The following is a 115,343-nucleotide window of genomic DNA, read 5'->3' as shown; positions in this document are numbered from 1 at the left end:
GTACAGGCTCCCGTTCAGGAGCATCGTGTTGTACAGCACCGGGCGATGGTCTTTCAGGTACGTCCGGCGCAGCCTGCCGTATTTGCCCAGCGGCTTCCGGGGCTGGGTCAAAGTCAGGTTCGGGAGCTGGTAGTCCCCGACGGTCGAGTAGGTCACGTTCCTGCTGTTCATATTCATATTGGCTCCTTTCTGCATTGCGGCGGCGGATGGTGGTTTTTACGGTGCGCTCAATTTGGCGTAAGACCTCCCGGCTCATGTCGCTGACGGCTGCGCCGAGGGCGTAGACACTATCCGGGGTGGAGAAATTGTAGACTGCCTGAAAATCGTCCTTGTCGAACCACCCGGCAGGCTCAAACCCGCAGCGTTCCAGCAGCGTGTAGGTGACGCTGATTGCAGCAGCGCTTTTGAACTGTATCTCCACCCCGGCATCATCATAATCCATCAAGAGCGACCCGTCAACGATGGCACGGATATCGCCACCATTGTTGTCCCAGTAATCCGCCACCAGCTTCCCGGCAACATCCGCAAGCTGCTGGCTGACACGCTCTCCGCTGATGCCGTAGGTGGCGGCGAGCATTTCTGAAACCGGCTGTTTCAGGTCATCGTTGTACTGCCACAGGTCGGGGTCACGGGAATTACGGCGCACCCCGGTGTCCGACACATCGAAAACGTAGTGCAGGCGGGGAAATCCGCTGGATTCGTCTAGCAGAGCGATACCCTTGGAGCCGCGCCGGACATACCGGTTCATGCGGTTGTTCCAGACGTCGTAATCGGCGCAGGCTGTGGCATCGGGTCGCTGAGCGTAGATCATCAACTGGTCTGCAAAGGGATACTTGTACAGCCGGGATGCGGTTGTCAGGTAGTCCGTCCAGCTTTCCCAGTACCGGGTCAAGCCGTTGGCCGTGCGCTGGGCGAGGGCAAGGTATTCTTCGGTTTTGCTTGGCATTTTGGCCTCCTTCTTCAGATTTTAGGGTATAAAAATAGCGAGCAACCGTTTTAGGGTTGCCCGCAAGGGATGTAATAAAGATCGATTATTATTCAAACTTTTTATGACACTTTGGGCACTCTTTAGGGATTGGTCTATAACCAACAAGCGAGCAGCCACAATAAGGACATTTCATCATAATGAGATGATATACAATGCCGCCAATAACAACTATTGCACCGATTAACAGGCACAGGTTGATTTTGTACTCCTTTGTTGTCATTGCGCCTATTACCACGAGCAATATTCCTGTTACCAAGATGAGACAAGAAATGAAAGCGTGCTTTTGCGGGCTGTTGTTTTTCATATGGTCACGTTCCTTTGTCAAATTCCGAGTTGTCGAATTGAGCATATTACATAAGCGAACACTCCAACCCTACAGCTCGGTTTCCACTGCAAGCTGCTCCTGCTTCTCTTTTTCGTCAGCGATTTGGACATCAACATCTTCGCGCATCTTTTTCAGAAGTGCGAGGACACGCTTGATCTGGCCCTTGGTGTTCTCTACACGGCTCTGTGCCTGATTGATGTGATCCAGAACTGCCCAGTCTGCAAAGAGGCCGTCAAAGAAGAAATCCGCAAATTTCAAAAAGCTGTCCACCGTAACCTGAAGGTCTGCGGTGATCTCAACATCAGCAAGCTCAGTTTTGAACCGCCGCAGTTCCACTTGAAGCTGTTCGATTTGTTCCTGCGCATCGTCCAGTTCCGCATACTTGGCGAGATCCACCCCTAGACCACCGCCCATTACGTCCCATGTACTCCAGCCCTCGGCATTGTCGAGGGTTTCGAGAACTTCATTGACCGTGTGCAAGGCAGTCTTTCCGGCGTTGATGGCTTCCAGCAGCTCCCGCTTTTGGACTTTCAGTGCGGCAATGCGGCTTTCGCTTTCCGCAATCTGCTGTGCGGCAGGGTGGGCAGAGGCTTTGATGCTTTTGATTTTTTCGGAAAGAGCAGCTTGATACTGACTTTCGCAATCGGACAGCCGTGCCAGTCTATTTTGAATCTGCTCCAAGTCGGCATCAACGGAAGAAAGGTCATGGAGAGCAGCATCGTACTTAACACGGGCTGCATAGGCTTCCTGCCGTTCCTTGTCCAGCTTCTCATCCATCTTTCCGATGACCTGATAGAAAAATGCGGCAAGGCTGTGTCCCTCCAGACGGTCCACATCAGCCTGCTCTGCCAGCTTGGATTTTTCCAGCTTTTTCAGGCGGTCAGCAAGCGTATCTCTCTGGGCGGTCAGTTCTTTCTGTTTTGCTTCGCAGCTTTTCTTTTCAGCGACCTGCTGCCAAAGTTCTTTCAACGTAGAATCACTCATATGGAATGTCCTTTCCCGGCATTACGGCTCTTCGTTCAGAAGCTGGTTCAAAAAATGCTGCCGATTATTTACAAATGTTTTGGTGATAACGTAGCTGTCCGTATCTTCATACTGACAAGGATGAATCGTGCCATTGTCGAAGCTAAAAATTTCAGCATCAGGCATTCCGAGGAGAATGGGTGAATGTGATACGATAATGAATTGCGCCCCTTCTTGGGCACACCGATAAATGTTGATCAGTAACGTGAGCTGCCGCTGCGGGGATAAAGCGGCTTCCGGCTCGTCAAAAATATAGACTCCATCTGCACCCATGTAGTCCTGCGCAATGGCGAGGAAACTTTCACCGTGTGATTTTTGGTGATAGCCTTTGGAGGGATGATCGTCATCGGAATAGTCGATTTCCTTGGTGGCTACATTATAGAAACTCTCTGCTCGGAGAAAATACCCGAACTTTGGTCTGCGATACCCCTTGGAAATCGTCATAGCCTCACATAGTTCCGAATGGGAGTTGTATGTGGAAAATGAATAGTTCTTCGTTCCACCCTCTGCGTTGAAGCCGTAAGCAACAGCGATTGCTTCCAGAAGCGTAGATTTTCCACTTCCATTTTCGCCAACAAAGAACGTAATGGGCTTATGGAATGTAAAAGTGTCGATTCCACTGATGGCAGGAATCTGACGAACATAATTGTATGGGCGAACTCTGTTCCAGTCGATGGTCAGCCCTTGGATAAATAGATCGTTCATACAGCACTCCTTACTATATAGTGTAGGAGAACACTTAGTTCCGCTCAAACCCAAGATAGCGGGTGCCCTGAAAACTCAGCTTTCCGATGTCGCCCTGCACGAGCAGACCATAATCGCTTCCGTCCACTTCAAATTCCATCCGGTCTCCGCTTTCTACCTGAAAGGTCACATAATAGGAAGTGTAGGTGCTGGTTCTATATCCATGTGCACCAGACAAATCTCCAGCATTTGCAGTGTCGGAATGCGAAATATCAGTTCGCTTTGCTACTACTGCTGCCGGAATAGATAGACGGGGTGAGTGATTGTTTTTGTTCCATGTGCGAAGATTTGAAATCAGCGTAAAAATAAATAGACACATCAATCCGAAAAAGATAAGTGGGAATACTATGCTGAACACAGCGTTAAACCAGCCAAAAAACATATTACTCCTCCAGAATTTCTTCCAGCAGCTCTTTTATATCGTCCAGAAAAGATTCTTCTCCGAGGGTGTTCACCTTGAAGAACACCGCTTGACTGCCTCCTGCGGTGATGGCAGACAGCCGAACCGGACTGTCCGCATTCTGGAACATGGTCAGAGTCAGACTCAGGCGGTTGCCGCCCATCATGCTGTACCGTTCAAACACCCGGACACTGCACCGAGCATCGCCCTCTTTGAAATCACTGCCTGCCTCCAAATCTGCAGACCAACTGCTGTCTGGAATTTCATTTTCCAGCTTCCGAAGCAACTTGTCAAAGTTTTTGTTTCGGATGGTCTTTTCAAAGATTGCCATAATGGTTCCTCCGTTCTGACAATAAAATTCAGTCCCTTAATCTTGATACGAGCAGAGCCACGGGAAAATTGCGGAGAAATCGCTTGAAAAGAGGATTTTTGTCTGATTTGATTATAGCATATCTTTTGGAAGAACAAAATACTTTATGTACGCCGCCCGCAGGCGGCAAAAATCAGTCCGGGGGAAATTCCAGTTCGGCAAACTCCGCATCGGTCAGCAGCTTCAGCTTTTCGATAACACCCTCCGACAGTTCCCGCAGGGCGGTTTCATCGGGCATCAGGTAGCACTGCATGAGCCGCAGTTCGTGGACAAGCCCCATCCGGGTGCCGGTGTTGTAGAGCATCATCAGCATCAGTTCCTCATGGTTAAAGTTCATGTTCAGCCCTCACTTTCCGGCATACCGTGGGATTGCACTCCGGGGCATCGCACTTTTCCTTTAGATTCATCAGCACCGAAGGGCGTTCCGGCTGCTTGTCCAGAAACCCCGGCAGTTCCTTGAAGCCGATGCTGTCCACATAATGCACAGATATCTCGCCATTGCGTTTGAGTGCAATCACATCGCTGACGGACAGGCTGTGCCCCTCAAAATCCTGCGGACGGGAGAGGTTGAACATCTGAAACAGCTCTTCCAAAACCTCGTCGCTCGGCACATCCTGCCACATGGCGGGCAGATCAGCATAGTAGGTGACCTCGTAATGCTCCGGGTCGGGCGTTTTGCCTCGACGATTCAACTCCCGCATAGAAGCAAATCTTTCATCGAAGATTTTTTCGTCATGCCGTAGCTGCATCACCATATAAACATCGCACCCTGCGTTCAGAAACTTCTGCGGGATGTCCGTCATGGGTTCACCGTCAAAATTCTGGTTCCATTTTTGCTGCATCGTCCACCTCACAGTTCTGGCGCAGAACGTGCAGAGGATTTTGGCGCAGACGTATCACTTGCCAGTTCTGCCAGCTTTTCCAGTGTGGAAGGGCGATGGTCTGCACTCAGTTCCTCGGCTTCCGCAACTTTATCCATGACTGCATCGTAGTCCTGCAGTAGCCGCCGACCCTTTTCCATGTGGTGTGCTTCCAGAATCTGCTCACGGGCTTCCTGAATGGTCAGTTCCGGGGCATCTAGCTGCCCACCGTCCATTACGGAATAATCACTGTGGTAAATAGTGTAGTTCCAGCCGTCCTCACAGGACTGGATAGCAAGATAGCCCTTGCCGCCCAGTTCCCATGCAGCCTGCTCGTCCTGTGTCTGAATTTCGGGGTAGAAGTCTGCATGGTTTCGTTCCATGACCTCGGCAAACTGGCAGATGTGGAACACATTGCCCAAACCGCCCATGTCAAAGTGGTAATCATCCAGATGTTCCAGCCGTGCCGTAAAGCTGCGCCCATCCGGGTAATCCACCTGTACAACTCCGCCATCGGGAATGCGGTAGAGGTCGTCATAGTGGCTGTTGATGAGACGAATATCCTTCGGCAGCGTTTCAGGCTCCCAGATGCGCCGTCTGCCGATACCAGCTTGCGGGATGTTTTCGAGGATCTTTACGCTTTCCTGTTGGATGGCCTTGCGGTCATCGTCCGAAAGTTCAAACAGATACCAGTTCCGGGCAGCAGGAATGGCGTTCCTGCCATCGGGCGGCAGGTTCTTTTCCGAGATCTGCCCGCTTTCCAGCGGCTCACCAGTTACCTTGTTATAAGTGGCAAAGCCGACCCCTGCACCGTTTTCTCGGAGATGCAGATAGCGTTCATCGTTGATAAGGTAGACCGCTTCTTTTATCTGCTCCATCAGCATCCACCTTCAAATTCCAGCGAAAACTTGCTGCGGCCATCGGGTTCAGTGCTCAGCAGGACGGTGGCGTTGTAGGTCTTGCCCTTGGCGCTCTTGCAGTCCTTCAGCCGGACACGGCCATCCCGCAGCAGCTTGTCCGCCATTCGGCCATCCAAACGCTTGCCCAGACGCTTAAAGAACGCATTGTCCTTCCACAGCACGAAACGGCAAGGGTTGGATTCACAGAACCAGCCTTTTTCACGCTCTACAACATTTGCACCGCAATTCGGGCAGACACCAATGATTTTGTTTTTCATAAGCGCATTCACTCCTTTTTTCATTTCCGTGTTCTTTACCAGTTCGGTAATCATCGTATTGATCTCGGTCATAAATTCACCCGGCTCCATTTCGCCACGCTCGATTTGCAGCAGCTTTGTTTCCCAATCGGCGGTCATTTCCGGGGATTGGATTTCTTCGGGCATCACGGTGATGAGGGCTTTGCCCTTATCCGTGGGCAGCAGCACCTTGGTTTTCTTGTTGCCCTTCCGCTCCAGAAAGCCCTTCTGCACCAGTTTTTCGATGGTGGCGGCTCTGGTTGCCGGGGTGCCGATGCCCTGACGTTCCACACACTCCGGCATACTGTCTGCACTAGCGGTTTCCATCGCATGAAGTAGAAGGTCCTCGGTAAAGTGTTTCGGCGGGGACGTTTGACCCTCTTTCAGTTCGGCACCGGCAACGCTACACTGGCTCTGCTCCTGAACATCGGGCAAAACAGCCTGTTCTTTCTGCTTGCCCAGCATTTTCCGCTCCACAGTTTTCCATCCCTCGGACAGCGCAACTTTGCCTTTTGCGGTAAATTTTTCACCTGCGCAGATGGTGATAATCGAGGTTTCTGCATAGCAGTAAGGCTCACCCACGGCGCAGAGCAGCCGTGCAGCAATCAGCCGCAGGATATTCCGCTCCCCGGCAGGGAGGGCAGCAAGGGCTGCTTTTGCCATGCTTTTCGTGGGCAGCAGCGCATGGTGGTCGGTGACTTTGCTGCCATTGATGACCTGCTGCACATGGATAGGAAGCTGTTCTTCCACGGCAAACGCCTTGCCCGTGTCCGTCACCAGTCCCGGCAGGGATGCCGCAATATCTTCCGTCAAAAATCGGCTGTCCGTGCGGGGGTAGGTGATGAGCCGTTTTTCGTAAAGACTTTGGGCATAATCCAAGGTCTGCTGTGCCGTAAATCCCAGCAGACGGTTTGCATCCCTCTGCAATGCGGTAAGGTCGTAGAGCTGCGGTGGGCTTTCGGATTTCTCCTTGCGCTCCATCTTCTGTACCGTAACGCGCCCCTCCTTTCGACATTTGGAAAGCAGCAGTTCGGCATCCGCTTTCTGGGCAAACCGCTTGCTGGATGCGGTGCCGCCGTCCGCAAGGGTAAGGGCAACCGTGTAGAATTTCTCCGGCACAAAGGCGGCAATGGCAGCTTCCCGCACCACCGTCATGGCAAGTACTGGGGTCATAACACGCCCCACCGCCAAAGGCTGACCGTACAGGCACGAAAAAAGCCGGGAAGCGTTGATGCCGACCATCCAATCGGCGCGTTCCCGGCAGCGTGCTGCGTTGTACAGCGCATCATATTCAGTTGACGGTTTGAGGTGAGCAAAGCCTTCCCGGATGGCGTTTTCCTCCATGCTGGACAGCCATAGGCGAGAAAAGGGCTTTTTGCAGCCTGCTTGCTGATACACCAAGCGGAAGATCAGTTCTCCCTCCCGGCCGGAATCGCAACTGTTCACGATGCTGTCTACATCCGGGCGTTGCATCAACTTTTGCAGGATGCCAAACTGTTTTTTCGTGCTGGCAGACACCAGATACTGCCACTTTTGCGGCAGGATAGGCAAATCGGCGATGCTCCACTTGACGTATTTGGCATCGTAGACATTGGGCGGTGCCAGTTCCACCAAGTGCCCTACGCACCAGCTTACCAGATAACCGTTGCCCTCAAGGTAGCCATCCTGACGGTTGGTGGCACCGAGGACTTTAGCGTAAGCCATAGCAACGGACGGCTTTTCCGTCACGATCAATTTAGCGATAATAACCCCTCCAATCTGTTTTGAATTGCAATATGTAGGCGGCAAAACGCCGCCTTAAAATCAGATGGGTTCGGTATCCTCCTCGCCGGTGTCCTCAGGCTCATCCTCAGTGGGAATCTCAAAATCGCCCTTGTCCTCGGTGTAACCTGCATCGGGGTCAAGGGCTTCTTTTTCAGCCTGCTTTTTCTGCTTCTGCTTTGCGAAAGCGTAGAAGCCGCCGCCTGCCGCCAGCGCAATCAGCACGACCACGCCCAGAAAGCCGGATGCGATTTTTGTGACCTTGTTCTCCTTGGGCTGTTCCGTGCCGGATGCCGCTGCTTCTTCCGCTACTTTCTTGGCTTCTTCCTCGGCTTTCAGCTTATCCTGTTCCGCCTGCGCCGCTGCTTCTTTTTCAGCGGTATAAGCATCGGCAGCATCTTCCTCCATCAGAGCCAGAAGGTCGGCTTCGTCCACAAGGTTCATAAAGTGGACGGTCTGCTGCCCCTTGGCGTTGCGGTCAATCACCAGATAGAAAGTCGCACCCGACTTCGACACCAGCGTAATGAACTGTTGTCCGCTGCCATCGGAATAGTCGGTGTGGTAATCATCCACCAGCGTCAGGTTGCCCTCCGGGGTCAGGGCACCAGAGGTTTCGTCCGTGACGGTGACAACATCTTCCTCCACCACTTCCGGCAGAACAGGCTGCTCCACGGGGGCGGCTTCGCCCTCAAAGGCAAAAGCGGGAGCCGCCATGCCAGCGCACAGCGCCGCCGATACCAGCAGCGCACCCAGTTTCTTAATCTTCATCTGCATCGACCTCCTTCTCAAAAGTTGCACCCACGGCAGACAGCGCAGCCGGGTTCGGGGTAGTGGTGGCCGACTGCCGCAGCAGGGCGGCGAGCTGTTCCGGGGTCACATTCGCCGTGCGGACCATGTTGCTGACCTCAGCGGCTTCTTCCTCCTGAATCCGACGTTCCAAAACCGCAATGCGGTTGTTCAGCTTGATGCGGCGCTCCTGCTCTTTCTTGAGCGTTGCCCGCAGCTTGTCCAATTTTTCGCTCATAAAACTCCTCCAATCATTTTGAAAGCCGTCCGAACCCAGCGAGATGCTTCTCCCAGTAGGACGAGTGAATGTTTGCGTACTTGATAGGGTCTCCGGCACTAACCATCATGCCGTTGCCCAGATAGATTCCGGTATGGCTCATGCCGGGGGTGTCGTAGGTTCCTTTGAAAAAGACCAGATCACCGGGCTTTGCTTCGGCCTCGCTGATGTGCTGGCTCTTGTTCCACAAACCGTTGGCGGTGGTGCGCCCCACATCGTAGCCGTTCTGGTTGTAGACCCAGCAGACATAACCGCTGCAATCGAACCCGGTTTCCGGGGTAGAACCGCCCCAGACGTAGGGCGTACCGACGTATTTCTTTGCTTCGGCGTAGATTTTGGAAAATTCTTCGTCAGTCAGGGCTTCTGCCGGAACCTGATAATCAATACCCGGTGCGCCGGAGCCATCCGAACCACCGGGCGGCAATCCGCCGTTGAATAGATAAGGTCTACCGCCCAAGGTATCTTGGAAAATCTCGTAACGTTTCCATTGGTCGTTATTCAGTTCTTCCCGAATGACCACTTCCAAGCCACGGTTCACCAGCTTGGTGTGGAAGATGCGGTACTCGTAGGGCACCTGCGTGGGGACTGGGATTCCTGCGGGAGTCATGACCCACACAGTCATATACCGGGTCTGCACCTCTACCCATGTGGTCAGCTTGTACTGCTTTTTGAAGGTCTCCTTCAATTTTCCTTGTACCTCGCTGCGGGTGTAGTCATCATACAAGGTGGTCAGGAACGAAGTGAGCTGCCACGGGTCATGCTCGATGGGGTCGAGATGGTACTGGTACTCGTTGTAGCCGGGATGGTCGGTAGGGGTGCGCTTGATCTTTTTATCCAACTCCTTCTCCAGTTTCTTGTAGTCCTGCTCTGCACCGCGGATGTCCCTGTCCTCGGCGGAGTACATGGTCTGCCCGGACACCTGTGTGCCGCCGGAAAAGAGGATGCCGCAGGAGGAAAAGCCTGACATCACCATGAGGATGAGCAAAAGAAAAACTCCCACGATCACCAGAACGTGTGCGTTGCCCTTGGCGGCATTCATCAGCCCCTTTACGGCAGTGCTGACGGCGGTTTTACCTTTTTCTACGGCTTGTTCCACGCCGGACCGGGCAGCAGATGCACCGTTGGATGCCGCCTTGCCGCCTGCGGTCTGCGCCGCCGTGCCCGACCGGGCGGCGGCATAGTAGCTCTGCCGGATGTCCTGTTTCTGCCGCCACCGGGAAAGCCAGTTGGAGCCGCCCTCGCCGGTGCCAGATGCACCTGCATCTTGTGCCGCAGTCGGCTTCGATGCAGAAGATCTTGCGGTTTTGGAGCCTTTCTTGCCCTGCATCTTGGCTTTCTTTTTCAGCTTCCGGGCATAGCGGCTTTTGGAAATATCACGGACATTTCCTGCCGCCTTTTCGCCCTCGCTCAACGCCTGCACACCGACGTTTTCATCCTCGTACTGTTCAACCTCCCGATGCACCGCAGACCGGGCGGCATTGGCGGCGTACATTTCCCGCTTCTGCGCCTTGCTCAATCGGCTCAACTCGTCCGGGGTCAGTTCCGCCTTGCCAAACCGCAGGTGCTGGGCTTTCTCTGCCGCCTTTTCCGCATCGGTTTTCAGCTTTTTCTTTTTGGGCACCGACTGCTCCACCTTGGCTTTTTTCGGGGGAGAACGGGTCTTTTTTGCGGACGTTTCCTCTTTGATGTTCAGCTTCGGTTCACTCATTTCTGCGCGCCCTCCGAGACTTCACCCAACTTGGTGGTCATAATGCGGTAGAGTTCCAGATCGGTGGGGAAACGGTCCACAAACGGCAGAATGACATTGCCGAAAAACAGCAGCCCTTCGCCCTCGCCAGAGTGGGTCACATAGGAAAGCTGGTGGGGCGAGATGTTGAGCTGCTTTGCGAGAATTTGCCGGTCTCCCGCCGCCTGATTCAGCATGATGATCATGTCTGAATTTTCAAAAATATTCTCGACCTCACGCGAAGAAAGGAGGTCTTTGACGTTCTGCGTTAATCCGGTCGGGATACCGCCCCACTTACGGAAACGCTTCCAGATTTCCACAGAGTAAGCGGCGGTCTGCTCCTCTTTCAGCAAAAGGTGCATCTCATCCATATAATACCGGGTGGACTTTCCGCTGCTGCGGTTTGCCGTGACACGCCCCCACACTTGATCCTGCACAATGAGCATACCGAGTTTCTTCATCTGCTTGCCCAGTTCCTTGATGTCGTAGCAGACGATGCGGTTATTGACGTTCACATTCGTGCGATGGTTGAACAGGTTCAGACTACCCTTGACGTAGATCTCCAGTGCGGTGGCAACATGGTGGGATTCTTTCTCGTCCTGTTGGAGCAGGGCGTTGTATAAGTCCTCAAGAATGGGCATATTCTCCGGGCAGGGGTCCGCAAAATATTTGCGGTAAATCAAATGCACACAGCGGTCAATGACGGTTTTCTCCACCGGCAGCAGCCCTTCTTTGCCGCCCACCACCAGTTCACACAAAGAAAGAATAAAGTCAGCTTTCAGGGAAAGCGGGTTATCTTCCTCGGAGTAGTTGGCATTGATGTCCATGGGGTTGATGAACTGGGTACTGTTGGGGCTGATTTTGATGACCTGACCCTTCAAACGATTCACCAGCGGCGAGTAATCGGCTGGGTCAGCGATGTTACCACCGCCTTCCCGCCTAAGAACCGTACGTGACAGTTTCCCGTCATACGGCTCAAGCATTTCATCACTTCTTCAAGCGGTTCTCAGCATAAATACGCTGACAGGTGCAATGAACGTAGCGCATATTGCGAACATCTTCCATGCCAGCCTTTGCCTTTGGTGCAAGGTAGAAGATTTCTCTTTCTTCCGTTACATCCATCGGCATTCCGCAGTGGTAGCACAGTCCGTTCTGTTTTTTCCAAATCATCTTGAATTTTCCAGTCAGCCGGTGCATTCCTTTATCGAATTTCCTTTTTTGGAAATACGCCTCATCGAGGAACGGATTTGCAGTAGCTTTTATCTTGGTATGTCGCACAATGACTGTGCTGTCCGCCCGTATCAGCTCCTTGTTTTCCGTAGAGAACACCCAGTTCCGATTACCGACACGATGCCAGTATCTCGTGGAAATCCACCACTTGTTCTTCTTTGGGTGCCGTCTTTTAGCCCATCGCCACAGCAGTTCGTACAGGACATAGTCCAGATGCGCGAACGCATCACTTGCGCATACGGACTGGTGGTAATTAGTCCAACCTCGAATTTGTTCATTCAACTTCATAATCAGAACATCTTGCTGCCACGCTTTTCCTCTGCGGAGAATCGTGTCAGAGATATTGGAAACGATAGCCTTAACCGCCTTTTGGGAAGGCTTGATAATCAGCTTTTCGTTATACTTTCTGAAGTTCCAGCCGAGGAAGTCGAAACCATCGTCAATGTTGGTGACAACGGTCTTTTCATCAGAAAGTTCCAATCCGCGTTCAGCGAGAAACTCTCGAATCAGCTCCTTTGCTTCAAGAGCCAGTTCAGGTGTTGCCGCTGTGACCACAAAATCGTCTGCATAGCGGACGAAGTTTACTTTGTGGGCATTCTTAAATCTTGAATCGACCTTACCGAGCGCGTTCGTGTGAAAGCGTTTGACCAGCTTCTTCTCGATACCATCCAGCGTCATGTTCGCCAGAATGGGGGAGATAATACCACCTTGCGGAGTTCCTTCCTCGGTAGGAAAGAGTTCGCGCTGATAGATAAATCCCGCCTTTAAGAACTGCTTCAAAATGTTCTTGTCCATGGGGATATTCGCCAGAAGCCAATCATGGCTGATATGGTCGAAGCAACCTTTGATGTCACCCTCCAAAACCCACTTCGGAGAAATGTGCTTGCGCGACAGTGCATTGAACAGATATTCGCAGGCATCCTGTGCGCATCTTCCTTTTCGGAAACCAAAGGATTTCCCATCTGCTGTTGTTTCCGCCACCGGCTCCAGTGCCAAAGCATAAAGAGCCTGCATTGCGCGGTCATACATCGTGGGAATCCCCAACGGACGTTTTTTCTTCTTGTCCTTCTTTTCGATATACACTCTACGGAGAGGACGTGCACGATACCTTTTATCTGTCAGCGATAGAGCCGCTGCCATTTTCTTCGCCGGAGTGTTCCAGAGAACACCATCTACACCGGGAGTTCTGCGCCCGTCGTTGGTTACGACACGCTTGACAGCCAGTGCTTTGGCGTAAAAGGAATGTGTCAGAAGATACTGAAGTCGTTTTACTGCGTTGTAGTCTTTTTGCTGAGTTGCCTTGACAATCCTGATTTGTAGCCTGTTGACTTCCCGCTCTGCCTTATGCCAATCAATGTTTTTCCATTGGGCACTCAACATAGCTTCGTCCGACAGCTTCTCAGAAGTTTTACCTTCCGTCGTTGAATACTTATCGTTCACAGGAATACCTCCAATCTTGCCATGAAATACCCGGAATAAGTCAGCACCCTTTCAGGTCAGGGCAAATTTTGAACCCCTATGCTCACCGTTACAGTGAACCTTTCGCTTTTTATTCCATCTCATACCCTCTGCGCCATTTCTTCCTCTTGCGAGGTCGATACCTTTGTTCAAGGAACGCATAGGGTTTTCCACGTTCCACGTAATGCATAATTCTCGAATGCCTTAGCCGCCATCTTTGAACCGGGAGGATTTGTGTCCATTTGCTTCGGGGTAGCGAAAGGCCCCTCGGCCACCTCCAACACCTTTTGGTGTAGGTGTATCAGCCTTATTTCACCTATTCCCTGTAACGATCCTTACGATGATTCACATTACGTTCGACATAGCATTCTTTACCCTAACAGTACATCCGCTTTAGGCTGGCAGATTTCCCATATTGTCCTGTGAGCTTCCCAACGCCGGCTTTTGACCAGTGCAGGTCACAGTAGGGTTACTCCAAATGGATAGAGCAGTGTTTATACACAATACATTACGCGACTTCGTGTCGCACCTCACATTCTGGGTCGCAGATGATAATATCATCGTCCGTCACCAGAAACGCATTGGCAATTTCACGCTTTGCTGAGAAACTTTTGCCCGAACCGGGAGTGCCGAGGATAAGTCCATTGGGATTTTTCAGCTTCTTCCGGTCCACCATGATAAGGTTGTTGGACAGGGCGTTCAGGCCGTAATACAGGCTTTCTTTGCCAGACTGGTAAAGTTCCTGTGTGGTGAACGGAATGAAGATGGCCGTGCTGCTGGTGGTCAGCCCTCGCTGAATTTCGATCTGACAGTCAGCCAGCGGCAGGCTGCTCATCAGCCCCTGCTCCTGCTGAAAGTCAAGGCGGCACAGGTTGCAGTTGTGCTTCTGTGCAATGCTGGATGCCTGAAAAACGTTGTTTTCCAGTTCCTGTTCCGTGCGCCCGGTGTTCAGCACCAGAAAGGTGACGAGGAACATCCGCTCGTTCTGGCTCTGCAATTCCTTCAGCAGGGCTTTTGCATCTCTGCCGTAGGTTGCCAAATCCGACGGAATGATGTCAATATCATATCCGGCACGGATTGCCTTCTTCTGTTCCTCGATCTTGCTGCGGTCCAGTTCGGTGATGGTGCGCTTGACCGTCTTGATAGCACGATTCTGATCGACACTCTGAATGTGCATGGTGACGATCTGGGACGAATCCATGTCCAGAAAATCCTTCAGAAGCTGGTCGCTGATGTCGGATGCCGTGATGCTCAGAAAGCTGGCGGCGCAAAAGATACCGCCCATCTGGAAGGTGCGGCTGTTCTTGAATGCAAAGGCGGTGGGTGCAATGGCATCCTTCACCGAAAGCCCACTTTTTACGAGGTCTTTCCAGTCGAAATGAAACTTGGATGCGCCGTCCATGTTGAACATATCGTGCATGAGTTTCAGCCGCTGGACACCGTTCAGGGGCTTTGCCTGCACCCCCAGTCGGTGAAAGTTGTTGAGCAAATCGTTTTGGATGTGGTCGAGCCGGGGCTTGACCTGCGCCATGCTTTCACCCTCCACACCAAAGGTGATGAACTTGGTCTTAGTCAGACCATTATTGCCCTTGGCAAGCTGCTGACGCAGCATTTGAGAATACTCGGCGCGAACATCGTCAAAGCCATCTTTCTGGTACGGGATGCGGATGCTCTTCTCAAACTCTGTGCTGTCCGTTGCCATGTTCACAAAGGACAGTTCAAACTTGATGGAGCTGTCGAAGAAGTTCAGAAAACTGCACCATTCCTCAAAAATCGCCGTCTTATCCTCCTGCTGGGCAAGCTGATAATTGATATCCTGATAGGCAATCGTCCGAGTATAATAGTTCGGCTTCACCCGGCAAGTGCCATCCTCGAACATCCGCTGCATGGGGATGGACTGCTGTGCTGTCCGGGGAACAGCAGACTTCGGCGGCTTTTTCTTGCCGCCCTTATCGGTCTTTTTCCAAAACGGCATTGGCTGACCCTCCTCTCATCAAAATCGCGTAGTAGTTGTTGGTCTTATAAGGTCGAATCTTCGGGCGCAAGAATCGCGCCTGAACATAGTGCGACAGCAGTTTTTCCAGCGGCTGACCATTTTTCTCGTACATACCCAGAAAAAATGCAGGCAGCATAACGGCCATCATGCCAAGGGTGGCGGCTGTGTTGCCGCCGGAATCCCGGAGAACAAAAAACAGCGGCACTCCAATGAGAGCCGCTGTGCCAAAGCAGACAAGCTGCCGTTTGGTCAGGTTGAACGCCACTTTGGATTTGACCTTGGTCAAATCACGGGGAACGGAAATATACGCAGCCAATAAAGCACCTCCTTTAATGCGCTCCGAGGACGGATTTCGTCACGGAGCTGGTTTTGAACAGGCTGAAACAGAGCAGAACAGTGTAGCCCACAATGCTCCAAATGGAGTTGATGGCATCCCCGGAAATTGCCACGCTCTGGATCAGCACCGCATAAATTGCCACGCAGATGAGGATGAGAAAGCCCTGAAAGCCCAATGCGAACAGGCATTTCAGGTAGTTCTGCCCCATGTGCGATTGCTCGTGGTTGCCGAAGGTCGCCATGGGGATGGGTGCAAGGCTCACCATGCAGTAGATTTCAATCATACGCCCGTAGACGATCACAAAAATGATGATGCTCAATATCCGCATGGTGATGCCGATGAAGAAGGATTGCAAAAACAGCCCGAACAGGGGGCCTACATCCATCTGCATCAGGCTGGCTTCCAGCATCGACAAGCCAATATCGTTGACACGGGTGTTTCCGGCGATGATGCCGCTGGAATCGGACACTACCTTCTGGGTGATGTCGAACACCGCCATCACAATATCGAAGGTGTTGCTGATGAGCCACACCGAAACAGCGGTCTTAAAAATCCAGCGCATGATGAGGGCAGGCTCAAACTGCGCCATGTTGTTGTGCTGGGTGATCATTTCGATGAGTTCATAACAGGCGATGAAGGTCAGGATGATGCCTGCAATGGGCAGTACCACGTTCCGGGAGAGGGCTTCGATCATGGCGAACACTCTCGGCTCAAAGCTGGAGGGCTTGGTGCCCACCTGCTGGGCGATGTTGCCTACTTGGGTGTTCACATCGTCAAACAGGCCGGAAAGGTTTGACATAATGCCTGCCGTCAGGATGCCTTTGATCCAGTCGGCAATGGCTTTAAGAACGGTTTCCATTCAGCAGTCACCGTCCTTAGCTGAAATGGTTGATAAGGGTCTTGAGCAGGTTCAGGAGAAAAATAATGTGGGTCAAAAACTGCATAATAGCACCGCCTTTCGTTGATGGGTGGAGATTCGTACCACAATGCGTTCCTTATTATAATAGGGGCTGTTATCCACAGCAGAGATGGAGCGATTGCGTATGTACAGGCGGGAAACCCCGCCTGCGGCTCTTAGCCGAACAGACCAGACAGCAGAGGAATCAGGGTAATGCCCACCAGAGCAACGCCGCCGCCAGCCATGAGCTGCTTCATGCCCTGAGACTTGGAGCCGGGATTGTCGTTACCGTAACCTTCCAGCAGGTTGATGGCACCCCAAACGCCGAGACCGGCACCCAGAGCGACAACCAGAGTCTGAAGAACTTCGATAGCAGAGTTAAAGAATTCCATAGTCGTTTCTCCTTTATAAATGAAAGTTGCAGACCGTCCGTACACACCTGAAGCTGCATATTAAAACCGTAAACTGCGGTGAAAGTGGGCTTGCTGGTGTACCTCTCTGGTCAGGATAAAATAAAACCGCCTACCGGGTCAGGCAGACGGGAGCGAATCAGCGTCCACCACGATGAACTCATCACCGGGGTGGATTTTTTCTTTTCGGTTCAGATATTTTTCAATATCAAAGGTGTTTTTGGGGTCGTAGTCCGAGGTCAACTTGTAGTTGGGGTGCTGGGTCAGGTCGTACTTGTCAGAAAGAAACGGTCTGACGCCACGCAACTGCAAAATGCACTTGCCGCCGTCCAGCACCGCCAGCTCGTCCCGGCTCAATAATTCGTGACCCATCTTCTGGAACGTAGTGCCGTAACTGGGGCTGTTGCCACGGGTATCCGAGGTGTTGAAGGCATCAATGGTCTCCTTGCCCAGCATCTCGGACAGGTCTTTCAGGGTGGTAGGTTCACTGCCGCCCAGAAATATCTGGCTATCCATGTTGCCTACAATGGTATCTGCATTGTCCTTGTAGATGGCTTTCAACTGGCTTCTCGCCTGCAAAACAAGGCAGGCAGAGATCTCACGGCTGCGGATGGTCGCCACCAATTTTTCCAAATTAGGGATCTGCCCGATGTTGGCACACTCGTCGATCAGGCACCGCACATGGATGGGTAGCTTGCCGCCGTACACATCATCTGCCTTGTCGCACAGCAGATTGAAAAGCTGGGTGTAGACCATCGAAATCAGGAAGTTGAAGGTGCTGTCCGTGTCCGACATGATGAGGAACAACGCCGTTTTCTTATCGCCCAGCGTGTCCAGTTGCAGTTCATCGTACATTGTGAGGTCACGCAGTTCTTGGATGTCGAAGGGCGCAAGCCTAGCACCGCAGGAAATGAGGATGGACTTTGCCGTTTTGCCGGCAGCTAATTTGTAGAGCTTGTACTGGCGCCCGGCAAAGCTATTGGGCTTCTTTTTTGCCAGTTCTTCAAACAGCAAGTCCACAGGGTTCTGGTATTCCTCGTCATCCTCCAGCACCTGCATGGTGTTCAGCATTTCCAGCAGAGTAGCAAAGTTTTGCTCCTCCACCGGGGCTTCATAGTGCAGATAAGCGATCAGGGCGGTGAGCAAAAGACGTTCGCTTTTCTCCCAAAATGGGTCCCCGCCGCTGCCCTCGCCCTTGGTGTTGGTCATCAGGGTTGTGACCAGTTTCAGAATGTCCTTTTCGCTGTGGACATAGGCGAAGGGGTTGTAGTGCATCGACTTTTTGAAGTTTATGGTGTTCAGAATCTTGACCTTGTAGCCGTTCTTCAACATTGCGTTGCCACATTCAAGCACGATAGTTCCTTTCGGATCGGTGACTACATAGGAACTGTGACATTGTAAAAGGTTGGGCTTGAGCCAAAACCGGGTCTTACCGCTGCCGGAGCCGCCCACCACCAGCACGTTTTTGTTCCGGGCGTTTTTGGGGTCTGGTGGGCGGTTGGACATCATCAGCCGTTCCGTTTTGGTCAGGATAATGTTGTCGGCAAACTTGGGAGCCATGAACGGCTCAATGTCCTTGGGGGTGCCCCACCGGGCAGAGCCGTACTCCATGCCATGGCGGTACTTCTTGGCGTTTTTGCCACGCAGATAGACCGCCAGTCGTAACCCTGCACCGCAGCACAAGCCCACCAGCAGATCCAGAGGGTGCAGACTGGGCAGAGGATTTGCAAACGCCATCGGGATGGTGCCCATCATAGACATAATGCGTTCGCCCAGTTCCTTGCCCTCCGCAAGCCGCCATGCTTCGCCAAGATTGGTTGCTACCAGCCCCAGCAGGAGATAGGGCAGATACAGCGCCAGCAGTTTTGTCGGCTTTTTCGTGGTCACAGTCCGCGCTCCTGTTCCTTGTGCCGGACTTTGCCGGGAAGTTCTGCCGCCGCCTGCACCAGTTCATGCAGTTTTGCCAGCACCGAGGGGCGTTTGTCCTTGTTCAGCAAAGATGCCGAATACTCCTTGAACGCCGAGTTGAATGCTTCTGCGTCCGGGGCTTTGAAAAAGACCAGATACCGGGGCGGCACCTCGGAGGTGTCCTTGCGGATGGCGTAGTCGATGCCGTACTTTTTGGCATAGCGTTCCAGACCACGGATGCCGGTCTTGCTGATCTCCACGCTGGACACGCCCCGGTTTTGCCGCAGAAGAGTGCGGACGCTCTGCTTACCTTGGGATGCCTTGGACTGGTACAGCCGAAACGCCGCTTTAACTGCCCGCAGGACAGTCCGGGCAGACAGCTTCGTGGTGGAGATCATAATGTTGAATGATTTCTGTTCGATTTCTTCCTGCACTGCCATCACCTCCCGTGCAGCAGGGTGATTTTAGCGGTCATGCTCTGCCGGGGGCTTGGTGCGGGGCTTTTCTGTGGGCGGTTCATCGGGCACCGGCAGCACCAGCAGACGGTTGCCCAGTTTCAGAAAGGCTTCCGGCTGATGAAAAAGCTGCTCGTACTTCTGCGCCAGTTCCGGGGTCAGGGATGCAAAATCCTCCTCGCCCAGCCCCACAACCAGAAAGGTTCCGGCAACGGCATCGTACATCTGCCCGTTCTCATCCCGAAGGGCACGGTTCAGGGGCAGTCCCATGAGATTGCCGTCATCGTTATAAACGATGGCAACCGGGTCGGCAAAGGGATAGCTTGCGCCGATGGAGCCGCCCACCGCCTGCTGCAAAGCCTTCAGGTCGTTATCGATCTCGACCTGCTGCGGATACTGTCCCGGTGCAATTTTCAGCACCGAAAGGGTATTCTCTTCCATGTGAATCCTCCTTTCCATTCAGCCCGATTTCGCCGCTCCGTGCCGCCTGCATCAAAACCGCCACGAAGAAACCGAAAAAGGCACCAGCCTCAAAAAATGCGATACCGATAAAAAAGTTCAGCATGACACACCTCAGTCGATGCAGATGCAGGGCAACTTCTGGTCGTCTGCCATCAGGGTGATGCTGTGGCTTGCCAGATACTTCTGGAACAGGTAGACCTCATCAATGGTCAGCGAGATGACCTCGCCGTCCATGTTGGTGCGGACCAGAATCACCGGGCCGGTCAGGTAGTGCTTGCCGCCCATCTTCAGCACCTGCGCCGGATTGTAGCAGAGCAGCAGCGAGGTATTGGGAAGGTTCAAGCAGGCATCGTCCTCGTCAAAGCAGGGCAGGATGTCGGGAGCCTCGTCCAGCGTGATGACGGTCAGCTCCATATCCGGGGCAATGGCTGCGAGGTAGACCTCGCCGCCCCGGTTTGCCGCCAGTGCAGCGCAGATACGCACGTCAATGGTGATTTTCTCGGAGCGAATGGTACTGGCGTTATTTTTCATAGGCTTTTTCTCCTTTGTTTGCAAAAGAAAAAGACCCCATCGGGTCTTTCGTTACGGTATAAGTCAGCGTTCATTCTGCCGCTGCTGTTTGCGCTGCCATTGTTCCAGCAGCTTGATGATGGTGTCCTCCATCTGTTTCGGGGTGTAGCTGCGAGGAAAATATTTCCGCAGGGTGTCATTTTTGATGACCACCTTGTCCAGCTCGTCCTTTTTCTCTTCTCCCATGACCGCAAAGGCAACGTCATACGAGAAGTGCCCTTCCTGTGCCAGCTTTTTGAGCCGCTGCGCTTGGGAAAGGGACGGTGCATTCTGGGTGTCGTTCATTGCCTCTAAAAAATCCCGCTGTTGGGCTTCGTCCAGATAGGACAACTCCACAGCGGGATTGAATGCAATTTTCTTTTCGTCTACCATGTCCAGCAGTTCCGGGACAAGGTTGGTCAAGCGGATATAGCGGAAAATTTGATTCTTACTAGTTCCGAGTTCTTCAGCCATCTCCTCACTAGATAGTGTACCGAAATTATTCCCAACTTGGGAATAATTATCTTGCGTAGGACGTCCTGCCTGATGCTTCATGGCTTCCAGCTTCATCTTGTAAGCGAAAGCCCTCTCGCTTGGCAAGATGGTTTCGCGTTGAAGATTGCTGTCTACCATGAGCAAAACAGCGGCATCATCATCCATATTGCGGACAATGACCGGCAGGGTGTCCAGTCCGGCAAGCTGTGCAGCGTGCTGACGGCGGTGCCCGGAGATGATTTCATAGCCACCCTCCGGGCGTGGGCGGGCGATCAGCGGAGACAACACGCCGTACTGCTCTACGCTTTCCACCGTGCGCTGCATGGACTCGTCATCCAAGACCTTAAAGGGATGGTCTTTGAAGGGGAACAGTTCTCCAATGGGAATCTGCTGCACCTGCTCCCGCTGCTGTTCCTGTCGGGATTCTTCCGTGGAGAAAATGTCATCTGCCCCTTTCAGCGACACGCTTAAGCTGCTTTTCGGCATTCGCCAGCACCTCCTTCGTCAGAGATTGGTAGGCTTCTGCCACCTTACCTTTGGGGTCGTGCTGGAAAATGCTTTTGCCCACTGCACTGATTTCCGCAGCACGGACAGACCGGGGAATGGTCTGGTCGAACACCTTGATCTTGCTGCCGTAAGCACCCCGAATCAGGTTGTCGATCTGCTGCCCATAGTTGGTGCGGCTATCTGTCATAGTCAGCAGGATGCCCTCGATTTTCAGTTTCGGGTTGATCTGCCGTCGGACCTTCTGCACGGTCTGCAAAAGCTGTTCCAAGCCTTTCGCAGACAGGTACTGCGCCTGCACCGGAATCAGGGTGGTGTCCGCCGCTGCCAGTGCATTGACGGTCAGCATCCCAAGGGAAGGGGTGCAGTCCAGCAGAATGAAATCGTATTCGCGCTTTGCTCCTTCCAGCACCTGCTTGAGCATCTTTTCCCGGTTCATGCAGTTGACGAGAGACACTTCCAGCCCTGCCAGTTCGATGTTCGCCGGAATCAGGTCAACGCCCTCTGCATGGTGCAGGATGCCTTCACCGGGCGGAATGCTCTGGTCATTCATGGCTTTTGCCATCAGGGTGGAAAGGGTAGTGGGCAGTTCATCGGGCTGCTGCCAGCCCATGCTGATGGTCAAGCTGCCCTGCGGGTCAGCGTCCACCAACAGGACTTTCTTGCCCTCCATCGCCAGCCCGATGCCAAGATTTTCACAGGTGGTGGTCTTGCCGGTGCCGCCTTTCTGGTTGACGATGGCAATTGTGGTTGCTTTCTTTGAAATTTTCATCACCTCCGCATCGCTAAGTCGTGGTTGGTTTGGTTCTGGTAGGAAAGCTGCATCGTGGTGGGTGCGTTGTACAGAGAAGCGAGCAGATATTGTTTCATGTTACGGATCGGATTGCTGTTCTCTGCAAGGCACTTCAGCACAAAGCGGATATGGTCGGCGTTCAGCTTCATAAACCGGCTGCGTACCACATCGGCGGGTTTGTCGTCCCCGGCAATGTGCAGTAGCTTACGGTTGGTAGCGCAGGTATCCACCAGCAAATCTACGATCTGATAGATGGTATCCTCATCGTCCGGGCAGAGCCGGAGCAGAAGGTCTACCTCCAAAGACTGAGAAAAATATTCTTCCAGTTGGGTGCGTTTGCTCATCCCATCCGATTCTTCAGAATAGAAAGAATCAGTCTCACTCATTTCAGTATCATTCTCTTTAGTCTTATTACATCGTGATTTTGCAGGGTCTTGACTTGCGTTTTTGAAGCCTCCAGAATCGTGAAAATCACGATTCTGGAATATTGATTTAGACGATTCTGCCGAAAAGTTCTTCACATACACCAAACTTGGCTTTCCCAGACCTCTGCGTTTTCGTTCAATCAGACCAAACTTTTCGAGTTCCCGGAGCAGCTTGGTCGCTTTGTTGTCTGCGCAACACAACGCCCTCTTGACATCCTCTATCGTGAAGATAATGAACACCCGGTTCTGCTTGTCCAGCCAGCCGTTTTTCACAGACAGGCTCATGCGGTCAAGCAGGATGCCGTACAGCGTTTTGGCATCGGTGGACAGATTTTGAAACCGCTGCTCCTGAAAAAGAGCCTTTGGAATGCGGTAGAACGAAAACAGCTCTCCGGCCTGTCCGTAAAAGTAGTCAAGGGTCATACAATTCTGTCAAGGATGAAAAAACAACGATGGTTCATTGACATGGTTGACAAATCCTCCTTATAGATAATTCGTGCAAACAAAAAGCGCAACTTCGATTGATGAAAATCGAAATTGCGCGATGTAACTTAGCCGGGGGAGAAAGGTCATTTGTCAGGTTCGTTTGACCACAATTTGACCACAAAAGGAATGAAACGTCTTGACATCCAATGAAACAGAATGGTATAATGCATTTGAAATTTAACGATACTGAGTCTAGGCAGTATCGGATTGTACATTGTGTTTTCGAGAGAAGCACAATGGGGTTCAAGAGGCCGTGAGTTCGATTCTCGCCACTCGGACCAAACAAAAATAATCCGAACTTGTTTCCGATAGGAGATGGGTTCGGATTATTTGTTTTCTTCGGAAAATTAGCGTTTGCGAAGCAATGAAAGTCCCAGTGGGGCTTTTAAGCGACGGAACGGTCTGCGTTAGCAGATGGAGGGGCTTTGCCCCGACAAGTTCCATGCAGGTGTCCGTGGAAGATAAAATCCGAAATCATAGATTGACCGATATAAACCACAACATGATTTCAGGAGGATACGAACATGAAGTACGATGCAAGAGTTTGCCATTTCAACATGGACACCAGCTGCGTGGAGCTGCTGCTCCAGGATGGGAGTAAAATTTCAATTGACTGTACCGGGGTTGAGGATGCGTTGAATGTGACCATGGCGCAGAGGTCGGAGTTGGACTACCTCATCTACAATGACCCGCTTGGCTATAGATTCCATCGGCTTGTAGGCCATCGGGCTTTCGTCCAACGTATTCCGGTTGACAGAAGTGGTATAGATGCCTTTCATCTCTTTCTTGTACTGTGACAAGGTAAAACTTACTGTGACAAGGTAAAACTGCTCCGGGCAGCGGCGCGGCTCATTAGGCGGCCTGCATCGTGGGGAGCAGATTCGTTCCAGTCCTGATTGCCCTTTCCGATGCAGAGCAGACAGCCATCCCGCATATTCATCGGGATAATAAGCTTTTCGCCTTCTTTTGCAGACACTGCCCCTTTGCGCAGAATCATCGAATCAAGGTCGATGTAGTTGTGAATCGTGGAGATGGTTTCTTCCACATCCAGCTTCATGCCCTTGATGATGTCGTTGGCAATAGCACGGCGGTTCAGTTCAGCAAATGCCTGCGTAATACGCATATCATGCAGATAATCGTCCATTAAGCTGCCCGTGGCATACGCCAATTCAAAAGGTGTTTCCTCTGGGCACTGGTGAAATGCTTCGTTCTGGTAAAACGAAGCCACCTTTACGCCAAGCCGCCGACTGCCAGAATGGATGATTAGCCAGAAATCGCCGTTTTGGGTTTTGTCTACTTCGATAAAATGGTTTCCGCCGCCCAGCGTTCCCACAGCACAGAGTGCCTTGTCTTTTTGGACATGGCGCAGACAGTGCAGGGAGTCCAGACTTGCCCGTTCTGCAAAATGGTGCTGTGCATTTCGCGCACTTTTACCGGAAGGGATGCTGTCCCAAATCAGCTTGTCCAGCTTTTGAAGCTCCAGACGCTTTGCCCGGAACCTGACAGCCAACATCCCACAACCAATATGGAGCCTTTGGGCAGATGGTATTCCCCGATGCGTCGCTCCAGAATAAGGGAGTAGAACGCTTTCTGAACTTCCTGCGAGCATGCGTTCAACTCATCCAGAAACAGACAATAAGGCTCTTCTCGTGCGATCATCCGGGGCGGGCAAAACACACTGCGCCCGTCCACGATCTGCGGCACACCAATGATATCTTCCGGTGCAAGTTGGCTGCCCAGCAGAGAAACACAGGGCAACCCCATATCTTCGGCAAACTGCTCCACGATGGCAGATTTGCCGATGCCGGGTGCGCCCCAGATAAAGACCGGGCGCACGAGGCCGACATTCAATAAAATATCCAGAAGCTGCTTCTGGTTGACCGAAACTGTGAGATTCAAGGCGATTTATCCTCCGTGATGCGACGAATGACGATTCCTGTATAATTCAAAGATTTCATCTTCCGCGCCCCTTTCCATTTGTTTGAACACAGTATAACAAAGCAGGATGACAGATTCTGCCATCCTGCTTCGGCTTTTTGTTGAGTTTTGCGGTTTAGTAGTCCTTCAAGGCTTCGCAGATCTGAGGGCGAACTTCCACCCCGAACCGGAGGCACAGAGTCTTGACCATCCGGACATAGATTTGCTTGGCCGGTTCCCACTGACGGTTTTCCAGTGCCGTACAGCTGGGGCGGATGTAGTCTTCCCACAAGGACTGATACAGTGCGTCAGGATCCGGAGTGTGATCGATGGCCTGCACCAGCAGCGGCCCCACGCGGTAATATTCCCGGACGATGGCTTCACCCTGTGGCGTGGATTGCAGCTTGTTGTCCCGGAACCAGCGCAGCAGGTTCAGCTCGCGGCAGTCATCCCCGGCGTGCAGTGCACGACAGGTGGCCGTTGTGATAAAGCAGCCACTGTCGTGAGTCTGGTAGTTGGACGTTGTGCGTTTGTAGCTGTTTTTCTCCTGATAGGCGGTAGTCTGTTCTTCTTTTTCTTTTGCATCTGCCTGATAGCACGCACGCAGGGAAGGCTGCAGGGATGGGTTCTTGAAGCCTTTGAGGGCGGCCAGCTGATAATAGCGTATGGCCTGCTCCGTATTCTGGGCGACACCATAGCCGTGATGGTACATACATCCCTTGCAGAAATTAGAAACGCCGGTGTCGATGCCGGAAAGCAGGCACATGGCCTCGGAATAGGATTCGCCCAAGCAGAACAGCACCACACCAAGAATCTCGCTGTTGTGCAGTGACTGATGGCTGCGTTCCTCGATGAGATAGTGGCACAGGGAACAGAGAACCTTTCCGTTCTCTGCATATTTTTTTCTGGCAGCATCGGTCAGGCTGGTCGAGCCGATCCGCTTGGCGGTGGAAAAACCAGAATCATACAGCTTGTCCACGATGAACTGGACGGCGGGTAGATATCCTTTGACTGCGGCCAGCTTATAATAAGCGAATCCCGGATCGGCCAGATCGGAGTATGTTACACAGCGCGGGGTGCTCCGTTGAGCCATTGCCACGCAGGCTTCCGGCAGCAGACCGTTGACCAGCACGGAAAGATCAATGGAAGAGGGAGCGCAGTTGTAGAGCTGCAACAGCTTTTCTCCGGCGGGCAGATATCCCCGCTGGAAGCTTTCGGTCAGGGCCGAGGTGACGTCTTCTGGGAACGTGGCAATCAGGCTTTTTGCGTAATATTCCCGGCCAGAGGAAAGCCGATTCGGCTTCAACAGGTCCACATACTGGCGCAACGTTGCGCGAGACAGACTGTCCGGGTTCTGAAGTTCCAGCAGCATCCGGGCCTTTTCCCACTCGCCGGGGCCTACCGTGACGACTGGAGCACTGACGGGTTTTCCAGCCTTCTTTTTCAGGTAGGCCTGTACCAGCGGAAGCTCCGGATATTCCAGTGTACGCAGGCTGGCTTCGATCTTCTGCCCGAAACGGGTCTTTTCTCGCTCTTCGGTAAAGAAAATCTCGAACACAGCATCCCACACACGGCGGGGCACCTCTTTCCCGCTGGAAGAGAGATCCCGCAGATCCTTTTCGTTTTCCGTCAGGCAGGTGTGAATCGTTTCCAGAACAGGCTGCAGGGCGTTCCACTCGTTGTTCAGCTGGTCTCCGGCCTCTTTGGCCGACTGTCGGAGCTGCGGCAGGGCATCGTTCTGTTTCTCGCCCAGCCGCACGATGTCATCGGTGATCTGTCGGACGACTTCCTGCATTTCATTGCTGCTGCGCAGATAATAGCATTCCATCTGCGTAAAGAGTGCCTGAAAACGGTATTGGAAGCCGTACAGAATCGGGTGGATGGTGCTCAGACAGGGAACCAGCATCGCCCAGTCCATGCGGGGACAATGGCAGAGTGCCGGGTGGGCTTTCAGTGCGGGAACCAGCTCCGGTTTACAGGTGACCGCGTCAAAATGATCCAGTCCGCGCTTGGAAGCGGTCTGGAAGCCGCGGGAATTAAGACAGGCGATCTTTCGGCTCACCGCGCCCCCGAACAGCTGCTCTGCCCGGTGGTAGACGTTATCGAAAATAAGCGAAACGTTTTTGACCGCCAGCGGGGTGCGCAGCAGAAAGACTTGGACGATCTTGTTGAGAGCCACGCGGTTCTTGCCGCTTTCGGTCAGGAGCAGTTCATATTCGGCGGGGGACAGGGCAACATGCCGGTTGGCATAGTTCAGAACTTCCAGCTGATCCTCTTCGCTGTCCACGATCAGAAATGGAATCTGTGTCTGGAGCCGGAGCAGCGGGGCAATGTCTGCCCAGTGCAGGAATGCGCGCCGGAAAGGCTCAAAGAGAGTGTTGGTGTGGTAGTCCGAGATCAGCAGGCAGCCGGTGCCGGCCAGCTCGGGGCAGAGGTACAGGGGTTCCATCTCGTCCAGCAGACCCTCAGCCTTTTTTTGCAGGGCGGGCGCATCGGGATAGCGGGAGGCTTTGAGCTGTGTGGTCAGGTCGGTATGGACCAGAGCGTACAGCTTTTCGTAGTGCTCCCACGACCCGGTAGTGGTCTCTGCGCGCTCCTCCTGCATGATCCGAGCCAGAACGGCTAGATAGGCTGTGGTATTATCCATGTTGATCCTCCGACTGAATGTAGCTTGCGATCTCATGATTTATCTGTGTCACGAGATTATCATAGCGCTTGAGCAGCTTCCTTAACTGCGTGTACTTTTGCTGTGTTCTGCCCCACAGCTCCACCAGCGAGCGGATCTGCATCACCTGCCGGGAGCGGGTGATACCCCCAAACAAGTCCCGCGCTGTGTGCCCGGTCGTGTCGATGGCACGGACAAGGTTCTGGCGCAGCTGGTCTTCCAGTTTCTGGAACGCAGTGAACAGATCATTGCTGCGCACGGAATCCTGCAGGACATACTGGAAGAACACCGGGATCAGATTACCGCAGTACTCTTGGTTCTGATTAGAGGAATAGGCCGTGACCCCGAAGCATGGGATGGCAGTCCGGACCATTGTCTGCCGGGCAAGATTCAAGATTTCATGGATTTCATGCTCCGGTTTCAGATCGGCTTTGGTGAAAACAACCAGAATTTTGGTCTGAAAATGCAGCGAGGCCAGAAAATCGAGGTCATCCTGGTTCAACCCGCCGTTGTCGATATCCACCAGCCAGATCAGATAATCGGAAGCGCGGAGCTGTTCAAAGGCGCGCTGTCGGTCAGAGAGAGTCATCTTGGAAAGGCTCTTCTCATCGTATTTCGTATAGCCCGGCGTGTCCAGCAAGGCGATTCCTTCCGGCAGGATGAACGAACTGGATTCTGCAATAATGCAGTCCAGAAAAGCCGAAAACCCGATGCCATAGGTATCGTAGAATTCGTGGGTCAACGCGCCCATGGACTGTGTGGTCAGCGGGGTGCTATAGCCGTAGATGCTGTTGGCGGAAAGCGTATCATGGTCGGCTTTGATGATGTAAGTGGGGACAGAAGTGGTGGGTTTCTGGTCAACCGGGAGCAAGTCTTGAATGCCGGAAATGGCGTTGATGAAGCGGGACTTTCCGGCACTGAATTTGCCGCCGAAGCTGACCACAGCCTTATTCTGGAGTTTCCGGATCTTCTGAATCTCGGTCAGCCGGGCACACAGGTTCAGGAATTGCTCGTACAGTTCCAGCTCGTTGTCCAGCGAAATCTCTGAAAACAAGGCAAACAGTTGCGCCACCATGGACTTGATTCGGTGGACGGGCGGCTGCTTTTCGTTGCGGATCAGCTCCGACAGCAACCGGACGGCCTGACTGCTGTCGGAAATGTACATGTTGGGTTCGGGCACTTTTACACCCTGAAAAAGCGTGCTCAGGTCGGGCTCGTCTTCGTCAATAATAAATGGCACGGTGTCACACCTTTCTTATGGTTTCCGCAGGCGGGGAACAGAACCCGTCAGTGGGAGCTGTCGGTCTGTGCCAGCTGTTTTTTCATCTGCTGGATCGTTTTGTCAAACTGCTGATAGGCAGCAAGGTAGGTCTCGCGCTCCTGAATCTGCCCCTGAAGCTTTTCCAGCTCGCTGCAGAGCAGCTCCTGAATCCGGTCGGCAAAGGTTACGGCCTGCTTGTTCAGCATGTTGGCGGCCATCTGCAGCGCGGCGGTCAACTGCTGGCCCATGTCTTGGTCAATTTCGTTCAGCAGTCGGGTCTGAAGAGATTTCAGCTTGTGGATGTCGTCGTTTTCCGCATAGCCGGAAGGAAACTGACTTTCGACCTTGTCGATGTAGGTTGTGTAGTCGAACCGGATCTCCGGACTGGAAAGCTCGTTCAGCACATTCTGGAGCGGCAGCCGGATGTCGTCCTCGTCAAACTCCATGTCGCTCTTCCGGAAAGCATCCAGAACCACCTCGACAATGCGGTGGGAGAGCTGCTCCCGGTTGAAGACATACTGGAATTCCTGATTGATCGTGTTCTGGCAGGTGGAGGCGTGGTGCTCAAGGTTGGTCACGACCTCCGAAACATCAACCCGGTTGTTCGTGACCGTATAGGAGTAGTGCTCTTTTATTAAACCGAAAAGGCCTGTGCCTTCGACACCGTGATGTTCCTCGGAACTGGTCTGTACGTCCAGCCGCTGGTGGTTCTGCTGTTCCAGTGTGAGCTGCGGTAGCAGCTGGTTGACTTTATTTTTGCAGCCGATGGCAGCACCGTCAAAAATATACATCAGCTTGCCGCGGGAGGACTCCATGACCTGTTGAATCGCTTCGGTACGCTGCAGAAGCTGCTCAGAGGTAGAATTTTTCAGGGTGGTGCGGCTGGAGGACAGCTCCTGCTGGATCTTATCCAGTGCGCGCAGATGGTTTATCTGTGCGGTTTCCAGCAGGGTATTGTTTCTGCCATGGATGATTTCTGCCTTCTGCTGTCGCACGGCTTCCAGCGTCTTCAGGACCTTGTTGATGCCGCCGATGGATGACAGCAGAGTCTCGTCAAAGTCCGGGAAGTTGCTGTGCAGATTCTGCAAAACAAGGTTCTCTGCCGGACTCAGCGGCTGATGCTGCTTCTGCTTGCGGGCCATGGAAGAGCAGGTGGAGGAGACGAACAGCAAATCGCTTTCGCTGATCTTTTCCATGATGCCGGCCCGGCGGGGATTGTTACGCATGGCCTGCTGCATGGTGTTACGGAACTGACCCTTGTAACTGTTCAGTGCGTGTTGAGAGGCAACAGCAAAACTGCCTTTCGGCTCGTTCAGCAGGCCGGAATCCAGTTTGCTGCCCACCACGATCACCTTCCGCACGCCGTTGTCCGGCAGACCGTTGGCCATCAGGCCGACCGTGTTGGCGTCCATGAACTGGCTGCACGGGGACAGCAGGATCACGACGTCGCAGGCGCGCAGAAACTGCCGTGTGGCATAGCTGCGGGAGACGATAGGGTCATTCAGGCCCGGGGTATCCACGATCTCCAGATCCTCCAGCTCAGGGAGATTCACTTCCAGCTCGACATAGTTCACGATGGGTGTGAACCGGCCGCGTGCGCCAACGTAATCCTGCAGCTTGGCCATGATGTCACCGTCCAGCACGTCCGCATCCCCCAGATGTTCCAGGATGGCAGAGTTCGAGCCGACCATCTGGGTCAGCTCTTTGGCGCTTTTCAGCACCTCGGAGACATCCTGCTGGAAGAGTGTGCGCTCAAACACTTGCTTGGAGCACACGCCCTCTGTGCTGTCCGCGTGGGACCTGTCATAGATTTTGCAATAGTTGCTGTATTTAGTGTTCAGTTGCTCCTCGTATTTCTGCGCGTTGTCCTCGATTTTTTCCCAGTCCTTCCGCTCATAGAAATGCACTGTTGCCTGCGGCGTCTCGGAATAGCGGATGCGGGTCAGGGCGGCGGTCATGGGGGTGGCCGCCTTGGGCAGAACGTCCTTGCCGCCAAAGATACAGGCGTTCAGAAAGGAGGATTTTCCGGCCTTCATGGCACCCACGATACCGATGCTCAGCTTGCGGGCATCCTGCTGGGCGCGCTGGATCTCAGTTTCCAGCGTTGTGGTGACGGACTGAAAATCAAGGAACTTGCCCTCGTCGAACAACTCCTGATGTTCGCTCAGGGTCTGTTCTATCTGCCGGGCCTGCTGAAGATACGCATTTGCTTTTGCTGGATCAAATCCCATAATTCGTTACCTCAACTGCTGCAGCATCTTCTGGATTGCTGCAATGTCTTCTGTGATGTACCCCTGATAGGCGGCAAAAGTTTCGACTTTCTGCGCCTTCTGCTCCTTGATGGATGCAATGCTGTTCTGCAGCTGCTCCAGCTTCTCGTCCAGCATCGACTTGTAGGCGGCCTGCACTTCCCGGGTGCTGGTCTCGATGTTGGTGCGGATCTGCGGGTAGAGCTTGTTGCAGATCTGCGGAATCACATTGTTGATAAAATTTCGTTTGACGATGTCCTCGTCCTTCTCTGCAAACAGCCCCTCCAGCAGGTGGATGATGTCCGGCAGCAGGATGATTATGACTTCCAGCCAGGGTGCGATGGCGTCGGTGGCAGCGGCCACAACGCCGGTGATGGCGTGGTAAAGGGTATTGTTGCGGTCATCCTTTTTGTGCTTGCCCAGCCCGGATTGGGGAGCGGGGGTAAAGGTGCCGCTGTCGATCAGGCTCTTCAGGTTGGAGGCGAGGTTGGTGGTCATCGTTACAAGATCCTCCGCGTCCATATCGTTGTGGACGAGCTGGTCAAACTGCAGCTCCGCAGTGATAGCATCGATCTGGCCGGATACGATGTTTTTCATGGATGCCACGAGCACCGGCCGAATGGTTTCCAGAATGATGGCCTTCACAGCGGTCTGGTTGCCGTTCAGCAAGGCGGTGGAAATGGTGTCGGCATGGGCGGTCAGCGCTTGCCGAACCGAGGCCAGGGTGGTCTCAGTCTGGGAATCGAGCTTGTCCTGTGCCTGCTGTGTTTTCTGGTCAAACGCGTCCGCGAGCTGTTTCTTGCTGCGCTCAAAACTGCGGAGGCTTTCGTCCAAATCGTGGGTGTCCAGACTGAGTTTGCGCTGCTCGATCTGCAACAGTTTTTCTGTGTTTTCCAGATCGATGCGCAGCTGCCGGGTCATGATACGGTCGAAGGCTTTCTGTGCATGGAACTGTCCGAGAATGGATTCCAGCTGGGTACAGCAATCCTCTGCCCGGGCAGAGATGGGATAGACTTTGTACGGGAAGCCCCACATTTCCAGAGTTCCCTGTGCGGCGGATACGATCTGCTCCACGGTATCCGGGGTGATTTTGTCGCACTTGTTAAGGACAACAGCAATCTGATTGCTATAATGCGAGATCTCCCGGATGAACTGCAGGGTGGTTTCGTCCAGACCGCCCTTCTCCTGATCAACGACTACTAGATAGGCTGAGCCGACCCCGATGTAGTTCGACAGGGCCTGCGCATGGGCCTCGATGCCGGAATCGAACCCCGGGGTATCCACGATGGTATAGTCCGCAATGCGTGCCAGCGCAGGGGCATTCACATGGTATTCCAGATGGCTGTACTCCTCCGGAAGATATTCCTTGCCAGCCTGCAACTCCTCGCAGGAGCCGTCCTTCCGGTAGGCAAAGGCCTGCTCGGTGGTGTCATAGACCAGCTCGGTGGCAAGCGCAGTCTGCGGCTGCTGGGCCTCCTTGAGGAAAGCGGGCCGCTGCAGCAGTGCGTTCAGCAGGGCACTTTTGCCGGCGCTGAAATGCCCCACCACAAGCAGCTTGATTTCAAAATAATCTCGCAGCTCTTCGGACAGCTGAAATGCGTCCTGAAAATTCCGGTCCGGATAATGTGCCTCCAACTGCTGGCGCATCGCAAGTGCATGGTCAAACTTTTTACGATCTACCATTGTTTTTCTCCTTCTTCTTGGATACTGTCGCTTCTGAACGGCCCGGCATCCGGCATGGCGTTGCCGAAATTCGCAAAAATCAGACGAGATTTGTGAAATTCATAGTGCGATTATAACATAAATTGCATAAAAATACCATAGAGCGAGCCGCAAATCTGTACGTAAGCGGTTTCTGCTGGATGCAGGTCCAGTATACAAAATAAAAACGACAGAATCTGTCATTCTTCAATAATATAATCGAATTGCATTTTAAACGGATTTTTCGTATACTGAACACAGGAAGTGGGGGCTGAGCAATGGGCTATTCCAAAAACGAACGAATTTTAGACCTTTATGAGCAGTTATGTGCAGGCAGGACGCTGACCAAAGTCAAAGAAGCACTCCGGTTTGGCATTGACGAGCGTTCTGTCCAGCGGGACATTGATGACATCCGGGCATTTCTTGCCGAACGTAACATAGCAAAAGGAGAGAACCGGCAGATCATTTATGACCGGCAGCAAAAGGGCTTCCGGCTGGTGGGCAGTCCCTCGCCGCTGATGACCAACAGTGAAATCCTGGCAGTCAGCAAAATTTTACTGGAAAGCAGAGCCTTTACCAAAGAAGAAATGTCGGGCATTCTAAACAAGCTGGTGGCAGGCTGCGTTCCGCTGGAAAATGTCAAGCTGGTTTCTGCGCTGGTGTCCAATGAGCTGTTTCATTATGTGGAGCTGACCCATCCGGTAGGCATTCAGGATAAGCTGTGGGAGATTGGGTGCGATATCCAGCAGCATCATCTGATGCGTATCCGCTATCAGCGGCAGGGCGCAGACGCGGCATCTGCGGTGGAGCGCATTGTGGAGCCGGTGTCTATCCTGTTTTCGGAGTATTATTTCTATCTGAATGCCTACATCACGAAAGAAAACGATGGAAAGTATACCCGCAAGTACGATTACCCGGCCATTTTTCGCATCGACCGCATTGCGGACTATAAAATTATGGAGCAGACGTTTTCGCTGCCGTATGCCAGCCGGTTTCAGGAGGGCGAGTTCCGCAAACGGGTGCAGTTTATGTATCCGGGGCGGCTGCAAAGCATCCGGCTGCGCTACACGGGCAGCAGCGTGGAAGCTATCCTTGACCGCCTGCCCACGGCAAAAATCGTCTCACAGGATGCAAATGGGTATCTTGTCGAGGCCGAGATTTACGGCAACGGCATCGTGATGTGGCTGCTCAGTCAAGGGAATCGAGTCGAGGTGCTTGCACCGCAGACACTACGGGAAGAGATGTTCCGTGTGCTGACGGCCATGCTGGAACGATACCAGCCTTGAAACAGGGCAATCCGCTTTTCACGCAACAGCAACAACACTGGTTTGCAGGTCGTAGACAAAAAGCAAAGATGACAAAATTGTCATTTCAGGTGAACAGAATAATACAAGCAAAATAGAAAGGAGAAAAAGATCATGAGAAAGACACACGCACCGGACACCGTCCGACAACCTTTGCCACCGGAGAAACCGCACCGCAGAAAGTTGGGACGCAAACTGGCAGATTCACTGGAAGTAGTGCCGCAGAAACCAGCACTGGAATCCTTTCCTGTGGAAGAACTGGACGGCAGTGGAATGATCCATGCAGAAAAGCCGATTCGTCCTACCCCACTCCCGCCACCACAGGAGCTGATTTACTGATGGTCATTTTTATGGGGAAATATAGAAAAAACGACATTTCCGTAGGACAAAAAGTATGATAGAAGGAGACATATGAGAGAGCCAAATAAATCGGAAGTTGGAGAATCGTGCTATATAAAACGAACCCGTAATAAGCATAAAATTGTGAAGCGTCTAATTTTCTCTTGACAACATACGGTCTTGCCTTTGAAATAATCTTGGAGAATACTATTATTGAAAATACGAAAGGCTGCTTTATGGGAAAGGTGATCTTAGATGACCTCCGCAAGCGTCTGGAACGTCTGGACGAAGACGCCGATCTGATGATCGACAATAACGACCGCTATCAGATGGTGATTGTAGGCGGCAGTGCGTTCATTTTGTTGGGAAAGCTGACCCGCGCTACTCATGACATTGATGCCTTGAGTGTTCCGAAAGAACTGTACAGTTTGCTTGGCAAGTACGACATCAACACCGATGTGGAAGCCTACATCGACAATTTCCCGTATAACTTCCAAGACCGGCTTCAGCCGCTACCCTTTGGTGGTACAAAGGTGCAGTTCTATACATCCAGTCTGGAAGATTTAGTGATTGCAAAGCTGTGCTCTTTCCGGGACACCGACAAGGCAGACGTAGAGAGCGAGGCTGTGCGGGATTCGTTGAATTGAGATTTGCTGGAACACCTTGCAACGGATGAGGATGAGTTGAGAGCCAGCATCTTGAACGACTGGCGATATCGGGATTTCTATATCCGCTATCAGGCGTATGTGGAGAGGTGGAGACCATGCGAAAGCTGACATTTGAGGGCTTCTTGAAGCAGTATGTGGCAGAGCTTTCCGGGGTGCAGACGGCAAGTGTCCATAAGCTGGCGGATTGTCTGAACGAAAATCCCCGCCTGAAAGAACCGCTGTTTCTCTATGCACTGGCCTTTGATAAAGTAGATTTGTTGCTCCGCTATACCGTAAACAGCGCTGTTGTTGCGGAATATGAGCGGCTTTCCGATCGCTATTCGCTGGCGCAAATGCTGCTGCTTTTGGAAAATCAGTCACCTGAACTGCCGGAAGGCTACCGGAAAGTCTGGCGCAGCTATTGCTCGGTGCGGGATGCCGCTCTTGCGGACAATGAAACAAAAGAACTGATCCATCGCCGGGTATTGGAACTTCAACAAAAAAAGAAATTGACGAATTACCGCCTTTACAAGGACTTGAAGCTGAATCCGGGCAATGTGAATGCATGGCTCAAACACAACGATTCCAGCAAAATGAGCCTTGACTGTGCACGGCAGATCTACAAGTATGCAAAAAGCTACCCGTCTGTTCGATAAGAAAAAGGAAGTGAGTCTATGACCGCCGTAATCTATGCCCGCTATTCATCGGATAACCAGCGTGAAGAATCCATTGAAGGCCAGATTCGGGAATGCACGGCTTATGCGGAAAAGAACGACATCACGGTCATTAAGCACTACATTGACCGTGCATTCTCTGCCAAAACGGACAATCGCCCGGAATTCCAGCAGATGATCAAGGACAGCGGCAAAAAGCTGTTTGATGTTGTTCTCGTCTGGAAATTTGACCGCTTTGCCCGGAATCGTTTTGATAGTGCAAACTACAAGATGATTCTGAAAAAAAACGGTGTCCATCTGATTTCCGTTATGGAGCCCATTGCCGAGGGTTCACAGGGCATTCTGGTGGAAAACCTTCTGGAAGGTATGGCGGAATACTATTCGGCAGAGCTGTCCGAAAAAGTGATTCGTGATCAGACCAAGAACGCTTTGAAGGGTAAGTGTACCGGCGGAACGGGAACCATCGGCTACAAAATCGATGATGACAAGTTTTAGTATCTTGACCCGCTGACCGCTCCGCTGGTGTTGGAAGCATTTCAGCGGTATGACAACGGCGATAAGATGGTGGAGATCGTAAACTTTCTCAACGACAAGGGTGTCCGCAATATGCTGGGCGGCAAAATGACCCACAGCAGCGTGAATACCATGCTGAAGAACCGCCGGTACATTGGCGAACTGTCTTTCCGGGATATCGTTGTGCCGGAAGCGATTCCAGTTATTGTTCCGAAAGACTTGTTTGACCGGGTGCAGAAGCGTCTGGATAAGAACAAGCGTGCCCCTGCCTGTGGCAAGGCAGACGAGGAATATCTGCTGACCACCAAGCTGTTCTGCGGCAAGTGCGGTGCGCTGATGTTTGGCGAAAGCGGAACCAGTGCCACCGGACGAACCTACTATTATTATAAATGCGCCAACGTCAAACGACGCAAGGGCTGCAACAAAAAGACCGTGCAGAAAGAATGGCTGGAAGATCTGGTCGTCCGGGAGACTATGAAGCTGATTCAAGACGATGCGGTGATCGACAAGATCGTTCAACTGGTCATGGATGTACAGAATCGGGAGAACACAATGATCCCGCTGCTGGAAAAGCAACTGCGAGAGGTCAACAAAAAGCTGGACAACCTGATGAAGGCGATCGAGGACGGCTTGTACACCCGGACAACGAAAGAGCGTCTGGAAGCGCTGGAAAGCCAGAAAGATGAGCTGACTGTAAAAATCGCAGACGAAAAGTTGAAGAAGCCTAGCTTCAATGAGGATTTCATCCGATTCTGGCTGATGAAATTTAGAAAGTTCGATATTTCGCAGAAAAAGCAGCGGAAAGCGCTGATTGAAATTTTTGAAAATGCCATTTTCCTGTACGATGATCGGATGCTGCTCACGTTCAACTACAAGGATGGCACCCAAACCGTCCGTTTTGAGGACACTCTGACCGCTGACTGCGGAGAAAAAAGTTTGCGTTTGCGAAGCAACGAAAGCCCCAGTGGGGCTTTTGAGCAATAGAACGGTCTTGCGCAAGCAAGATGGAGGGGCCGTGCCCCGACAAGTTCGGATTTGTCCGGCTCTGCTGGATCATAAATCCAACGATTTCACGTTAGAAATTGTTGGATTTTTTTGTTGGGTAGCTTGAGCGAGCGACAACCACCAGCTCCGCTGGTGGAGTAGAAAATGCTTTAGCTATAAGATTCGAGCAAAGCGAGATGACAAAGAAATTGTCATCTTAGAAGATGCATTTTGCAACATAGCTCGTTAGAGCGGTAGGGCAGGTAATGCAGATGAAAGACGTTTGCTCGAGGCCCCTTGAGGGGCTTTGCCAGTAGGATGCCCTTCTAGGGCTTACTCAAGCCACCGGCTTAGCCGGTGGTTTTGACTGTGGGCTGACCTCATTTGGTTTTGACCACAATGCCAACGATTTTATCTGGTCTAATTAGTGCTGTTCCGTCCAATTTTCAGGCCGAAAACGCCTCGCTGAACAACTGGATCGCAATCTGCCGAATGGATTCCTGAACATGGAGATAATGCTCAATCATTTCGGTATCGGCATGGCCTACGATGCTCTGGATGGTCTGGATATCCATGCCCAACGCCTGCATCTGCGACACATAGGTGTGGCGGCAGCTGTGCGGTGTGAGCAAGCGGACATCGCCCGCTTCTTCCAGAGATTTGCGGAACACATCTCGAAAATGGGTGGGATTGCAGGGCAAGCCGGTCTTGGGGCTTTCCCAGATGAACTGGTCGGTGGTATCCCGCAGTTTGATGGCACACGGGCGGACATTCAGCGGCACCGGAATATCCCGGATATCCAATTTTAGATTTCGTCTTATCCGATCAACTCCCATCTGGGTAGTATGAAGTCTGTCAATGTTTCCAAGCAGTAATTCGATCTGCTTCAGTGAAGGGTTCTCATGCGAATATGGATACTCAGACCAACCGCCATCCCCACCAGCAGCCCCATTGCCACCCACGGCGATGCTGCACGAATAAATTCTCTGACATCGTTCATTGCAATCAAACCAGTCACTTCCTTCCCATTCTTTCAACAAAAAACGTAGCGTACCCCAATTCTATGGGCTGCACTGCGTCTGAGCGTTTGGCGGCTTGCTTGATTCAACTATTCTGCCGCTAATTTCAAAAATTTCTTGTCCGACTGAATGCTCTGGGTCACAAACTTCCCATCCCGGAACAATGCGTATGTTGTGACCGGTGCAGGAACATTCTGAGCCGTCTCTTTCTCGGTGATGTGGATGGCTTTGAACGGGATTCCATGTTCCTTTGCAATCTCCTGCACCTTTGGCACCCAATAATAGGTGTAGGGGCACTGGTCGGTATAGTAGAGGACAAAGCCGTTTTCCTCCACCTTGGGATGCTTGGCACAGTCTTTAAATCTTGGCGGCTGGGCACTCTCTGCAAGGGGCAGATACATGAGGTTGATCCCGCAATCGGAGATGTCCGAAACCTTAAAGCCCTTATGGGTCAAAAACTTGGGGTCCGCGAGAAACTCCCGTTTGCGCCCCTCGGCACACAGAATGCAAACGCCGTTTTTGCCCTGCGCCTTGGCATCCCGAAGGCATTCTTCCAGCAGCTCGCTGGAATAGCCGTGCCCTTTCAAGGAGCCGGAGACCCACAGACAGTTGATATAAAGCCAGCCTGCCGCTTCAATGGGCACCCATGCGTTTTCTGCCGGGATGTACTCGATAAAGCACTTGCCGCGCTCCGCACTGCGGTAAAAAACAAGCCCCTCCTCAAATCGCTGCTTAAGCCATTCCTTCTTGGCAAGGCTCTGTTTGCCGGACATGGCACAACAGATGTGTTCCTTGTCGATGTTTTCTTTTGTGATTCGGATATACTCCATCGAAGCGTCCTCCTATATCCTTATGCCTTTTCCGGCACAGTTTCTTCCATTTTTCCGTCTTTGAAGCGGATCACGCAGGTATACCTGCACTTGGGGCAGAATAGCGGAAAATCTTCCAGTACCGTATGCTCCCGGATCATGGTGCGTGTTTTGCTGCCGCACTTCGGGCAGCGTATCCAATCCGTTTTATCCATTGTTCGTACCCTCCTTCTGGATCTCCTCCCGCTTGCGCTTCCGGATCTGTTCGTTCAACGCTGCTGCCATGTAAAAGCTCTGTCCGAAGTCGATGAGATGCCACATTACCTTTGCCGCCAGAATAAATGTGCCGTAAATCAGCCCATCCAGCGTGTTGTACCAAAAACCCCAGTTATGGGCAAGAGGGAGCAGCACCACTTCCAGCAAAATTGCGTGCAGGAGGGTGCGGGTCCACCATGCACGATTGCTCAGTTCTTCGCCGGAAGTATAGATGAGAAGGGTCAGCATACTGACCAGCGTCAGCAGGATGCAGCGTCCAAAAAACGTGACAACGGGAAGTTCGCTGGTGGGGTTGAACAGCAGACACATGAAAAAGGTGCTGAGCATGATAAGTCCATACACAAAAACAAACCGATGCAGCCAGAATTCGATCTTTTTCATACGCTCCTCCTTATCGTCCCAGCAGCCGTTTGAGCGTGCTGACATACTGCCGGGATATGATCACTTTTTCGCCATTGTCCAGAACCGCCTCAAAACGGCCGGAAAGAGAGGGCAGGACATAATCTATTTTCCCGGCGTTCAGGATCATGGACTTGCTGCACCGGAACAGCATGGTGCCCACACACAAAGATTCAAATTCGTAGAGCTTTTGCTTGCTGGAAAACACCTCTTTCTGGCAGTAGAAAAAAGCGCTTCCGTCCACCACTTCAAAATAATGGATGTCGCCAAGTTTCAGCCGACACAGTTTCCCGTCTGCCATACCGTTGACGGTGATCTGCCCGGCAGCAATGCTTTGGATCTCCTCCACCCAAGGCTCTTTGGGGTCGTGGCAGCGCAGCAAAACTTCTTCCGCTCGCTCTGGGACAATCTGTTCCACCGTTACCTTCATGTCCTCACTCCTTTCCCTGCAAAGAATATAGCACAGAACGCCCGATTGTTCCATGATGGGTGCGGTAAGTTGTAAAAATCAGGGGGTAAGTTGCAAAAAGGCCGCTGTGTCGCAGAGCGCTTCTCCGACACAGCGGCCTTTTCGTTTTTGGCTGCGGCTTATCGCATCCGTCCATCGCCGCCCATCAAGGCGGTCATTTCTTCAATATAGTCCAGCGGGAACGGCGGAGCACACAACGGCTTCATGGCAATGCTCATGAGCTTCATGGGGTTGTCGTCTGCCGCCACCCGGTTGGAGCTGAGCTTTCCGCAACGTTTGCAGCGGTGGATGATGGCCCATTCGCCGCCCTTGCGTACCCAGACGGCCACCGGCTCCATGATGCCGCCGCAGTCGGAGGCACGGTCGCCGGGTTCTTCGTCCACATGAAGGCTGGACAGGCAGTTGGGGCAATGGTTGCGGTGGTCGCTCCCGGCATTTTGCGGGGTGCAGACCCGCCCGCAGACTTTGCAGGTAAAGGTATCGTTGCAGGCGTGGGTCTTATAGTAACCTTTTTCAAAGGTCTTACGTTTGTTTTCACGATTCATGGTAATGTCCTCCTGAAGATCTGTGTCCGTTCGTCTTCGGGAGGAGTGGCTTGTGGTATTTGCCAGACCTCCCGGTCAGCCCACAAGCTCCAGTGCAAATGTTGTATGTTTCAAAAAGCTCTCCTTATGTTTTTGTACCGTAAAATTCAGATTTTGGGGTCCTATGAACGTGTGCTGAAATTATCAAGCCTCCTTCCTTCGCCTTGGTTTTGGTGACGGCAATTCATCGTACATTGCCTCAACCAGTTTTGTGAGAAATTCTTTGTTATCAACCTCCTCCACCAACAGCATTTCTTTCGCTCCTTCATACGGAAAATCACAAACCGCCGCAGGCATACATTCCAAAGCAGATTTTGTTTTCTTTACAAGCAATCTGTCATCATAGATCCCGCCGACGATTTTGCCATGATAATAGAGGATGTATTCTCCCATCATAGGCCGATACGAGATATCCTCCAAATCAGATAACTGTTCCAAAATGAAATGAAGATATTCTTTGCTGGAAGCCATGATTCTTACACCACTTTTCGCATTGCTCTGTTGGATGGTTTCATTTTTTCCCTCGTTCAATGTTAAAGGTCCGGAAGAACAGCTTTACATGGGCATCCAGCTTTTCAAGGCTTTCGGCTTCCCGCTCCGGCTGGCGGTCGCAGACACTGAGCAGGGTGATGACCGGGGAAACGTACATCCATGCCAATGTATCCGGGTCCTCGTCCCGAATTTCGCCGCCTGCGATCAGGGAACGGAAAATACCTGCATGGTAAGAGATCATACGGTCCACATAGCGTTCCGAGAACAATGCTGCAAGCTCCGGGGAGCGGAACTGCTCCAGCGTCATCATCCGGCGGAACTGACTGATCTGCTTATCGTGCAAAGAATACAGGAAGATCTGCCGGACTTTGTCCGCAAGAGCCTGCTCCGAGATATGAGAAAACGTAGGGCAGTCCTGCTTAACATTCTGCACATGAATGTCGATCCTGCCCGTATCTTTTTCGTAGTGGGCAGCCGTTGATTCTACGATGGCATCAAAAATCGCCTGCTTGCTGGGGAAATGGTTGTAAAGCGATGGAGCCTTGATGCCGACCGCCTTTGCAATTTCACCCACACTGACGGCATCGTATCCTTTGGTCGAAAACAGTTCCAGAGACTTTTCCAGAATGCGCTGTTTGGTATCTTCCATTTTTCTTCACCCTTTACTAACTAATATTTGTTAGTTCCACTATAATCAAAAAAGCTCCTATTGTCAAGAGTTTTTTAAGACAATGGAAACAAAATCGTTAGCGCAGACCAACAGCGTCCATAATTACTTCAATGCTTTCCACAGGTTGATTTCCCCAGTCGTGCTCAGCTTAACCGTGATAGTCTCCCGTAGCAGAATCTACGCAAATCTGCTAACGAGTGTCAATGGTCTGAACAAAAAAATCAGCACTTCCTGCGACGGTGTACTGCCTGTTTTTCCCTGTATCCTGCGTGAATCGCCCTGTTTTGTGCGCGAATCACTGGCCACAGAATGCGGAAGCTGTGCTATAATATAAGCATCAGGACGTGGAAGGAACAGGGGGTGCAGCAATGAAGCTGCGGACAGCGATCGTGGAAGATCAGAAACCGGATGCCGAGCGGCTGGAACAGCTGCTGAAAAAGGCATTTGGCGAGGAAGAGATCCTTTGCAGGCAGTTTGTGTGCGGAGACGATTTTTTGAAGGAATTTCCGGGCGAGGGATATCAGGTGGTGTTTCTGGATATCTGCATGGAAGGCACAAACGGCATCGAGACGGCGCGGCAGCTGCGCGCCGCAGATCCGGAGCTGCTCATCGTGTTTGTGACATCCTCGCCGGAGTATGTGTGGGATGCCTTTCCGGTGCATCCGTTCGACTACCTGCTCAAACCGTATAAAGAAGAAAAGTTTGACCATCTGGCAGGGGAGCTGCGGCGGGTGCTGGGGCGGCAGCAGCCGGAGCTGGAGGTGCGCATTGCCCGCCAGACCGTGCATCTGCCGCTGAAAAAGATCCACTATGCCATGGCCCAGAACCATTTTGTAAAGGTCGTTACCGACGACGGCGAGTGCCGCGCTGCGGCAAACTTTGCACAGGTGCAGGAACAGCTGATGACCCAGCCGGATTTTCTGGTGTGCAACCGAGGGATCATCATCAACATGTCCAAGGTGCTGCGGTTCGACGGTGAATGCATTGAAATGCTGGATGGAGCCCGCCTGCCAGTGCGGCAGAAGGATAAAAAAAGCCTGCTGGCACAGTTTACGCAGTATCAGTTCCGCAATATGCAGCGGCAGATGTGAGCCCGTAGAGGAGGAATGCTTGTGAATTTTGCATTGTTTGGACGGTTTTTTCTGGAATTTGCAATGATGTATCCGGCAGAATACCTCTGCCTTGCCTCGCTGCAGGAGCACCTGCGTGCGCCGCGTAAAACCTATGCCATCGGTGCATCGGTGATCACACTGATGAGTCTGGCTGGCGCAGCGGTGTGCAGCATGCTGGACATAGAAACGAACTTCCTGCTCATCCCGCTGCTCATCATCAGCTTCTGGCTGCTGCGCTGGCGCACCGACCGGGAAGTATCAATCAGTCAGACCATGTTTCTGTTCTCGGTGTCGGCAGTGATGATGTCTGTGTGCACCCTGCTTGCCGTCGTGCTGAACGCAGAAGCCGAGCTGGACAATGCACTGCCGGTGTTTCTGCCCAGCACCTCGGTCATCTGCCTGACCCTCTCGGTGATACTCAGCACGATTTTTCGCTTTACAGCAGTGCGCTGGAGCCGGTGGCTGCTGCAGGAGTACCACGGCGAAGCGTTCTGGGAGTCGGCATGGCCGCTGCCGGCGCTGTACGCGGCGTTTCTGGTGTTCTGCATGCCGAAGGAGATCGGTATCGTCCTGATGAACCGCATCCGCATCATTGCAGTGCTGGCGGTGAGCATCTCACTGCTGGGCATCTTTCTGCTGCTGTACGAGATGTACCACGTGGCAAAGGAATACACCCGCAGTTCTCAGCTGGATCGTGAAAACCAGCTGCTGGCCGTCGAGTCCCGCCGCTATATGGAGCTGCGCAGCTATCTGGAACAGACCCGCCACCTGCGGCACGATTTCCGCCAGCATCTGCATGTGATCTCCGGCCTGACCGAGGCCGGGCGGCTGGACGAACTGAAAAGCTACCTGAGCCAGTACGAGAGCGAGCTCAGCGATGCCCGGCCCACCCTGTGTGCCAACGCTGCGGTGGATGCGCTTGCCGGCCACTACGATTATGAGGCCCGGAGACAGGGCATTCCGGTGGAATGGAAACTGGAACTGCCCAGATTCCTGCCCCTGCCGGAAGCCGACCTGTGCACCATTCTTGGCAATCTGCTGGAAAATGCGCTCCATGCCAGCCAGAAGCTGCCGCCGGAAGAACGGCAGGTCAAGGTGCTGGCCCGGATGCTCAGTCCGGCCATGATGGGCTTAATGGTGGAAAACCGCTACGATGGCGTGCTGAAAAAGCAGGGCCGCGTTCTGCACTCCACCAAACATGACGGACAGGGCATCGGCCTTGTTTCCGTCGAAACTGCCGTGCACAGGTATAACGGCAATCTGACGGTGGAAACGGGCGGCAACGTTTTCCGGGCCAATGTGCTGCTGAACCTGTAGAATATTCCTGCCCTCAGGCACCGGCTTTTTTGCACAAGCCGGTGCTTTTTGGTTGCACTTTCCCCGGGAAATCGGTATACTTAAACGAAAGACTGGGTACAGCAGGGCAGGAGGGGAGCGTATGGCACCGAACAAAACTACGCGGGGCGGGATCTCCCTGCGCCGCAGGGTCACGGCATGGCTTGCCGCGATTTTGCTGGTAACGATGCTTTCCAACGGCATCGCCACGGTGGTGGGTCAGTGGGCCGTGCGCGCCTTTGACGCGCTGCTGGCCGACAACGCCGCCTGTTACACGGTGCAGGATGCCATCAAGGACGAAACACAGGCTTTTGCACGCTATGTGCGGCAGCCCACCTCGGAAAGTGAGCAGGTCTACACCGCCGCCTGCGCTGCGGCCGAACAGAGCCTTGCGGCCCTGCCCTTCGATTATGCCCGCATCGGTGCGGAACGCTATGCCCGCACATGGAACCTTTTACAGGGCTACGAGGGCTACCGGCAGGAACGGGACGCCTTTTTACGGCTTTCGCCCTCAGCGGATACCTACATCGAACGGATGTACCATGTGATGGCCCTGCAGGATTATCTTGCCGAGTATGCACTGCGGCTGACGCAGGCCACACTGGAACAGGAAAATACCCTTTACAGCAGCACGGCAGCCCACATCCGGCATCTGCCGTGGCTGTATCTGGGGCTGTTCCTGACGGCGGCAGCACTGATGGTGCTGCTGGTGCGGGGGCTGAGCCGCGCGGTGGTGCGCCCGCTGCTGGAGCTGGCGCAGGCTTCCCGCAGCATTGCCGAGGGGGATCTTTCCGGTCCGGATCTGCCGGTAAAAAGCAGCGACGAGGTGGGGCGGCTGACAGGCACCTTCAACCAGATGAAGCACGCCATGGCCCAGCAGCTGAGCACCCAGCAGGCCCTGCACCGGGAAGAGGTGCGGAACCTTGCGCTGGAAAAAGATCTGGAACACACCCGGCTGGAAGTGCTCAAGAGTCAGGTGAACCCGCATTTTCTGTTCAATACCCTGAACATGATCTCCTGCATGGCCCGACTGGAGGACGCTTCCACCACCGACCAGATGATCGTGCATCTGGGCAGCCTGTTCCGGCACAATCTGCGCACCAAGCGTCAGCAGATCACACTGGAAGAGGAACTGGACGGGCTGGAAGATTATATCTATCTGCAGCAAATGCGGTTCGATGGACGCATTACGGTGGAAAAGAGCATCCGGGTGCAGCCTGCGGCGGTGCTGGTGCCGTCCTTTATACTGCAGCCGGTGGTGGAAAATGCATACTCTCACGGGCTCAAGTCCTGCGAGGAAGGCGGGCGCATCCTGCTGCGGGCATGGATGCAGGGCAGCGTGCTGGTGCTCACGGTCGCGGACAACGGCAGGGGAATGACGGCAGAGGAACTGGATACCCTGCAGGCCCGGATTGCCCAGAGTGAGCAGACCGGCCGCAGCATTGGCCTTGGCAATATTTCCCGCCGCATCGGGATGCTGTATCCGGGCGGCAAAATGCAGGTATACAGCCGCGCAGGCCGCGGCACGGTGGTACGGTTTGAGATCCCACAGACGCAGTGGACGGAAGAAAGGGAGGGAGAACCTTCGTGAAGTGCAAATTGCTGGTGGCAGAGGATGAATTGATCGAGCGCAAGGTGCTGTGCAAGACGCTGCAGAAATATCTGGGGGATCTGATCAGCCTGTACGAGGCGAAAAACGGCAGGGAAGCCATGGAGCTCTTTGCCCGCGAAGCACCGCAGGTGGCGGTTCTGGACATCGAAATGCCCGGCTTCACCGGGCTGGAAGTGGCCCGCAAGATCCGTGAGACAGACAAAAATTGTGCGATCCTGTTCCTGACCGGATTTGACAAGTTTGACTACGCGCGGCAGGCAATCTCCGTGCGGGCCATGGAGTATCTGCTCAAGCCCTACAACGAGCAGGAACTGGTGTTTGCGGTGGAGGAAGCCATCCGGCAGGTGTCGGTGCAGCTGCCTGCCCGCCCGCTGCAAGCCCCTGTGCCGGAGGAGCCTGTCCGCCCAGAGGAGGACGGGGACATGCGTACCGCCATCATCCGGGCCGAGATCGGCAGCTTTATCGATGCCCACTATCGGGAAGACATCTCCATGCAGGATGCCGCAGCTGCCCTGCGTTACTCGGATGCTTACTTCTGCAAGCTGTTCAAACAGTGTTTCAAGGTGAACTTTTCGGCCTACCTGAACGAATACCGGGTGAACAGGGCCCGCCAGCTGATGCTGGACCCGCGCCTGAACATGAAGGACATCGGTGCGGCTGTGGGCTACAGCGATGCCAACTATTTTACAAGGGTGTTCAAGCGCCTGACGGGCCAGACCCCTTCGGAGTACCGCATGGCCGCAGCGGAAAAAGCGGTACAAGGATAAAACGGATATAAAAGAAGCACTCGTTCTTTCCTGCCTGTCAGCAGGAGAAGGACGGGTGCTTCTTTGTTTTTGCCAGTTTCTTTCGTCTGAGGGATGCAAAAATTGTACTTGGATACAACAAAGATAAAATCGTGCTGCGTTTCGCAAAATAATCCGGTTTCGCAAAAATTCACGGTTTGTTAAAATCTAATCATAGAAAAAGAGAGAAAAGAGAGGATGCAATTCATGAAGAGAAGAACGTTTCTGTCGCTGATGGGCGCTGCGGCACTGACCAGTGGCATGATGTTCACCGGCTGCGGAGCAGGCTCCGACGGCGATGACCGCAAGATCGTGCGCATCGGCCATGTGCAGTCCCAGACCCACCCGGATCATCTGGGACTGGAAGCCTTTGCCAACTACATCAACGAGAAACTGGGCGACAAGTACCGCGTGGAAGTGTACCCCAGCGAGCTGCTGGGCTCTCAGACCGAAATGGTGCAGCTGACCCAGACCGGCGCCATCGACTTTGTGGTGGCATCCACTGCCATCATGGAGACCTTCAGTGCCAAGTACCAGATCTTCAACCTGCCGTATCTGTTCTCCGGCGTGGAAGCCTACCACGAGGCCATGGACGACCCCGAGGTGACCGATCCCATTTTCAAGACTACCTCCAAGGCCGGTCTGGAAACGGTGGCATGGCTGGATGCGGGCACCCGCAACTTCTACACCATCAAGACCCCCATCAACCAGCCTTCCGACCTGAAGGGCCTGAAGATCCGCGTGCAGCAGTCGCCCACCAACGTGGAAATGATGCGCCTGCTGGGCGGCACGGCCACCCCTATGGGCTTCGGTGATGTGTATACCGCACTGCAGGCCGGTATTCTGGATGGTGCCGAGAACAACGAGCTGGCCCTGACGGATAACGGCCACGGTGATATCTGCAAGTATTACTCCTACGATATGCACCAGATGGTGCCGGATCTTCTGGTGGCAAACTACGCCTTCCTGAACGGGCTCAGCGACGAGGAGCGCGCCATCTTTGAAGAGGGCTTTCAGATCGTAAAGAGCACCGAGCAGGATGCATGGGAGGATGCTGTGGCCGAGGCCAAGGACAAGGCTGAGAATGAGCAGCATGTCAACTTCATCTATCCGGACACGGCACCGTTCCAGGAGGCCATGGCCCCCCTGCACGATTCCGTGCTGGCAGCAAATCCGGAGCTGCAGCCCATTTATGATCGGATCCAGCAGCACAACGCTGCCCATACTGCGGACTGAGGAGGAGCATCATGGAAAAACTGAGAAATACTCTGAACAAGCTGCTCAACCTGCTGGCAGGCCTGAGCATGACGGTCATGGTGGTGCTGACTACCTATCAGGTCATCGTCCGTTACATCTTCAATTCGCCCTCCACATGGTCGGAAGAGCTGGTGGGCTATCTGTTCGGCTGGAGCACCATGCTGGGCGCTACCATCGTTTCCGGTGAGCGCGGCCACATGAACATCCCCGTGCTGGTAGACCGGTTCAACCCCACCATGCGCAAGGCGTTCCACATCTTTGCCGAGGTCATCGCCTTCATCTTCTCTGCTGCCATTCTGGTCTTCGGCGGTTTTCAGGTGTCCAAGCTGGCAATGGGCCAGCAGACTTCCTCGCTGGGCGTGGCCGTGGGTGTGTTCTACTGGGTCATGCCGGTCTGCGGCGTGATCATTCTGGTGTATTCTGTGCTGAATATTATCGGCATCGCCAACGGCTCCATCTGTCTGGATGCCCCGGAGGATGCAGACTTTGCAAAGGTGGAAGCCGAGATGGCTGCCGATGCTGACAAGGAAAACAAGGAGGACTAAGCTGTGGCAATTCAAGCATTACTCGTGATCCTGGCAGTGCTGCTGGTGCTGCTGTTTCTCGGCGTGCCTATCTCGTACGCCATTGCAGTCTCTTCGCTGACTGCCATCCTTTCTTCCATCGACCTGAACGTGGCTGTGCTGACGGCTGCTCAGCGCACCTTTGTGGGTATGAGCAAGTTCAGCCTTACCGCCATCCCGTTCTTCATTCTGGCGGGCAACATCATGAATCAGGGCGGCATCGCCAAGCGTCTGGTGGATTTCGTCATGGCCATTCTGGGCAAGCTGCCCGGCGCATTGCTGGTGACCAACATCGGCACCAACGCCCTGTTCGGCGCCATTTCCGGCTCCGCCTCCGCCGCGGCTGCTGCCGTCGGCTCCATGATTCGCGACGGTGCCGAGGAGCAGGGCTACGATCCCGCCGTTACTGCTGCCACAAACGCCGCCTCTTCCTGCTCCGGCCTGCTGATCCCGCCGTCCAACGCTCTGATCACCTACTCTTTGGCGTCCGGCGGTACCTCTGTGGCTGCGCTGTTCATGGCCGGTTACATCCCCGGCATCATCTGGGCACTGTGCTGCTGTGTGGTGGGCGTGCTGCTGGCTGTCAAGCTGGGCTATAAAGGCACTCCCGGCAAGTTCGACTGGAAAAATCTCGGCGTATGCACCCTGCGCGCCCTGCCTTCTCTGTCCCTGATCATCGTGGTCATCGGCGGCATCATCGGCGGCGTGTTCTCCGCCACCGAGGGCTCTGCCATCGCGGTCGTCTACGCGCTGGTGCTGGCTTTCTGCTACCGCTCCATCAACCTGAAGAGCCTGTGGAAGATCATTGTGGACTCTGCCAAGATGTCCGGCATGGTGGTGTTTCTGGTGGGTGTTTCCAACATTCTGGGCTGGGTCATGGCTTTCTTGCAGATCCCGGATGCTGTGGCGGCTGCCCTGCTCAGCCTGACCAGCAACAAGTATGTGATCCTGCTTATCATGAACGTGATCCTGCTGGTGTCCGGCACCTTCATGGACGTGACCCCGGCCATCCTTATCTTCACCCCGCTGTTCCTGCCCATCTGCCAGAGCTTTGGCATGAGCACGGTACAGTTCGGTCTGATCCTCGTGTATAACCTGTGCATCGGCAATATCACTCCGCCCGTGGGCAATGCACTGTTTGTGGGCATCAAGGTGGGCCGCACCTCGCTTGCCAAGGTCATGCCGTACATGCTCATGTACTATGTGGCCATCATCGGCGGTCTGCTGCTGGTTACCTTTATCCCGGCAGTGTCTACCGCACTGCCTCAGGCAATGGGCCTGATGTAACTGAGACATCTCCTTTTTCTTCTCCTAAAAGGCGGTACCTGCTTTGCGGCGGGCACCGCCTTTTCCTGTTGCACAACCCTGTGCCGCTGCGGTATACTATCAGCAAAAGGGGAGTGAGACAAGATGCGTAGACGGACTTTTCTGGCCGGGCTGGGCCTTGCTGCGCTGCAGCTGGCAGGCTGTGCCGCGCAGCAGCAGACCGTGCCGGACTTTGTGCTGACCTATGCCGACAACCAGCCTGCCGGGTATCCCACCACGCAGGGTGCGCAGTATTTTGCAGACCTTGTGCAGCAGCAGACCGGGGGCAGGGTGGTCGTTCAGATCAAGGCAAACGGCGAGTACGGCTCAGAGCAGCAGGTGTGGGAGCAGCTTGCCATTGGCGGCGTGGATTTTGCGCGTGTGTCACTGTCGGTGGCCGCTGATGATCTGCCCCGGCTCAACGTGCTGCTGCTGCCGTATCTCTACCGGGATGCCGACCATATGTGGCGTGTGCTGGATGGCAGCATCGGGGAGGCGTTTTTGCAGAATTTTACCGCGCAGGGCATGGTGGGCCTGAGCTGGTATGACGCAGGTGCACGCTCCTTCTATGCCCGTCAGCCGGTGCGCAGCCTGAGCGACCTGCAGGGCAAGACCATCCGCGTACAGGACTCCCAGATCGTGATCGATATGATCCGCCTGCTGGGTGCAGTGCCGGAAACTTCGGCCTACAGTGACGTCTACTCGGCCTTTGAGACCGGACAGATCGATGCTGCTGAGAACAACTGGCCAGCCTACTATTCCATGGAGCACTACAAGGTGGCGCGGTACTACATGGCCGATGAACACAGCCGCGTGCCGGAGGTGCAGCTTGCTTCCGGCCGCACATGGAATGCACTGCCGGAGGAATACCGGCAGATCCTGCAGGAATGCGCCCGGGCATCGGCACAGTATGAGCGCCAGCTCTGGGCACAGGAGGAAACAACGGCCCGCGAAGCGGCGTTGGCGGGCGGGTGCCGGGAATTGCCGCTGCCCGAAGAAGAAATGCAGAACTTCCGGCAGCTGGTGCAGCCGCTGTACCAGAAATACTGTGCCGACTATCTGCCGCTGGTGGAAGAGATACAGCGGAATTGAGGCCGCTAAAGCATGATTCAAAAATACTCTCTTAATATTTCCTAAGAAATCTTTCGTGGAAAACGCGGCAGCGGGCTGGTATACTGAAAGAAATGAATGAAAACTGGGAGGAAAAGAGAATGGCAGGACAGACGATTCTGATCGTGGAGGACGACCCGGACATCCGGGACGGTGTGCGCATCCTGCTGGCAGGGGAAGGCTATCATATTCTGGAAGCGGAAAACGGCCTGCGGGCATTGGAACTGTTCAACCCGGAGGTGGATCTTGTTATTCTGGACATCATGATGCCGGGCATGAGCGGCCTGCGTGTATGTGAGGAGCTGCGCAAGAACTCAACGGTGCCCATCCTGTTCCTCACCGCAAAATCGCAGGAATCCGATAAGCTGTTGGGCCTGACTGCGGGCGGCGACGACTATCTGGCAAAACCCTTCTCCTTTACGGAGCTCAGTGCCCGGGTCAAGGCACTGCTGCGCCGGTACTGCGTCTATCTGGGCAAGGAGCAGGCACCGCAGAAGCCGCGCAACACCACGCTGGAAGCGCACGGCGTGCGGCTTGCGCTGGACTGCAACCGGGTGTGGGTGGATGAGCGGGAGGTGGACCTGACCGAGACCGAATACAAGATCCTGCGGCTGCTGATGCAGAACCCGCAGCGCATCTATTCCATCCAGGTCATCTACGAAACAGTGTGGAACGAGCCTTATTATTATGTCTCCAACGGCACGGTGATGGTGCACATCCGTAATCTGCGCATGAAGGTGGAGGATGATCCGCAAAAACCCGCCCGTATCTGTACCGTGTGGGGCAAAGGCTACCGCTTTGCTGCCGGAGAGGAAGGCCGCTTATGAAAGAGCATCACGGCCTTGCAAAGCAGTTCATACGCATCATTGCGCTGGCGGCGCTGGAAAGCGTGCTGCTGCTGACAGTATCGCAGGTGGTGCTTGCCAAGGGGCTGCGCTTCTGGTTCAGCCGCGCGGAGGTACAGCAGCACGCCACCCAGAAACAGGTGCAGGAGCTGCAGAGCTATGTGACCGAACATCACCTTGACAGTACCGATGTAAAGGAATTGACAGACTGGAGCCATAAGCGGCGCTATACCCTGCTGGAACTCTACCGGGGCCAGACGATGATCTACTCTTCGTTTGCACCCAAAGACGGGATGATCTCGTTTCTGCCGCAGAACGGCACATCGGATCAGAACCCGGGTGTTCTGGTGGATAAGACCGGCTTTTACGATTGGCTGCCCTGCTACACGCTCACCTTTGCAGACGGCGAGGTGAGCGCGATGCTCTATTACAACGGCTTCAATACCTATTACGGCACCGGGTGCGAAATCCTGCTTTGCCTGTGCATCTTATGGTGGTTCCCGAGCCTCTTCCTGCTGCACTGCCGCAGGATCGTGCGCTACGTCGTGCAGCTCAGCGAGGAGATCCAGGCCATGGAGGGCGGCGATCTGGATCACCCCATTACCATCCGCGGCAGCGACGAGATCACCACGCTGGCGTCCTGTCTGGACTCCATGCGGGTGACCTTGCGCCAGCAGCAGGAAGAGGAGGCGCAGGCGTCGGCCAAGGTGAAAAACCTCATCACCGAAATGTCTCACGACCTGCGCACGCCGCTGACCACCCTGCTGCTGTATACCGAGATCCTGCGCTGCCGCAAGTACGAAACGCCGGAACAGGCCGACAATTACCTGAACAAGATCGACGCGAAGGCTCGGCAGATCAAGCAGCTTTCGGATAATCTGTTCGAGTATGCGCTGGTCACCCGGGATACCGTGGCCGTGCTGGACCCGCCCGCACATTTTTCAGCCGTGTTTGAAGAGCCGCTCACGGAAATGGTGGAAACGCTGCAGCAGCGCGGCTTTGCCTGCGCGCTGGAACTGGGCGATGAGGACGTGCTGCTCTCGGTCAGCGGGCAGTATGTGCGCCGCATTCTGGATAACATCACCTCCAATCTGCTCAAGTATGCAGATCCGGACAGGGATGTTGTCGTGCGCTTCGTGCAGGAGGGAAGCAAAGCGGGGCTTTGTTTTGAGAACTGCGTGCTGCCGGTGCCTGCTTCCTCAGAGAGCACCAAGGTGGGCCTGCCCAGCATCGAAACCATGATGGAAAAAATGCAGGGTGTCTGCCGCATTGAGCAGCCGGAGGGCGTTTTCCGCATGACACTGCTGTTCAAAACAGCAAAAGAGTAAATTTAGAACTGCTGCATGAGAGTGCGGCAGTTTTTTTGTTGTCAGCTGCTGTACCCTCTCAGCTTTGGCGGTGCGGAAAAGGATGTGGCTTTGCAGGGGCTTTCCCCATGGAAAAGCTGACGCTGTCTTTTTTCATCTTAACCACTCTTAAGAAATTCCTGCCCCTTTTCCTAAGAATCATCCTGTATACTTCCAGATATTGGCGGGGGAGTACCACCGCTGTACACAATACAGGAGGGGCGATACAATGCTGCGAAAGAAAAACAGCGAGCCGGCGCAGCTGCCGGAGGCCCGGCAGGAGCTGCTGGGATTTGAAAGCCCGGCGGCGCAGCCGGGCAAAAAAGACCCGAAACAGTTTTTGAAGCACAACTGGAAAAAGATCACGGCGGTGGTGTGCGTGGCGGCGGTGGCCGCTGCGGTGCTGCTGCCCAAAACCAGCAAAAAAGACGTGCAGGCCAGCACCCAGTATGTGGAAGCAGCGCTGGAACGGCGGGATATCACCAACACCTTCAGCGGTTCCGGAACCATTTCCGCAGCCAATACCTATACGGTCAAGTCGCTGGTGAAGGGTACCGTGCTCACCGCCGATTTCGAGGTGGGTGATACCATCGAAAAGGGAACGGTGCTGTATACCATCGACAGCTCAGACGTTGCCACCAGCGTGGAAAAGGCCCAGCTCGCTCTGGAGCAGGCGCAGCGCAGCTACGACGATGCCGCCGATGCCCAGTACATCCGCAGTGTCATTGGCGGCACGGTGGCTTCCATCAAGGTCAAGGCCGGTGACTACGTGACCGCCGGGCAGGAGATCGCCACCGTGCGGGACGATTCCAGCCTGCTGCTCACGCTGGAATTCCCGGCGGCAGATGCTTCCAATTTTGCCGTGGGTCAGGCTGCACAGGTCATGCTCAACGGTACCTTTGAGACCCTTCCCGGCACGGTGCAGGCTGTGGCCGGCACCGACACCATCAGCAGCGGCAATCTGCTGGTGCGCACCGTGACCATTGCGGTGCCGAACAACGGCAGCCTGACCACTGCACAGGCAGCATCGGCCTCCATCAATGGCGTCAGTGCGCTGGCCTCGGCCCGGTTCGATTACCAGCACCAGCAGACCGTCACAGCCACCACCAGCGGCACCGTGTCCGCTGTCTGTGTCAAAGAGGGCACCGCCGTTGCGGCGAACACGGCCATTGTGCAGCTTTCCGGCGCCGAGCTGAGCAGGCAGGTGCAGTCCGCTGCCGACAGTCTGCTGAACGCACAGCTTTCCATGAGCGACACCGAAAAACAGATGGAAAACTATACCATCACCTCGCCCATCAGCGGCACCGTGATCCAGAAGAATGTCAAGGCCGGTGACACTGTGGGCACCGACACAGCTTCCAGCGAGACGCTGTGCACCATCTACGATCTGAGCTATCTGGAAATGACCCTGAATGTGGACGAGCTGGAGATCCTCTCCATCAAGGAGGGACAGACCGTCACCATCACCGCAGACGCCATCTCGGACCGCACCTTTACCGGCGTGGTCACCAGCGTTTCCGCTGCAGGCACCACCACCGGCGGCACCACGACCTACCCGGTGACCATCCGCATTGATGATACCGGCGATCTGCTGCCCGGCATGAATGCCACGGCCGAGATCGAGGTGAGCAGTGCCGAGAACGCCCTCACCATTCCCAATGGCGCGGTGGTGCGCGGCAATTACGTGCTTGTCACAAAGGACTCGCCCAGTGCCGTCAACGCCGTGCAGGATATGACTGCGCCGGACGGCTATGTGTACGTAAAGATCACCACCGGCACCAGCGACAACGATTCGATCGAGGTGACCGGCGGCCTGCAGGAGGGCGACACCATCGCCTACGATGCCGACGCCGCTGAAAAGCAGAACGCCAGCGACAGCATGGAATTCATGGTGGGCCCGGGCGGCACCATCGCCTACGATGCCGACGCTGCTGAAAAACAGAACGCCAGCGACAGCGGCGGGCACGGCAGAGGGAACGGAGGCCCGGGAGGTGGCTTCTGATGAGTGCCCTCATTGAATTTGATCATGTGTGCAAGTATTACCAGATGGGCGATACCCTTGTAAAGGCTGCAGATCACATTTCGATGCAGATCAACAAGGGCGAGTTCGTGGCCATCGTGGGCCAGTCGGGCTCCGGCAAATCCACCTGCATGAACATCATCGGCTGTCTGGATGTGCCCACGGCGGGCACCTATAAACTCAATGGCCGGGATGTGGGCAGAATGAGCCGCGATGAACTGGCCGAGATCCGCAACGAGCTGCTGGGCTTCATTTTTCAGCAGTATAACCTGCTGCCCAAGCTCAGCCTGATGGAAAACGTGGAGGTTCCGCTGGTGTATGCCGGGGTGCCGCGCGGGGAGCGTCACTGCCGTGCCGCCGCAGCACTGGAACGGGTGGGCCTTGGAGATAAGCTCCGGAACAAGCCCAACCAGCTTTCCGGCGGTCAGCAGCAGCGTGTTTCCATCGCGCGGGCACTGGCAGGCCGTCCGGCTGTCATTCTGGCCGACGAGCCCACCGGCGCACTGGACAGCCACACCGGCCGTGAGGTACTGAAAATGCTGCAGGAGCTGCACCGGCAGGGCAATACCGTGGTGCTCATCACCCACGATAACTCCATTGCCGTGCAGGCCCGGCGCATCATCCGGCTGGAGGACGGCCATGTGGTGTACGACGGCGATGCCCACGCACCCGAAGCCGTGGTGCAGCCCGGCTGTGGGATCAGGACGGAACAGGAGGGGAGCGCATCATGATCTATGAGACCTTCCGCGAGGCTGTCCAGAACATCTGGAGCAACAAGTTCCGCACCTTCCTCACCATGTTGGGCATTATCATTGGCGTGACGGCGGTCATCGTCATCGTGGGTCTGGGCAACGGCATGACCCAGAGCATCGCGTCCAGCTTTGCAGACCTTGGCACCAATATCATCAGCGTGCAGGTCATGGGCTACGGCTCCCGCTCGGTGGAGGTGGAGGATGTTTACAGCCTCGTGGATGCCCACCCGGATTTGTTCGAGGCTGTGTCGCCTACGGCCAGCATCAACAGCACCGTGAAGGTGGGCACCACCAGCTACAGCAATACCTCCGTCAAGGGCGTGAGCGAGAGCTATCTTGGGATGAGCGGCTACATCGTCCGCGTCGGGCGCGGTATCAACTATGTGGATCTGACCGACAACAAGAAGATCTGCGTTGTGGGCGACTATATCAGCCGTGTGGCCTATGGCGGCAATGCCGTGGGCCAGACCATCAAGATCGGCTCGGAGAAATATACGATTGTGGGCGTACTGGAAGCCAAGGTGACAGACACCTCGGATCAGGAGGGCAGCAGCGATGATATCGTTCTGCTGCCCTACACCACGGCGCTCCGCGTTTCAAAGACCAGCACCGCCAGCTCCTACGCTGTCACCGTGACCAGCGAGGACAACATTTCCGAAGCGAAGACCGTACTGGAAAATGGTCTGCAGGAGCTGCTCAATTCCGATGAGGGCTACATGGTCACCAGCATGAGCGAAATGCTGGATATGATGACCTCCATGGTGAACATGGTCGTCACCATCCTCACAGCCATTGCGGCGATCTCGCTGCTGGTGGGCGGCATCGGCATCATGAACATCATGATGGTGTCCGTCACCGAGCGCACCCGTGAGATCGGCATCCGCAAGGCGCTGGGTGCGAAGGAACGGGTCATTCTGGGCCTGTTCGTCACCGAAGCTGCCACCACTTCCGCCTTTGGCGGCGTGCTGGGCATCGGTCTCGGCTATCTGCTTTCCGCGCTCGCCAACAGGATCCTGCCGCTGGTCATGAGCGATATGGAAATGACTGTGTCGCCGTCCCTTGGCTCGGTGGCTGTGGCCTTTGGCATTTCGGTGGGCATCGGTGTGCTGTTCGGCTACCTGCCCGCAAAGCGTGCGGCCCGGCTGAACCCCATCGAAGCGCTGCGCTATGACTGATAACCCTCTCACCGGCACGGTCCGCTTGCAGCGGCGCAATGCCGGAGCTCTCCCAAAGGGCGAGCCCAAAATTAAGGAGGCAACTATGAAAAAACGATTTCTCGCACTGCTGCTGGCGGTGTGCATCGGCGTGTCCGTGCTGGTGCTGCCGGCTTCGGCAGCGGGCTCCAACACGGCGGTGCAGACGGCGGTGACGCTGGGCGCTTTCTCCACCGAGGAAGCGGCCGGGCTGAGCACGCCGCTCACCCGCGGGCAGCTGGCAAAGCTGCTGGTGGCCTTTTCTGCCTACCACGATAACGCCAATACGCAGGGCAGCATCGGTACCCTGTATACCGATGTGAACGGCAGCAGCGCTGATGCGCCCTATATCCGCATTGCAGTGCAGCAGGGCTGGATGAGCGGCTACACCGACGGTTCCTTCCGCCCGGATAACACCGTCACGCTGGAAGAAGCCTGCACTGCCGCCCTGACCCTGCTGGGCTACGATATCACCACCCTGACCGGTGGTTTTCCGGCAGCACAGCTGAACAAGGCCAATGCCATCGGCCTGCGGAGCAATCTGGGCTGCACGCAGGGCCAGACCATGACTCTGGAAGAGGGCGCAGTGCTGCTGTACAATGCCCTTACCGCAAATACGGCAGACGGCAGTGTGTACGGCACCACGCTGGGCTACACCGTGACGAACGGTCAGGTGGATGTTTCCTCCATCCTGCTCAGCAGTCTGGAGGGCCCCTTTGTGGCATCCGAGGGTGAGAGCCTGCCCTTTGTGCCAGAGGCCATCTACCGCAATGGCAGTGTGAGCACCTCGGCACAGCTTTCCGCCTATGACGTATACTATTACAATGCCAGCGCAAAGACGGTGTGGATCTACACCCGCAAGGCAGCAGGCCGTATCACGGCGGTGTCGCCCAGCGCCAGCGCACCCACCTCTGTTACCGTGGCAGGCACCAGCTACACCATTGCAAGCTCCTCGGCGGCGGCACAGCTGTCCAGCCTGAACGGCGGCGGCGTGGGGCAGGTGGTCACCCTGCTGCTGGGCATGAACAACGAGGCCGTTGCGGTGCTGACTGGCGATGAAGCGGACGAAGTGTTCTATGGTGTGGTGCAGACCGCCGCCCGCAGCCTTGTGGAGGAAAACGGTGCGGACGTCCGGCAGGCGGTGGCAGTCAAGTGCACTGACGGCGTTACCCGCACCGTGAATGTGGACAAAAGCCTGAATTACCCGGCGGGCTGGATGGTGAAGATCACGGTGAACGCCGAGGGTGAACAGGTGGAGACCATCACCAAAACCAGCACCTCCGGCACCATCAATGCAGACGGCACTGCTCTGGGCGGCACTGCCCTTGCAGACGACGTAGAAATTCTGGATACGACATCGGAGGGTGTGGCTGGGACGGTAAGTCCCAGCCGCCTATCGGGGGTAACACTTTCTGACGCCGATGTGCGCTACTACACCACCAACGAAAACGGCCAGATCGACCGCCTGATCCTGAACGATGTGACCGGTGATCTGTGGACCTATGGCGTGCTGGATGATGTGAAGAATCTCATCAACAACACCACGACCACCACCAGCGGAACGACCTCCTCCGGCATGACGGTCAGCACGGCGATCAAAAAGCTCACAGGGAACGACAGCACCACTGGCACGACCGGCAGCAGCACCACCACGACCACGACGGATGATTCCCAGATCATCAGCGATGTGGCGGATATCGTGCTGCCCAGCACCGGCGATCTTTTGTGGGGCCTTGTGGACGGCAGCATTGGCAGCAGCCTGTGGGAAAGCGTGACCGGCAGCACCGATAAACTGGCAAGCTACCTGCTCAAACTGGGCGCCAACAATACCAGCGGCAGCCTGAGCACCGTGCTCAACTATCTGGGAAGCGGTGCAGATTACGTGTGCTACGTGAACGGCAAACAGACGACCTACAAGACCAGTACCAAATATCCGGTGCTGGCAGGCGGCATCGCCATTGGCACCAGCACCTCCGGTACGGTCAAGTCCATGACGCAGCTGCTGCCCGTAGTCATTGACAAGGTGGGTGCGGCCTCGGTCATGAGCGGAAACAAAAAGTACGAAACTGCCGATGAGATGCAGGTGTATCTGTGGTATAAAGGCACCTACTATCCCACCACTCTTTCTCAGGTGAACGGTGAGGAGTACACCCTCATCGGCTGGTACGATGGCGGCCTGCGCGCGGCAGGCGGCAAGATCCGTGTGCTGATCGCGGTCAGGAAAAATTGAATCCGGTCCCGCCCTCCCCGATGGGAGGGCTTTTGCTGTCCGCACAGCGCATACGGTCAAGCTGAAAAATGAATAAAATTTACGCACGTGATGATATCATTTTAGGGTGATTGAGCAAAGAATCGAAAGAAGTCCCATAATCATATTGACATAATGGGTAATGGGGTGTAAACTACATGCATCGGGTCGAGCAAATCCGAAAATTGAGATCATTCAGGGAGGAAACGGCTATGATGTGTTGTTGCGCAATGTGTTGTTGTACCGCAAACGCTTCCCGGACCGGCCGCCCTGCAGTATGGTATGCCGTGTGAGCATATCTGCAAATTCTGTGTGGGAACACGCAGAGAGATCTGACGCTGACCGCCTGGGAGCTTACTCGAAGAGGGAGCTTCCGGGCGTTTTGTTTTGACCCGCAAATCAGGATACAAGGGAGGAATCCGGCAATGGACTGGAATGCGATCCAGCAATATTTGCCGCTCTACCAGAAAGCAGCCGTGCTGACGGTACGGCTGGGCGTTGCAGGCATCATCTTTGCCATCATCATCGGGCTTGCGTGCGCGGTGATCCAATACGACAAGGTGCCGGTGCTGCGGCAGATCGTGGGTGTTTACATCCAGCTGTCCCGCAACACGCCGCTGCTGGTGCAGCTGTTCTTTATCTACTATGGCCTGCCTAAGGTGGGCATCCGGACCAATGCCGAGATCTGCGGCATCGCAGGTCTGGCGTTTCTGGGCGGCAGCTATATGGCCGAAGCATTTCGCAGCGGTCTGGAAGCCATCGAGCCCATCCAGACCGAGAGCGCCTACAGTCTGGGCATGGATCGTCTGCAGACCATGCGGTATGTGATCCTGCCGCAGGCAATGTCCACAAGTATGCCGGCCTTCATGGCAAACGTGATCTTCCTGCTCAAGGAGACCAGCGTGTTCAGCGCCATCAGCCTGATGGACCTGATGTTCACGGCCAAGGATCTCATCGGCATGTATTCCAAGACCATCGAATGCCTGTTCCTGCTGGTGGCGTTCTACCTCATCATCCTGCTGCCGGTGTCCATCGTGGGCAGCCTGATCGAAAGGAGGCTGCGCTATGCTGGATTTGGGTCTTGACGTCCTGTTCAAGGGCAAAAACATGGCCCGCCTGATGGGAGGTCTTGGCGTAGCTCTCAAGATCAGCGCGGCATCCGTGCTGATCAGCCTGCCGCTCGGCATTCTGCTGGGTGTGCTGATGACCTTCCGCAATCCCATCATCAAGGCGATCCTGCGGCTGTATCTGGAATTTATCCGTATCATGCCGCAGATGGTGCTGCTGTTCCTCGTCTACTTTGGCACCACCCGCGCGTTCGGGTGGAACCTTTCCGGCGAGACGGCATCGATTATCGTGTTCGTGCTGTGGGGCACTGCCGAAATGAGCGACCTTGTGCGCGGTGCACTGATCGCCATTCCGAAGCACCAGTACGAGAGCGCTGAAGCGCTGGGTATGAGCCGCATCCAGACCTACTGGTACATCGTCATCCCGCAGACGGTGCGCCGCCTGATCCCGCTGTCCATCAACCTGATCACCCGTATGATCAAAACCACCAGTCTGGTGCTGATGATCGGTGTGGTAGAGGTGATCAAGGTGGCCCAGCAGATCATTGAGGCCAACCGCACCGCCAGCCCCAATGCAGCTTTCGGCATCTATCTCACAGTTTTTGTGCTATATTTCCTTGCATGCTGGCCCATCAGCCTGCTGGCAAGCTATCTGGAAAAGAAATGGAAGTGACCGTGTATGGCAGAACCTATTTTGACCGTTGAACATCTGATCAAAGCCTACGGCGAGACCCCAGTTCTGGACGACATCAGCTTTGCCGTCAAGCCCGGTGAGGTCATCGTGGTGGTCGGCCCCTCGGGCTGCGGCAAAAGCACGCTGCTGCGCTGCCTGAACGGTCTGGAGCCCACCCAGAGCGGCCGTGTGCGTCTGGGCAGTGAGACCGTTGCCTACGGCGGCAAAAACCTCACCCAGCTGCGCCAGCGGATCGGCATGGTGTTCCAGAGCTACGAGCTGTTCCCGCACATGACGGTGCTGGACAATGTCCTGCTGGCCCCCACCAAGGTGCAGAAGCGCCCCAAAGCAGAGGTGCAGCAGGAGGCCGAGGCCCTGCTGGACCGCGTGGGTCTGCTTGCCAAGAAAAACAGCTACCCGCGTGAGCTTTCCGGCGGACAGAAGCAGCGCGTTGCCATCGTGCGCGCACTGTGTATGCACCCGGAGATCCTTCTGTTTGATGAAGTGACCGCTGCCCTTGACCCGGAAATGGTGCGCGAGGTGCTGGACGTTATGCTGGACCTTGCCAAGCAGGGCAAGACCATGATCATCGTTACCCACGAAATGCAGTTTGCCCGCGCCATTGCCAACCGTGTCATCTTCCTGGATGGCGGCAAGATCGTGGAAGAGGCTGCACCGGCCGAGTTCTTTGACCGGCCCAAGACCGAGCGCGCGCAGCGCTTCCTGCGCACATTCACGTTTGATGCTGTGAAATGAGTCACAGATCAAGATAAAGACTGCGGGTGTTTCGCAGCCAATGGGAAAGATTTTGTAAAGGAGAATCCACTATGAAACAGTCTAAAATTTCTCGTCGTTCCTTCCTGCTGGGTCTGGGCGCAGTGTCCGCTGCTGCCGTTCTGACCGCATGCGGCGGCTCTTCTTCTGCTTCCACCGCAACTGCAGCATCTGGCAGCGCAGCATCCGGCAGCAGCGTGGTCTACCGCACGCTGGATCAGATCAAGGAGTCCGGCACCATCAATATCGGTGTTTTCTCCGACAAGAACCCGTTCGGCTATGTGGATGAGAACGGTGAGTATCAGGGCTATGATGTCTATTTTGCCCGCCGTCTGGGCGAGGATCTGGGCGTAGAGATCAACTTTGTTTCTACCGAGGCTGCCAACCGCATCGAGTATCTGCAGACCGGCAAGGTGGATGTGATCCTGGCAAACTTCACCGTGACCCCCGAGCGCGCAGAGGAAGTGGACTTCGCTCTGCCTTACATGAACGTTGCACTGGGCGTCATTTCTCCGGACAGCAATATTATCACTACTCTGGACAACTGGAACGCTGACGATCAGATGATCGTCATTTCCGGCACCACTGCCGAGACCTACCTGACCAAGGAGTACCCCGACATTCCGCTGCAGAAGTACGATTCCTATGCAACGGCCAAGAATGCACTGGAGAACGGCAACGGCGTGGCATGGGCCAACGACAACACCGAGGTCATTGCATTTGCAAAGCAGAACCCCGGCTACACGGTCGGCATTCCCTCTCTGGGCAGTCAGGACACCATTGCTCCCGCTGTGAGCCAGGGCAACACCACCGTTCTGGATTGGCTGAACGAGGAGATCAAGGCTCTGGGCGAAGAAAACTTCTTCCACAAGGACTATGAGGAGACTCTGGTGGATACCTACGGCCTTGACTATGAGGATGAGCTGGTCGTTGAGGGCGGCGAGACCGCTTCCAGCGAGGCAGCAGCTTCTGAGGCTGCTGCTTCCGAAGTAGCTTCCAGCGCAGCCGCACAGTAAATAAAAAACACCGAACGGGCAGGAGAGGGTTGAACCTTTCCTGCCCGTTTTTGCATTGCACCATCTGCCGGAACGTGCTATACTGGAACAAAACAACTCCTGTCCGAAAAACCTGAAAAAGAGAGGATGTTCCCAATGAAACGTGCCTATACGAACGGGATCCTGCTGGATGGCACCGAGCAGATGCAGCCGGTAGCGCACAAAATCCTGCTGACCGAGGATGATAAGATCACTGCCATTGCCGATGAGGGTGTGGATCTGGATGGCTATGAGGTCATCGATCTGCACGGCAGCTACATCATGCCGGGTCTGGTCAATCTGCATGTGCATCTGGCGGGCAACGGCAAGCCCAGCGCAAAGCCGCGGGACAATGCTGCGCTGGTGCGCAAAATTCTGAGCAATGGCCTGACCCGTGCGGTGGCCTACAGGCTGGTGTGCAGCTACGCGAAGCTGGAACTGCTGGGTGGCGTGACCACCATCCGTACCGTGGGCGGCATTGCGGATTTTGACACCCGCTGCCGGGACGATGCCGCTGCAGGCAGACTGCTTGCGCCGCGCATTCTTGCCGCCAACGAGGGCATTTCGGTGCCCGGGGGACACATGGCGGGTTCGGTGGCAGTTGCGGCCCATAACAATGCCGAAGCGCTGGCTCAGCTGAGAAAGGCCAGCAGCCAGAAGGTGGATCTTGTCAAGCTGATGATCACCGGCGGTGTGCTGGATGCCACGGAAAAGGGAACGCCCGGAGAGCTGAAAATGAAGCCGGAGATGGTCAAGGCCGTTTGCGACGAAGCCCACAGGCTGGGCTACACCGTAGCAGCACACACCGAATCGCCGGAGGGCGTAAAGGTGGCGCTGGAAAATGGGGTGGATTCCATCGAGCACGGTGCAAAGATGGACGATGAGACGGTCCGCCTGTATAAGGAGCGGGGAGCCTTCCTGTGCACGACCATCTCCCCGGCGCTGCCCTATGCGCTGTTCGATACAGCGATTTCCGGTGCCTCGGAAAAGGATCAGTACAACGGCAAGATCGTGTTTGACGGCGTGGTGGCAAGCGCAAAGACCGCGCTTGCCAACGGCATCCCGGTGGGTTTGGGCAATGACGTGGGCTGCCCCTACATCACCCAGTATGATTTCTGGCGGGAGCTGTGCTATTTCCATAAGTATTGCGGTGTGAGCAATCGGTTCGCCCTCTACACGGCGACCCTGCGCAACGCACAGCTGGCCGGAGTAGGAGATGTGACCGGTTCCATTGAGCCGGGCAAGAGCGCAGACTTTATTGTGACGAAGCACGATCCGCTGAAAGACCTGCGTGCGCTGCAGCATCTGGAGCTGGTGGTGTGCCGGGGCCATGTGGTCAAAAAGCCGAATCCCAAGCGCAATAAAACGGTCGATGCCCTGCTGGACCCGTATCTGGCATAAAACTGCGGAAAGCGATCAAAAGAAAAGCAAGGGGCTGCTGCACCAGATGACGTGCGGCAGCCCCTTGCTTTGCAGCGGAAGATTCACATGCTTGCCATCACAGCCAGAATGCTCTGCCAGCTCTTGCTCCGGGCAGGGGAAGTGTGAGCCGAACGGCTGCGGCTGACTGCTGCAGCTGCGCCGGAAGCGGCAGGGCCCATGGCAGTCAGCGGCACAGACGGATGGAAGAATACGGCGGTATCGCTGGCCAGCCACTGGGCCGCAAGGTGCGCGGCCTGCGGGTCTGCCTGCAAGGCGCGGCGCTCACTTCCGGCCAGAAAATCTGCCAGCCAGTAGAGGATGGCGCTCAGCGGCTGACTGGGTGCAGGGCCCTGACTCCAGTAGGTCCAGCGGGCACCGGCCCCTACAAAGCTCTCCACGGTAATAACGGCACCGGTGCGGGCGTTCTGGGGGATGCTGCCCTGATGATCGGCTCCTGCAAGGGTGCGCAGCTCAGACAGGATGCGCTGGGTGCGTGCCAGATCCAGCCGGTCTTCCCGGCAGTAGGCACGGAAATCGGTCTCGTCGATCAGGCCGTCGGCACTGGAAGGAAAGCGGCCTACCAGCTGCCCATCAGCATTGTGGCACAGCTGCCAGCCCTTGCGGAACAGCTGGAAGTTCAGGCAGCGGCGCCCCATGGTGGAGTAGCACAGGATGGAGGTGTTCTCACCGGGCAGCTGCTTGAGCTCCAGACAGGCATCGTTGCCGCAGGTATCCTGCAGCTTTACCGTTAAAAGAAGCTGCGCACGGGGGTGCTGGGCAGACATGGCGTTGTGCATTGCGGTAAAATAACGGCTGGCGTCCATCGTGAGTTCCTCCCTGAAAAGCTGATACAGCGGTTCGTTGTATAACAGGCGGGTTCTGCAGCAGACAGCCCTGTGCACGGGGCGGCTTACGCAGGATTGTTTTATCTTGTGAACCCAGTATAGCATATTTCACAACGAAAAACAACTATAAGTTTATCGAAAATTGAAAGAATTTGCAGGGTGCGGCAGGGGAAACAAAATCCGGACGAAACACGGTTGTGATGCGGTTGTATAAAACGGCCTGCAGACGGAGAAAACTCTCTCGTCTGCAGGCCGTTGCTCTTATAAAACTCTTATTTCAGTCGCCCAGTTCCCGGATCTCGTTCTGGATCAGCCGCCCGGCAGCACGAGCCAGCTGGTCCATGCCGCGGATGCGTGCCATATTTTTGCCGTAGATCTGTGCAGCGGCACCGGCAGAGCTATCCTCGCCCATGAACACGGCAGACACCCGGATGCCCATGCGCTGCAGCGCACGCACCTGCGCGGCAGTGTCGGCCACACCGGCGGCGTCCTCGTAACCGCAGCCCAGCGGTTTTTCCGGGCTGGGCGGGATGCGGCGGCTGTCGTTGGGCGAAGCATCCGTCAGTACGATAAGCAGGTGCCGCGGCGCAGGGCCGGGCGCAAACTGCAAAAGGTCGCCTGCGGCCCGCAGGGCAAGGCCGTCACGGTTCCAGCCGGAAGCGAAATAACGGTTGATGTTCTGCAGGTTTTTGTCTGCAAAGCCTTTGAGCACCCGTAGTACGGTGTAGCCCCGCAGGCTACTGAAGCTGGACACCCGCACCGGGATCCCGCAGGCTGCAAGGCTCTGGGCCAGAATAGAACCCTGCGCCGCAATGACCTCCTGACAGTGCAGGCGGGACGCAGATGCATCCAGCAGAAGATCCACCGTAAAGGAAGGCTGGTTTTCCTCCTCGGCGCATAAAAATACCCGGTCATCGTTCAAAAGTGGTGCCCGCCAGATGCGTCCGGCATTCAGGTTTCCGCTGCGGGCCACACGGGCGTTGGGCTGCTGATGCACCAGAATGCAGTTGCGGATCTGTTCGGTGAGCCGTAGCACCACGCTGCGGTGCAGTTCCCGGTTCTTAGCGTAGTAGGCGCGATTGCGGTCAGCCTGAAGTTCGGCCTGCTCAGCCAGATGCTTTGCCTCCGGGGTGGGGGCCTGCTCCGGGCTTGGCACACCGGCGCTGAACCACAGATGGCATCCCAGGTGGTCGCCCACGCAAAGCTCCTGCTCAGCCTTGCGCAGCCGTTCCGGCGGGTAGAGGGAGCGGCCGAAGCAGCTTTCGATGTAGGCTCTGTCCTGCGCGGCATCCTGCTTCAGGGTGATGTGGGCCCTGCGCTTGTCCACCGCCAGTCCGCCGCCCACAGCATCCACGGAGCTTGAGTGCTCCACGGTCACGCGGTCCGTTTTGATCATCTGGGTGGGCATGGCTTTGGTGGCAAGCTTTGCCAGCAGACCGTCCAGATGCAGATGCAAAGCTGCTTTCTGGTGCACAGTGCCGTCGAACAGGTTGAATTTTGCGTAGATCGATAAAATTTCGGCTTTCAGCTGGTCCGGCTCCGGCACATGCTCCGGGGCCAGCGCAGCGGCAAGGCCGGACTCGTAAGGGGTCATCACCGGGTCGGTGCGGCCCAGTACACGCCGCCAGCGTGCGGCCTGCATGGTGTAGACCAGCTGATTTTTTGCCATCCACTCCTGCCGTGAAAGCTTGTACTGGATGGCAAAGAAATAATCTGCATGGGCATGGCGCAGTGCTTCCAGCACCGGGCGGCGGGGCAGCTCCAGCCGATAGGCTGCATTTTCCAGATACAGCCATGTCATGTCGTCCAGCATCGTCTGCCGCAGATCACTGTCCCATGCGTCAAAGATGCTGCGGATCAGCGCGTCACCGTAATATTTATGGATGAGGCCCACGACAGTGTTCATGTAAAAATCGGTGGTGCCGTCGGTATAGCGGGCCAGAAACAGCGGCTCAAAGCCATAGGCTCCTGCAGCAGCCCAGACTTGATTGGCCGCACGCCGCTCCTGAGCGGTGTAGCTCTGGGCGTCCATCAGCCAAAGAGCTTGGCGGCATCCAGCTTGGCCGGAATGCGCGCTGCGATCACATCACGGATCAGGCTCTGCTCGTAGGAGTCAAAGGCTTTGTTGGTGATGCCCATATCCAGTGCCGCGCCTGCCGTGATGCCGCGCCGAATCAGCCGCAGGGCATCCAGCATGCCGCGCAGGTCCAGCGCCTTGGTGGAAATTTCTGCACTGTCGCACTTTTTCTGCAGGTCAAGGAACAGCAGTGCAAACTGGCGCACATACTTGGAAGCAAGATCGGGGAACTGCGTCCGCAGCAGCTTTTCCAGATCGTCCTGCGTAATGGTGGGCATCTGGATGACCACGAAACGGGAGGTGAGGGCCTCGTTCAGCTCACGGGTGCCGGCATAACCGTAGTTCATGGTGGCAATAAAGCGGGTCTCCTCCGCCAGCGGGATGCGGTCGTAGCCGGGCACATCGATGGCGCGGCGGAAGTCCAGCACCGCGTGCAGCACGGCCAGCGCTTCGTTTTTGGCCATGTTGATCTCATCCAGCACACCAAAGCCGCCGCACTGGGCGCAGCGGTATACCGGGCCGGGCCGGAACACCACCTGACCGTCCGCAAAAGTGTCCATGCCGATGAGGGACGCCGCATCCATGTTCACATGGAAGGAGATGTCCCACGCAGGACGGCCAAAGGCGGCGGCAAGGTTCTCGGCCAGCACGTTTTTGCCGGTGGCTTTTCCGCCTGCCAGCAGCAGGTTTTCGCCGCAGAGCAGCGCCGCCAGCGCCTGCTCCCACACCTGTTTGCCGTAGTAGGTAAAGGCAGGGGAAGGGATGCGCGGGCGCAGTGCGTCCGGCAGGGCGTGGGCAGCGCGGTACTGTTGGACTGCTTCCAGCAGGGCGGGGTCTACCCCTTCCTGCCGCAGAGTTTCAAGGAGATCAGACATTTGTACAAACACCTCGATTTTGCCGGTTGTCTGGCACAAACCGGCTGTTCAGCCTTATCATAGCACAATCGTGGGGATTTGTGTAGGGGGCACGTGGCGAAAAAATGGCAAAGAGAGGCGGCCCCAAACAGGGACCGCCTCTCTTCATGAAGAAAGAAGAAATGGAAAAACGCTTAAGTTGTGCCGGAAAACCGCGCTGGATCAGGCGTTATCCAGACCCGCCATCTGCTTGACAGCCTTCATGGCAAAGGTCAGGGTGCGGCCCATGGCTACACCAGCCATCAGGCAGGGATAGTTGTTGGCAAAGAAGCTGCCGGACATATCACCGGTGATATACAGGCCCTCCATGGGCTGGTTGTTGTTGTCCAGCGCCTGACCCTTTTCGTTGATGGCAATGCCCTGCTCGGTGGTCAGCAGAGAGGCACCCAGCCAGCAGCCGTAGAAGGGCGCAGTGCGGATGGCACTCAGGCGGTAAGCGGGCTTGCCGAAATCCTCATCGTTCTGCTTGTCGTACAGCTCATTGTAACGCTCCACGGTAGCAAGGAAGGTGTCCTTGGCAGCGCCGGTAAAGCCCATCTTGTCAGCCAGCTCGTCCAGCGTATCGCACTTGAACAATGCACCGGCCTCAATAGCCTCGTCCATCTTACCCTGAATGTACTTCTCGCCGCCGTTGCGGGTCTGGGCAGAGCAGCCGATGGTGTGGAAACGCTTTGCGTCCTCCAGAATGTTGGCATCGCAGATCTGTGCGTAGACGCGGCCCGGCTGGTGGGCGGCAGCGTAGACGATATCGTTGTAGGGGCAGCTCTCGTTGGCAAAGCGCTCGCCGTTGCGGTTCACCTTCAGGAAGGGCTGGGTACCGGGGTTGTACTGGCGGATCTTGCCGGGGAAGGCCTTGCCGCCAAAGGCGGAGTCGCTGTCCACATAGCCGCCATCCACGCCGGGGGCAACAACGCCGCGGTCAAACAGCATGGGAGCGGCTTCCTTGTCCAGATTGGCACCGGCCCACACAGCAGCGCGGATGCCGTAGCCCTTGTCGGCGGGGGAGTAGGAGCAGGCGGTGGTCACGCTGGTGCCCAGCGGGTCCAGCTGCTCCATCATGTAGGGGTTGCCGGGGAAACCGCCGCAGGCCAGCAGCACGCCCTTGTTGGCGTTGTAGCGGATAAAGTGGTCATCCTCGGTGCTCTGGGCGATGATGCCGGTAATGCGGCCCTCGCTGTTCTTTTCCAGTTTGGCCAGACTGGTCTTGAAGTCCACATCGTAGCCCAGCTCCTGAATGTACTGCAGCAGCAGCTCGTTGCGTGCCAGACCGGACTCGCGCTCGCTGGCCATGTAGTTGTGCTCCTGCACAGGATAGAGGTAGTCGGTGTTGTGCTCGGCATTTTCTGCAGGCCATGCAGCCTCGCTGCCGGAGGTGAAATCGCATACCCAGCCGTACTTATCTTCCAGAATGCTGCGCATGAAGTCGTGCATGGCGGCAGACTCGTTGATCCAGGTCTTGACAACGCGCTGGTCGCACTTGCCGGAGGCATAGCGGGAGATCTCGCTCAGCAGCTTTGCCTTATCGGTGGCGGGTTCGCCAGCCTCCTTAGCGGCAGCAGAATCAACAGCGCCGTACCAGTGACGGGTGTCCTGCACGTTGGCGTTCTGCTCGATAACACGGAAGTTCAGGCCGTTGGCAGCAGCATAGGCGGCGGCAAACATACCGCCGTTGCCTGCACCCACAATGAGGATGTCGGTGTCCACGGTCTCGGTGATGGCAGTCTCATCGATGTCGGGCTCTTTGCCCAGCCAGTCGTTTGCGTCGCCTGTGGGCAGCTGCACGCTGGACACCACGGCCTCACCCTTTGCCTGTGCGTAGCAGCTCTTGGCAGCTTTCATCACGGCGTCGGAGGTGATGGTAGAGCCGGAAACGCCGTCGATCTCGGCAGAACCGGCAGCCATCAGCTGCTCACGCAGCTCATCGGCAGCGGCAGCGCCGAAAGAGGCGGTCTCGCCGGAGGTGTCCACCACCACGTCGGTGACAGCGCTGTCAGAGAAGGTCATGGTGACCTTGACGGTGGAGGAGATGCCCTCGGCGGTGCCCTCGTAGGTGCCGGGAATGTACTGACCGGCAGCACCGGAGGCAGTGGAGCCGGAGGCGGAATTGCATGCAGCCAGTGCGCCGGCAGTGACACCGCTCATGGCGGCGGCAGCGGCGATCTTCAGAAAGCCCTTGCGGGAGATCTTGTTCATAGGTACGCTCTCTTTCTCTTTTCTCTTCTTGCTTTTCTTCTCATCGCGCAGCAAGTTAAAAACCACTTTGCTGAATCTTTAACAATTGTAGCGTAGAGCGGCGCACTTTACAATTCAATTATGTTATATTATAATTTAGGAAATCCTAATGTAAGAAGGCGAGGTTGCGCAGATGAACCAGAGTGCACTGGAAGGATTTGTGAAGATCGTAGAGATGGACAGCTTTTCGGCAGCAGCAGAGGCACTGTATCTTTCGCAGTCGGCGCTTTCGCAGCAGATCCGCACGCTGGAGGGACAGCTGCAGTTTGAACTGTTTCAGCATGTACCGCGCCGGGTGATCCTGACCCCGGCAGGCCGGGACTTTTACCCCAAGGCAAAGCAGCTGACAGCTCTGTATCAGGAGGCGGTGCGCCATGCCCGCGCGGTGCAGCAGCAGGAAAAACCGCCGGAAAGACATCTGATCATCGCAGGGTGTCATGAGGCAATGCGGATGTTCGTGTACGACCTGTTTTCCCTGACAAGTGACCTGTGCCTGCAATATACCCCTATTCTGGGGTGGTGTGCCAACCGCAGCGAGGTCTGGCGCAGCCTGAAAAAAGGGGAGATGGATCTTTCCTTCCAGCTGGAAAGTGCAGAGTTCTACGCGCAGGGGCTTACCTTTGTGCCGCTGTTCTATATGCCGGAACTTTGCATCCCCATCCACCCGCCCGCTGATATGCCGGTGGGCAGACTGACCTTGGAACAGGCATTGCAATACCGCTGGCTGCCCATCAAGGAGATGTACCAGACTGTCTACGAAACAAGACTGTTGCAGGAGGGAATGGACCGAGGGGTGGAGTTTACGCCGGTGGGCGGTATCCGCAGTGCAGCCTACGGCGACCCGGCACTCAAGATGATCCCGCCTTTCTATTACCGCAGACCGGACCTCAGTTTTGTGCGGGTACTGGACTGGGGCAGGGGACACCGGTTTGGCATCGTGCTGGGACAAAAGCGCGGGGATCCGGTGGTAATGGCCTATGTCCGCGCGTTGCAGCTACAGCTGCCGTCTCTTTCGGAAAAGCTGTTCGGCCTGAAGCTGGAAGCGGTGGAGGAATAAAGAAAAAAGAAAACCCTCTCAGGCGCATTCGCGCCAGCTCTCCCGAAGGGAGAGCTATATTGCAGCTGACCGACTCCCCCTCTCGGGGAAGCTGGCATCGCGCAGCGATGACTGAGAGGGTAAAACAAATAGCACCTGCTGCCCTCGGAAAGGAAGGCGGCAGGTGCTATTTTTGTGCTTATACTGCGATGACGGGCAGCTTACTCCACCACGTCCTCGAACTGGCTGTTGTACAGGTCGGCGTAGAAGCCGCCAGCTTCGATCAGCTGGTCGTGGGTGCCCTGCTCCACGATGTCGCCATCTCGCATCACAAGGATGAGGTCGGCGTCCCGGATGGTGGAAAGACGGTGGGCGATGACAAAGCTGGTGCGGCCCTCCATCAGGCGGTCCATGGCGGTCTGGATGCGCTGCTCGGTGCGGGTATCCACACTGCTGGTGGCCTCGTCCAAAATCAGGATGCGATTGTCGGCCAGAATGGTGCGGGCGATGGTGAGCAGCTGCTTCTGGCCCTGACTCACGTTGGAAGCGTCCTCGTTCAGCTCCATCTGGTAGCCGCCGGGCAGGGTGCGGATGAAGTGGTCGGCGTTGGCAGCCTTGGCGGCGGCGATCACTTCTTCATCGGTGGCATCCAGTCGGCCATAGCGGATGTTCTCCATGATGGTGCCCTTGAACAGCCATGTGTCCTGCAGCACCATGCCGAAGCCCTCACGCAGGGCGCTGCGGTCAAAGTCCCGCACATCGTGGCCATTCAGGGTGATGGAACCGGAATCCACATCATAGAAGCGCATGAGCAGCTTGACCATGGTAGTTTTGCCCGCGCCGGTGGGGCCGACGATGGCCACCTTCTGGCCGGGCTTGACCTCACAGCTGAAATCGTGGATGACGGTCTTGTCCGGGGTGTAGCCGAAGCGGACATGGCTGAATGTCACCTGTCCGTTGATGCAGGCAGGGTCCGCGCGGCGGGCCGGGTCTGCCTGCTGGTCCTCTTCCGGCTCGTTCAAAAACTCGAACACCCGCTCAGCGGCAGCGGCCATGCTCTGCAGCATGTTGGATACCTGAGAAAGCTGCTGGATGGGCTGGGTGAAGTTCTTGACGTACTGGATGAAGGCCTGAATGTCACCGATGGTAATGGTGCCGTTTGCCGCAAAAATGCTGCCCACGATGGCCACCGCCACGTAGCCCAGATTGCCCACAAAGTTCATAATGGGCATCATCAGGCCGGAGAGAAACTGGCTTTTCCACGCAGATTCATACAGCTTGTCGTTGGCGGCGTTGAAGTCGTTCAGCACCACGGCCTCGCGGTTGAAGGCTTTGACCACGTTGTGGCCGGAGTAGACTTCTTCCACCTGACCGTTTACGACGCCCAGAATGGCCTGCTGGGCCTTGAAGTATTTCTGGCTGAACCGAACTACGATGAGCACGAGCACCAGCGAGACGGGCAGGATCAGCAGGGCGATCAGGGTCATCTTCGGGCTGATGGACAGCATCATGACCAGCACGCCGATCATGGTGGTCACGCTGGTGATGAGCTGGGTGATGCTCTGGTTCAGGCTCTGGCCCAGCGTGTCCACATCGTTGGTGATGCGGGACAGCACCTCGCCCACGGTGCGCTTTTCAAAGTAGGCAAGGGGCAGGCGGTTGATCTTTTCGCTGATCTGACGGCGGAAATCGTAGCACACCTTCTGCGAAAGACCGGTCATCAGCCAGCCCTGAATAAAGCTGAATGCGCTGCTCAGCAGGTACATGCCCAGCAAAAACAGCAGGATGCGGCCGATATACACAAAGTCGATGCTGCCGGTGCCGCGCAGCTTGGCGATCCAGCCGGTAGCAAGGGCCGTGGTGGCCTTTGCCAGCACCTTGGGGCCTGCAATGTTGAAGATGGTAGAAAGAATGGCAAATACAATGGCGGTAACGAGCGAAAGGCGGTAGCGGCCAAGGGTGCGCACAAGCTGCAGCAGGGTGCCCTTGAAGTCCTTGGCGCGTTCGGTCGTCATGCGTCCGGGTCTTGGCATATCAATCACCCTCCTTTTCGGTATTCAGAGATTTGAGGTCCAGCTCCTTCTGGCTCAGCTGGCTGCGGGCGATCTCCTGATACTCCGGGCAGGTGACCATCAACTGGGCATGGGTGCCCTTGCCAACCAGACGGCCTTCGTCCAGCACGAGGATCTGGTTTGCATGCAGCACAGTGGAGATGCGCTGTGCCACAATGATAACGGTAGCGTTATCGGTCTGGGCTTTCAGTGCACGGCGCAGGGCTACATCGGTCTTGAAGTCGAGGGCAGAGAAACTGTCATCGAACAGGTAGATCTTTGGCTTTTTCGCAATGGCACGGGCGATGGAAAGGCGCTGCTTCTGGCCGCCGGACACATTGGAGCCGCCCTGTGCGATAGGGCTTTCGTAGCCCTGCGGTTTTGCATCGATGAACTCGGTGGCCTGCGCAATGGCAGCGGCCTTTTTCACGTCGGCATCGGTGATGTGCTCCCCGCCGAACTTCAGGTTCGAGCCGATGGTACCGCTGAACAGCACACCCTTCTGGGGCACATAGCCCAGCAGGTCGTGCAGCTGTGCCTGCGGCATATTGCGCACATCGATGCCATCCACGGTCACACTGCCGCCTGTCACATCATAGAAACGGGGGATGAGGTTGAGCAGGGTGGATTTGCCACAGCCGGTGGAGCCGATGATGGCAGTGGTCTCGCCGGGCTTTGCAGTAAAGCTGATGTGCTCCAGCGCATCGCTGTCCGCACCCGGGAAGCGGAAGCTCACATCGTGGAACTCTACCTCACCCTGCCAGTTTTTGTGCTCCTGCGCGGGCTCTGCAGCAGCTTCGTCCGGGTCGTTGATGGTGGCTTTGGTGCAGATCACCTCATCGATACGCTCCGCAGCCACACCGGCGCGGGGCAGCATGACGGCCACCATGGCCAGCATCAGGAAGGACATGACGATCTGCATGGTGTAGGTGATGAAGGCGATCATCTCGCCCACCTGCATGGTGCCGGTGTCCATGGCCTTGCCGCCAAACCAGACGATGAGCAGGCTGGTGCCGTTCATAATGAGGGTCATAAAGGGCATCATGGCCACCATGGCGCGGTTGGTGAACAGCTGGGTGCTCATCAGGTCTTTGTTGGCCTTGTCGAAGCGCTCCTCCTCAAACTTTTCACGGCTGAAGGCACGCACCGGCATGATGCCGGTCAAGATCTCGCGGCTGACAAGGTTCAGCCGGTCCACCAGCTTCTGCATGATCTTGAATTTCGGCATGGCAATGTTCATCAGGAAGAGGATGAGCAGCAGCAGAACGGCCACGTCCAGCACAATGATCCAGGAAAGGCCGGTGCTGCTGTTCAGCACATGCAGCACGCCGCCAATGCCCAGAATGGGCGCATAGGCCACCATGCGCAGCAGCATGACGCAGACGAACTGCACCTGCTGGATGTCGTTGGTGGTGCGGGTGATGAGGGATGCGGTGGAGAAATTCTCGATCTCTGCATTGGAGAACCCGATGACACTGGCAAAGGTCTCTCGGCGCAGGTCACGGCCAATGGCGGCGGACACGCGGGAGGCGAGGAAGCCCACAGCAATGGACACGGCCGCCATCAGCAGGGTGAGGCCCAGCATCTGGCCGCCTACGCGGTAAAGGTAGCGCATCTGCACATCGTGGGCAACGCCCTGTGCCTCGTATTCCAGCTGCACCAGCAGCACGGACTGACTTTTGAGGTTCTCCATCAGGGTATCATCCAAGCTGGCAAACGCACCGGCCAGCTGCTGCTGGACGGCTTCGCGGGTGAAACCGGGCATCTGGCTCATGGCGGCAAATTGGGCGCACACGGTGTCCAGATCCTCGGCAGTGGGGGTGACGGTCTCGGTATCCGTGGTGGTGCTCTCAGAGGATGCCGCCTGCATGTCGGCAAGGCCGGTCATACCCATGCTGTTCTGCCCGGCGGGGGCGTTCGCTGCCTGCGCAGCTGCCATATACAGCACGATGTCCGGCGTGGTGACGGCATCCTCCAGCGCGGCGCGCTCGTTGTCGGTCAGGTCGGTGCGCAGCTTCAGCACGCCGTCGTCCTGAAGATAATACCCGTAGGCGTTCTGGAGCGCATCGGCGTCCTCTTCGCTCATCAAAAGCGTGAGGGCGTCCAGCGTGCTCTGGCGTATCGTTTCCGGCAGGGGGCTTTCAATGCCGCCCTGCTGGATGCCGGTGTCCACGATCTTGCTGGTGTAGTCCGGCAGCGAAAGATCGCAGTACGCCTGCACGAACAGCAGCGCGAACACCACAAGACAGACGGCCCAGTGCCGGGCCAGCTGCTTGAAAATTTTCGTCATGGTTCGGTTCTCCCTTCGTTGTTTTTTGCTTCACGGGAAGCGTTTTCCGCAAGGATGGCATCCATCAGTGCGCCGCGCAAAACGTTCATCTGCTGCACCTGCTCCGGTGTCAGCCGGGCCATCACGCAGGCAAAATAATCGCTGAGGGCATCTTCACACCGGGCGCAGGCGGCGTAGCCCTCCGGCGTGATGCGCACCAGCGTTTTGCGCCGGTCAGCCGGGTCCGCTTCGCGCAGAACAAGGCCGTCCTGTTCCAACTGGCGCAGGCTGCGGCTGATGGCCGGCAGCGGCTGGTGTGCCTCCCGGGCAAAATCGGAAACATACACCGCTCCGTCCTGCCCGCGGGTGCTGATCGTGTGAGCCAGACCCTCCAGCATGGGAAAGTGGCACTTGGGACAGCCCCGCAGAGCCGCCTTCATGCCGGCCCGGGACGCCTTGCTCAGCCGTCCGAAAAAATGGCACAGGCCGTGAAAGTTCGCGGCGGCTTCGGTCTCGTTCAACATTCTATCCCTCCTCATTGCAAAATGCTTAACAGCTGTTAACTATTAACGCCTGACAATAATATTCCTCCAGTACCCAGAATGCAAGGGCGGTTTGGGATAATTTTAAAAAAGTTCACAAAAAGGGGAGGGCGGCAGAAAGCCTGAACCGCCCGGCAGCTGCATAAATAGAATAAGAAACGTTTCTGCGGGAGGGGCGGCGGCATTGGAACAGGGGCTGAAAGGGATCTTTGCGCTTTTTGGCGGGCTGGCATTGTTTTTGTATGGCATGGAGGCGCTCAGCCGCAGTCTGGAAACAGCGGCGGGACAGCGGATGAAGCGGCTGATGATGGTGCTGGCCGGCAGCCCGGTGCGGGGCGTGCTGGCGGGGGCAGCGGTCACGGCGGTGCTGCAAAGCAGCTCGGCAGTTACGGTGATGGTGCTGGGCTTTGTAAGTGCGGGCCTGCTGACCCTGCGGCAGGCGGTCCCGGTGATCTTTGGCTGCAACATCGGAACGACCATTACCGCACAGCTGCTGGCCTTCCGGCTGGAAGATGTGCGCGGCCTTGTGCTGCTGGCCGGGCTGCTGCTCTGCTTTGCCTGTGCAGGGCAGAAAGGCCGGGCTATTGGCCGGGCGGTGTTCGCCTTTGGCCTGCTGTTCGAGGGCATTGCCGGTATGAGCACGGCGCTGGCCCCGCTGGCACAGAGCCCGATGTTTGCGCTCTGGCTGGCACGGGTGCGGCATCGTCCGTGGCTGGGCCTGTTGACAGGCCTCTGCATGACCCTGACGGTGCAGAGCAGCTCTGCCACCATTGCAGTGCTTCAGAGCGTTGCGGCCCGGCCCGGCCCCCAGGGCGGCAGTCTGCTGGGCCTTGCAGGGGCACTGCCGGTGCTGCTGGGGGATAACATCGGCACCACGGTCACGGCGCTGCTGGCATCCATCGGGCAGAGCCGGGACACAAAACGGGCGGCGGCGGCCCACGCCCTGTTCAACCTGACCGGTGCGGCGGCGTTCTGTGCCCTGCTGCCGTGGTATGCGGGTCTGGTGGCAATGATCTCACCCAAAGGGCCGGAGCTGGAAGTCATTGCCCGGCAGATCGCCAACGCGCATACGCTGTTCAACCTCATCTGCACTGCGGTGTGGCTGCCGCTGACCCCGCTGATGGTGCGTCTGGTCTGCGGCCTTGTGCCGGATCGCCCGCCCAAAGCCCGGAATAGCTGAGAAATCCGGCACATCCCGCCTACGGGGTCTGTCATGGCAAACCTGCCAAAAATCCAGCGCTCAAGCCAAATAACGTGCATTTTAAAGTTGATTTCCAGCCAAGGATGTGGTACACTGAATAGGTTATAGGAGTATAAAAATAGGGCGTGGATTTGGCGGTTTTGCAAACGACGAAAATACGCTGCTTTTAGTATAGTGAGGATGAAAAGCATGAAGGATATCACAAAGGCACTGATGCAGCAGTTCCGCAGGGAACACAAGGCAGCGCGGCGGTATATGGCACTGCTGCTGGCATTGGCGCTGCTCACCAGCCTGTTCGTCAACTGGCAGCTGCACAGTGTGGGCATTGCCCAGACGGCAGACTACCAGTGCGGCGAGATCGAGCACCAGCACACCGCCGAGTGCTACGAGAAGGTGCTGGTGTGCGGCTATGAGGAGGGCGAACCGGAGGACTGGAACGCCACAAAGCCGGACGACAGCACATTCCCTGATGCGGATTATGGTGTGGAGCAGAGCGACGCCGACATTGCTGCCTATTCGGCAGAGCCGGAGCCGGAGTACATTTTTGTGCCCCACCAGCACACGGACGACTGCTATCAGGAAGTGAAAACGCTGACCTGCTACGAGGAAGAGCATGTGCACACCGACGACTGCTTTGACCCCGAGGATGGCAGCCTGATCTGTGACCTGTTCGAGCACACCCACGACGACAGCTGCTATACCATTGAATATGAGCTGGTGTGCGGTCTGGAAGAGGGCGAGCTTGTGGAGGAGCCCAACCCGGACTATGTGCCGGTGGATGAGGAAGCCTTTGCGGTGTTTGACGATGCCGTGGCCCTTCAGCCCGTTGTGGACGACAGCAGTCTGGACACCCCGGTGCACCACCACACCGATGCCTGCTATGAGGAAGTGCTGGTCTGCGGCCTGCCGGAGCACCACCACACCGTGAACTGCCTGTCCGACCCGCTGGCGGATGTGGAGGACGAGGAGACATGGAGCGCAAAGACGAATGTTGTGCTCACCGGTGCGTGGGCCGACGACCTGACCGCTGTGGCAAAAAGCCAGCTGGGTTACCAGCAGAGCGAGCGCAACTTCAAGTTGGACGATGAGGACCAGACCACCGTGCGCCACTACACCCGTTACGGTGCATGGTATGGCAACGCCTACGGTGCGTGGGATGTGATGTTCCTGTCCTACTGCCTGAACTATGCGAATGTGCCGCAGACCACGGTGCCGCAGCGCGCCGGTGTGCAGGCCCTGCGCAGCGACCTGCGCGGGTCCGAGTGGCTGAAGGCGGCGGCAGAGGTCGAGCTTGTGCCCGGCGATATCGTGTTCTACAACAGCATCACCACCGAGACGGTGGCGGTGGAAGAGGACGCGCCGCAGATCATGGATGATTCCGCCGATGCAGACATTGCCCTGCTTTCGCTGGAGCCTGCCGCCGCTGAGCCCCAGACCGAGGAGCGCACCGTCAGCACCGAGACCGTGGGCATCGTGTCGGATGTGGACGCGGATACCGGCACCCTGACCGTGATCTCCGGCGACGTGGACGGCAAGGTGGCCGAGGTGTCCCTGCGTGCGGACGAGATCACGGATGTGATCGATCTGGCCGCAGCCCATAAGGCACAGGAGGAAGAAGATAAAAGAGAATATATTGACGGTGTGGAACCGGCAGAGGATGCAGGAACCTCTCTTGTGATCTGGGCAATTGACCCCGCATCGCTGGCCTCTCCGTATGCGGTGGCACTGCTGGCCGATGAGGGTACCTCGACCACAAAGAACGATCTGGGTAAATATCTTAACAAAGTGACCTTCCGGAAAAATGTCAACGGCAACTGGCAGAACATCTCTTCCACGGAATCGGTGGAGGACGGCGATACCATCAATCTGATTTTGGAGTTCAATCTACCGCGAGGCACTCTTACAGGCGCCAACAATACGATTACTTACAAGCTGCCAAACGGCCTGAAGCTGAAAGAGGCTATCATAGACTACGACATTGTGGATGCAAGCAACAGCGATAAACCTGTGGGCAAATATACGATCCGAACAGATGGAACCGTTGTTATGACCTTTACGGACTTGGGCAGCGTCGGCGATGCGCTCGACGGCAAACTGACCTTCGAAGCAGAAGCAGACTATCAATCGGCCCCTAACGGTACGATCGACTTTGGCAATCATACGACGACCCTGAATGTTACCGAAAAAAAACCGGAGCAGCCGGATCTGTCCGTTGACAAGGGTCTTGAATATTACAACGGCAACGGCAAGAGAACGTGGAGCAATGATAAGGGTGATTACTATGCCTATTGGAAGGTTACGGTATCTTCCAAGAACGGCTCCGGCGGCACGGTACATCTGTGTGATACGCTGGACACCCAAAAGGGCTTCCCGGCAAAGCATACTAAGGATATTCCCATCAAACTGATCAAGTACAATGCGAATGGTACCACCACGGAGATCAATACAACAGAATATCCCTACACCATCTCAACGGATGGCGCAGTGCTGGAGTTTAAGGATCTTCCGGAGCTGAAGAAGGGTGAAAAGTACGTCCTGTACTACGCCACAAAGGCGGCGGCCGAAGACCTGAAAGCAATGTACGGCACCAACACTCCGAACATAATGTATAACACGGCTACAGCAGAAACCGAAAAGGTGCAGAAAGTCTCCTCTGACAAAAAGTATATCACGTATAACAAAACTATCATCGAAAAGAAAGGTAAACCGAATGCGGATGGTCTGATCGAATGGACAGTCGTAGTTCGTGCACCGCTGGATGGATCCACGGGTTTCCTGAAGGACTATACATTTCGGGATGTTCTGCCGGACAACATCAATCTGTCCAGTAACATCAATGTCCAAATTGAGGGAGAGCAGACGACCAACGAAACAATCACACTGAAACAGATGGAGGACGGCGTTAAGCTCTCAGAACTGAGCGAAAACGCAAAGACCGCCTTCCGCTTTACCATTACCTACAAGACCACTGTGCCGACAGACGACTCGCCATCTGTGACGAACGTGGCTTCTCTGGATAATAAACTCTCGGCAGAGAAAACAGTTCCCATTAGTCAGGGCGTCTGGAATCTGACCAAGACCCACAACCGCACGGAAAACGACATTGCCTATTGGAACCTGAACGCGGTGAATGTGACCGGTGCCAGCCAATTTGACTTGACCGATACCATCGGAGACACCACCGACGACAGCGGAGTTGTTCTTCGGGACAAACACTATGCCATTGCTTCGGAGCTGCAAAACGCGATTGAAAAGGGCCTGACGCTGACTCTGACGGATAATCGTACGCTGAACTATGCGGAGGCGGAAAAATACCTGACCATCACCTATTTAGATGCGTACAATAATGAAGTTGGTGCAAAGGATAGCGCCACCCATGTGCTGAGCTTTACCGTTGCAGTGAATACGGCAGAAGACGGCACAGTGCGCCAGATGTTGCTGAAGGATGTGCCCACGCATGAAGTGCGCAGCGATAAGCTGGAAGGCGCGGATTGGACCTTCACCAACAACGCAAAGATCATGCAGGGCGGCAACGCAAAGGCAAACGATTCGGCTAGGGATGTTTATCTCACCAGTGTCTTTGAAAAGAAGGTATCCATTGATGGCCGGAATACCTACCTGACAGAAGATAGCAAAGTGAACTATGACGCTATCCAAAACCAAACTTTGATGTATAGCATCAAGCTGGTGACAACGGGAACAGAAACAGGCAAGATTGTTATCGAGGATGCCCTACCGGAGGGAACCAAGTTGACCGTACACCGCGATAAGCTCAGGCTCTGCGTGGACAACGAGTGGTACGATTGGTCTGCTGGTGCGCGATGGCACGCTAACTATGAAAAGAATAAGCTGACTGTAGAAGTGTACGACTGCAACGACGGAAAACAACACGTCATTGAGCTTCTGTATGAGGTCACGATTGATATGACGAATGACTCCCGCTGGAAAGACCTGCTCACATCGGATGTCCCCTACAAAAACAGCGCAAGCGGCGGAGGAAAGAGCGACTCCATCACCCTGACCGTGCACAAAGATCTTCCCTCGCTGATCAAGACGGGTGAACAGATTTGGGACTCCGTGAATAATAAATGGAGCGATAAGGTCACATATAAGGTGATCATCAATCCGACAGGAAAACCACTGGGCAACGGTGGACCGCTGGAACTGCTGGACAAGATGCAGGTCAGCAATGGTGCAAATTTCTATGGAGAGAACGTCCAGCTGTACGAGTATGTTAAGGATACAGCCGTGGAAAACCTGCGGAAGGTGGAACCTGGACGCTACAGCGCTAGCATTAACGACCCAACAAAGGAAGGCTGGCTGTACATGACGATCCCGGATAGTACGGCACTTCTGCTGACGTATGACTGTGTGATCGACCCCGGCAATGCTGTGTCGCCTACATTGTCCAACATAGTCTCGCTGAATGGCAAAATCAGCGGAAGCTCTGACGGCCTGCAGTTCCAGACCAATTCGAGCAGTGCACAGATCACACGCGGTCAACTGATAATTTACAAGGTCGATGCGGAGACGCCTACACGGCTGAAAGGTGCGGAATTTACCCTCAGCCGTTACGACCCAAAGCTGGGCTTTACGGAAGGCTTGACGAGTAGAACCAATGAAAACGGTGAGCTGATCTTTGGCATCACAAAGAACGGCCCCAAAACGCTGAACGAAAATGTGCTCTACCGCCTGACTGAGACGAAGGCCCCGACGAACTATAATCTGGACAGCACGCCGAAATATCTGTTCTTCTATGAGAAGGACGCCAATCCCAAGGAAGCCTTCAAGACGGCTCTGGGCGATACTCCAATCAAAGACATCGACAATAACAAGAACGTGACGGTGGACGACGTGATCTTCGGCTGCTCAACCAATACCACACAGCTGACGGTCAAGAATACCTACAACCGGCTCACTGTCCAAAAATACTGGCTCAACGCCAGCAACAACCAGACAGCCAATGAAGCCGATATCCCGCAGAAGAGCATCCGTGTGCAGCTGTACCGCCACAAGGCTGGCCAGCCGCCGGAGGCATACGAGGCATACGGTACGCCGGTCGAGCTGTCGAAAACTAACAACTGGTCCCATACATGGGAAGGCACGGCCATCCCGGCAAAGGATGAGAAGGGCGAGGATTGGTTCTACTCTGTGAAGGAACTGGACACCGGCCTTTGGAAAACCACCTATAGCCCTAACAATGATACCGACATCCAGAAAGGCAGCATTTATATCACCAACACCATTTATTCGTCCTACGTGCTGCCCTCCACCGGCGGCATGGGCACGATGCCCTTTGCGGCGGTGGGCGGTATGCTGACCGTGGGTGCGGCCCTGCTGCTGGCCAAACGCAAAAAACACGAAGAGAAAGGGGAGTGAGCAGCCGATGGAACAGAAAAGCTTGCGCAGGCGGCTTGCAGCCCTGCTTTTGATGCTGTGCCTTCTGGCGGCAGGCGCACTGCCTGCCCTTGCCACCAGTGCGAATATCCGGCTGGTGGATGCCAGCGGAAACCCTGCCACCGGCACCATCCGCGTTGCGCTGTACGACAGCGCCAAGGATAAGGCTCTGAGCGGCGGTCAGCTGACGCTGTACCGCGTGGCTGAGGTGAAGCGCAAAAACGGCGACCTGAGCTTTGAATACTGCGGCGATTTTTACGGCTGCGGCATCGCGCTGGGTGACCTGACCGACAGCACGCTGGCAGACCAGCTGCTGGAATATATGCCGCAGGGCGCACGGGGCACCACAAAAACCGTTGATGCAGACGGCAATGCCGCCTTTGAAGATCTGGAACTTGGCCTGTACCTGATCGTGCAGAGCAAGGCCTCTAATGGCTATGCGCCCATCAAACCGTTCCTCGTTTCCCTGCCCATGGCAGAAAATGGGAAATGGAATTATGAGGTGGACGCCTCCCCCAAGGTGGGCGGCTACACCCCCGTCAAACCGGATACGCCGCCTGTACCGCCCACTCCCGTGCCGGACAAGCCCGGCACCCCGGAACAGCCCACGGAGCCCACAAACCCGGATACGCCCAAGAACCCGGATGGTCCGGGCAACCCGGTCTCGCCCGGCAGCCCGGATAGTCCGGTGGCTCCCGGCAGCCCGGATAGCCCGGTGGCCCCGGGAAACCCGGATAATCCCGCACTGGCGGGCCATCCGGACGGCGCAGTCATGAACGGTCTGCCCCAGACCGGCCAGCTGAACTGGCCTGTGCCGGTGCTGGCGGTCAGCGGTGTGCTGCTGTTTGCCGCTGGCTGGGTGCTGAACAAAAAGGAAGCGCTGCCATGAGACAGAAAATAGGAAAGATATGTATGGTGCTGGGTGCGCTGCTCATTTTGGCGGCGGCGGCGCTGCTTGCCTACAACAAGTGGGATGCGGCCCGCGCAGACAAGGCGGCACAGCAGGCACTGGGAGAGCTGGAACAGACCCTGACCACAACGGTTGAGGAAAAGGCAAAGTCGGAGACCGTTGTGCTGCAGCCGGAGCTGAACCCCGCCCAGCCCATGACCGAGACGGAACTGGACGGCTGGAGCTACATCGGCTACCTGTCCATCCCCTCCATTGGGCTCGACCTGCCCGTGATGAGCGAGTGGAGCTATGCGGGTCTGAAGATCGCGCCCGGCCGGTACTCCGGCTCCACATACGCGGACAACATGGTGGTCTGCGCCCATAACTATGCAAAGCACTTCAGCCCCATCAAATGGCTGGCCGAAGGGGCACAGGTCTATTTTACCGATATGGACGGCATGCGGTGGAGCTATGAGGTCTCCTATGTGGAGAATCTGCAGCCTACCCAGATCGAAAAAATGACCGAAAAGACGGAAGATTCCGATAACTGGGATCTGACCCTCTTCACCTGCACCACAGGCGGCCGTGCCCGCTGTGCCGTGCGGTGCGTGCGGACGGGCTACCCGGTGCTCACAACGGAGACTGCAGAATAAGATGCAAAAATCCCCTGTGCGCTGGCACAGGGGATTTTTTATATCCGGTATTCAGTGGGCGCTGCCTACCTTCACACATGGAAATCGGCTTTCCGAAGGAAGGCTTCCCCCGGTCGGGGGAAGCTGTCACCGCAGGTGACTGATGAGGGCGCGGGACAGCAGCATTTTACCTTAAATTACCCCTCATCCGTCTGCTCACTGCGTTCGCAGCCACCTTGGAAATTTATTTGCTCTGGATGTACTCGTCAATGGCCTTTGCAGCAGCCTTGCCTGCGCCCATGGCCTTGATGACGGTGGCAGCGCCGGTCACGGCGTCACCACCCGCGTACACACCGTCACGGCTGGTCTTGCCGTCGTCGCCGTCGGTGACGATGCAGCCGTGCTTGTTGGTCTCCAGACCCGGGGTGGTGGAGCGGATCAGCGGGTTGGGGCTGGTGCCCAGACTCATGATGACCGTGTCCACGTCCAGCTCAAACTCGCTGCCCTTCTTCTCGATGGGGCGGCGGCGGCCGGAAGCATCGGGCTCGCCCAGCTCCATCTCGATGCAAGTGATGGACTTGACAAAGCCCTCGTCATTGGCGTGGATCTCCACAGGGTTGCACAGGGTCTTGAAGATGATGCCCTCTTCCTCGGCGTGCTCCACCTCTTCCTTACGGGCGGGCAGCTCAGCCATGCCGCGGCGGTAGACGATGTACACGGTCTCGGCGCCCAGACGCAGGGCGCTGCGGGCAGCGTCCATGGCCACGTTGCCGCCGCCCACAACGGCGACCTTCTTGCCGGTGCGGATGGGGGTCTTGCTGGTGGGCAGATAAGCCTTCATCAGGTTGGAGCGGGTCAGGAACTCGTTGGCAGAGTAGACGCCCTTCAGGCTCTCGCCGGGGATGCCCATAAAGCGGGGCAGACCGGCACCGGAGCCTACAAACACGGCCTCGTAGCCGTACTCGCCCATCAGCTCGTCGATGGTGAGCACCTTGCCAATGACCATATTGCACTCAAAATCAACGCCCATCTTCTTCAGGCCGTCGATCTCCTGCTGCACGATGGCCTTGGGCAGACGGAACTCGGGGATGCCGTACATCAGCACGCCGCCGGCTACATGCAGGGCCTCGTAAACGGTGACCTTATAGCCCAGCTTTGCCAGATCGCCTGCGGCGGTCAGGCCGGCAGGGCCTGCACCGATGATGGCCACCTTGTGGCCATTCCATTCGGGCACGATGGGGGCGGTGTGCACATTCTCGCGGTGCCAGTCGGCAACAAAGCGCTCCAAGCGGCCGATGCCCACAGGCTCGTTCTTGATGCCGCGGGTGCACTTGCCCTCGCACTGGCTCTCCTGCGGGCAGACACGGCCGCAGACGGCGGGCAGGGAAGAGGAGCGGTTGATCACCTGATAAGCGGCTTCAAAGTCGCCCTCGGCCACATGACCGATGAACTCAGGGATATCGATGCCCACGGGGCAGCCGGTCTGGCAGGGCTTGTTCTTGCAGTGCACGCAGCGCTTTGCTTCGTTCACGGCCATTTCTTCGGTGTAGCCCAGAGCAACTTCCTTGAAGTTCTTATTGCGCACATTGGGGTCCTGGGTGGGCATGGGGCACTTCTTCGGGTCCATATTGAAAGCCATCTTACTTTACCTCCTGATTGAGCAGATTGCATGCCGCTTCACGGGCGTGTGCCTCAAACGGGCGGTACATGGTGCCGCGGGCCATTGCTTCGTCAAAATCCACCAGATCGCCGTCAAAGTCGGGGCCGTCCACGCAGGCGAACTTGGTCTCGCCGCCTACGGTCAGGCGGCAGCCGCCGCACATGCCGGTGCCGTCGATCATGATGGGGTTCATGGAAACGATGCTCTTCAGACCATGCTTCTGGCAGGTCTTGACCACGAACTTCATCATGATCAGCGGGCCGATGGTGATGACCAGATCGTACTGGTTGCCTGCGGCCACCAGCTCGTCCAGAGCGGCGGTAACAACGCCCTTGGTGCCGTAGCTGCCATCGTCGGTCATAATGCGCAGCTCATCGCTGCAGGCCCGGAACTCGTCCTCCAGGATCAGCAGATCCTTATTGCGGAAGCCGACCACGCTGTGCACCACACAGCCCTGCTCGTGCAGCTCACGGGCAATGGGCAGGGCAATGGCGCAGCCTACGCCGCCGCCCACGACACAGACCTTCTTCAGACCCTCCACCTCGGTGGCACGGCCCAGCGGGCCCACGAAATCGTGGACGCTCTCGCCGACCTTCAGGCTGTTCAGCTCCATCGTGGTACCGCCCACGATCTGGAAAATGATGTCCACAGTGCCCTTCTTGCGGTCGTAACCGGCCACGGTCAGGGGGATGCGCTCGCTGTCCTCAAACGGGCGCACAATGATAAACTGGCCCGGCTTTGCCTTTTTGGCAATCAGCGGGGCTTCAATGACCATCTTTGTCACGGTGGGGTTCAGCGCGACTTTTTCAGTGATCTTATACATCGTGTTTGCTCCTTTATGCTGGCATTTCCTATTTCTGCGCACGAAAACGCGCCTGCATGCCCTCGGCGGCATAACAGACGCAGCTTTTGCAGGCGATAAAATGACATTCTTATTATAATGGTTCCTACAGGAGAAAGCAACTAAATTTTCCTCGTGTCTGTTGCGGCAAACATGAATGAACGGCGGTGTCAGCCAGTGCAGAAAAGGCTTTTTGTGCGCAGACAGGCCTGTTTTGAAATTTTTTGCAAAAAATGCAAATTTGTGGTTGACAATTGCCGGACGGTACGGTATAATAATCAGCGTCGCCGGTAAACAACCGGCACGAACACATGGAATGTGCGGCCGTAGCTCATCTGGTAGAGCGCCACCTTGCCAAGGTGGAGGTAGCGAGTTCGAGCCTCGTCGGCCGCTCCATTTGTGGAAGTTTAGCTCAGCTGGGAGAGCATCTGCCTTACAAGCAGAGGGTCAGCGGTTCGAGCCCGTTAACTTCCACCATGTGGCCCGGTAGCTCAGTTGGTTAGAGCACCAGCCTGTCACGCTGGGGGTCGTCGGTTCGAGCCCGATCCGGGTCGTTTGCTTTGGCGAAAGCCAAAGCAACCTTTGCCTCTGTAGCTCAGTCGGTAGAGCAGGGGACTGAAAATCCCCGTGTCATTGGTTCGATTCCGATCGGAGGCACCATATGCGGCCGTAGCTCATCTGGTAGAGCGCCACCTTGCCAAGGTGGAGGTAGCGAGTTCGAGCCTCGTCGGCCGCTCCAACACGAAGCCATCATCAATGCAGCAATGCAAAGATGATGGCTTTTTTGCTGTTGTTTCCCATTGCATCTCCTTCCTGTGAAAAAGCAAAGCCGGAAAATCCGCAGATTTTCCGGCTTTGCAAATATAAAAATAATTATTCCGCTGATGTTGTCGGAGCGCACCCTGTGTGCGGAGACAATTTTAAATCGTTTCTTACAGGATCACATTTTTGATGAGCAGCGAAATGCTGCCGTCGTCGCTGTGCAGAAACTCTACTTCATTTTCCGAGTTCAGCAGCTCGGTGGGGATCTTCACCTCAATGCCGTTTGCAGTGTGGATGCTGCGGCTCTCCATGCGGCGGATGCGCGCAGGGGTCACGGTCACGGGCTGCTCAGGCGCTTCCAGCACATCGCTCTTTTCTACGTAGTCGTCAAAGGGCACGGCGGCAAGGGGATATTCCTCTTCCAGCTGCTGGCGCACCTGCTGGATGGACACCTGATTGTCGTTGTCAGCGGCCTGATTTGCGATCAGCATCGCGACCTGAGCCTCTACGTGGGGCTGATCCGCGTAGTTTTCCTGCACGGCCTGAACAGCGGCTTCCTGAATGGCCTGCAGCTTTTTTTTCTCCGGCTGAGCGGTGGTGTACTGGAACACCACGGTGGAAAGATAAAAATCCTTGTGCCCGTCGATGTCAAATTTCTTTTCCAGCAGCTTCATGGAGTAATCGGTGAGGTTCACGAGTGCGCCTTCCTCTACTTTGCCGCTTTGGCTGGGCAGACAGGCCCGCTGCTGTATGATGGAGTTCACCGGGGCACCTTCTACGGTCTCGGTGTAATGGGTGTAGCCGTTTTTGTAGTTCAGCTTCAGGATGCCCAGCCACGGCTCGCCATCGCGGGTAAAATCCACCACCGCAAGGTCTGCCCCCGGGATGGTGGTGTGGGCATGCATGTAGTCGAACAGCACCCCGGCAATGCGGCAGGAAAGGTCCACAAAATCGTGATTGTGTTCCAGCTCATTTTTAAAGGCGGAATCCGGCAGCGGGCGGCACTGGCGGATATCGTCGCTGGCAAGCAGTTTCTCGATGTGGTACTGGAAGTAGGCGGTTTTTTCAGCGGTCATTTCCATGCCGCCGCCGCTCAGCACAGGGGCGTCCATGGTGGTGTCCAGCACATGCAGGATAGCCTGATGAATAATGATCTCCACGGGTACAAAACCTCATTTCGTACAAAATCTTTTTTGCATACAGTATAGCACAGCATGACGCAAAAGGCGAGACCGCATCTTGTAAACAGCAGGCGGGAATGCTACAATAAGAGTAGAAAACTACCAAGGAAAGGGGACAAAAACCATGGAATTCCGTGATAAACCAATGGAAAACCTCATCCGCCTTCAGGAAAAGGATATCTGCAAAAATGCCCGCGCACTGCTTCTGGACGGCGAGAGCATCGTGGGCGCCTACAAGACGGTGCGCGATCAGGTGATCTTTACCACCCACCGCATCATCATGGTGGATATGCAGGGCGTCACCGGTACCCGGCAGCAGATCTTTGTGCTGCCGTACCGCAAGGTGCTGCACTTCGGCATTCAGACGGCAGGCTTTGGCGACCCGGTGCAGGCATCGCAGCTGACGGTCTGCTTTGCGGACGCACACGAGGCAAAGTTCGGCTTTATCGGCCAGCAGGAACTGTTTGCGGTCGCCAATGCCATCAGCCGGTGTATCCTGTAAATAACTCCTCTTAAAACAGCAGGCTCCCCGCCCGAGACCGGACAGGGAGCCTTTTGCTATATATGAAATGGGAGAATTAGCAGCGGCTTGTTTTGCGCACCAGCTGTTCGTGCATGAACACCATGAACACCAGCAGTGCCAGCAGATAAAATGGGAACAGCGCAGGAGTGATATTGTTTGCCAGCAGCCCGAACAGCGGCGGCATGGCCAGATTGCCCACATAGGCGCTTGCCATCTGGATGCCAATGACCGCCTGCGATCTGTCTGCACCGAAGTGCTCCGGCGTGGAGTGGATGATGCTGGGATAGATGGGCGCACAGCCCAGCCCCACCAGAACAAGACCGCACAGGGCAAGCACCTGCGGCCCGGGCAGCAGCAGGGCCAGCACGCCTGCGGCCAGAATGCACTGACCCATGCGGATCATCTGCGTATCGTTGAATTTCAGGGTCAAAAAGCCGCAGGCGGCGCGCCCGGCGGTGATGCCGATGTAGAACAGGCTGGCAAAGCTGGCGGCAGTGTCGGGGGCGACGCCTTTCGTCAGCGTGAGGTAGCTGCTGGCCCACAGACCGGCCGTGGTCTCCAATGCACAGTAGCAGAAGAAGCACAGCATCACCTCTCTGGCACCCGGCAGACGGAATACCTGCCCAAGGCTCAACACCTGCGGCAAGACAGCTTCGGCGTCGGTGCCTGCAGTACGGCCCTGCCATAGCGGCAAGCTGAAAAAGAGCACTGCACTCAGCAGGATCTGGAACAGGGCGATGTACCGGTATCCGGACGTCCACGGTCCGCCGCCTGCCAGCACCCGGCCCATGACCATGGGGCTGATCATGGTGCCGATGCCCCACATGCAGTGCAGCCAGCTCATATGGCGGCTTTTATAATGTAAGGCAACATAGTTGTTCAGAGCCGCGTCCACGCTGCCTGCGCCCAGCCCGTAGGGCACGGCCCACAGGCAGAGCATCCAGAACTGTGTGGAGATCGAAAAGCCGAACAGCGCGGCAGCCGTCATGCCCACACTGAGGGCGGTCACTTTTCCAGTGCCCAGCGCACGGGTGAGCCGGTCGCTGTTCAGGCTGGAAACGATGGTGCCGAAGGAGATGATCATGGAGATCAGCCCCGCATAGGACACCGGCACACCGAGCGCCGGATACATGGAAGGCCACGCCGACCCCAATAGGGAATCCGGCAGGCCCAGACTGATGAACGAGATGTAAATGATCGGAAGCAGAAGCTGTACCATAAACCTTGAGTTCCTCCGGGAAGCATGTTATACTTGCAATGCATCTTGTGCTTTACTGATGTAATAATATCACACATCAGAGCGAGATGTTAGGATAAAAACGCCCGATTGATACAACAAAACCGGCGCGGATGCAGATGTGTGACCTTGACGGAAAGGAGATGGCGGATCGTGGCATTTCAGACCAGCTGTGCAGCAGCGGGCGGTTTCAACTGCCTGCCGGATGTTGTGGCAGATGACGAGGGCAGGGAACTGGTGCAGCACGGCAGCGCACTGTTTCCCATTGCCTGCTATGAAGAGAACCTCAAAAGCTACTCGGTAGCATGGCATTGGCATGAAGAGTTTGAATACATCCTTGCCGTAAAAGGCCCACTGGCGGTGGACGTGAGCAAAGTCCGGCTGGTTTTGCAGACCGGACAGGGCGTGTTTGTCAATTCCGGAGTGTTCCATGCGGTGGAGCAGGCGGAGACCGGGGATGCTTTGCTGCATTCCGGGGTATTCCATCCGCGCCTGATCGGTGGCATGGACACCATCTTCTGGCAAAAGCTCGTGCACCCGCTGCTTCAGCCGGGAGCACCGGCCTTTTTTCTGCTGGACGAGGCAGACGACGGGCAGAAGGCCGTGCTCTGCCATTTGCGGGAAGTCTGGGACGCAGTGGCCCAAGAGGTCTTTGACTATGAGAATCAGGCACGGTACCATCTTTCGGCGGCGGTGCATCTGCTGGGAATGCAGTGCGAGGGTGGAAAAACAAAGGTCTCTCAGCAGGAGCAGATCGCGGCCCGGCGTATGAAGCAGATGCTGCGCTTTGTGGAGGAGCACTACGCAGAGGAGCTGAACGTGGAGCGCATTTCCGACTGCGTGGCCCTGAGTGAGAGCGCCTGCCTGCGCAGCTTCCGGCAGCTGCTGGGGATCACACCCATCCAGTATGTCAAGCAGTACCGCATTGAAAAGGCCGCCGAGCTGCTGCTTTCCACCAGCATGAAGATCGGCGAGATCGGTGCCGAATGCGGGTTTTCGGATACCAGCTACTTTACAAAGACCTTCCGGGAGATTAAGCACTGCACGCCCAGAGAGTACCGCCAGAAGTTTGCGGGAAGAGAGCAGTCTCTTTCAAGGCGGGACGGCGGCAGAGCCGGTGCACCGGCTGAGACAGCGTTATAAAAAGGAGAATCGGGAACAATGCAGCGTAGTCTGACAAAAGGCCCCATCACCAGCAGCATTTTGCTGTTTGCCCTGCCGCTGATGCTGGGCAATCTGCTGCAGCAGATGTATAACATTGCGGATACATGGGTGGCAGGCCGCTTTCTCGGCGCAGACGCGCTGGCGGCAGTGGGTATTACCTGAAAAAGAAGCGCCAAAAAAGCAAATAGCACAAAAACAGAAACCCGGAACCTTCTTGAGCCGCTTGGCTCGGAACAGGTTCCGGGTTCTGTGCAGTATCTTTGCAGAAAGCTGCTTTGCAGCAAAGGGGCAGGGAACAGCAAAATACAGATTACCGCTTGATATCGTAGTTCATGTTCATCAGGTTGCGGATGGTGCTCACATCATCGGTAATGTTGGCATCGCCGTGGATGGTGTGCTTGATGGCGCTGCTTGCCACCGCAAAGTTGATCATGTCCATAGCCTTGTAATCGTGCAGCATGGCGTAGATCAGGCCGCTGGCGAAAGCATCGCCGCCGCCCACGCGGTCCAGAATATTAAAGGTGAACAGCTTGCTCTCAAAGGTGTGGCCATCGTACCACATAAAGGCCTTCAGGCTGTTCTCGCTGCCGCTGTGGGCATAGCGCACATGGCGGCCGATGCACTTCAGGTTGGGATAACGCTCGATGAAATGCTGGAAGATCTCGTCCTGCTGCTCATAGCTGGGCTGCAGGGGAACACCATCCTTCCAGTCGCCCTTGCTGTGGTCGTTCTCATCCTTCCACAGGTGATAGGGCTCAATGCCCAGCAGAACATCCACATAGGGCAGGCATTCGGTGCAGAAGTCGCGGGCTTCTTCCCAGCTCCACAGGGTGGAACGGAAATTGCCGTCGAAGCTGACGGTCAGGCCCTTTTTCTTGGCGACCTTGAGCATGTCCAGGATCAGGGTGCGACAGTTGGGAGCCAGAGCCGGGGTGATGCCGCTCAGATGCAGCCAGTCAAAGCCCTCCAGCAGAGCGTCCAGATCGACCTGCGAGAAATCGTACTCGGTGATGGCACTGTGCTTGCGGTCGTAGATGACCTTGGACGGGCGGATGCCGTAGCCGGTCTCCAGATAATAGGTGCCCAGGCGGTTGGACTGGGTCTCGTTCGGCTCGGTAAGGATCATGGGAGTGCAGTGCACATCATTGGAACGCAGCCAGCGCACGGCGCTCTTGCCAAGGCTGTTGTTGGGTACCACGCTGAAGAAGGTGCTGTCTACACCAAGGTTAGCCAGTGCCAGTGCAATGTTGGCCTCGCTGCCGCCGTAGCTGGCCTCAAAGCTGGATGCCATACGGATCTTCTCGTAGTTCGGCGGGGTCAGGCGCAGCATGATCTCGCCGCAGGTGATGAATTTCTGGCCGGGGGTATCGTTGCCAAGGATCGGGTTGAAATGTTCCATAACGCTCCTCCTGATATTTACAGCTCATCAGAGCCCTGTTAACACATCGTTGTATCCATTATAATCCGACACAAGAGGGATTGCAAGCGCTTCCACGGAAATGCAAGAAAAAATAATTGCTGATTTTTGGAAGATTTGACGAAAAGTGTGCTGACGGCCAGCCTGCCGGGAACTTTCTCCTCAGACACGAAGCGAGCCATTCCATCGCCTGCCCTACCGGCCCATGTAAATGCCGCTTATCGTTACGTCCCCATGCCGTGAAAATGTGTTTGGAGCACGCCAAACGCGAAAAATAAATTTTCCACGGATGAAAGCCAGAGCGAAGTGGAGGCGATTCTGAATCGTTTTTACACGCCGGTCAGATCGAACGAAGGCGTATATTCTTCCTTTGCGCTGCTCTTCTGCTGCATGTATCCCTGCGCAAGCCCCTTGTCCATGGCGTAGTTCACCACCCGGCGGTACTCGTAGGTGGTGATGCGCCGCCCGATGCCGTGCTCTGCGGCCTTATAGAAAGGGGTATACTGGCTCATGACACTGGGAATGAAGCACCCCGGGTCGGCATCGTTCCACGCGGCCATCTGATCCAGAACAGCAAAGCTGTCATCGATGTGGCCGGGCAGGGCGAGATGCCGCAGAATGACCCCCTTTTGCAGGATGCCCTCTGCATCGAACGCCGGATGTCCGGCCTGTGCCATCATGGCTTCAATGGCGGGCTTTGCCTGTGCAAAGTAGTCCGGCGCAGAGGAAAGCTCTGCCGACAGGGCAGAGGATACATATTTTAAATCGGCCAGCCAGATGTCGATGTACCCGCGCCAGGCTTCCACGCTCTCCACCGTCTCGTAACCGCCGGTATTGCACACGATGGGCAGGTGCAGACCCTTTGCGCGCGCAATGTCCAGCGCGGCAATGATCCAGGGCTGCCACTGCCCCGGCGTGACCAGATTGATGTTGTGGGCACCCTGAGACTGCAGGTTCAGAAAGATCTCTGCCAGATGTTCAACGGTGATCTCCCTGCCGAGGCCTTCGGCGCTGATGGGATAGTTCTGGCAGAAGCAGCATTTGAGGGTGCAGCCGGAGAAAAACACCGTGCCGCTGCCCCTTGTACCGCTGATGCAGGGCTCTTCCCAGTAGTGCAGGGCCGCACGGGCGGCTTTCAGGGTGCTGCCTGCACCGCAGAAGCCGGTGCGTCCGGCAGCACGGTCGGCTCCGCAGCGGCGCGGACAGAGCGTGCAGGAAGAGGGAATGGAAACAAGATCGGTTTTCGGCATAATATCCAAAGTCCTTTGCAGAAAGTTTGTCAGCTTCAGTATACCACTTTTCAACCGGACGTGCTATACTATAAGACGTGGAAAGAATAATATATATCAGAAGCAACATTTTTGCATAATGCGGCCGAAATGACGGGCTGCGGCAGAGAAATGACCATGATGGAGGAAATCATGCGCACCGAAACCGATGAAATCCGTGATAACCTGAAGTATTTGACCCTGCTTTCCCGGGACTACCCCTCGCAGGCGGCAGCGGCCAGTGAGATCATCAGCACACAGGCGCTGCTCAAGCTGCCCAAGGGCACTGAGCATTTCATGAGTGATCTGCACGGCGAAAATGAAGCCTTTGTGCATATCCTGAACTCGGCCTCCGGTGTGATCCGTGAAAAGGTGGATCAGGTGCTGGGCGATACCGTGCCGGAAAATGCCCGCGCCGAGCTGGCAACATTGATCTACTACCCCAACGAAAAGCTGCCCCAGCTTAAGGCCCGCTGCGCCAGCGAGGAGGCGCTGGATCAGTGGTATACCGAAACACTGCTCCGGCTCATCGATATCTGCCGACTGGTGTCCTCCAAACATACGCGGGAGCATGTGCGCAGCTGTCTGCCTGCCAGCTGCGGTTACATTCTGGACGAGCTGCTCCACGCCCACTTTGAAGACCACGATAAAGACCTTTACTATGGTCAGATCGTGGGCAGCATTATTGAAAATGGCCGTGCAGACCACTTCATCGTGCGGCTGTGCGAGCTGATCAAGCATCTGGCCGTGGACAAGCTGCATATCGTAGGCGACCTGTTCGACCGCGGCCCGCGCCCGGACATCATTCTGGATCTGCTCATGCGCCACCACAATGTGGATATCCAGTGGGGCAACCATGATGTGGTGTGGATGGGAGCCGCCGCAGGCAGCCCCATCTGCATCTGCACAGTGCTCAAGACCACACTGGCCTATCATAATCACGGAATGCTGGAAGACTGCTATGGCATCAATCTGCGTCATTTGCAGCGTATGGCCGAGCAGTTTTACGGCGAGGACGACCTGAGCATCTGGATGCCCCATACCGATGCGGCCCGCGGCCCCTACACCGAAGGGATGCTGCACCGCTGTGCTGTGATGCACAAGGCCATCAGCATCCTGATGTTCAAGCTGGAATGTCAGGTGATCGACCGCAACCCGGACTTCCAGATGCAGGGCCGGGATTATCTGCGTCGCATCGACTGGTCGAAGCATACGGTCAGGATCGGGGAAAAGGAGTATCCGCTGCGGGATACCTCGTTCCCCACCGTAGACCCTGCCGCCCCGGCGGCACTGAACCCGGATGAGCAGCTGGTGCTGACCAAGCTGGTGCAGTCCTTTCGCCAGAGCGAAAAAATGCAGCAGCATGTGGAGTTTCTCTATGCCAAGGGCAGCGTGTATCACATCGAAAACGGCAACCTGCTCTACCACGGTGCAGTGCCTATGACCAGCCGGGGCACCTTTGCCACGGAACGCTTTGAGGGCCGCCTCTACTCCGGACGTGCCCTGATGGACTACTGCGACGCCCGGGCGCGCCGTGGCTATTACGCGCCCGAGGGCAGTGCCGCACGTCAGAGCGGACAGGACTTTTTGTGGTATCTGTGGTGCGGCAAGCTCTCGCCGCTGTTCGGCCGCAGCGCCATGACCACCTTTGAACGGCTTTATGTCGCAGACAGCTCCACCCACACCGAGGTGAAAGATCCCTATTATACATGGTATAATGACGAAGCCGTATGCCGCCGCATTCTGGCAGAGTTCGGCCTGCCGGGCAGCAGCCATATCGTCAACGGCCATGTGCCGGTGCGGGAAAAGAACGGCGAAAGTCCCATCAAGGGCGGCGGCAGGCTGGTGGTCATCGATGGCGGTTTCTGCCGTGCGTACCACGAAAAGACCGGCATTGCGGGCTACACGCTGGTGTATTCCAGCCGCACCATGTCCCTGCGCACGCACCAGCCCTTTGAAAGCGCGGAAAAGGCTGTGAAGGAAAATCTGGACATCATCTCTCAAAAAAATATCCTGGAAACCGAAAATCATCGCATCCTTGTGGAGGACACCGACGAGGGTGAGGTGCTGCGGGAGCGGGTGCACGACCTCAAACAGCTGGTGACAGCCTACCAGCTGGGCTGGATCACTGAGGCCCGCTGCGAGGATCATATCTGGTAAAGCGCAACAATTGTACACCATTTTTCTGTAAAATACCTAAAAAAGAAATCAAAATTTTGGAATATTCTGCATGAAAATGGGCAAAACAGAAAATAATAGAACATCACCAAGCGGGGCTTTGCTTTTTTGTGAAAGTTGTGTATAATAAGATAGCTGTAGTAGTACGGCATTGTTTATTGCACGGCTGCAGCAGCTTTTATGGAGAATGCTTTCAGGAACCTTAACAGGCCTGAATAACGGGCCTTTGACAAGGAGATCATAAAATTGGAGAAATTTGTTATTACGGGCGGTAAGCCCCTGCGTGGCGAAGTTACCATTTCGGGTGCGAAGAATGCGGCGGTAGGCATCCTGCCTGCAACCATTCTGGCAGCGGATGTCTGCGTGGTCGAGAACCTGCCGGATATCAGTGATGTGGCGGTGAGCCTGAAGATCCTCAGCGTTCTGGGCGCACAGATCAGAATGCTGGACCGTAACACCTATGAGATCGATACCACCCACCTTACCGGGACCAACGTCCCGGACGATCTGTCCCGTCAGATGCGCGCCAGCTATTATTTTCTGGGCGCACTGCTGTCCCGCTTTGGCAAGGCACAGGTGGCCATGCCCGGCGGCTGCAATCTGGGCCCCCGCCCCATCGATCAGCATCTGAAGGTGTTCAGTGCGCTGGGCGCTGAGGACAGCGTGGATTATGGCATGATCACGGTGCGTGCCAAGGAGCTGAACGGCGCACACATCTTCTTTGACAAGGTCAGTGTGGGCGCTACCATGAACGGTATGCTCTCCGCTGTCATGACCAAGGGCCAGACCATTCTGGAAAACTGTGCCAAGGAGCCCCATGTGGTGGATCTGGCAAACTTCCTGAATATGTGCGGCGCAGATGTGCGCGGTGCAGGCACCGATGTCATCAAGGTGCGCGGTGTGGAAAAGATGCACGGCTGCACCTACAGCATCATTCCGGATCAGATCGAAGCCGGCAGCTACATGGTGGCTGCTGCGGCTACGGGTGGGGATGTGCTGGTGAAAAATGTTACCCCCAAGCATTTGGAGCCGATCACCGAAAAGCTGCGCCGTGCAGGCGTGGAGGTGGAAGAGTTCGACGATGCAGTGCGCGTGCGCCGCACCGGCGATATTCTGCCGCTGAAGATCAACACCATGCCGCACCCCGGTTTCCCCACCGATATGCAGCCCCTGATGGGTGTGCTGCTGAGTGTGGCCAAGGGCACCAGCACCGTTACTGAGAGCGTGTGGGACAACCGCTTCCGCTATGTGGACGAGCTGCGCAAGATGGGCGCGAACGTGCAGGTGGACGGTCAGGTGGCCGTATTTGAGGGTGTGGACAAGCTCAGCCCTGCGCCGCTGCGTGCGCTGGATCTGCGTGCGGGCGCTGCCATGGTGGTGGCTGCTCTGATGGCAGACGGCACCAGCGAGATCGAGGAGATCGGTCACATTGAGCGTGGCTACGAGAATATCGTGGAAAAGCTGCGCGGTCTGGGTGCCGATATCAAAAAGGTGGAACGGATGCCTGCCGCACTGGATCAGGCACTGTAACGTATCAGAAAACAAACAGCCTGCTGCATATGCGGCGGGCTGTTTTTGAGTGTATCAGAGGTTTTTCATGGCAGAATTTATCTCATTGTACTCCGGCTCTTCCGGCAACAGCAGCGTGGTGCGCTGCGGTGAGCACTACCTCATCGTGGATATGGGCAAGGGCGTGCGCACTACCACGGCGGCGCTCAAGGCGCTGGGCCTTGCCGTCAGCGACTGCGACGGCATCCTTATCACGCACGAGCACAGCGATCATGTGAAGGGGCTTTCCACCTTCCTCAAAAAGAACCCGCTGCCGGTGTATGGCGCGGCAGCTACACTGGATTTTCTGGATGCCAATGGAATCGTCCCGGCAGCCTGTGAGCTGCACGAGCTGGAAGGCAGGGAAGAGGACGTGGGCGCATTCGGCGTGCGGGCATTCCCCACCAGTCACGACGTGCCCTGTGTAGGCTACCGCATCCACACGCCGGACGGTAAGACAATGAGCATCGCCACGGACCTTGGCACGCTCACCCCGCCGGTGCATGAAGCGCTGACCGGCTGCGACCTTGTGGCACTGGAAAGCAATTACGACCTGCACATGCTGCGCAGCGGGCCGTACCCCTATTACTTACGGGCCCGGATCGAGAGCACCCGGGGCCATCTTTCCAACGATGAGTGCGCTGCAAAGCTGCTGGAGCTCATTCAGGAGGGGTGCAAAAAGTTTGCACTGTGCCATCTCTCGCAGGAGAACAATACACCCTCCCTTGCGCTGCAGACAGTATTCAATACGCTGGGTGCAGCGGGCGTTGTGCCGGACAGGGACTGCATCGTGCAGGCACAGCGCCGCAGCGAAGTGAGCCCTGCATTGAAGTTTTGAGTAAAAGAAAAAGCAACGCAAAAGCGTTGCTTTTTCTTTTACTCGTTCGCTTTCTGAACGCGGATATCGTTGCCGAAGAACTTGATCTGGACGAAACCGGCAAGGCGGCTGGAGATCTTTTCGGTGTAAAGCTTTTCCAGCAAAGTACCATCTGTGACATTGGTGGTGACGATGGTGGGCAGCTTTGCGCCCAGCCGGTTGTTCAGCAGGCTGTACAGATTGGTGAGAAAGAAGCTGGAATTGAACTCCGTGCCAAGATCATCGAGGATCAGCAGGTCGGCATTGGATGCAGTCTGGAACAGCGCTTCTTCCTCGCCGTTCGGGTCGGAGCCGAAATGCAGCGCTTCCAGCTTGCCAAAGAAATCCGGGCAGGAGACATAGATCACATCATAGTTCTGCCGGAGCACCTCTCCGGCAATGGCCAGCGCCGCATGGGTCTTGCCAAGACCGGCATTTCCCAGCAGCAGCAGGCTCTCGCGGGTGGCGGGTGAAAAATCGGCGGCATAATCGCGCAGGTCGGCCAGAACCTCTGCCATATAGGTGCGGATGCTCTCACCGACCTCGGGATCTGCAACAGAGGGGTAATACTCCAGCTTCATAGTGTCAAAGCTGGAAATGGACAGGCTGGACAGTGCTTCGATCTCCTGACGGCGCAGCTGCTGCATCACCTTGTGGACGCAGGCGCAGGTGCGGCCGTTCACACTGCCGGTATCCTGACATTTCGGACAGGTGAAGTGCGGTTCCAGCGCGTTGGCAGGGCGTCCGCTTTCGGCCAGCAGGGCCGTCAGCTTCTGCCGGGCATCGGCCAGCGCGGCGGCGGATTCGGTGCGGTCTTTGCCCGCAGCACCGGCCAGCGCACAGCGGATGCCCCGCACCCGCACCTCTTCTTCTGCATGACGCAGGGCGGGAATGGCAGCTTCGGCCTGTGCCTGTGCATCCTGCGCCAGCGCCCGGGCGGTCTGCCGCCGCAGGGCAACGGTGCGGAGAGCTTCCTGATACAGTTCGTTTTTGGTACGCATAACGGCTCCTTATTCAGGCTTCTTGATGAGGGAACGGCGGCGGGTGGCGTTTTTCAGGATATCGTTTCCGCTGGGGGCTGCACGATCCACCCGGATGTTCCGGCTTGCGCCCGCAGCAGCTACCGGGCTGCGCACATCGTGCACGGTGCGCAGTCCCTTGGCGTTCCATGTCTTGAGGATGCTGTTCCAGTACCACAGATCGCGCTTGGGCCCGGCCTGCACGGCAGCTTCCTGCACCATGGCGTCGTCATAGCCATAGACTTCGTACCATCGTGCAATAGCCTTGCGCCCGCCCAGGGTCAATTCGTCCGGAGCAATGTCCAGCAGGCTGCTGACATACTGCTCACGGCTCTGGCGCAGAGCCAGCAGTTTGAGGTGGGCGTCTGCCTGTTCACCGGTCTCCACGCCCTCGGTGCGCCACACCTTCAGCTCATGCACCACAGCGGCTATGGTGCGCCGGCCGGTGCTGGCAACATAAGCGGTGCACAGCATCACGGTCTCGGGCGCAAAGCCCTCCTGCACATAAAGATTGACCAGCTTTTCCATTTCCTTGTGGGTCAGCGGGCGGGCAAAGCCGGTCTGTGCGCAGTCGATGAGGCTGGAGATCATGGGGTCGGTGCGGCTTGCGGCAGCAATTTCGGCCCATGTCATAGGCGTCGGGGCGCTGGGCTCCTCGCCCGGTGCAGCGTTTTCTTCATAGCGCTCCAGCAGGCCCGCACCTGCCCAAAAGGCCAGTGCACTCTCGGCACTGATACGGCTGCGCAGTTTGAGGTCGGCGCAGATCTTGTCCGGGTCGGTGACGCCGGTGGCCAGCACATACAGCGCCACGCGTACGTTGTATTCCTCTGCGATGCCGAGCTTTGAAAAGATCAGCTGAGGCACGGCGATGGTATCGCCTTTGAGCTCTTTTAAACGGTAGATCATCTTTTATTCCTTTGGTTCGTCCGGTTCATCTTCAGCAGCTGGCTCCCAGGGATCACAGTCCATCATGTTGGGACAGTTTTTCCAGCGCTCCGGCTCTGCATTGAAAGCGTCCTGCAAAAAGGCGGCGGCAGCCTCGCGGCCCTCGTCGGACAGCGGAAACACCTTCTGCACCCGCAGGGCAGGGTCAGTCTTTTCAATGGTCCAGGGGTCGGGCCAGTAATCTACAGTGAGGATGCTTTCATCCTTTGCAGCACCTTCGCCGCCATCCGGGTCCGGTACGGTGCGCTTGCCGGGGATCATCCGGTACCGCAGGCCGTATTCGTTGCCGCTGTAGGAATTTTTGCATTTGAAATAATGCAGCAGGGGAACAAAGATCATGATAGAGTCCTTTCCTGCGGCAGGCTGAGCACCGCATGCTTGATCCTATTATAAGAAACACCCGGAAAAAATGCAACGGTTTGCTTGCTCAATTGCTGGATCAAGGGCAGAAAAACGTGATAGTGAAAACAAAAAGAAAAACGGCAAACCGATATTTCACGGTTCACCGTTTGTTTTGGAGCAGGGTACGGGACCCGAACCCGCCGCCTGCTGCTTGGGAAGCAGCCGCTCTACCGGATGAGCTAACCCTGCATTGCTCACTTATTGTAGCAAAGCAGAGCAGGATTGTCAAGAGTGGAAACGTGTCAGTTTTTTGTGGTATAGGTCAGATCCAGCACCGGAGTAAACGGGTCAAACACCAGTCCTTTGATGCCGTTTGCCACCAGCAGACGCTTTTGCTGGCCCAGCAGCGGCACCACGGTGCAGCCTTCCAGCAGCTGACGTTCGCATTCGGCCAGCAGGGCACAGCGGGCATGGCCGGTCTGCTGTGCGCTTTCTGCCAGACGTTCGGTGTACAGCGGGTCAGAGTAACCGGTCAAACCACCGCTCTCGGCAGTGAACTGCTGAAGCATCTGGTATACGCTTCCGCCCTCGGCACAGATGGGAGCCAGTGCGATGGTGTAATCGCCCGCCGCAAGGCGCTTGCCAAACTCTTCCTGCGGCACCTCCTCCACTGAGAAGAAGAGGGAACAGTCCTTCTGCCATGCACCGTTGATCTGCTCGGCCAGTTCGGTGAGCCCGGCTTCCTTGGGCAGCAGGATGGTCACACCGGAAAAATCAGAGCTGGCCATGCCCTGCCGTGCTTCCAGATACAGTGCACGCGGGTCCGGGATCACAGGCATGGGATCCCCGGCAGTGTCGCGGTAGGCGATGCCGTCTACAGTCAGCCCTGCAGGCACAAGGCCCTCGGCGGCGGTGTACAGGCCGGAAGAAGGCACTGCTGCATTTTCCCGGGCAATGCCGGCCAGTGCCTGCCGCAGTGCCTGATTCTCAAAGACAGAGCCCTCGGCGCTGTTGAACAGTAGGGCCCAGGTGGTATCGGAGTAGGAAACAGCCCGCAGCGCGGTCGCTTCGCCGGTGTCGTCCAGCGCGGCAGAGCATTTCTCGTCCGCGATGAGCTGAGCGGCACTCTTGCCGGTGCTGCCGGTGTTCTGCACCAGACGCAGGCTGCCGATCAGGGGCGCAGAGACATCGCGCCGCAGGAACAGGCCGCTGGCGGTCCAGTTGTACAGATAGAAACTGCCGCTGGAAAGGGTGGTCTTTGCCGTCAGGCCGTAGGTGCCGCGGGTGCTGTTGAAGAACTCCTCGTCGCAGGGCATGGCACCGGGCAGGGTGAGCTTTGCGAGAAAGTTGTCGTCCTTTTCACTCAGGCGGAACACCAGCGTCAGCGGACCGGAAGCCGAAACCCCCAGCGTACTGGGAGCCGCCGTGCCGTCCAGAACAGCGGCGCTGTTTTCAATGGCAGAAAACTCTACCGCATAGGGAGAGCCCGTCTGTGCCTGAAAGATGCGCCGGAACGCAAACACAAAGTCCTCGGCGGTGATGGAATAATCTGTGGCGGTTCCCTTAGCGGCGGTGTAGGTCAGGCCGTCTTTTATGGCAAAGGTGTAGGTGCGGCCATCCGGAGAGACGGTCCAGCTTTCGCACAGGTTAGGTACGATCTCGCCGTCGGCGTTTTTGCGCACAAGGCCGCCGTAAAGATTCTCGCAGGCAATGACGTCTGGCGCGGCAGACACGACCTGTGGGTCAAGGTTTGCGGGGATGGTATCCACAAACCATGTAAAGCTGGCTGCACCGGAGCCGCCGCTGCAGCCGGTAAGGGCAAACAGGAACGCAGCGGCAAGCACCGCTGCGGTGATACGCAGGAACTGTTTCAAGGAAATGACCTCATTCTATGGTATTTGCTGGGAGTGTGTATGGATACAAAAAGCACTCTGCTTCGACAAGTGTAGCAGAAATGAAGGCAAAATACAATTGAGGAATTGTGAATTTCCCTTGCTTTTTGGGGCAAAAGGGCGTTTTTCCGTTGCCAATTGCGGCCAAATGGACTATAATGGTACAGCGAATGTTTCAGCGCCCCGTTGCGGCGCGTTCGATACGATATTACTTATTGAGGAGGAACTGTTTTTATGCAGAAGGATCAGCAGAAACTGGCCGAGCTCATCAAGGGCAAAAAAGTTGCCTTCATCGGCGCAGGCGTCAGCCATAAGACGCTCATCAGGGAGTTCGTGGAGCTGGGAGCGCACGTCACCCTGTGTGACCAGAAGAAGAGCGTAGAGGACTTTGGCGATTATGCCGCCACCATCCGGGAGCTGGGCATTGACCTGAGCCTGGGCGAAAACTATCTGGACGGCTTCAAGGGTCAGGACATCATCATGCGCACGCCGGGCTTTGTGGGCTACTTTGAAAAGCCCTTGCAGGATGCCATGGCCGCAGGCACCATGGTGACCAGCGAGGTGGAACTGTTCTTTGATTTCTGCCCCTGCGAGATCGTGGCTGTGACCGGCTCCGACGGAAAGACCACCACCACGACCCTGATCTCCAAGTTCTACGAAGCGGCTGGCCGCAAAGTGCATCTGGGCGGCAACATCGGCGCAGCTCTGCTGCCCATGCTGCCCGAGGTGGCCCCCGAGGATGTGGCTGTGGTGGAGCTTTCCAGCTTCCAGCTCATCAGCATGCATTCCAGCCCCAACATTGCCGTTGTGACCAACGTCACCCCCAACCATCTGGATCATCACAAGGATATGCAGGAGTACATCGACGCCAAGCGCAACATCCTGCTGTATCAGAAGCAGCCCTGCCGTGCCGTTCTGGGCTACGAGAACGAGATCAGCCGCAGCATGCAGTCCGACTGCAAGGGCAAGCAGGTGTGGTTCACCCGCCTGCACGACACCGACAACGGTGCCTTCCTGCGCAAGGAAGATCACATGCTCTGCATGGCGGAGGACGGCGTTGTGACCCCGTTCCTGGCACAGAAGGACGTGAAGCTGCGCGGTCTGCACAACATCGAGAACCTGCTGGCCGCTGCCGCTGCCGTGTGGGGTGAGGTGCCTGTGGAGGCGATCCGGCAGGTGGGCAGCACCTTTACCGGCGTGGAGCACCGCATCGAGCCGGTGCGTACGCTGGACGGTGTGCTCTACTACAACGACTCCATCGGCACCAGCCCTACCCGCACCATTGCCGGTCTGCGCAGCTTCGATCAGAAGGTCATCCTGATCGCGGGCGGCTATGACAAGCACATCCCGTATGAGCCGCTGGCACCGGAAGTGGTGGCGCATGTGAAGGAGCTTGTGCTCATGGGTGCTACCGGCCCCCGCATTGAAAAGGCTGTGCGTGAGGACCCGAATTTCAACGAGGCAGAGCTGCCCATCCAGCATGCGGACAACATGCAGCACGCTGTGGAGCTGGCCCGTGCCTGCGCAAAGCCCGGCGATATCATCATCCTGTCTCCGGCCAGCGCATCCTTTGACCTGTACCCCAACTTTGAGGTCCGCGGCCGTGAGTTCAAGAAGATCGTCAACGAGCTGAAGTGATCGCACAGGTCGATACAAAGCGGCGGCGTGCCCGCTTTGCCAATGCCTGCCGGGGCCGGTGGGTGCTGGGGGCAGTGCTTCCGCTGGACCTTGCTCTCTTCGGCAAAAGCCAGCCGTGGCGGTTCTACGCCGGGCCCACGCTGGCGCTGGAACTCAGCGGCAGCACTGCATGGGCCGCCGGAAGCGCGAATCCCGAGGAACTGGCCGGCTTTCTGGCCTTCTGCGGGTGTGAGAGCGTCATTCTGGACGAAGCCGGATGTCTGCCGCCCACCGGCTGGCACCGGGCTGAGACACTGACCGTGTTCGGTCTTGCCCCCGGCAGGGCGCTGCCGCTGCCTGCCGCAGACGAAGCCCTCTGGACACAGCTGGACCTTGACCGGGAACCTGCGGCTATGGACGTGGCCCGGGCATTGTACCCGGAAGATACGGCCAGACAGGAGGATCTTTATTCTGAACTGTGCACCAAGCGTATCCGGGGCAAGGCGCTTGTCTGGACGCTGAGACAGGGCAGGAAAGCGGTCTGCACGGTGGGAGCCTATGCCCTTGCAAATGGGCAGGCGTATATGGCCTGCGGGCAGACAGAAAGTTCCCTGCGCGGCAAAGGCATCGGCGGGCGGCTCATTGTGCAGATGGCAAACGAGCTTTCCGCAGAGGGGCAGCGCCCGGTGTTCCTCTGCAGCCCGGAGCGGGTGCATTTTTATACCCGGCTCGGCTTTGAAAAGCTGGGGGAGTATATTCGTTATGTGCCATCGTAGTTTGTCGGCTGACACGTCGGAAGTTTCTCTGAGGACCGTCCGCTGGGGTGGGACCCTGTTGCCCGTAGGGCAATAGGGCGGGCGATGGAATGGCCTGCAACAACAGTGACCGCCGCCTGCGGCGGAAACAGGGAACTGCTGTTGGGGCAGCGGCCAGCAAGATGCGAGCGGTAGCGAAGCAGATGCTGGGTGCCGCAACCCGTATCTCGTGTCCGAGGAGAAAGCTGCCGACGCGTCAGTTCATGTGAGATTTATTCCAAATCATAAATTAAGGAACCATTATAATGTCAATCTTAAATCACTTTTTTGATTATAAACCCGAAGTTCTGGCGCTGGACGAAAAGGCCATGGAGCTGTGCCAGCCCTATTTCCGTCATATGGAAGAGATCCGGGACTTCAACCAGCTCAAGATGCTGAAAGCTTTTGCGGACACGCAGATGTCCTCTACTGATATGCTGGGCACCACCGGCTACGGCCTGTGGGATACCGGCCGTGCAAAGCTGGAACAGATCTTTGCCGAGGTGATGGGAGCGGAGGATGCGCTTGTGCGCAGCCAGTTCCAGAGCGGCACCCACACGCTGGCAGTGGCACTGTTCGGTCTGCTGCGGGCAGGGGATACGCTGCTGGCTGCCACCGGTCGTCCCTACGATACGCTGGAAGGCGTCATTGGTCTGGACGGGAAGGGAAAGGGCACCGGCACCCTGATGGATTACGGTGTTCAGTATGATGAAGCGCCCCTCAAGGCTGATTTCACCCCGGACTACGACCTTATTGCAAAAAAGGCTCCGGGGGCCAAAGTGTGCCATATTCAGCGCAGCCGCGGCTATCTGCAGCGCAATGCCTTTGATCTGGAAACGATCCGGAAAATTGCGGATACCGCCCGTGAGGCCAATCCGGATATCATCATTTTTGTGGATAACTGCTACGGCGAGTTCACCCAGACGCAGGAGCCCTGTCAGGTGGGTGCAGATATCGCTGTGGGCAGCCTTATCAAGAACCCCGGCGGCGGCATTGCCCCCACCGGCGGCTACATTGTGGGCCGCAGGGATCTGGTGGAGCTGTGCGCATACCGTCTGAACGCCCCCGGCCTCGGCAAGGAGCTGGGCTGCACGCTGGAAACGCCCCGTGATATGTATCTGGGCTTTTATTACGCTCCCGGCGTGGTGTGCGAGGCCATCAAGACGGCCATCTATGCACAGTGTATGCTGGAACTGCTGGGTAAGAACCCGGTGCCGCGCTACTGCGATGACCACAACGACATTGTTACCTGCTTTGATGCAGGCACTGCAGACGCCCTGATCGGCTTCTGTCAGGGCATTCAGGCTGCAAGTCCGGTGGACAGCTATGCCGCCCCGGAGCCTTCTCCGGAGCCGGGCTATACCGACGAGGTGGTCATGGCAAGCGGCAGCTTTACGCAGGGCAGCACCATCGAGCTTTCCTGCGACGGCCCGCTGCGTGAGCCCTATACCTGCTACCTGCAGGGCGGCCTGAACTTTGCCGCAAGCCGCGCAGGCGTGCTGTTGGCCATCCAGAAGGCGTATTTTAAGGATTGAACAGGAGAGAAAAGCACATGCCTGTTTTAAGTGACCGTGTGGGCACCTTTACGGATTCTGTCATCCGCCGCATGACCCGCATCAATAATCAGTATAACTCCATCAACCTGTCTCAGGGTTTTCCGGATTTTGACCCGCCGAAGCAGCTGCTGGACGCGCTGGCAAGGACAGCCTATGCCGGCCCGCACCAGTACGCTGTGACCTTTGGTGCACAGAACTTCCGCGAGGCGCTGGCCAAAAAGACCAGCCCCGCCCTGCACCACACTGTGGACCCTAACACCGAGATCTGCGTGACCTGCGGCGGCACCGAGGCCATGATGGCGGCCATGATGACCATCTGCAACCCCGGCGACAAGGTGATGATCTTTTCGCCGTTCTACGAGAACTATGGCGCAGATGCCATCCTTTCCGGTGCGGAGCCGATCTATATCCCACTGGTGCCGCCCACCTATGAGTTTGATATCTCCCTGATCGAAAAGGGCTTTGCCGAGGGAGCCAAGGCACTGATCCTGTGCAACCCCTCCAACCCTTGCGGCAAGGTGTTCCGCCGGGACGAGCTGGAGGCCATTGCCGCCCTTGCAATCAAGTACGATGCCTTTGTGGTAACAGATGAGGTGTACGAGCATATCGTCTACGCGACCGCAGAGCATATCTGCATGGCAAGCCTGCCCGGCATGTTTGAGCATACCATCACCTGCAACTCGCTCTCCAAGACCTACTCCATTACAGGTTGGCGTCTGGGCTATCTCATCGGCCCGGCAGAGGTGATCGAGAGTGCCCGCAAGGTGCACGATTTCCTTACTGTGGGTGCGGCTGCACCGCTGCAGGAAGCCGCCGTGGCCGGTCTGGAACTGCCGGCAAGCTACTACAAAGACCTGCAGGCCCTTTACACAGAAAAGCGCGACCACTTTCTTGCCGGGCTGGACCGTGTGGGCCTGAAGCACAATGTGCCGCAGGGGACCTATTTTGTGATGATCGATATTTCGGAATTTCTCGCTCTGCCGCAGTTTGAGGGATGGACAGATCTGGAATTCTGCGAGTGGATGATCCGGGAGATCGGCGTGGCAGCTGTGCCGGGTTCCAGCTTCTTCCGGGAACCGGTGAACCATCTGATCCGGATGCACTTTGCCCGTGGTACCGATGTTCTGGACGAGGCCATCCGCCGTCTGGAAAAGCTGTCTGAGCTGCTGAAATAAGTTCTGATCAAAATACAAGGGTCTCTTAAAACCAAATCCGGTGAAAAGAACACAAAAAAGCTGAGCATCTGCAAAAAATCAGGTGCTCAGCTTTTTGTGTTTTGAGTTCCGAAAAATCTGTCTTTTTGAAAGATTTCGCACCTTACGATGGGATCGATGCGGATAAAACAGACCGATCTGCCGCTGTTTCAGGGAGCAAAAACGTCCATTACATCGGTGCACCACTTCAGCTGCCGGGTGAACTTTTCCCGCAGCACATCGTCACTGCCGCTGCCCTTGAAAAGTCCTTTGTTGTTTTCCACGGCAAAATACAGGGTGCCGTCTCGGTGCAGGCTCCCGCTGAAGCTTCCCTCCGCTGTCCCGGCAAGAGCCAGCAGCTTCCGGCATTTCTCCTCCGTCAGGCAGGCTTTCAGGGCGGTGTCATCGTCTGCTGTCAGCTTGAACTGCTGTTCAAAGCCGTCCATGGAGTTCTGTACCGATGCACCCCGGACGAGCTGTCCCAGCCTGCCCCGTGGGGTAAAGGTCAGGCTCACGGGCATTGGCACACCAAAACGGCAGATGCCCCACAGCCCGGCGTATACCGTGTCGTAGGACGGCGCGTTGACCACAGTGGGGTCGTTCGGGTCGGTATAGCTGACATCCCGGTCCAGCTCGATGCTGCACAGTTCCACCTCATAGCCCCGGTATTTTGCACGGACGTGCTCTCCGCCGGTCATGCGGTCATACTGGGGCAGAGGAAGCCCGGAGTCCCCAAAACAGGTGATCCTGCCATTGGGCGCAAACTGCACCTGCTGCAGCGCAGCATCCAGCACCGCGGGGACGATGCGGCGGTCTACGTCCTGTCGGGCGGCTTCTTTCCGGCTGCTGTGCAGCCATCCCAGAAGAAGCACCACGGCAATCGCAAAAATCATTCCATAACTCATAGCGTCCTCCCTTTCTCTTTCCGGCTCAGCCGCAGATGCTGAAGTACAGGCTGGCGTAGGGGTCCAGCGGCGAAAGATCCATGATGTTACCTTCGGGGCTTACATTTTCCAGATTATCCAGCGCCATGGCATCAGCATAGTTGTCCGGCTGCGCCTGTGCGGCAAAAACCAGTCCGTCGTAATCCTCCGGCAGGTAGACCACATAGCTCTTGGTAAAGATCTTGTCATCGCTGGTGCTGCTCATGTTCCAGTCGGTAGAGAAGAAGAACTCGATGTCGTAAGCGTTGTCGTTCCAGTACACCGTGTGATAATAGTGGTGGTCGGCCCGGCTCGTATCCCCCCTGGCGGTGGATGCCGTGAGCCATGTGCCGGTATAGGCATCGTAGAGTTCGCTGGAAATGTAGGTATCATAGGTCTGCCCAAAGTAGGGAATAGAGGAATCCGGGATATAGCACACGGCATCAAACTGGATCTCCCGGATGCCGTCGTGGGTCACGTCGTTGTACTTTGTCACCTGCCAGTAACACTCGTCGGTGTTGTAGCCGCTGCCCTTTCCGGTAAAGCTGCAAACGCCGCTGTTCAGCCGGATGGGGTCGGAAGAATCCACAACGCCATTGATCTCCAGCCCGTTTTTCTCAAAGCAGGCCGCCCGGGAGGCGATGGCATCCACCGGGTGCAAAGCATCCGAAGAGCCTTCCTCCAACAGGTCGCCGCTGACCGAAAGATCCAGCCGCATCTGCGGAGTATCGTCGTCGAAGTAGAGGTCCATGCCGTATTTGTCCGCATCTGCGGTGCCAGTGTAAATGGTCTCGTCCTCAGAGTTGACGAATTCAAAGGTGCTGTCCTCGTGGACACGGAGCCAGAGCTCGATGTCGTAATAGCCCCACAGACCGACATAATCATTGATGTAGTCGTAGCCGTCCATGGCATCGACCTCTTCCGCAGAGGAAGCCGTACTGACGTCAGCCGGAACGCTGCTGGCGGGGGCATCGCCGCCGCAGCCGGTACAGAGGATGCCGCCTGCCAGCAGAAGGCTGGCAAGGGGCAGCAGATGAGTTTTGTTTTTCATGGTCGTTTTCTCCCGATCTTCAAAGTTTCTGTCCTGCTGCCCAGACGAACAGCAGCGTCAGCAGGGCATACGCCGCGCTGAGCACTGCCACAACGATGCACAGGGCCTGTAGTCCCCGGCGCAGCCGGGGCTTCTGCGGCAAAAGCCGGGGCAGCGCATAGGCCCCGGCCAGAGCCAGTACAAGCAGCAGAACCGATTGTTCCAGCGTCATATCCTTAAACCTCAATCCACCAGTTCAAGATGATCGCAGATGTTATAGAACACATCCTGCATGTCGTCCGCTTCATCGGCAATGGTGCCGAAGGCATAAAGGTAGGTGTAGTCGTCGGTGTCCACCGTGTAGACCATCCACTCCCGCTGGTCCTCCCCCGAGCCGGTGGTGTACCAGACGATGTAAACCGGGTAGGAAAGGTTCTGGGTGTAGTCCTCATCCTGAAAGCAGGTGACATCGCGGGGTTCCTCTTCACCGGTATCCAGAGCGGCAAATCGGGCGGCATATTCTGCGTATTCCTCCGCCGTCTCGTTGGTGCGCAGCGACTGGAACGCCATATCCACCACCAGCACAGAGCCGTCCTGCGTCATGTCCTCGTAGGTGTAGGTGCCATCCTCATAGTTCTCGTTCATCAGATTTTCCATGCTGGTGAAGGGGAGACCGCCGCCCACCAGCACCGGGATGCTCACCACGTCCGAAGAGGCGGGGATCAGGTCGCCCCGGCCATCCTCCGGCGGGATGACCTCGTAAGCCCCGGCCTTGTCGGAGTCCGAAGCCTCGCCCGCGGCCTCGGAACTGCCGCATCCGGTCAGGGAAAACATCAGCAAGGCGGCAAGTAAAAGTGCGATACGTTTCATTTTGGTTCCTCCTGTTTCAGAAAAGCTCCGTATTCTGCGCCACGGCTTCCATCAGATCCTTCATCATGTCAACCGAGTCCTGAAAACTGCGGCGGTATTCATCAATGATCTTCGGGTCGATGTCCTTGGAAACTGCCATGATTTTCCGGTCGGTGTCAAAGGCGGCAAACATCAGATCTCCCCGGAAGCTTATCCGCAGCGCCCGGGCGTCCACGGCCCTCTGCAGCTGCTGCTTCCAGCTTTCCGGTGCCAGATCAAACTCGCCGGGCAGGGCAAAGGGCTCCGGAGCCATCGGCCTGCGCATCCGGCACACCAGAAACAACCCCTTGAAGATCGTTTTGGAGCAGGTGCGGGTGTTGTGCGGGTCGTCGGGCATGGGGTCGCGCACCTCCCAGACGTGGATGAGGGAAGCGTTGTGCATGGCAAAGGGAATGCCCTGATAGCTGCCCTCGTAGCTGCCGTGGGCACTGGCCGATTCCCATTCCTCCGGGAAAAGCCCGGAACGCCGTGCCAGTTCATCGCTCATGGGCCACTGCTTGTGCTCCGGCTGGGGGCCAAAGACCTTGTGCAGCGCGGCCATAAAACCATCCCCCAGCTGTCCGAGGATCAGGGAACTTTGCATGGCATGGATCAGCTGGATCAAAAATACTGCTGCTACGATCACAAGCATCACGATGGTGCAGCCCGCCGTAAAGCTTTGAAGCAGGATGCCGGCCAGAACGCCCAGCACGGCACCTGCAATGCAGCCATAGGCGCAGAGGTTTGCCAGATGCCCGTAAAACAGGATGCGGCGGGAAAGCTCTTCATCCGGCATTTTTTCCTGCGGGGCACGGTTCCGTGTCCTCATACTGTATCACTCCCATCAGCACCCGACGGTGCTGCTCACCTTCTTGCCCATCTTGTCGGCCTTATCGTAGCCGTTGTGCTCCGGGACAAAGAAGGTCTTTGCCATGGCGTTGTTGTAGCTGGTGTCCCAGTAGATCACTGTCCACATGTAGGCATCCATCTCATCATTCCAGATGTAGCCCCGCATGGTGGCGATGCGGTTGGAAGCGTTGCTCTCGTCCACGACCTCCCACGAGGTATCGGGCCACTGACCACCGTACAGCTGCTGGAAATCATACTCCAGATATTCCTCTGCATAGTCCAGAACAAAGTCGTCATCAGAGCCGGTATAGTCCAGATATTCATTGGTGATCCTGCGGCAGACCGCAAAACCGCAGTCGTCCCATTCGGGGTTTGCCACCACAAGGGCATCCTCCAGAACATCCAGCACATAATACTCATAGGGGTAGTAGGTCTGCACATGAACGGTTTTGTCCTTGACGTGCATCCGGTTGCCTTTGTCGGTAAAGGTCAGGTCGTGGCCGGATGCATAGACGCTGAGTGCCAGCGACATGGTCAGCAGTGCAGCGGCAAACAGCCCCAGCGCGCGTTTCATCGTGCTTTTCATAGAATTGCCTCCTTTTTAATAAATGGTTTTTGCTCCGGTCATGCCGGAACGGATCGAAAGGCCCCGGTCTCCGGGTCCCAGCAGAACAACAGTTCCAGCGTTCCATCTTCCTGTGAAAAGCGGAGCAGGACATCGCTGCTGCCGTCGCCGTTCCGGTCTGCGGTCTCCATGCCGAGGTAGCGCTGTTCTGCATTCTCCACAGGTGCAGGGTAGTCTAGCTCTGCCAGCAGCACCTGACTTTCGGTGTCATGGTAGAGGGTCGTGTCCTCGGTGTGGACGCAGGCGCAGAAGGGGATGGTCTCCCCGTCCTGCACCAGTGTGCCGGAGTCATCGATGATGCCCCATGTGCGCCAATCGCTTCCGGCAATGTCTTCCTCCGATGGATCATCCGACGGCATTGCCGGAGCCGGGAGGATGGCCCACCCCAGCAGTAGGATCAGAAATGCCGCCAGTAGAACGCCGATTTGTTTTTTCATGGTTCACCACCTGTTGTTGAAGAGCAGGTCGGTGCCGTTCAGGCTCAGGGTGCTTACGTCTTCTCCCACATCGCCCGGGTGCTCATTCGGGATCAGCACTGCAGCGTCCTCGGTTCCGTCGTCCCAGAAAAGGCTTACGGCATCGCCGTCCACCATCCACTGACCGGTATACACGCTGTCGGCATCAAAGCCGTAAACGCCGTCGCCCAGATCCTTCTGGCCATACAGGATGAAGCCATGGTTGGGGTAGAAGTTGAGGTACAGGTGCTCTTCGTCCATCCGCCACTGCCGGTACATCAGCACACAGGCGTTGTGCAGGTCCTCGTCATCGGTGTAGTCGGAGCGGATGTAGTAGCTTTCAAAGGAGCTTGCATTTCCGATAAGAAACGCTCTGCCGTCCTCGATGATCTCCACACTGTTAAAGACATTCTCCTCCATATGAAGGCTCAGGAAAGGCACATCGTCCGGGCCGACGTCAAAGCCCTCAAAGTTGTAGGAGCATCCCAGCATGGGGTAGGCGGTGTAGGTGTCCTCGGTGGAGCCGTACTCGGTGTGTATCTCCACCGTGCCGTCGGACGCAATGTGGTACCAGTTTTCCGAGGTGTAGTCCCCCCGCTCGTACCAGATCCAGTCGTCCAGCACTTCCCGCTGCTCATCGCTCAGCTCGGCCGCAGAGGTCGTGTCCGAGGTCTCCTCAGAATACGGGGCTTCCTCCGATTCTGAGCTGGGGGAGGGCTCTGCCGCGCCTCCTCCACAGGCAGAAAGGCTGATGCTCAGCGCCAGCAGAAGGCTCAGAACAGCCGCTGCTTTTTTCCATTTCATCTTGTTTTTCTCCTTTCCTGTTTTGATCTGCAAAGTGTTTTGCCGGCAGTGAAGCAGCTGAGAAAAAGGCCCATGTCCGCATCGCAGGGGTGCCGGACATGGGCCTCGCTGTTTAAAAAACGGAAAAGCATTTGACCCAAGCCGTTTCCGCTGCGGCAAAAAGAACCTTCCTTCTGCTCTGCGGGGAGCGGGTTCCGCTTTTGCCGGGATCCATCAGCAGGTTCTCTTCACATCCGTCCTGAGTTTTCCGGTGCAGATCTGCAGCTGCCCCATCACTGCTGCGGTGCCGCAGCCTGTTTCCAGACCCGGATCACGCGGTACTTCGTGACCTTCTTTTCCGGGTGGAACGCGCCGTCCTCAGCCGTCAGCAGGCCCTGTTCGGTGCACCACTGGGCGGCCTTTGCAGTTTCAGTATCTGCCGTGTCCGCAAAGGCGGGCAGTGCAGCGGGTTCCGGCCTTCCGGCGTTCTGCCACAGCAGTAGGGCCAGCTCGCCGCGGGTCGCGGGGACCGCCGTGCCCTCAGGCAGCAGGTCTTTCAGGATGGCGCGGGTGGCCAGTTCGTAGATGCCGAAGCCTGCAGCTCCCACCACAGCAGCGCCGCCTGCCACGGCCAGCACTGCGCCGAACCCGGAGCCGTCTCCGCCGTCGATTACCGTTTCGTCCGGGACAGGGGCGGGGCCAGGCTCAGGACCCTCGCCGATCCACTGCCAGTGGGCATAGAGGGTGATATTTTCTGTGATCAGCTCCAGACGCTGCTCTTGCTTGTAATAGAGCTGTTTTTCCACCGGCTCACCGCCGACAGCTGCAGTGTACCAGCCAACGAAATCATAGCCTTCCCGCTTCGGGCCCATGCCGGTTCCTACATTGATCGACAGACCTTCGCCGGTGCCTCCAGTCTGTGTGATAAAGCTATCTGTGGCAAAGCTCACCTGATTGTGGCTGCCATTCCACTTGCCGCCGCTTTGACTGATCCAGCTGTCATTCGTGCCCCAGGAAGTGCCGCCGTTGAGGTCGAAGGTAACGGTGTAGTGCGTGGTGGTGGGGGCGTTGGTGGTGATCTCAAAATAAGACGCATCGTCAGGCCGCGTCCAGCTGCCGCCCGTCACTTGCGTCCATGCGCCGCCTTTCGCCGTGCGGTACCGGAAGTTGGGCGCGTTCACAGTCAGGTTACTTTCGCCCAGCTTGATGAAATTGCTGCTGGTGGAATCCAGCTTCAGGGTGCCGCGGGTGAAGGTCACGGCACCGTTGTCGATGCAGGTTGTGGCACTCACCGAAAGGCTGCCGCCGTCCACGGTGGACCCACCGTTCAGGCCGCTGGTTGCTCCGGTGATGGTCACCACGCCGCCATCATAGACCGTGACACCGCCAGCATCAACAGCTTTTTCGGCCTTGTCAATTTCCAGCG

At 56.2% G+C, this 115,343-nt stretch carries 103 protein-coding genes, 6 tRNA genes and 4 pseudogenes (2 of these 113 cut by a window edge); 45 read left to right on the top strand and 68 right to left on the bottom strand.

From position 1 onward, the window contains the following. From ACNSPV_RS11235 to ACNSPV_RS11110, 26 genes and pseudogenes are all read right to left on the bottom strand, one after another. Positions 1-177: the 5' portion of a TnpV protein gene (locus ACNSPV_RS11235; protein WP_081028501.1), read on the bottom strand. 180 nt of this gene lie to the left of the window's left edge; only the first 177 of its 357 coding nucleotides appear in the window; the start codon lies at positions 175-177; its stop codon lies beyond the left edge, outside the window. Between the two features lie 857 nt (positions 178-1,034). Continuing rightward, positions 1,035-1,292: a hypothetical protein gene (locus ACNSPV_RS11230; RefSeq protein WP_055187005.1), complete on the bottom strand. Its 258-nt coding sequence runs from the start codon at positions 1,290-1,292 to the stop codon at positions 1,035-1,037. Positions 1,293-1,361: 69 nt separating this feature from the next. Continuing rightward, on the bottom strand, positions 1,362-2,297 hold the full coding sequence (locus ACNSPV_RS11225) for a hypothetical protein (protein WP_348583371.1): 936 nt from the start codon (positions 2,295-2,297) through the stop codon (positions 1,362-1,364). Between the two features lie 21 nt (positions 2,298-2,318). Beyond that, complete coding sequence (locus tag ACNSPV_RS11220) at positions 2,319-3,041, bottom strand: AAA family ATPase (protein WP_055187003.1); 723 nt, start codon at positions 3,039-3,041, stop codon at positions 2,319-2,321. 34 nt (positions 3,042-3,075) lie between these two features. Further along, the gene (locus ACNSPV_RS11215) at positions 3,076-3,462 is read right to left on the bottom strand and encodes a DUF2500 domain-containing protein (protein WP_055187002.1); all 387 of its coding nucleotides are present in this window, start codon (positions 3,460-3,462) and stop codon (positions 3,076-3,078) included. Position 3,463: 1 nt separating this feature from the next. After that, the gene (locus ACNSPV_RS11210) at positions 3,464-3,811 is read right to left on the bottom strand and encodes a DUF6054 family protein (RefSeq protein ID WP_055187001.1); all 348 of its coding nucleotides are present in this window, start codon (positions 3,809-3,811) and stop codon (positions 3,464-3,466) included. 172 nt (positions 3,812-3,983) lie between these two features. Beyond that, positions 3,984-4,187 carry a transposon-transfer assisting family protein gene (locus tag ACNSPV_RS11205; RefSeq protein ID WP_015536785.1) on the bottom strand — a complete coding sequence of 68 codons (204 nt, stop codon included), beginning with the start codon at positions 4,185-4,187 and terminating at the stop codon, positions 3,984-3,986. Further along, positions 4,177-4,692: a YodL domain-containing protein gene (locus ACNSPV_RS11200; protein ID WP_055187000.1), complete on the bottom strand. Its 516-nt coding sequence runs from the start codon at positions 4,690-4,692 to the stop codon at positions 4,177-4,179. The genes ACNSPV_RS11205 and ACNSPV_RS11200 overlap by 11 nt, the downstream gene beginning before the upstream one ends. An 8-nt stretch (positions 4,693-4,700) precedes the next feature. Further along, on the bottom strand, positions 4,701-5,588 hold the full coding sequence (locus ACNSPV_RS11195) for an LPD16 domain-containing protein (RefSeq protein WP_156069794.1): 888 nt from the start codon (positions 5,586-5,588) through the stop codon (positions 4,701-4,703). Then, complete coding sequence (locus ACNSPV_RS11190) at positions 5,588-7,609, bottom strand: DNA topoisomerase 3 (RefSeq protein WP_418268278.1); 2,022 nt, start codon at positions 7,607-7,609, stop codon at positions 5,588-5,590. The genes ACNSPV_RS11195 and ACNSPV_RS11190 overlap by 1 nt, the downstream gene beginning before the upstream one ends. Positions 7,610-7,708: 99 nt before the next feature. Next, positions 7,709-8,440 carry a DUF4366 domain-containing protein gene (locus ACNSPV_RS11185; protein ID WP_348583374.1) on the bottom strand — a complete coding sequence of 244 codons (732 nt, stop codon included), beginning with the start codon at positions 8,438-8,440 and terminating at the stop codon, positions 7,709-7,711. Further along, positions 8,424-8,690 (bottom strand): DUF4315 family protein, encoded by a 267-nt coding sequence (locus ACNSPV_RS11180; protein ID WP_348583375.1) that lies wholly within the window; start codon positions 8,688-8,690, stop codon positions 8,424-8,426. Before ACNSPV_RS11180 ends, ACNSPV_RS11185 begins: the two co-directional genes overlap by 17 nt. A gap of 13 nt (positions 8,691-8,703) precedes the next feature. Continuing rightward, entirely contained in the window at positions 8,704-10,437 is a 1,734-nt protein-coding gene (locus ACNSPV_RS11175; protein ID WP_348583376.1) for a CD1108 family mobile element protein, read from the bottom strand. Then, positions 10,434-11,438, bottom strand: coding sequence for a VirB4-like conjugal transfer ATPase, CD1110 family (locus tag ACNSPV_RS11170; RefSeq protein ID WP_348583377.1), 1,005 nt, complete (start codon positions 11,436-11,438; stop codon positions 10,434-10,436). The genes ACNSPV_RS11175 and ACNSPV_RS11170 overlap by 4 nt, the downstream gene beginning before the upstream one ends. Positions 11,439-11,442: 4 nt before the next feature. Continuing rightward, a complete protein-coding gene (ltrA, locus tag ACNSPV_RS11165; protein WP_348583378.1) occupies positions 11,443-13,125 on the bottom strand; it encodes a group II intron reverse transcriptase/maturase in 1,683 nt (560 codons plus the stop codon). Positions 13,126-13,672: 547 nt separating this feature from the next. Further along, positions 13,673-15,118: pseudogene (locus ACNSPV_RS11160) on the bottom strand (VirB4-like conjugal transfer ATPase, CD1110 family); the annotation flags it as partial. Next, complete coding sequence (locus ACNSPV_RS11155) at positions 15,093-15,455, bottom strand: PrgI family protein (RefSeq protein WP_117527059.1); 363 nt, start codon at positions 15,453-15,455, stop codon at positions 15,093-15,095. The pseudogene ACNSPV_RS11160 and the gene ACNSPV_RS11155, both read right to left, overlap by 26 nt. Before the next feature lie 13 nt (positions 15,456-15,468). After that, positions 15,469-16,335, bottom strand: coding sequence for a VirB6/TrbL-like conjugal transfer protein, CD1112 family (locus ACNSPV_RS11150; protein ID WP_097839649.1), 867 nt, complete (start codon positions 16,333-16,335; stop codon positions 15,469-15,471). A 215-nt stretch (positions 16,336-16,550) separates the two neighbouring features. Beyond that, positions 16,551-16,766 (bottom strand): Maff2 family mobile element protein, encoded by a 216-nt coding sequence (locus tag ACNSPV_RS11145; protein WP_055186938.1) that lies wholly within the window; start codon positions 16,764-16,766, stop codon positions 16,551-16,553. 138 nt (positions 16,767-16,904) lie between these two features. After that, positions 16,905-18,671: a VirD4-like conjugal transfer protein, CD1115 family gene (locus ACNSPV_RS11140; protein WP_348583379.1), complete on the bottom strand. Its 1,767-nt coding sequence runs from the start codon at positions 18,669-18,671 to the stop codon at positions 16,905-16,907. Continuing rightward, entirely contained in the window at positions 18,668-19,126 is a 459-nt protein-coding gene (locus ACNSPV_RS11135; protein WP_097785568.1) for a PcfB family protein, read from the bottom strand. The genes ACNSPV_RS11140 and ACNSPV_RS11135 overlap by 4 nt, the downstream gene beginning before the upstream one ends. A gap of 30 nt (positions 19,127-19,156) precedes the next feature. After that, entirely contained in the window at positions 19,157-19,594 is a 438-nt protein-coding gene (locus tag ACNSPV_RS11130) for a DUF3846 domain-containing protein (protein WP_348585188.1), read from the bottom strand. 126 nt (positions 19,595-19,720) lie between these two features. Continuing rightward, positions 19,721-20,140, bottom strand: coding sequence for a hypothetical protein (locus ACNSPV_RS11125; RefSeq protein WP_348583381.1), 420 nt, complete (start codon positions 20,138-20,140; stop codon positions 19,721-19,723). A 63-nt stretch (positions 20,141-20,203) separates the two neighbouring features. Continuing rightward, positions 20,204-21,139: a ParB/RepB/Spo0J family partition protein gene (locus ACNSPV_RS11120; RefSeq protein ID WP_348583382.1), complete on the bottom strand. Its 936-nt coding sequence runs from the start codon at positions 21,137-21,139 to the stop codon at positions 20,204-20,206. After that, positions 21,096-21,929: a ParA family protein gene (locus tag ACNSPV_RS11115; protein WP_348583383.1), complete on the bottom strand. Its 834-nt coding sequence runs from the start codon at positions 21,927-21,929 to the stop codon at positions 21,096-21,098. Before ACNSPV_RS11115 ends, ACNSPV_RS11120 begins: the two co-directional genes overlap by 44 nt. Continuing rightward, on the bottom strand, positions 21,929-22,798 hold the full coding sequence (locus ACNSPV_RS11110) for a DUF6017 domain-containing protein (protein WP_348583384.1): 870 nt from the start codon (positions 22,796-22,798) through the stop codon (positions 21,929-21,931). The genes ACNSPV_RS11115 and ACNSPV_RS11110 overlap by 1 nt, the downstream gene beginning before the upstream one ends. A gap of 587 nt (positions 22,799-23,385) precedes the next feature. Between ACNSPV_RS11110 and ACNSPV_RS11105 the strand changes: the two genes are divergently transcribed. Next, positions 23,386-23,658, top strand: coding sequence for a DUF6061 family protein (locus ACNSPV_RS11105; protein WP_348583385.1), 273 nt, complete (start codon positions 23,386-23,388; stop codon positions 23,656-23,658). 11 nt (positions 23,659-23,669) lie between these two features. On the opposite strand, the gene ACNSPV_RS11100 is transcribed toward ACNSPV_RS11105, so the two are convergent. From ACNSPV_RS11100 to ACNSPV_RS11075, 6 genes are all read right to left on the bottom strand, one after another. Continuing rightward, positions 23,670-24,374 (bottom strand): RtcB family protein, encoded by a 705-nt coding sequence (locus ACNSPV_RS11100; protein ID WP_348583386.1) that lies wholly within the window; start codon positions 24,372-24,374, stop codon positions 23,670-23,672. Next, positions 24,317-24,760 carry a MoxR family ATPase gene (locus ACNSPV_RS11095; RefSeq protein ID WP_348583387.1) on the bottom strand — a complete coding sequence of 148 codons (444 nt, stop codon included), beginning with the start codon at positions 24,758-24,760 and terminating at the stop codon, positions 24,317-24,319. The genes ACNSPV_RS11100 and ACNSPV_RS11095 overlap by 58 nt, the downstream gene beginning before the upstream one ends. A 154-nt stretch (positions 24,761-24,914) precedes the next feature. Then, positions 24,915-27,425, bottom strand: a complete 2,511-nt coding sequence (locus ACNSPV_RS11090) for an SEL1-like repeat protein (protein WP_348583388.1) — start codon at positions 27,423-27,425, stop codon at positions 24,915-24,917. Further along, entirely contained in the window at positions 27,418-28,683 is a 1,266-nt protein-coding gene (locus tag ACNSPV_RS11085) for a dynamin family protein (protein WP_348583389.1), read from the bottom strand. Before ACNSPV_RS11085 ends, ACNSPV_RS11090 begins: the two co-directional genes overlap by 8 nt. Before the next feature lie 47 nt (positions 28,684-28,730). Next, on the bottom strand, positions 28,731-30,935 hold the full coding sequence (locus tag ACNSPV_RS11080) for a dynamin family protein (RefSeq protein WP_348583390.1): 2,205 nt from the start codon (positions 30,933-30,935) through the stop codon (positions 28,731-28,733). Between the two features lie 6 nt (positions 30,936-30,941). After that, on the bottom strand, positions 30,942-32,636 hold the full coding sequence (locus ACNSPV_RS11075; RefSeq protein ID WP_348583391.1) for a dynamin family protein: 1,695 nt from the start codon (positions 32,634-32,636) through the stop codon (positions 30,942-30,944). Between the two features lie 296 nt (positions 32,637-32,932). Between ACNSPV_RS11075 and ACNSPV_RS11070 the strand changes: the two genes are divergently transcribed. The 5 genes and pseudogenes from ACNSPV_RS11070 to ACNSPV_RS11050 all read left to right on the top strand — a co-directional run bounded on the left by ACNSPV_RS11070 (position 32,933) and on the right by ACNSPV_RS11050 (position 37,115). Beyond that, complete coding sequence (locus ACNSPV_RS11070; RefSeq protein ID WP_348583392.1) at positions 32,933-33,940, top strand: WYL domain-containing protein; 1,008 nt, start codon at positions 32,933-32,935, stop codon at positions 33,938-33,940. Between the two features lie 132 nt (positions 33,941-34,072). Then, positions 34,073-34,297 carry a hypothetical protein gene (locus ACNSPV_RS11065; protein ID WP_348583393.1) on the top strand — a complete coding sequence of 75 codons (225 nt, stop codon included), beginning with the start codon at positions 34,073-34,075 and terminating at the stop codon, positions 34,295-34,297. 236 nt (positions 34,298-34,533) lie between these two features. Next, positions 34,534-35,073 (top strand): annotated as a pseudogene (locus ACNSPV_RS11060) (DUF6036 family nucleotidyltransferase). After that, a complete protein-coding gene (locus ACNSPV_RS11055) occupies positions 35,061-35,600 on the top strand; it encodes a transcriptional regulator (protein WP_348583394.1) in 540 nt (179 codons plus the stop codon). The pseudogene ACNSPV_RS11060 and the gene ACNSPV_RS11055 overlap by 13 nt, the downstream one beginning before the upstream one ends. An 18-nt stretch (positions 35,601-35,618) precedes the next feature. Next, a pseudogene (locus tag ACNSPV_RS11050) lies at positions 35,619-37,115 on the top strand (recombinase family protein). 446 nt (positions 37,116-37,561) lie between these two features. Here the strand turns inward: ACNSPV_RS11050 and ACNSPV_RS11045 are convergent. The 9 genes from ACNSPV_RS11045 to ACNSPV_RS11005 form a co-directional block, all read right to left on the bottom strand. Continuing rightward, on the bottom strand, positions 37,562-37,918 hold the full coding sequence (locus tag ACNSPV_RS11045) for a tyrosine-type recombinase/integrase (protein ID WP_418268277.1): 357 nt from the start codon (positions 37,916-37,918) through the stop codon (positions 37,562-37,564). Positions 37,919-38,001: 83 nt separating this feature from the next. Further along, positions 38,002-38,124, bottom strand: coding sequence for a hypothetical protein (locus ACNSPV_RS11040; protein ID WP_348585209.1), 123 nt, complete (start codon positions 38,122-38,124; stop codon positions 38,002-38,004). Positions 38,125-38,223: 99 nt separating this feature from the next. Further along, complete coding sequence (locus ACNSPV_RS11035; RefSeq protein WP_348583395.1) at positions 38,224-38,964, bottom strand: N-acetyltransferase; 741 nt, start codon at positions 38,962-38,964, stop codon at positions 38,224-38,226. 20 nt (positions 38,965-38,984) lie between these two features. Further along, on the bottom strand, positions 38,985-39,158 hold the full coding sequence (locus ACNSPV_RS11030) for a cysteine-rich KTR domain-containing protein (protein ID WP_348583396.1): 174 nt from the start codon (positions 39,156-39,158) through the stop codon (positions 38,985-38,987). Beyond that, positions 39,151-39,600, bottom strand: a complete 450-nt coding sequence (locus ACNSPV_RS11025; RefSeq protein WP_348583397.1) for a hypothetical protein — start codon at positions 39,598-39,600, stop codon at positions 39,151-39,153. The genes ACNSPV_RS11030 and ACNSPV_RS11025 overlap by 8 nt, the downstream gene beginning before the upstream one ends. 10 nt (positions 39,601-39,610) lie before the next feature. After that, entirely contained in the window at positions 39,611-40,048 is a 438-nt protein-coding gene (locus tag ACNSPV_RS11020) for a LytTR family DNA-binding domain-containing protein (protein ID WP_348583398.1), read from the bottom strand. A 158-nt stretch (positions 40,049-40,206) separates the two neighbouring features. Beyond that, entirely contained in the window at positions 40,207-40,632 is a 426-nt protein-coding gene (locus ACNSPV_RS11015) for an RNHCP domain-containing protein (protein ID WP_117504762.1), read from the bottom strand. Between the two features lie 183 nt (positions 40,633-40,815). Beyond that, complete coding sequence (locus tag ACNSPV_RS11010; protein ID WP_348583399.1) at positions 40,816-41,142, bottom strand: TfoX/Sxy family protein; 327 nt, start codon at positions 41,140-41,142, stop codon at positions 40,816-40,818. Between the two features lie 40 nt (positions 41,143-41,182). Continuing rightward, positions 41,183-41,812 (bottom strand): TetR/AcrR family transcriptional regulator, encoded by a 630-nt coding sequence (locus tag ACNSPV_RS11005; RefSeq protein ID WP_348583400.1) that lies wholly within the window; start codon positions 41,810-41,812, stop codon positions 41,183-41,185. Positions 41,813-42,201: 389 nt separating this feature from the next. On the opposite strand from ACNSPV_RS11005, the gene ACNSPV_RS11000 reads away from it, so the two are divergent. The 19 genes from ACNSPV_RS11000 to ACNSPV_RS10910 all read left to right on the top strand — a co-directional run bounded on the left by ACNSPV_RS11000 (position 42,202) and on the right by ACNSPV_RS10910 (position 64,265). After that, positions 42,202-42,924 carry a LytTR family DNA-binding domain-containing protein gene (locus ACNSPV_RS11000; protein ID WP_348583401.1) on the top strand — a complete coding sequence of 241 codons (723 nt, stop codon included), beginning with the start codon at positions 42,202-42,204 and terminating at the stop codon, positions 42,922-42,924. A 21-nt stretch (positions 42,925-42,945) separates the two neighbouring features. Beyond that, on the top strand, positions 42,946-44,262 hold the full coding sequence (locus ACNSPV_RS10995; RefSeq protein WP_418268276.1) for a sensor histidine kinase: 1,317 nt from the start codon (positions 42,946-42,948) through the stop codon (positions 44,260-44,262). A gap of 121 nt (positions 44,263-44,383) precedes the next feature. Then, entirely contained in the window at positions 44,384-45,871 is a 1,488-nt protein-coding gene (locus tag ACNSPV_RS10990) for a sensor histidine kinase (RefSeq protein WP_348583403.1), read from the top strand. Further along, positions 45,868-46,659 carry a response regulator transcription factor gene (locus tag ACNSPV_RS10985; protein WP_249236756.1) on the top strand — a complete coding sequence of 264 codons (792 nt, stop codon included), beginning with the start codon at positions 45,868-45,870 and terminating at the stop codon, positions 46,657-46,659. Before ACNSPV_RS10990 ends, ACNSPV_RS10985 begins: the two co-directional genes overlap by 4 nt. 225 nt (positions 46,660-46,884) lie before the next feature. Continuing rightward, the gene (locus ACNSPV_RS10980; protein WP_374121320.1) at positions 46,885-47,913 is read left to right on the top strand and encodes a TRAP transporter substrate-binding protein; all 1,029 of its coding nucleotides are present in this window, start codon (positions 46,885-46,887) and stop codon (positions 47,911-47,913) included. An 11-nt stretch (positions 47,914-47,924) separates the two neighbouring features. Beyond that, a complete protein-coding gene (locus ACNSPV_RS10975) occupies positions 47,925-48,479 on the top strand; it encodes a TRAP transporter small permease (RefSeq protein ID WP_348583404.1) in 555 nt (184 codons plus the stop codon). A 3-nt stretch (positions 48,480-48,482) separates the two neighbouring features. Continuing rightward, positions 48,483-49,784 carry a TRAP transporter large permease gene (locus ACNSPV_RS10970; protein WP_339395657.1) on the top strand — a complete coding sequence of 434 codons (1,302 nt, stop codon included), beginning with the start codon at positions 48,483-48,485 and terminating at the stop codon, positions 49,782-49,784. Between the two features lie 123 nt (positions 49,785-49,907). After that, positions 49,908-50,894 (top strand): TRAP transporter substrate-binding protein, encoded by a 987-nt coding sequence (locus ACNSPV_RS10965; protein WP_348583405.1) that lies wholly within the window; start codon positions 49,908-49,910, stop codon positions 50,892-50,894. Positions 50,895-51,013: 119 nt separating this feature from the next. Then, on the top strand, positions 51,014-51,739 hold the full coding sequence (locus tag ACNSPV_RS10960) for a response regulator transcription factor (protein ID WP_348583406.1): 726 nt from the start codon (positions 51,014-51,016) through the stop codon (positions 51,737-51,739). Beyond that, entirely contained in the window at positions 51,736-53,085 is a 1,350-nt protein-coding gene (locus ACNSPV_RS10955) for a HAMP domain-containing protein (RefSeq protein ID WP_348583408.1), read from the top strand. The genes ACNSPV_RS10960 and ACNSPV_RS10955 overlap by 4 nt, the downstream gene beginning before the upstream one ends. Positions 53,086-53,332: 247 nt before the next feature. After that, positions 53,333-55,105, top strand: coding sequence for an efflux RND transporter periplasmic adaptor subunit (locus tag ACNSPV_RS10950; RefSeq protein ID WP_348583409.1), 1,773 nt, complete (start codon positions 53,333-53,335; stop codon positions 55,103-55,105). Next, positions 55,105-55,854 carry an ABC transporter ATP-binding protein gene (locus ACNSPV_RS10945; RefSeq protein ID WP_348583410.1) on the top strand — a complete coding sequence of 250 codons (750 nt, stop codon included), beginning with the start codon at positions 55,105-55,107 and terminating at the stop codon, positions 55,852-55,854. The genes ACNSPV_RS10950 and ACNSPV_RS10945 overlap by 1 nt, the downstream gene beginning before the upstream one ends. Then, positions 55,851-57,050: an ABC transporter permease gene (locus tag ACNSPV_RS10940; RefSeq protein WP_348583411.1), complete on the top strand. Its 1,200-nt coding sequence runs from the start codon at positions 55,851-55,853 to the stop codon at positions 57,048-57,050. The genes ACNSPV_RS10945 and ACNSPV_RS10940 overlap by 4 nt, the downstream gene beginning before the upstream one ends. Positions 57,051-57,135: 85 nt before the next feature. Continuing rightward, the gene (locus tag ACNSPV_RS10935; protein WP_348583413.1) at positions 57,136-59,298 is read left to right on the top strand and encodes an S-layer homology domain-containing protein; all 2,163 of its coding nucleotides are present in this window, start codon (positions 57,136-57,138) and stop codon (positions 59,296-59,298) included. Between the two features lie 443 nt (positions 59,299-59,741). Beyond that, positions 59,742-60,401, top strand: coding sequence for an amino acid ABC transporter permease (locus ACNSPV_RS10930; protein WP_249236746.1), 660 nt, complete (start codon positions 59,742-59,744; stop codon positions 60,399-60,401). Continuing rightward, positions 60,382-61,056 carry an amino acid ABC transporter permease gene (locus ACNSPV_RS10925; RefSeq protein WP_339395664.1) on the top strand — a complete coding sequence of 225 codons (675 nt, stop codon included), beginning with the start codon at positions 60,382-60,384 and terminating at the stop codon, positions 61,054-61,056. Before ACNSPV_RS10930 ends, ACNSPV_RS10925 begins: the two co-directional genes overlap by 20 nt. 6 nt (positions 61,057-61,062) lie before the next feature. Then, positions 61,063-61,812, top strand: a complete 750-nt coding sequence (locus tag ACNSPV_RS10920) for an amino acid ABC transporter ATP-binding protein (protein ID WP_316543719.1) — start codon at positions 61,063-61,065, stop codon at positions 61,810-61,812. Between the two features lie 71 nt (positions 61,813-61,883). Then, on the top strand, positions 61,884-62,846 hold the full coding sequence (locus tag ACNSPV_RS10915; RefSeq protein ID WP_348583414.1) for a substrate-binding domain-containing protein: 963 nt from the start codon (positions 61,884-61,886) through the stop codon (positions 62,844-62,846). 135 nt (positions 62,847-62,981) lie between these two features. Next, complete coding sequence (locus ACNSPV_RS10910; protein WP_348583415.1) at positions 62,982-64,265, top strand: amidohydrolase family protein; 1,284 nt, start codon at positions 62,982-62,984, stop codon at positions 64,263-64,265. A gap of 83 nt (positions 64,266-64,348) precedes the next feature. On the opposite strand, the gene ACNSPV_RS10905 is transcribed toward ACNSPV_RS10910, so the two are convergent. The 4 genes from ACNSPV_RS10905 to ACNSPV_RS10890 all read right to left on the bottom strand — a co-directional run bounded on the left by ACNSPV_RS10905 (position 64,349) and on the right by ACNSPV_RS10890 (position 70,315). Beyond that, the gene (locus ACNSPV_RS10905; protein ID WP_348583416.1) at positions 64,349-65,110 is read right to left on the bottom strand and encodes a hypothetical protein; all 762 of its coding nucleotides are present in this window, start codon (positions 65,108-65,110) and stop codon (positions 64,349-64,351) included. Positions 65,111-65,408: 298 nt separating this feature from the next. Continuing rightward, complete coding sequence (locus ACNSPV_RS10900; protein ID WP_348583417.1) at positions 65,409-67,163, bottom strand: hypothetical protein; 1,755 nt, start codon at positions 67,161-67,163, stop codon at positions 65,409-65,411. Further along, on the bottom strand, positions 67,163-68,083 hold the full coding sequence (locus ACNSPV_RS10895) for a MoxR family ATPase (protein ID WP_348583419.1): 921 nt from the start codon (positions 68,081-68,083) through the stop codon (positions 67,163-67,165). The genes ACNSPV_RS10900 and ACNSPV_RS10895 overlap by 1 nt, the downstream gene beginning before the upstream one ends. 201 nt (positions 68,084-68,284) lie before the next feature. Next, a complete protein-coding gene (locus tag ACNSPV_RS10890; RefSeq protein WP_348583420.1) occupies positions 68,285-70,315 on the bottom strand; it encodes an FAD-binding protein in 2,031 nt (676 codons plus the stop codon). Positions 70,316-70,487: 172 nt separating this feature from the next. Here ACNSPV_RS10890 and ACNSPV_RS10885 point away from each other — a divergent pair, with 172 nt between their 5' ends. Then, entirely contained in the window at positions 70,488-71,411 is a 924-nt protein-coding gene (locus ACNSPV_RS10885) for a LysR family transcriptional regulator (protein WP_348583421.1), read from the top strand. 200 nt (positions 71,412-71,611) lie between these two features. On the opposite strand, the gene ACNSPV_RS10880 is transcribed toward ACNSPV_RS10885, so the two are convergent. The 3 genes from ACNSPV_RS10880 to ACNSPV_RS10870 are packed head-to-tail and all read right to left on the bottom strand — an operon-like array spanning position 71,612 to position 76,234. After that, entirely contained in the window at positions 71,612-73,423 is a 1,812-nt protein-coding gene (locus tag ACNSPV_RS10880) for an ABC transporter ATP-binding protein (RefSeq protein ID WP_348583422.1), read from the bottom strand. 1 nt (position 73,424) lies between these two features. Further along, complete coding sequence (locus tag ACNSPV_RS10875) at positions 73,425-75,731, bottom strand: ABC transporter ATP-binding protein (RefSeq protein WP_348583423.1); 2,307 nt, start codon at positions 75,729-75,731, stop codon at positions 73,425-73,427. Continuing rightward, the gene (locus tag ACNSPV_RS10870; protein WP_348583424.1) at positions 75,728-76,234 is read right to left on the bottom strand and encodes a MarR family winged helix-turn-helix transcriptional regulator; all 507 of its coding nucleotides are present in this window, start codon (positions 76,232-76,234) and stop codon (positions 75,728-75,730) included. The genes ACNSPV_RS10875 and ACNSPV_RS10870 overlap by 4 nt, the downstream gene beginning before the upstream one ends. Positions 76,235-76,436: 202 nt before the next feature. Between ACNSPV_RS10870 and ACNSPV_RS10865 the strand changes: the two genes are divergently transcribed. From ACNSPV_RS10865 to ACNSPV_RS10850, 4 genes are all read left to right on the top strand, one after another. After that, the gene (locus tag ACNSPV_RS10865) at positions 76,437-77,432 is read left to right on the top strand and encodes a Na/Pi symporter (RefSeq protein WP_348583425.1); all 996 of its coding nucleotides are present in this window, start codon (positions 76,437-76,439) and stop codon (positions 77,430-77,432) included. 210 nt (positions 77,433-77,642) lie between these two features. Next, the gene (locus ACNSPV_RS10860; RefSeq protein ID WP_348583426.1) at positions 77,643-82,832 is read left to right on the top strand and encodes a SpaA isopeptide-forming pilin-related protein; all 5,190 of its coding nucleotides are present in this window, start codon (positions 77,643-77,645) and stop codon (positions 82,830-82,832) included. Positions 82,833-82,839: 7 nt separating this feature from the next. Next, positions 82,840-83,739, top strand: coding sequence for a pilin N-terminal domain-containing protein (locus tag ACNSPV_RS10855; protein ID WP_348583427.1), 900 nt, complete (start codon positions 82,840-82,842; stop codon positions 83,737-83,739). Beyond that, a complete protein-coding gene (locus ACNSPV_RS10850) occupies positions 83,736-84,392 on the top strand; it encodes a sortase (protein WP_348583428.1) in 657 nt (218 codons plus the stop codon). The genes ACNSPV_RS10855 and ACNSPV_RS10850 overlap by 4 nt, the downstream gene beginning before the upstream one ends. Before the next feature lie 223 nt (positions 84,393-84,615). Here ACNSPV_RS10850 and gltA read toward each other — a convergent pair whose 3' ends face one another. Together gltA and ACNSPV_RS10840 are read right to left on the bottom strand one after the other, a co-directional pair. Further along, entirely contained in the window at positions 84,616-86,010 is a 1,395-nt protein-coding gene (gltA, locus tag ACNSPV_RS10845; protein WP_118526077.1) for an NADPH-dependent glutamate synthase, read from the bottom strand. A 1-nt stretch (position 86,011) separates the two neighbouring features. After that, the gene (locus ACNSPV_RS10840; RefSeq protein ID WP_348583429.1) at positions 86,012-86,854 is read right to left on the bottom strand and encodes a sulfide/dihydroorotate dehydrogenase-like FAD/NAD-binding protein; all 843 of its coding nucleotides are present in this window, start codon (positions 86,852-86,854) and stop codon (positions 86,012-86,014) included. A 338-nt stretch (positions 86,855-87,192) separates the two neighbouring features. Between ACNSPV_RS10840 and ACNSPV_RS10835 the strand changes: the two genes are divergently transcribed. From ACNSPV_RS10835 to ACNSPV_RS10815, 5 genes are all read left to right on the top strand, one after another. Beyond that, positions 87,193-87,268: transfer RNA gene (locus ACNSPV_RS10835), tRNA-Gly, on the top strand. A gap of 5 nt (positions 87,269-87,273) precedes the next feature. Next, a tRNA-Val gene (locus tag ACNSPV_RS10830) sits at positions 87,274-87,349 on the top strand. 3 nt (positions 87,350-87,352) lie between these two features. Further along, a tRNA-Asp gene (locus ACNSPV_RS10825) sits at positions 87,353-87,426 on the top strand. Positions 87,427-87,456: 30 nt separating this feature from the next. Next, a tRNA-Phe gene (locus ACNSPV_RS10820) sits at positions 87,457-87,532 on the top strand. A gap of 3 nt (positions 87,533-87,535) precedes the next feature. Then, positions 87,536-87,611: transfer RNA gene (locus ACNSPV_RS10815), tRNA-Gly, on the top strand. A 193-nt stretch (positions 87,612-87,804) separates the two neighbouring features. Here ACNSPV_RS10815 and ACNSPV_RS10810 read toward each other — a convergent pair. Beyond that, the gene (locus ACNSPV_RS10810) at positions 87,805-88,794 is read right to left on the bottom strand and encodes a nucleoid-associated protein (protein WP_348583430.1); all 990 of its coding nucleotides are present in this window, start codon (positions 88,792-88,794) and stop codon (positions 87,805-87,807) included. 145 nt (positions 88,795-88,939) lie between these two features. Between ACNSPV_RS10810 and ACNSPV_RS10805 the strand changes: the two genes are divergently transcribed. After that, positions 88,940-89,317 (top strand): PH domain-containing protein, encoded by a 378-nt coding sequence (locus tag ACNSPV_RS10805; protein WP_097775338.1) that lies wholly within the window; start codon positions 88,940-88,942, stop codon positions 89,315-89,317. 76 nt (positions 89,318-89,393) lie between these two features. Here the strand turns inward: ACNSPV_RS10805 and ACNSPV_RS10800 are convergent, their stop codons facing one another. Next, positions 89,394-90,557 (bottom strand): MFS transporter, encoded by a 1,164-nt coding sequence (locus ACNSPV_RS10800; RefSeq protein ID WP_348583431.1) that lies wholly within the window; start codon positions 90,555-90,557, stop codon positions 89,394-89,396. A 171-nt stretch (positions 90,558-90,728) separates the two neighbouring features. Here ACNSPV_RS10800 and ACNSPV_RS10795 point away from each other — a divergent pair, with 171 nt between their 5' ends. Together ACNSPV_RS10795 and ACNSPV_RS10790 are read left to right on the top strand one after the other, a co-directional pair. Next, complete coding sequence (locus ACNSPV_RS10795; protein ID WP_348583432.1) at positions 90,729-91,718, top strand: AraC family transcriptional regulator; 990 nt, start codon at positions 90,729-90,731, stop codon at positions 91,716-91,718. Positions 91,719-91,736: 18 nt separating this feature from the next. Then, a pseudogene (locus ACNSPV_RS10790) lies at positions 91,737-91,892 on the top strand (MATE family efflux transporter); the annotation flags it as partial. 157 nt (positions 91,893-92,049) lie between these two features. On the opposite strand, the gene ACNSPV_RS10785 reads toward ACNSPV_RS10790, so the two are convergent. Then, entirely contained in the window at positions 92,050-93,138 is a 1,089-nt protein-coding gene (locus tag ACNSPV_RS10785) for a sugar kinase (RefSeq protein WP_249236724.1), read from the bottom strand. 347 nt (positions 93,139-93,485) lie between these two features. After that, complete coding sequence (locus ACNSPV_RS10780) at positions 93,486-94,406, bottom strand: radical SAM protein (RefSeq protein WP_348583433.1); 921 nt, start codon at positions 94,404-94,406, stop codon at positions 93,486-93,488. A gap of 159 nt (positions 94,407-94,565) precedes the next feature. Between ACNSPV_RS10780 and ACNSPV_RS10775 the strand changes: the two genes are divergently transcribed. The 3 genes from ACNSPV_RS10775 (at position 94,566) to ACNSPV_RS10765 (ending at position 98,988) form a co-directional block, all read left to right on the top strand. Next, positions 94,566-96,584 (top strand): fructose-1,6-bisphosphatase, encoded by a 2,019-nt coding sequence (locus tag ACNSPV_RS10775; RefSeq protein WP_348585190.1) that lies wholly within the window; start codon positions 94,566-94,568, stop codon positions 96,582-96,584. A gap of 264 nt (positions 96,585-96,848) precedes the next feature. Further along, positions 96,849-98,132 (top strand): UDP-N-acetylglucosamine 1-carboxyvinyltransferase, encoded by a 1,284-nt coding sequence (locus ACNSPV_RS10770; protein ID WP_339395685.1) that lies wholly within the window; start codon positions 96,849-96,851, stop codon positions 98,130-98,132. A 67-nt stretch (positions 98,133-98,199) separates the two neighbouring features. Next, positions 98,200-98,988 (top strand): MBL fold metallo-hydrolase, encoded by a 789-nt coding sequence (locus tag ACNSPV_RS10765; RefSeq protein WP_348583434.1) that lies wholly within the window; start codon positions 98,200-98,202, stop codon positions 98,986-98,988. Positions 98,989-99,026: 38 nt separating this feature from the next. Here the strand turns inward: ACNSPV_RS10765 and ACNSPV_RS10760 are convergent, their stop codons facing one another. The 5 genes from ACNSPV_RS10760 to ACNSPV_RS10740 form a co-directional block, all read right to left on the bottom strand. Beyond that, positions 99,027-100,007 carry an ATP-binding protein gene (locus ACNSPV_RS10760; RefSeq protein WP_348583435.1) on the bottom strand — a complete coding sequence of 327 codons (981 nt, stop codon included), beginning with the start codon at positions 100,005-100,007 and terminating at the stop codon, positions 99,027-99,029. Between the two features lie 9 nt (positions 100,008-100,016). Further along, complete coding sequence (locus ACNSPV_RS10755) at positions 100,017-100,931, bottom strand: DnaD domain protein (RefSeq protein WP_348583436.1); 915 nt, start codon at positions 100,929-100,931, stop codon at positions 100,017-100,019. Between the two features lie 3 nt (positions 100,932-100,934). Then, positions 100,935-101,309, bottom strand: coding sequence for a hypothetical protein (locus ACNSPV_RS10750; RefSeq protein ID WP_348583437.1), 375 nt, complete (start codon positions 101,307-101,309; stop codon positions 100,935-100,937). A gap of 176 nt (positions 101,310-101,485) precedes the next feature. Next, positions 101,486-101,561 (bottom strand) — tRNA-Gly (locus ACNSPV_RS10745). A gap of 53 nt (positions 101,562-101,614) precedes the next feature. Continuing rightward, positions 101,615-103,186, bottom strand: coding sequence for a peptide ABC transporter substrate-binding protein (locus tag ACNSPV_RS10740; RefSeq protein ID WP_348583438.1), 1,572 nt, complete (start codon positions 103,184-103,186; stop codon positions 101,615-101,617). A gap of 252 nt (positions 103,187-103,438) precedes the next feature. Between ACNSPV_RS10740 and murD the strand changes: the two genes are divergently transcribed. From murD to ACNSPV_RS10720, 4 genes are all read left to right on the top strand, one after another. Beyond that, positions 103,439-104,842 carry a UDP-N-acetylmuramoyl-L-alanine--D-glutamate ligase gene (murD, locus tag ACNSPV_RS10735; RefSeq protein WP_348583439.1) on the top strand — a complete coding sequence of 468 codons (1,404 nt, stop codon included), beginning with the start codon at positions 103,439-103,441 and terminating at the stop codon, positions 104,840-104,842. Next, complete coding sequence (locus ACNSPV_RS10730; RefSeq protein ID WP_348583440.1) at positions 104,839-105,597, top strand: GNAT family N-acetyltransferase; 759 nt, start codon at positions 104,839-104,841, stop codon at positions 105,595-105,597. The genes murD and ACNSPV_RS10730 overlap by 4 nt, the downstream gene beginning before the upstream one ends. Positions 105,598-105,881: 284 nt before the next feature. Next, on the top strand, positions 105,882-107,150 hold the full coding sequence (locus tag ACNSPV_RS10725) for an aminotransferase class I/II-fold pyridoxal phosphate-dependent enzyme (RefSeq protein WP_348583441.1): 1,269 nt from the start codon (positions 105,882-105,884) through the stop codon (positions 107,148-107,150). A 17-nt stretch (positions 107,151-107,167) separates the two neighbouring features. Beyond that, entirely contained in the window at positions 107,168-108,346 is a 1,179-nt protein-coding gene (locus ACNSPV_RS10720) for a pyridoxal phosphate-dependent aminotransferase (RefSeq protein WP_348583442.1), read from the top strand. A gap of 188 nt (positions 108,347-108,534) precedes the next feature. On the opposite strand, the gene ACNSPV_RS10715 is transcribed toward ACNSPV_RS10720, so the two are convergent. The 9 genes from ACNSPV_RS10715 to ACNSPV_RS10675 all read right to left on the bottom strand — a co-directional run. After that, a complete protein-coding gene (locus tag ACNSPV_RS10715; RefSeq protein WP_348583443.1) occupies positions 108,535-109,269 on the bottom strand; it encodes a DUF3137 domain-containing protein in 735 nt (244 codons plus the stop codon). A 25-nt stretch (positions 109,270-109,294) separates the two neighbouring features. Beyond that, positions 109,295-110,338, bottom strand: a complete 1,044-nt coding sequence (locus tag ACNSPV_RS10710; RefSeq protein WP_348583444.1) for a hypothetical protein — start codon at positions 110,336-110,338, stop codon at positions 109,295-109,297. Positions 110,339-110,357: 19 nt separating this feature from the next. Beyond that, positions 110,358-110,549, bottom strand: a complete 192-nt coding sequence (locus tag ACNSPV_RS10705) for a hypothetical protein (RefSeq protein WP_348583445.1) — start codon at positions 110,547-110,549, stop codon at positions 110,358-110,360. A gap of 11 nt (positions 110,550-110,560) precedes the next feature. Continuing rightward, complete coding sequence (locus ACNSPV_RS10700; protein WP_348583446.1) at positions 110,561-111,187, bottom strand: hypothetical protein; 627 nt, start codon at positions 111,185-111,187, stop codon at positions 110,561-110,563. A gap of 16 nt (positions 111,188-111,203) precedes the next feature. Continuing rightward, the gene (locus tag ACNSPV_RS10695) at positions 111,204-112,034 is read right to left on the bottom strand and encodes a hypothetical protein (RefSeq protein WP_348583447.1); all 831 of its coding nucleotides are present in this window, start codon (positions 112,032-112,034) and stop codon (positions 111,204-111,206) included. A 15-nt stretch (positions 112,035-112,049) separates the two neighbouring features. Continuing rightward, positions 112,050-112,640 (bottom strand): hypothetical protein, encoded by a 591-nt coding sequence (locus ACNSPV_RS10690; protein ID WP_348583448.1) that lies wholly within the window; start codon positions 112,638-112,640, stop codon positions 112,050-112,052. 38 nt (positions 112,641-112,678) lie between these two features. Continuing rightward, positions 112,679-113,116 carry a hypothetical protein gene (locus ACNSPV_RS10685; protein WP_348583449.1) on the bottom strand — a complete coding sequence of 146 codons (438 nt, stop codon included), beginning with the start codon at positions 113,114-113,116 and terminating at the stop codon, positions 112,679-112,681. Between the two features lie 3 nt (positions 113,117-113,119). Further along, positions 113,120-113,938, bottom strand: a complete 819-nt coding sequence (locus ACNSPV_RS10680) for a hypothetical protein (RefSeq protein ID WP_348583450.1) — start codon at positions 113,936-113,938, stop codon at positions 113,120-113,122. A 272-nt stretch (positions 113,939-114,210) separates the two neighbouring features. Beyond that, positions 114,211-115,343, bottom strand: partial view of an InlB B-repeat-containing protein gene (locus ACNSPV_RS10675; protein ID WP_348583451.1) — the 3' portion only. Its footprint extends 550 nt past the window's final position; only the last 1,133 of its 1,683 coding nucleotides appear in the window; the start codon falls outside the window, past its right edge; the stop codon is at positions 114,211-114,213.

Source organism: Faecalibacterium sp. 3, from assembly GCF_048323735.1.
GTDB classification, from domain to species: Bacteria; Bacillota; Clostridia; order Oscillospirales; family Ruminococcaceae; genus Faecalibacterium; species Faecalibacterium wellingii.
Note: the sequence above shows the minus strand (reverse complement) of the source record. Positions and strands in the feature narration are given on the sequence as shown.

Excerpts from the sequence above, each read along its gene's own strand:
- ACNSPV_RS11230 (WP_055187005.1), bottom strand. The coding sequence starts at position 1,292 with ATGAAAAACAACAGCCCGCAAAAGCACGCTTTCATTTCTTGTCTCATC.
- ACNSPV_RS11225 (WP_348583371.1), bottom strand. The coding sequence starts at position 2,297 with ATGAGTGATTCTACGTTGAAAGAACTTTGGCAGCAGGTCGCTGAAAAG.
- ACNSPV_RS11220 (WP_055187003.1), bottom strand. The coding sequence starts at position 3,041 with ATGAACGATCTATTTATCCAAGGGCTGACCATCGACTGGAACAGAGTT.
- ACNSPV_RS11215 (WP_055187002.1), bottom strand. The coding sequence starts at position 3,462 with ATGTTTTTTGGCTGGTTTAACGCTGTGTTCAGCATAGTATTCCCACTT.
- ACNSPV_RS11210 (WP_055187001.1), bottom strand. The coding sequence starts at position 3,811 with ATGGCAATCTTTGAAAAGACCATCCGAAACAAAAACTTTGACAAGTTG.
- ACNSPV_RS11205 (WP_015536785.1), bottom strand. The coding sequence starts at position 4,187 with ATGAACTTTAACCATGAGGAACTGATGCTGATGATGCTCTACAACACC.
- ACNSPV_RS11200 (WP_055187000.1), bottom strand. The coding sequence starts at position 4,692 with ATGCAGCAAAAATGGAACCAGAATTTTGACGGTGAACCCATGACGGAC.
- ACNSPV_RS11195 (WP_156069794.1), bottom strand. The coding sequence starts at position 5,588 with ATGGAGCAGATAAAAGAAGCGGTCTACCTTATCAACGATGAACGCTAT.
- ACNSPV_RS11190 (WP_418268278.1), bottom strand. The coding sequence starts at position 7,609 with ATGGCTTACGCTAAAGTCCTCGGTGCCACCAACCGTCAGGATGGCTAC.
- ACNSPV_RS11185 (WP_348583374.1), bottom strand. The coding sequence starts at position 8,440 with ATGCAGATGAAGATTAAGAAACTGGGTGCGCTGCTGGTATCGGCGGCG.
- ACNSPV_RS11180 (WP_348583375.1), bottom strand. The coding sequence starts at position 8,690 with ATGAGCGAAAAATTGGACAAGCTGCGGGCAACGCTCAAGAAAGAGCAG.
- ACNSPV_RS11175 (WP_348583376.1), bottom strand. The coding sequence starts at position 10,437 with ATGAGTGAACCGAAGCTGAACATCAAAGAGGAAACGTCCGCAAAAAAG.
- ACNSPV_RS11170 (WP_348583377.1), bottom strand. The coding sequence starts at position 11,438 with ATGCTTGAGCCGTATGACGGGAAACTGTCACGTACGGTTCTTAGGCGG.
- ACNSPV_RS11150 (WP_097839649.1), bottom strand. The coding sequence starts at position 16,335 with ATGGAAACCGTTCTTAAAGCCATTGCCGACTGGATCAAAGGCATCCTG.
- ACNSPV_RS11145 (WP_055186938.1), bottom strand. The coding sequence starts at position 16,766 with ATGGAATTCTTTAACTCTGCTATCGAAGTTCTTCAGACTCTGGTTGTC.
- ACNSPV_RS11125 (WP_348583381.1), bottom strand. The coding sequence starts at position 20,140 with ATGAAAAATAACGCCAGTACCATTCGCTCCGAGAAAATCACCATTGAC.
- ACNSPV_RS11120 (WP_348583382.1), bottom strand. The coding sequence starts at position 21,139 with ATGCCGAAAAGCAGCTTAAGCGTGTCGCTGAAAGGGGCAGATGACATT.
- ACNSPV_RS11115 (WP_348583383.1), bottom strand. The coding sequence starts at position 21,929 with ATGAAAATTTCAAAGAAAGCAACCACAATTGCCATCGTCAACCAGAAA.
- ACNSPV_RS11110 (WP_348583384.1), bottom strand. The coding sequence starts at position 22,798 with ATGACCCTTGACTACTTTTACGGACAGGCCGGAGAGCTGTTTTCGTTC.
- ACNSPV_RS11105 (WP_348583385.1), top strand. The coding sequence starts at position 23,386 with ATGAAGTACGATGCAAGAGTTTGCCATTTCAACATGGACACCAGCTGC.
- ACNSPV_RS11100 (WP_348583386.1), bottom strand. The coding sequence starts at position 24,374 with ATGTTGGCTGTCAGGTTCCGGGCAAAGCGTCTGGAGCTTCAAAAGCTG.
- ACNSPV_RS11090 (WP_348583388.1), bottom strand. The coding sequence starts at position 27,425 with ATGGATAATACCACAGCCTATCTAGCCGTTCTGGCTCGGATCATGCAG.
- ACNSPV_RS11080 (WP_348583390.1), bottom strand. The coding sequence starts at position 30,935 with ATGGGATTTGATCCAGCAAAAGCAAATGCGTATCTTCAGCAGGCCCGG.
- ACNSPV_RS11075 (WP_348583391.1), bottom strand. The coding sequence starts at position 32,636 with ATGGTAGATCGTAAAAAGTTTGACCATGCACTTGCGATGCGCCAGCAG.
- ACNSPV_RS11070 (WP_348583392.1), top strand. The coding sequence starts at position 32,933 with ATGGGCTATTCCAAAAACGAACGAATTTTAGACCTTTATGAGCAGTTA.
- ACNSPV_RS11065 (WP_348583393.1), top strand. The coding sequence starts at position 34,073 with ATGAGAAAGACACACGCACCGGACACCGTCCGACAACCTTTGCCACCG.
- ACNSPV_RS11055 (WP_348583394.1), top strand. The coding sequence starts at position 35,061 with ATGCGAAAGCTGACATTTGAGGGCTTCTTGAAGCAGTATGTGGCAGAG.
- ACNSPV_RS11035 (WP_348583395.1), bottom strand. The coding sequence starts at position 38,964 with ATGGAGTATATCCGAATCACAAAAGAAAACATCGACAAGGAACACATC.
- ACNSPV_RS11030 (WP_348583396.1), bottom strand. The coding sequence starts at position 39,158 with ATGGATAAAACGGATTGGATACGCTGCCCGAAGTGCGGCAGCAAAACA.
- ACNSPV_RS11025 (WP_348583397.1), bottom strand. The coding sequence starts at position 39,600 with ATGAAAAAGATCGAATTCTGGCTGCATCGGTTTGTTTTTGTGTATGGA.
- ACNSPV_RS11020 (WP_348583398.1), bottom strand. The coding sequence starts at position 40,048 with ATGAAGGTAACGGTGGAACAGATTGTCCCAGAGCGAGCGGAAGAAGTT.
- ACNSPV_RS11015 (WP_117504762.1), bottom strand. The coding sequence starts at position 40,632 with ATGAATCGTGAAAACAAACGTAAGACCTTTGAAAAAGGTTACTATAAG.
- ACNSPV_RS11010 (WP_348583399.1), bottom strand. The coding sequence starts at position 41,142 with ATGGCTTCCAGCAAAGAATATCTTCATTTCATTTTGGAACAGTTATCT.
- ACNSPV_RS11005 (WP_348583400.1), bottom strand. The coding sequence starts at position 41,812 with ATGGAAGATACCAAACAGCGCATTCTGGAAAAGTCTCTGGAACTGTTT.
- ACNSPV_RS11000 (WP_348583401.1), top strand. The coding sequence starts at position 42,202 with ATGAAGCTGCGGACAGCGATCGTGGAAGATCAGAAACCGGATGCCGAG.
- ACNSPV_RS10990 (WP_348583403.1), top strand. The coding sequence starts at position 44,384 with ATGGCACCGAACAAAACTACGCGGGGCGGGATCTCCCTGCGCCGCAGG.
- ACNSPV_RS10980 (WP_374121320.1), top strand. The coding sequence starts at position 46,885 with ATGAAGAGAAGAACGTTTCTGTCGCTGATGGGCGCTGCGGCACTGACC.
- ACNSPV_RS10975 (WP_348583404.1), top strand. The coding sequence starts at position 47,925 with ATGGAAAAACTGAGAAATACTCTGAACAAGCTGCTCAACCTGCTGGCA.
- ACNSPV_RS10965 (WP_348583405.1), top strand. The coding sequence starts at position 49,908 with ATGCGTAGACGGACTTTTCTGGCCGGGCTGGGCCTTGCTGCGCTGCAG.
- ACNSPV_RS10960 (WP_348583406.1), top strand. The coding sequence starts at position 51,014 with ATGGCAGGACAGACGATTCTGATCGTGGAGGACGACCCGGACATCCGG.
- ACNSPV_RS10955 (WP_348583408.1), top strand. The coding sequence starts at position 51,736 with ATGAAAGAGCATCACGGCCTTGCAAAGCAGTTCATACGCATCATTGCG.
- ACNSPV_RS10950 (WP_348583409.1), top strand. The coding sequence starts at position 53,333 with ATGCTGCGAAAGAAAAACAGCGAGCCGGCGCAGCTGCCGGAGGCCCGG.
- ACNSPV_RS10945 (WP_348583410.1), top strand. The coding sequence starts at position 55,105 with ATGAGTGCCCTCATTGAATTTGATCATGTGTGCAAGTATTACCAGATG.
- ACNSPV_RS10940 (WP_348583411.1), top strand. The coding sequence starts at position 55,851 with ATGATCTATGAGACCTTCCGCGAGGCTGTCCAGAACATCTGGAGCAAC.
- ACNSPV_RS10935 (WP_348583413.1), top strand. The coding sequence starts at position 57,136 with ATGAAAAAACGATTTCTCGCACTGCTGCTGGCGGTGTGCATCGGCGTG.
- ACNSPV_RS10930 (WP_249236746.1), top strand. The coding sequence starts at position 59,742 with ATGGACTGGAATGCGATCCAGCAATATTTGCCGCTCTACCAGAAAGCA.
- ACNSPV_RS10925 (WP_339395664.1), top strand. The coding sequence starts at position 60,382 with ATGCTGGATTTGGGTCTTGACGTCCTGTTCAAGGGCAAAAACATGGCC.
- ACNSPV_RS10920 (WP_316543719.1), top strand. The coding sequence starts at position 61,063 with ATGGCAGAACCTATTTTGACCGTTGAACATCTGATCAAAGCCTACGGC.
- ACNSPV_RS10915 (WP_348583414.1), top strand. The coding sequence starts at position 61,884 with ATGAAACAGTCTAAAATTTCTCGTCGTTCCTTCCTGCTGGGTCTGGGC.
- ACNSPV_RS10910 (WP_348583415.1), top strand. The coding sequence starts at position 62,982 with ATGAAACGTGCCTATACGAACGGGATCCTGCTGGATGGCACCGAGCAG.
- ACNSPV_RS10905 (WP_348583416.1), bottom strand. The coding sequence starts at position 65,110 with ATGGACGCCAGCCGTTATTTTACCGCAATGCACAACGCCATGTCTGCC.
- ACNSPV_RS10900 (WP_348583417.1), bottom strand. The coding sequence starts at position 67,163 with ATGGACGCCCAGAGCTACACCGCTCAGGAGCGGCGTGCGGCCAATCAA.
- ACNSPV_RS10895 (WP_348583419.1), bottom strand. The coding sequence starts at position 68,083 with ATGTCTGATCTCCTTGAAACTCTGCGGCAGGAAGGGGTAGACCCCGCC.
- ACNSPV_RS10890 (WP_348583420.1), bottom strand. The coding sequence starts at position 70,315 with ATGAACAAGATCTCCCGCAAGGGCTTTCTGAAGATCGCCGCTGCCGCC.
- ACNSPV_RS10885 (WP_348583421.1), top strand. The coding sequence starts at position 70,488 with ATGAACCAGAGTGCACTGGAAGGATTTGTGAAGATCGTAGAGATGGAC.
- ACNSPV_RS10880 (WP_348583422.1), bottom strand. The coding sequence starts at position 73,423 with ATGCCAAGACCCGGACGCATGACGACCGAACGCGCCAAGGACTTCAAG.
- ACNSPV_RS10875 (WP_348583423.1), bottom strand. The coding sequence starts at position 75,731 with ATGACGAAAATTTTCAAGCAGCTGGCCCGGCACTGGGCCGTCTGTCTT.
- ACNSPV_RS10870 (WP_348583424.1), bottom strand. The coding sequence starts at position 76,234 with ATGTTGAACGAGACCGAAGCCGCCGCGAACTTTCACGGCCTGTGCCAT.
- ACNSPV_RS10860 (WP_348583426.1), top strand. The coding sequence starts at position 77,643 with ATGAAGGATATCACAAAGGCACTGATGCAGCAGTTCCGCAGGGAACAC.
- ACNSPV_RS10855 (WP_348583427.1), top strand. The coding sequence starts at position 82,840 with ATGGAACAGAAAAGCTTGCGCAGGCGGCTTGCAGCCCTGCTTTTGATG.
- ACNSPV_RS10850 (WP_348583428.1), top strand. The coding sequence starts at position 83,736 with ATGAGACAGAAAATAGGAAAGATATGTATGGTGCTGGGTGCGCTGCTC.
- gltA (WP_118526077.1), bottom strand. The coding sequence starts at position 86,010 with ATGGCTTTCAATATGGACCCGAAGAAGTGCCCCATGCCCACCCAGGAC.
- ACNSPV_RS10840 (WP_348583429.1), bottom strand. The coding sequence starts at position 86,854 with ATGTATAAGATCACTGAAAAAGTCGCGCTGAACCCCACCGTGACAAAG.
- ACNSPV_RS10805 (WP_097775338.1), top strand. The coding sequence starts at position 88,940 with ATGGAATTCCGTGATAAACCAATGGAAAACCTCATCCGCCTTCAGGAA.
- ACNSPV_RS10800 (WP_348583431.1), bottom strand. The coding sequence starts at position 90,557 with ATGGTACAGCTTCTGCTTCCGATCATTTACATCTCGTTCATCAGTCTG.
- ACNSPV_RS10785 (WP_249236724.1), bottom strand. The coding sequence starts at position 93,138 with ATGGAACATTTCAACCCGATCCTTGGCAACGATACCCCCGGCCAGAAA.
- ACNSPV_RS10780 (WP_348583433.1), bottom strand. The coding sequence starts at position 94,406 with ATGCCGAAAACCGATCTTGTTTCCATTCCCTCTTCCTGCACGCTCTGT.
- ACNSPV_RS10775 (WP_348585190.1), top strand. The coding sequence starts at position 94,566 with ATGGAGGAAATCATGCGCACCGAAACCGATGAAATCCGTGATAACCTG.
- ACNSPV_RS10765 (WP_348583434.1), top strand. The coding sequence starts at position 98,200 with ATGGCAGAATTTATCTCATTGTACTCCGGCTCTTCCGGCAACAGCAGC.
- ACNSPV_RS10760 (WP_348583435.1), bottom strand. The coding sequence starts at position 100,007 with ATGCGTACCAAAAACGAACTGTATCAGGAAGCTCTCCGCACCGTTGCC.
- ACNSPV_RS10755 (WP_348583436.1), bottom strand. The coding sequence starts at position 100,931 with ATGATCTACCGTTTAAAAGAGCTCAAAGGCGATACCATCGCCGTGCCT.
- ACNSPV_RS10750 (WP_348583437.1), bottom strand. The coding sequence starts at position 101,309 with ATGATCTTTGTTCCCCTGCTGCATTATTTCAAATGCAAAAATTCCTAC.
- murD (WP_348583439.1), top strand. The coding sequence starts at position 103,439 with ATGCAGAAGGATCAGCAGAAACTGGCCGAGCTCATCAAGGGCAAAAAA.
- ACNSPV_RS10725 (WP_348583441.1), top strand. The coding sequence starts at position 105,882 with ATGTCAATCTTAAATCACTTTTTTGATTATAAACCCGAAGTTCTGGCG.
- ACNSPV_RS10720 (WP_348583442.1), top strand. The coding sequence starts at position 107,168 with ATGCCTGTTTTAAGTGACCGTGTGGGCACCTTTACGGATTCTGTCATC.
- ACNSPV_RS10715 (WP_348583443.1), bottom strand. The coding sequence starts at position 109,269 with ATGAGTTATGGAATGATTTTTGCGATTGCCGTGGTGCTTCTTCTGGGA.
- ACNSPV_RS10710 (WP_348583444.1), bottom strand. The coding sequence starts at position 110,338 with ATGAAAAACAAAACTCATCTGCTGCCCCTTGCCAGCCTTCTGCTGGCA.
- ACNSPV_RS10705 (WP_348583445.1), bottom strand. The coding sequence starts at position 110,549 with ATGACGCTGGAACAATCGGTTCTGCTGCTTGTACTGGCTCTGGCCGGG.
- ACNSPV_RS10700 (WP_348583446.1), bottom strand. The coding sequence starts at position 111,187 with ATGAAACGTATCGCACTTTTACTTGCCGCCTTGCTGATGTTTTCCCTG.
- ACNSPV_RS10695 (WP_348583447.1), bottom strand. The coding sequence starts at position 112,034 with ATGAGGACACGGAACCGTGCCCCGCAGGAAAAAATGCCGGATGAAGAG.
- ACNSPV_RS10690 (WP_348583448.1), bottom strand. The coding sequence starts at position 112,640 with ATGAAAAGCACGATGAAACGCGCGCTGGGGCTGTTTGCCGCTGCACTG.
- ACNSPV_RS10685 (WP_348583449.1), bottom strand. The coding sequence starts at position 113,116 with ATGAAAAAACAAATCGGCGTTCTACTGGCGGCATTTCTGATCCTACTG.
- ACNSPV_RS10680 (WP_348583450.1), bottom strand. The coding sequence starts at position 113,938 with ATGAAATGGAAAAAAGCAGCGGCTGTTCTGAGCCTTCTGCTGGCGCTG.